An 82,370-nucleotide genomic window follows, 5' to 3' on the forward strand; every position below is an offset into this window, starting at 1 on the left:
CAACACCAAACGCTAGGCCAACGCTTCCTGCACCTTCGGGTCCAGCCCCTCCCCTGCATTGGCCTCAAGTCATGTGCAGTACCTGTGGGAGCTGGCTTGCCGGCGATGGGCTGCATAGCAGCCCCATTCAACACCAAACGCTAGGCCAACGCTTCCTGCACCTTCGGGTCCAGCCCCTCCCCTGCATTGGCCTCGATCCATTGCGCCAGCTGCCGGCGCATCGCCGGTGTCCAGAAGCTCTGCAGATGCTGCCGTACCCCTTGCACCGCCAGCGCCCGGTCTGGCTCGCTGTCGAAGTAATGGGCAATCTGGTTGGCCATCTTGACCAGGTTCTCACTGCTCATCGGCGCACCTCGGTTTTCTCCGCAATACGGCGCTCCTTCAGCAAGCGCCGCTGCTCGTCACTGAAGTCCTGGTAGCGCTTCTGCCACTGCGAAGGCTGGAACACTTTCACCACCTCCACCGCCGTCACCTTGTACTCAGGGCAGTTGGTGGCCCAGTCGGAGTTGTCGGTGGTAATCACGTTGGCCCCCGACTCGGGGAAGTGGAACGTGGTGTACACCACCCCCGGCGCCACCCGTGCACTGACCTTGGCGCGCAGCACCGTCTGCCCGGCGCGGCTGCCGATGCCGACCCAGTCACCGTCCTGGATGCCACGGCTTTCGGCGTCGGTTGGGTGGATTTCCAGGCGGTCGGCGTCATGCCAGGCGACGTTGCCGGTGCGCCGGGTCTGGGCGCCGACGTTGTACTGGCTGAGAATGCGCCCGGTGGTCAGCAGCAGCGGGTAGCGGTTGTTGACCTTCTCCTCGGTGGGCACGTAGCCGGTAAGCATGAAGCGCCCCTTGCCACGTACGAACTGGTCGATGTGCATGGTCGGCGTGCCATCCGGCGCTGCGTCGTTGCACGGCCACTGCAGGCTGCCGTGGCGGTCGATCTCGGCGTAGCTGACGCGGTGGAAGGTGGGCGTCAGGCGGGCAATCTCGTCCATGATCTCGGACGGGTGGCGGTAGTTCATCGGGTAGCCCAGGGCATTGGCCAGGGCCACGGTCGCCTCCCAGTCGGCCTTGCCGGCCAGCGGCTCCATGACCTTGCGCACCCGCGAAATGCGCCGCTCGGCGTTGGTGAAGGTGCCGTCCTTCTCCAGGAACGAGCTGCCCGGCAGGAACACATGGGCGAACTTGGCTGTTTCGTTGAGGAAGATGTCCTGCACCACCACGCACTCCATGGCCAGCAGGGCCGCGGTGACGTGCTGGGTGTTGGGGTCGCTCTGGGCAATGTCCTCGCCCTGGCAGTACAAGGCCTTGAAGCTGCCGTCCAGCGCCGCTTCGAACATGTTGGGAATGCGCAGGCCCGGGTCGGGCTGCAGGGTCACGCCCCAGGCACGCTCGAACTCGGCGCGCACGCCCTCGTTGGAAATGTGCCGGTAGCCGGGCAATTCGTGAGGGAACGAACCCATGTCGCACGAGCCCTGCACGTTGTTCTGCCCGCGCAGCGGGTTCACCCCTACCCCTTCGCGGCCGATGTTGCCGGTGGCCATGGCCAGGTTGGCGATGCCCATCACCGCGGTGCTGCCTTGGCTGTGCTCGGTCACGCCCAGGCCGTAGTAGATCGCCGCATTGCCGCCGGTGGCGTACAGCCGGGCGGCGGTGCGGATCTGCTCGGCAGGCACGCCGCAGACCGGGCCAAGCACTTCGGGGGCGTTTTCCGCCAGGCTGACGAAATCGCGCCAGCGGGCGAAATCTTCGGTTTCGCAGCGGGCATCGATGAAGCGCTGGGCCAGCAGGCCTTCGGTGACGATCACGTGGGCCAGGGCGTTGAGCATGGCCACATTGGTACCGGGGCGCAGTTGCAGGTGCAGCTCGGCGCGGGCGTGCGGCGAATCGACCAGGTCGATGCGCCGCGGGTCGATCACGATCAGCCGCGCGCCCTGGCGCAGGCGGCGCTTGAGCTGAGAGCCGAATACCGGGTGGGCGTCGGTGGGGTTGGCGCCGATCACCAGCACCACGTCGGCCTGCATCACCGAGTCGAAGCTTTGTGTACCAGCCGACTCACCCAGGGTCTGCTTCAGGCCATAGCCTGTGGGTGAATGGCATACCCGCGCGCAGGTGTCGACGTTGTTGTTGCCGAACGCCGTGCGCACCAGTTTCTGCACCAGGTAGGCTTCTTCGTTGGTGCAGCGGCTGGAGGTGATGCCGCCGATGGAATCGCGACCGTACTTCAGCTGGATGCGGCGGAACTCGCTGGCGGCGTAGGTCACCGCCTCGTCCCAGCTGACTTCCTGCCATGGGTCTTCCAGGCGCTTGCGGATCATCGGCTTGGTGATGCGGTCCGGGTGGGTGGCGTAGCCCCAGGCGAAGCGGCCCTTGACGCAGGCGTGGCCGTGGTTGGCGCCGCCGTTCTTGTCCGGGACCATGCGCACCAGCTGGTCGCCCTTCATTTCGGCGCGGAACGAGCAGCCGACGCCGCAATAGGCGCAGGTGGTGATGACCGCACGCTCGGGCTGGCCCAGCTGTACCAGGCTCTTTTCCGTCAGGGTCGCGGTCGGGCAGGCCTGCACGCAGGCGCCGCACGACACGCACTCGGAGGCGAGGAAGTTTTCACCACCCGCCGCCGCCACCCGCGATTCGAAGCCGCGCCCGGTGATGGTCAGGGCGAAGGTGCCCTGGATATCCTCGCAGGCGCGCACACAGCGGCTGCAGACAATGCACTTGCTCGGCTCGTAGTCGAAATACGGGTTGGATACGTCCTTTTTCTCGGCCAGGTGGTTGGCGCCGTCGTAGCCGTAGCGCACCTCGCGCAGGCCCACCTGGCCGGCCACGGTCTGCAGCTCGCAGTTGCCGTTGGCCGAACAGGTCAGGCAGTCCAGCGGGTGGTCGGAGATGTAAAGCTCCATCACGTTGCGGCGCAGGCCGGCCAGGCGTGGAGTTTCGGTGTGCACCACCATGCCTTCGCTGACCGGGGTGGTACAGGAGGCCGGGTAGCCGCGCATGCCTTCGATTTCCACCATGCACATGCGGCATGAGCCGAAGGCTTCGAGGCTGTCGGTGGCGCACAGTTTGGGAATGCTGGTACCGAGCATGGCCGCGGCACGCATTACCGAGGTACCGGCGGGCACAGTGATGGCACGGCCATCGATGCTCAGGCTGACCTGTACCTCGCTGTCACGGGCCGGGGTGCCGAGGTCGCTGCTTTTATCAGAAGCGGGGTCGAAGAAATTGATCACTGCGCGGCCTCCGTGTGGGTCAGCCCGAAATCGGCGGGGAAGTACTTCAGCGCGCTGGCCACCGGATAGGCGGTCATGCCGCCCATGGCGCACAGCGAGCCGTATTGCATGGTGTCGCACAGGTCACGCAGCAACAGGGCCTGGTCATGCCGTTCGGTCATGTCGCTGGTGGCGATCAGCCGGTCGACCACTTCCATGCCCCGGGTCGAGCCGATGCGGCACGGGGTGCACTTGCCACAGGACTCCTCGGCACAGAACTGCAAGGCGAAGCGCGCCATGCTGGCCATGTTCAGGGTGTCGTCGGCCACTACCACACCACCATGGCCGAGCATCGCGCCCATGGCGGCGAAGGCTTCATAGTCCAGCGGTGTGTCGAAGTGGCTGGGCGGTACCCAGGCACCGAGCGGCCCCCCCACCTGCGCGGCCTTCAGCGGCCGGCCGCTGGCCGTGCCGCCGCCATAGCCTTCCACCAGCTCGCGCAGGGTCAGGCCGAAGGCGCGTTCCACCAGGCCGCCCTGGCGGATGTTGCCGGCCAGCTGGAACGGCATGGTGCCCAGCGAGCGACCCATGCCGAAGTCACGGTAGAACGCCGCGCCCTTGGCCATGATGATGGGTACCGAGGCCAGGGTGAGTACGTTGTGCACCAGCGTCGGCAGGCCGAACAGGCCCTGCAGCGCGGGTAGCGGAGGCTTGGCGCGGACGATGCCGCGCTTGCCTTCGATGGATTCGAGCAGCGCGGTTTCTTCGCCGCAGATATAGGCGCCGGCGCCGACCCGCACTTCCAGGTCGAAGGCCTGGCCGCTGCCGGCCACGTCGCTGCCGAGATAGCCGGCGTCACGGGCGATGGCGAAGGCCTGGTCGAGCACGCGGATGGCGTCGGGGTATTCCGAGCGCACATAGATGTAGCCCTTGTCGGCACCCACGGCGAGGCCGGCAATGATCATGCCTTCGATCAGCAGGAAGGGGTCGCCTTCCATCAGCATGCGGTCGGCGAAGGTACCGGAGTCACCCTCGTCGGCGTTGCACACCACGTACTTCTGCCCGGCCCCGGCGTCACGCACGGTGCGCCACTTGATGCCGGCCGGGAACGCCGCACCGCCGCGGCCGCGCAGGCCGGAATCGAGCACGGCGGCGACCACCTCGGCACCATCCAGGGCCACGGCCGCTTCAAGGCCGGCGAAACCGCCATGGGCACGGTAGTCGTCCAGCGACAATGGGCGGGTGATGCCGGCGCGGGCGAACAGCAGGCGCTGCTGGGTCTTGAGGTAAGGGATGTCCTCGACCGGCCCCAGGGCCAGCAAGTGGCCACCAGGTTCACCGGTAAAGGCGTCGAGCAAGGACGACACGTCTTCCGGGGTGACCGGGCCGAAACCCAGGCGCCCTTGCGCGCTGTCGCACTCCAGCAGCGGCTCCAGCCAGTAGAGCCCACGGGAACTGGTGCGCTGGATGTCCAGCGGCAGCTGGCGGCGCTCGGCCTCACGTTGCAAGGCATCGGCGACCTGGTCGGCGCCCACGGCACGGGCTACCGAATCGCAGGGGATGTACAGCTTCAGCATGCTGCGTCCTCCCGGCAGGCGTTGACCAGCGCGCGCAGGCGCTCAGGGGTAAGGCGCGCATGCACCTGGCCGTCCAGTTCCAGCGCTGGCGAGCAGGCACAGGCGCCCAGGCAGTACACCGGGCGCAGGCTGATGGCGCCGTCGGCGCTGGTGCCGTGGTCGTCCAGCGCCAGCTGTTCGCGCAGTTGCGCGGCCAGCGCCTCGGCGCCCCGGCTCTGGCACGACTCGGCGCGGCACAGGCGCAGGGTGTGGCGCGCTGGTGGCGTGGTGCGGAAATCGTGGTAGAAGCTGATCACCCCACGCACCTCGGCCAGGCTGAGGTTCAGGGCATGGGCAATTTCGGCGACAGCGGCATCGGGGATGTAGCCGATGTCGTGCTGGATGGCATGCAGGATCGGCAACAGCGCGCCGGGGGTATCCTTGTCACGGGCCAGAATGCGGTGGATCACAGGCAGGTGGAGCAATTCATCAGGCATACAGCGGACCTCGGCATCACGGACCCTGCCTGAATTGTTGTAAGGGCAGGTATCCGGCGTGTTCTGCTGCGGCGCGCCGGCCACGTCACGGTTGCGTGGTGCCAGCGGCCTCCTTGCCTGCGGCCGCACGTCTGCGCGCACTGGTCCGAGGCATCCTGCAAGCATGGCACTTGTGGCGCCGCGGGGTTGCGTGCGAACGACCAGGCGCATCCTGAAACCGACGCGGGTTGTTTCTGGCCTTATGCAGTCTGCTGCGCTGTCGCTTAGAGAACTGAATTCACAAGCGGTCCGCGTACCCTGTGGGAGCGGCTTTAGCCGCGAAGAATCCAACGCGGTGCATGGCACCGGCTACGCCGGTGTTCGCGGGCATGCCCGCTCCCACAGGGTGCTCCGGCAGCCCAAGGAATGCGCCATACCTGTGGGAGCGGGCGCGCCCGCGAACACCGGCGCAGCCGGTGCCAACCAGCGCGTCGCCTGCCTCGCGGGCTTGCCCGCACACAGTTTCAATGAGTTTTGTGCAGTTCCATGAATGCATGGCCTGCGCAAGGCTTCAAAGCTGCACGGCTTTGTCGATCAGTGCTTGGCCGTCTCGATCAGCTTGTCGAACTTGCGGTTCAGCTGGGCAAAGCGCTCATCGCTCTTGGCCCGCGCCTTGACGTTCTGGTCCGAGCTGGCCTTGTCGGCGATGGTCACCACCGTCCAGTCCCGGTCCTTGGCCACCCAGTACACCAGCTCACCGTCCGCGGAAAACGCCTCGAGTCGGCCACCGCTGTTCGGCACAGGCTTGGCCTGCCTGGTCATCGGCAGCAGTTGCTGGACCCGCGCCTCGTCGGTGCTGGCCAGCCGCACCTCCACCTGGCGAAGCTGGTCGGCCTCGTTGAACGACGCCTTCACTTGCGTGATGGCAATACCGCCCAGGTTGAAATCGCCCTTCGGGTTGCTCCCCTGAAAGAACTCGGTGGGCACCTGGAAGTGATAGCCGGTGAAATGCTCAACTTCGCCGAACTGCTGCTGCAGAATGGCCAAGGCCTGGGGCTTGGGCATGCCCAGGCTGAACTGGCCGACTTCCAGCGCCGACCAGGCTTGCAGGGGGAAAAGCGCGCAGGCGAATACCAGCGGCAGGGTCCGTTTCATCGGTCATCTTCCTTGAAAAGAGCCCAGCAACCTAACCCCTGCATGACAATCAGACAATACTGGCAGGGTGCCAAGCCCACCCTGCCCCGGCTTCTCGACGCCTGGCTGGGTCAGCGGTTCTTGCGCATGCCCATATGGGCGTCATCCATCAGCGCCTTGGCCATGTCGCAAAGAAAGTGCGAAGCCCAGACCAGCACCGGTTCGTTGTCCATCACCCCGATGAACGACGCTCGCCGTGAGCAGTCCATCAAGACCGACGCTTGTTCGATGGCATGGTCGCAGCAGTTTCCCGCTTCTACGCGGAACAGTTTCTTGCCGTCCAGCACACCGTCCAGGAACGTGGCCGCGCCTACGGTCAGGCCCAGTGTGCCGGTGTCGTCATCCAATTCCTTGTCCATCTGAAACCCTCTTTTGAATCTGCCGGCCAGTGCGATTTCCCGGTTGCAGTCCCTGGCAGGAAAACCACACCGCCCAGGCTGGCAAAATTTGAAAATCAGCTCATCAGTGCAATGTATGCACCGGCTGCCCGGCCCGAAGCTGCACCTGCGCAATCGCCGACTCCAGCAGCGTGCGCACAGCCTCCATTTCATGCATGACCGCCAGGGTCATGATCGTGGCGGGAGATCTGGGGAGCGAGGCTATCGCGTGATGGCCTACGGACAAGGCGCAGAGCACGTATTCCGTGGCCTGGATCAGGGTGTCTTCCAAGTGATGGGGTGAATCGGAAATGGGGGGATCCGGGACTATTTTGAGCATGGTCACATCTCGATTTCGTGAGAGAAAACCACACCCCATCCCTTGCAGAGAATGGGTGGCGGCTGCGTACGGGCCTGCAAGACCGGGGAAGATCGAGAAAAACCCGGCTGACCCGAAGGTCACCCGTACACAGCCACCATTAAGCACAACCATTGGCACAGACCAACGGCTCGATGATGAGCACGCTTTCGATACTTCCCCAGGCTTGCAGACCCGGTCGTTGAATTTGCAACGACAGGGCGAGACTAGGGGGCTCAGGTTTCCATCGCAATGGTGAAACGGCTTGAAAAGGATGATTCAGAAATGGACTACGAGGAAGGGGAAAAATCTGATTAGTTCTTGTAGGAACTGATATGAGTTTCTCTAAAAAGACTCGAAGATCCGAGTGTGAAGCACAGCGCTTGGCGGTACGCCGTGCTTCTTTCAAATGCTCACTACAACGCCAACCGCGCCAGTCGCTGCAAAGCTCGAATCACCTCCTGATCCCGGTTCTCCAGCACATCCGCCTGAATACGCGCGATCACAGCCTTCAGCAATTCGGTCTGGTTCATCTCTGTATGCTGCTGAAGCGCAAGCATGTCCTCCGCCATGTACGGATTGACCTTCATCGACAACCGCCGAGTAACATTGGAACGCGCAAGCCCGCGCTGCTCTCGCTGTTCATCCAGCGCCTGAAGGAACGTTTGATGCACCGCATGCAACTGCCCACATTGCTGCGCCTGCACCAACTGTTGGAAATAGTGGGCAAGAAACAACTTGCGCAAATTTGCCCCCGCCTCATTACTGACCGCATGCATGGCCGCATCGAGCACATCCAGATAGACCGCCGGCAAACGCGCCTCGATCGACTTGAGCTGCTGCTTGCGCGCCTCGCGGATGGCCGGCGTGGATTGCGATGGAATGGCGACCACACCATCACAACGGGCGCACACGCCCACCAGAATGTCCTTGGCCACACCTTGGCCATCGCTAAACGGCACATCCCGGCGAGCATAGTGCGTGGGCACCACTGCCTGGCAATGCTCGCAAAGCGCATTTCCTCTATCGCCTTCGAAAAAGATCTTCATGATCTGGTACTCACTGGTGAACGCTGATGAACCAGGTGTCTGGCTCGATGAAAAAGAACTTTATGTACCAACCATCCCGTTTGAGCACATGCACCTCGATGGCTGCGACGGCATGGTGAGGGGTGCTGGCGTGATGAATACCCCTGCATGAGCGAACGACTTCGGCAACCTCGCCGGCTGACACTTCCCCTGTAGCCAGCAGGTTCTTTACGTCGATATCCCTACGTGAAACGTGTTGATACTCCCCTGACTCAAGCGCCGCTATCACCGCTCGCTGGGCCTCCCTGAAGCCGAATTTCATAGCTCATCCCTGCCAATACGAAAATCATCGTACAAAACCCGAATCAAATCTACCGTTTGCCGAGCCCGGGCGACCAATGGCACCCCGGCCAGCTCAAGACGGCGACCCGGAACACGCATGAACTATGGTCCCATCGACCGCAGGACGGCGTAGAGCAATGTAACCAACGCTTTCATGGCCTTTTTCGACTGCCCGTTCGAGGGCAGAACCTGCTCCCACGAACACATCACCGAGGCGTCATTCAGGTAAGCTCAGCCCAGCGCAAGCAACCACCAAGGACGGTACCCATGCATTCACTGACTGACGAACAACTGCTGGCAATCATCCACGAGAACCCGATAAACCGGGCATTGCTGGCTGCCCTGCCAGCGCTGGATATCCCGCACTGCATGTTGACGGCAGGCGCCCTGCTGCCATGCAGCCCATCGCAGGCAAGCCAGCTCCCACAGGGACCGCGTAAAACTCAGAAGTTGTGCGATCACTGTGGGAGCTGGCTTGCCTGCGATGGGCCGCAAAGCGGCCCCAAACTGGTTAACTGACAGGCATTACCCCCGCTGCCTTACCATTGGCACGTCGACAGAACAGAGGTTGGTATGACAACTGGTCAGGGCAAACGGGTCGTTGTCATTGGTGCAGGCATCGTGGGCGCATCACTGGCATATCACCTGGCTCGCAAAGGTGCGAATGTCACCGTGATCGACGCTGAGAACATAGCGTCGGGTGTGACTGGCCGTTCATTCGCATGGATCAATACCTCATCCTCCGAATCGGACCCCATCGCGCAACTGCGCAGTGCTGCAATCGAGGCGTACCGCCAACTCGAAAACGAGCTGCCGGGCTTGACGGTGCAATGGACTGGCGCCTTGTCTTACAACGAGATGTCGAGCGAAGCACCGTCGGTTGCAGGTAATCCGTCTGCACCTGACAGGGTCTCCCGATCACGGATTCTCGAGCTTGAGCCCAATCTCAAACACCCACCTGGGTCTGCTTCATATGCGCCAGCAGAGGGTGCGCTGGACCCGGTGGCCGCTGTGCATGCGTTGATAACGGGTGCCGAGGCCTATGGGGCGAAAGTGCTCACTCAAACGCCAGTGCTCGGTTTTGCAATCCAGCGTGCAAAGGTGGGCGGAGTTGAAACAACGAGGGGCATCATCGATGCCGATGTTGTCGTAGTGGCAGCTGGGACAGGCATCACGAAACTGACGGACAGGCTGGAAGTATCACTTCCAATAGACGCCTCACCTGCCCTCCTCATCCGCTACAAGGCACAACCCAACCTTGTGCGCACGATCATCTCCAGCCCTGAGATGGAAGTGAGGCAAACCATGGATGGTGCGTTGCTGGCAGCAGAAGATTATCTGGGCGACGCAGTGGAGAATCAGCCGGTAGCGATAGCGCTGCGAACGGCCAAGGCGATTCAGAACGAGCTCCACGGGGCTGCTTCAATAGAGCTGGAATGGGCTTGTGTCGGGTTCAGGCCCATGCCTGCCGATGGTATTCCCATCATCGGTTATCTGCCAAAAGTGGGTGGCGTCTATGTGTGTGCAGTGCACCCTGGCATTACGTTGGCAGCGATAGTGGGGCGTCTTGCCAGCGAGGAGATTATCGATGGCGAGGTTTCCAGTGTTCTTGGTCCATGCAGGCCAGATCGTTTTTTCCGGCAGGCGTGAAGGCTGTTGGGAGGCCGAAGCGATCAGTTTTAAATGACTGCTTTCGACCCTTAGCTGTCATTTTGCCCAACAGCAATCATTGTGGGAGCGGGTTTACCCGCGAACACCGGCACAGCAGGTGCCATCCACCGCGGCGCCTGCTTCGCGGGTAAACCCGCTCCCACAGAGTACGTGTCGCGCTTACGAAACCAGTTATCTTTTAGCGTCCGTTTTGGGTCGAAAGCAGTTGTTCGCAGGGGCCTAATTCGAGTCGCCCAGCAGGTGCTGGCCCAAGCGCAGATTCTGCTCAACGGTTTCAAGACCGTGGTATAAGTGCCCAATCCATGCGGCATCAGGGGCAAATTCGATTCCAAAACAAAGACGAAACGGCACGGCTACAAGCCGCATACTGCAAGGGTCGCCGTTTCGGTTTTGGAATCGATTTTCAGCCCAATTGCCATCCATCCGGTAGCCATTTGAGATAATGGCATCGTGACATCAAACGCTCTATGCTTGCGCGCCATCACTGACTTGGAGCTAGCACCATGAAAAGGCTTGCTGCGGTAATCGGATTGATCGCCCTCTCTCCTGCTGCATTCGCAGACTGCTACGGTAGCGGCTCGTTCCAGACATGTACCGATAACAGCGGGAACAGTTATAACGTTCAGCGATTCGGCAACACCACCAATGTACAAGGGTTCAATGCTGGCACTGGCTCGTCATGGAACCAGCACAGCACCACCATCGGCAATACCACCTTCCATAACGGTACCTCTGCTAATGGTAATTCCTGGAACGGAACCAGTCAGCGGATAGGCAACACCGTTATCAACAGTGGTGTGGACTCCCGCGGAAACGCCTATCGCTCAACCTGCAATAGCTACGGCTGCTACTGAGCATCCAGTAATGCAGCAGTAGCGTGAGAATCGAGCATCAGGCCGCGCCGTAAGCGGCCTGTGCATCGGTGGCCGTTTCAGTGATTCTGGCCCAGTAAACCCAGAAGCCTTCGAGCAGTTTTAGACAGCTTCGCCCCCCCCAGGCTCTCCGCCAACCACGATCCATCCTGGGTCGTCACTTACCCCCTCCTCCCGCAGTCCGCAATCTACCCATAGCAGTCCTTCACCGAGGACAGCTATCGGCCAGAAGCCGCCGTTCAGTGGTGTCTACGAAACTAGAGGCTATTCAGGTGTCGTAACGGCCTGGATCAATACTTGCGTTAAAGCTATACCCAAAGGGTTCAGAGTGGCGATGAACCATCCGCCCTGTCAGCGACTGGGGGAACTTAACGGTGTCGAATCAGCTGGTCATACGCAACATGACCCGTCCCGAACTGGACGAGCTCGTCGATTGGGCTGCCCGTGAGGGTTGGAATCCCGGCGTTCACGATGCCGAGTTGTTCTGGGCCACGGACCCTGCCGCCTTCATTGCAGCGTCCCAGGACGGCGAATTGATCGGTGGCGGTGCAATCACTTCCTACAACGGCGAATTCGGTTTCATGGGCTTTTTCATCGTCCGGCCTGAGTATCGCGGTCAAGGCCTGGGCAATACCCTCTGGCACGCACGCCGCGAGCGACTCCTCGCCCGCCTGCGCCCAGGCGCGAGCATTGGCATGGATGGCGTCTTCGCAATGCAGGACTACTACGCCAAGGGTGGGTTCGTCTTCTCCCATCGCAACATGCGTTTTCGTGCCAAGGCCACCGAACGCCCTGCGCCTTCGCAGGTAGACAACCAGGACATCGTCCCGTTGGCCACCTTCCCGTTCGATGAGGTGGTCGATTACGACCGCACCTGCTTCCCTGCCGCGCGCGCAGCCTTCCTGAGCGGGTGGATAGCCCAGGCCGATGCACTCGCCGTGGGTTGCCGCCGCGAGGGCAGGCTTAGCGGCTATGGCGTGGCAAGGCGCTGCCGGGAAGGCTACAAGATCGGCCCCTTGTTCGCCGATGACGCCCTGGCAGCCAATGCCCTCTACGCGCGGCTGGCAGAATTTGCGCAAGGTTGCCCGCTGTTTCTGGATGCCCCCGAGAATAACCCCGCCGCCATGGCGCTTGTGCGCCAACAGGGCATGATCGAGGTTTTCGGCTGCGCACGCATGTACCTGGGCCCTCCTCCGGCGATCGCACACGAACGTGTGTTCGCCGTCACGACCTTCGAGCTGGGCTGATGTCCGCTCGCAACCTGATCGGTTATGGCGGCAACCCACCCCACCCGCGATGGCCCGGTGGGGCGCGCGTCGCGGTCCAGTTCGTACTCAACATCGAAGAGGGTGCGGAGTCATGCATGCTCAATGGTGACGCACAGTCGGAGGCCTGGCTTCATGAGCTACCGGGCCGCCCGCCGCGTGTGGGGGAACCGGACTTGAGCGTCGAGGGCATGTACGAATACGGATCGCGCGCAGGTGTATGGCGCATTCTGGAGCTGTTCGGCGCCAGGGGTCTGCCGCTGACCGCCTTTGCCGTTGGCCGAGCACTGGAACTGACCCCGGCGATTGGCCATGCGCTATGCGCCGCCGGGCATGAGATTGCCGGGCATGGCTACCGTTGGCTGGATTATCGCGACATGCCTGAAGACCAGGAGCGGCGCCATATCCGCCTCACCATCGACGTGATCGAGCAGATCTGCGGTAAACGCCCCGTAGGTTGGTATACAGGAAGGGTCAGCCAGAACACCCGCCGCCTGTTGCGTGAGGAAGGTGGGTTTCTCTATAGCTCGGATGCCTACAACGATGATCTGCCCTATTGGCTCCCTGGCTCGCCCGCCCACTTGGTGATCCCGTACACACTGGTCAACAACGACGCCCGCTATCTGCTGCCCAATGGCTTCGCCTGCGGTGAAGACTTCTTCCGGCTGCTAAAGGATGCTTTCGACCTGTTGTGGCAGGAGGGCGCGCACCACCCGAAGATGATGAGCGTGGGCCTGCATGGGCGGATCAGTGGCCATCCTGGTCGTGCGATGGCGCTGGCGCGCTTTCTCGATTACGTGCAAGGCCACGACGGGGTGTGGGTCTGCCGGCGCGAAGAGATTGCCAGGCACTGGATAGCCCAGTTTCCCGCCTGAGCGGTCAGTCGTTCGCAACAAACACGGGATCAGCTAACGGCCTGCCCTGCCGGACGCGCCGAGCACAGCCTTGCGCTGGCATTTCACCAAGACCTTGCGGCCTGTTTCGACAAAGGGCGTGACGATCAGGCTATAGACCGTCAGGTACCGCTGGTGGTCCTGCTCGCCGGTGCCGAAGCGGATGTTTTCGGGCGTTGATGTGGTGACATAGAGCGTGCCGAACATCCAGTCCCAGAGGGACAGGTTGGTGCCGAAGTTCCGGTTGAAATGGCGCGGGGCGTCACTGTGATGGATCTGGTGCTGGGCCGGGCTGTTCAACACATGTTCCAGCTGCGGGCCGAACGACAGCCAGACATGGCTATGCCGCAGATTGGCCGCCAGGCTGTTGAAGATGAACACCAGGTAGGTGACGCCGAACAGGGTGTAGCGGCTGACTTCACCGCCGCAAAGGTACCAGAAGCATCCGGCGTAGAAGCCGATGCAAATGCCGGTGCTCAGTTTCTCGACGATCTTTTCCACGAAATGCACCCGGCTCGCCGTCGCCGGCACCAGCACGGGCGCCGAATGATGGACCTTGTGAAAGGCCCAGAGCCAGCGGGAGTGAAAGGCCCGGTGCGCCCAGTAATGGATGAAGTCCTTGAGCAGGAACACCCCCAACCCGTAGAGCAGGGACAGTGCAAGGTTCTCGCCCAGGCGCGGGCGCGCGCCCCAGAGGTTGCTGAAAAAGGCCAGGTAATCGCCGGAGCGCAGAATGTAGGGGTCGACCAGATGGACGACGGGCAGCACCAGCGCAACCTTGAGGATGGCCCGCACGAAGTAGTAGCGGTAGTCCAGCAGCGCCGAGGGATGCAGATGTACCCGGGCGCCGCCGATGAATTGCCAGAACGACTGGGCGTCGCTCAGGCCGCGCTGCTTCCTGAAGCGGAACAGGCCATAGGCTGCGCCATAGGAGATGCAAAGGAACAAGGCCCCGAAACGGCCGTTCAAATTGAAAATGCCGAGAAACTGGTCGGTAACGGGCGTGATCACCCAATCGGTCAGGTGCTCATAGACAAGCGACAGGGCATCCACGAAACGTCAGCCTCGGCAAAAGGGACGCAATTGTAAATCAGATTGATTTACTCGAGTGGCTTTCTGCATGAAGTGGTGCTTCAAGCACCGGGTAATCGCTTGCCCCCGCCCGCAAAAACACAACACACCGATTGACAACTGCAGGAGGAAGGACAACTATCCGGCCGCTTTTATGCGAAGCTTTATCATTATCAATACGCTTCTCATCATTGCGCCCGCATAGTCCATCGAAAGGAGCCAATGGATGTCCGCCTGTTTTTCTCCCCCCGCCTTCAGCATTCGCCAAGCCGCACTGGTAGCAAGCCTTTCTGGCTCGCTGCTGGCCAGTGCCAATGCCTGGGCCGTGCCTGTCAGCTACAGCATCCCGGCGGGGCCGCTGGGGGCCGCAATCAACCAGTTCGCCACGGCAAGCGGGGTGACTGTCAGCGTCAGCAACGAAGAAATTGCTGGCCAGCGCAGTGAGGGACTGCAGGGCAGTTACGAGCTGGAGCAAGGCCTCGCGCAACTGCTGCATGGCAGTGGCCTGCAGGTGCAGCAAGCGGGGGACAAGCACTACATGCTGGCCCGCCCGAGCCAGGATGGCACGATGGAACTCGCTGCAACGACGGTCTCCAGCGTGGGACTGGGTGCCACCACCGAGGGCACCGGCAGCTACACCACAGGTTCGGCCAATACGGCAACCGGGCTGCGCCTCTCGGCACGCGAAACACCACAGTCGATCAGCGTGGTGACCCGCCAGCAGATCGAAGACCAGAACCTGAACGATGTTGCCCAGGTACTGGAACAGACCCCAGGCGTGGTCGTCGACAGCATGGGGCCGGCCGGCAGCGACGCCAATCATATCTACGTACGTGGTTTCGAGGTCGGCACCATCCAGGTCGACGGCCTCAACCGGCCTGACAGCTTTGGCTTTCGCGACGACCTTGCCGACATGGTGTCGTATGACCGGGTCGAGGTGGTACGCGGGGCCACGGGGCTGATGTCCGGCACTGGTGACCCCGGTGCGACCGTCAACCTGATCCGCAAGAAGCCGACCTTTGAAACGCAACGCAAGCTGACCCTGAAAGCAGGCTCGTGGGACACCTACCGCACCGAGCTGGACGTGTCCGGCAAGCTGTCGGAAAGCGGCAATGTACGCGGGCGCCTCGTGGCCTCGAACACCGACAGCCAGAGCTACGTCGACCGCCAGTCCCTCGAACGGCATGTGGGCTATGGGGTGCTGGAATGGGACATCACCGACAGCACGATGCTGACCGTGGGGGCGGAATATCAGGAAATGGACAACGACGGCGCCGGTAACCACGGCTTCCCGATGTTCAACTCCGATGGCAGTCACTTCAGCCCTTCCCGCTCGTTCAACTCGGCCTCGGAATGGAGCTACCACAAGCGTCGCACCAAGACCCTGTTCACCACCCTGGATCACGACCTGGCCAACGGCTGGCACCTGAAATTCAATGCTGAGCACAGTCGCCGAAGCTATGACGACGTATTTGCCACCGCCGCCAGCGGCACCGTCAAACCTGATGGCAGCGGCATCCAGACCTGGACTGGCCGTTGGGCAGGCGAACCTCGGCAGACCTCGTTCGACCTGTCGGCTACGGGCTCGTTCGAAGTGCTGTCGCGCGAGCACCAGGCGTACGTCGGGCTCAGCCACTACCGGGCCTACTACCGCAACGACGGCTACGATCTGTGGACGTATCAGGATATCGACAACATCCATGACTGGGATGGCTCGTTGCCAATACCCGACGCCATCTACAACAAGACGACGGAGGATGCGCTGGATGAAACCCAGGACGGCCTGGTGGCTTCGGTGCGCTGGAGCCTGGCCGATGACCTGTCGCTGATTACCGGCGCTCGGGTGATCGACTGGCGACGTGACGAAACCCACGAGACACTGGCGAGCGGTGAAACCGATCGCACCTCGCGCAGCGAAACCGGGGTCGTCACCCCTTACATCGGGCTGGTTTACGACATCGACAACAACTGGTCGGCCTATGCCAGCTACACCACCATCTTCAACCCGCAAGACAAACAGACTGCATCGGGCAGCTACATCGACCCGTTGGAGGGCGTGAACTACGAGCTAGGCCTGAAGAGCGAGTTCTGGGACAAGCGCCTGACTGCTGCACTCAGCGTGTTCGAAGTGCACCAGGACAACCTGGCCGTGAAGGACGGTGCCAACAAGGCGCCAGACGGCAACCAGGCCTACCGGGCCGAGTCCGGCACCAAGACCCGCGGTTTCGAAATGGAAATGGCGGGCGAGATCCTGCCTGACTGGCAAGTATCGGCCAGCTACACCTATGCCGTGAGCAAGAACTCGGATGGCGACCGCCTGCTTACCGAAGTGCCCCGCGACACCCTCAAACTGTTCACCAGCTACCGCCTGCAGTCACTGCCGCAACTGAAAGTGGGCGGCGGTGTGCGCTGGCAAGGATCGGAGTACGAGAAAAACGCAGGCCCCAACAAGGAGACCTTCACCCAGGGTGCCTACAGCGTGGTCAACCTGATGGCGCAATATGCCTTCACGCCGCAAACCAGCGTCTCGCTGAACCTCGACAACGTGTTTGACAAGACCTACTACACGGCCATCGGCTCACGTGGCTGGTACGGCAGCCCACGTAGCGCCACGGCCACGTTGGTATACGCATTCTGACCCAGCCGGCGCTTGCTGCCGATGCCCGGCAGCGGCGCCGAACAAGTATCCATATTTGGCGCAGCCAGTAACACATGCGCACAATATGTGTGTACAAATTTCCCATCTGCAGGCTCGCACCAGAGGTGACGGCGACCAATAAAGAGGATACAAAAGCCCGAGAACCGCCAACTCCAACTGCTCGCTGGGTTGGTACGAATCTTGTTTGTATACAAAACAAAAAATAAAAGTACACAAGAGTTACGGAGTCCCGATGGCGTCAATTTCACGTTCCGGTGTCAGCCAGCTTGATGTTCTCCCTGCCGAAACGGCTGGGCCCACTCAGTTGGAGTTGAGCCCGCGCCTTTACAGTGCCGACCTTGCACCGACCCGCGCAGCAAATCGCACTTGGGGCCGCTACAGCCTGTTTGCACTGTGGACCAACGATGTGCACAACATCGCCAACTACTCCTTCGCCATCGGCCTCTTCGCCCTGGGCATGAGCGGCGCACAGATCCTCGCAGCCTTCGCGCTCGGCGCATTGGTGATCTATGGCCTCATGAACCTGTCCGGCTACATGGGGCAGAAGACCGGCCTGCCCTACCCCGTCATGTGCCGGATCAGCTTCGGCATCCATGGTGCGCAGATCCCGGCACTGATCCGCGCGGTAATCGCCATCGCCTGGTTCGGCATCCAGACATACCTCGCCTCGGTAGTGCTGCGCGTGCTGCTCACCGCCATCGCTCCCGACCTCAAGCCCTACGACCAGAACTCGATCCTCGGCCTGTCGACCCTGGGCTGGATCACCTTCCTCGGCATCTGGTGCGTGCAGGTGGCGATCTTCGCCTATGGCATGGAGATGGTGCGCCGTTACGAATCCTTAGCCGGGCCGATCATCCTGGTCGCCTTCGCAGGCTTGGCGGGCTGGATGTACTGGCGCAGCGGCCTGTCAATTTCCTGGTCCAGCGGCAACGCGCCGACCGGCTCCACGATGTGGCTGAAGGTGCTGGGTGCCGCCGCGCTGTGGGTCTCGCTGTACGGCACCATGATCCTCAACTTCTGCGACTTTACCCGCAACTGCCCGGACCGGCGTACCATCAGCGTGGGCAACTTCTGGGGCCTGCCGGTGAACATGCTCGGTTTCGCACTGATCGCCGTGGTGCTCGCCGGTGCGCAGTTCAGCATCGACGGCAAACTGGTGCAGGGACCGACCGAGATCGTTGCAGCCATCCCGAACACCGCCGGCCTGGTGCTGGCCTGCCTGGCCTTCCTGATCGTCACCGTGGCGGTGAACATCATGGCCAACTTCGTCGCCCCGGCCTACGTACTCACCAACCTGGCCCCGAACCTGCTGAACTTCCGCCGCGCCGGCTTGCTCAGCGCCGCCATCGCCGTGCTGATCCTGCCCTGGCACCTGTACAACAGCCCGTCCGTGATCGTGTATTTCCTTGGCGGCCTGGGCGCCCTGCTCGGCCCACTGTACGGGATCATCGTCACCGACTATTACCTGGTTCGCCGCAGCCGGGTGAACCTGCCGGAGCTGTATAGCGAAAGCAGCGAGGCCGCCTATCACTATCGCGGCGGGGTCAACCTGCGCGCCGTAGCGGCCTTCATCCCGGCGTCGCTGATCGCCATCGTGCTGGCGCTGGTGCCGGCGTTCGATACGCTGTCGCAGTTCTCTTGGTTCTTCGGCGCGGGCCTGGGCGGGCTGATCCACTATGCCCTCGCCAACCACAGTGCAAGGTACCTTGATGTTTCCGGCGAAAGCATCGCAGTGGATAGCACGCACCACTGACCGGGGCTGCCAGCGCGGCCCCCTGTAGGAGCGGCCTTGTGTCGCGAAAGGGCTGCGCAGCAGCCCCAGCAATTTGAGCCTCTGCGCTGAATCCCTGGGGCTGCTACGCAGCCCTTTCGCGACACAAGGCCGCTCCTACAAGGCTCCCAGCAGCCAGCTGAGATGCCCGCTCGTTCGGCAGGACCATCCGATCTGTTTCCAGACGCATGCCCTGCTCTCTTGGTAAACTAGCCGCCTGCCCTGGCAATCACCGATCTCCTGCCGCCGACTTTTGCTACGTCGCGCCCTCGGTTTGCTACAAACACCCTCGAAATTGCTGAATTTGGTACAAGACACGTTGAACGATATGACCACAAACCCAGGCTCTAACCCAGCAACCACGCGCCCTGAGCCTTCCCGTCGCTTCAGCGTTGCACCCATGATGGACTGGACAGACCGCCACTGCCGCTTCTTCCTGCGCCTGCTTTCCAAAAACACCCTGCTGTACACCGAAATGGTCACCACCGGTGCCCTGCTGCACAACGACGCCCACCGTTTCCTGCGCCACGACGTCTCCGAGCACCCGCTGGCCCTGCAACTGGGCGGCAGCGTGCCGGCCGACCTGGCCGCCTGTGCCCGCCTGGCCGAGGAGGCTGGCTACGACGAGGTCAACCTCAACGTTGGCTGCCCGAGTGACCGGGTGCAGAACAACATGATCGGCGCCTGCCTGATGGCCCACCCGGCGCTGGTGGCCGACTGCGTGAAAGCCATGCGTGACGCGGTGTCGACCCCGGTGACGGTCAAGCACCGCATCGGCATCAATGGCCGCGACAGCTACGCCGAGCTGTGCGACTTCGTCGGCCAGGTGCGCGAGGCAGGTTGCCGGAGCTTTACCGTGCATGCGCGCATCGCGATCCTGGAAGGTTTGTCGCCGAAGGAGAACCGTGAGATTCCGCCGCTGCGCTATGACGTGGCGGCGCAGTTGAAGGCGGACTTCCCCGACCTGGAGATCGTGCTCAACGGCGGGATCAAGACCCTGGACGAGTGCCAGACACACCTTGAAACCTTCGATGGGGTGATGCTGGGGCGCGAGGCGTACCACAACCCTTACCTGTTGGCCGAGGTGGACCAGCAGCTATTCGGCAGCGAGGCGGCGGTGGTCAGCCGCAGCGAGGCACTGGCGCAGTTGCGGCTATATATCGTCGCGCACATGGAAAGTGGTGGCGCGATGCACCACGTTACCCGGCATATCCTGGGGCTGGCCCAAGGGTTCAAGGGGGCGCGGCGCTTCCGCCAGCTGCTGTCGGCGGATATTCACAAGGCGGCGGAGCCGCTGGCGGTGTTCGACCAGGCGGTGGAGTTGTTGCAGGGGCGGTAACCTGACAAGCGCCGCAGTATCTGTGGGAGCGGGCGTGCCCGCGAACACCGGCGCAGCCGGTGCCAGCCACCGCGTTGGATTCTTCGCGGGCTCGCCCGCTCCCACAGAAGCCGCGTCGCGCTTACGAACCTAGTCCTCTTCATGACAGCGCAACCCAAGGGCTGAGTGATCGCCGTTTTTGTGCATACGGAACCTCGGGGCCGCTTGCGACTCGAATCCTCACCTTTCGCACCGCGCTTCGCGAGCCCTTGAGTGGCCGTCGGGGCTCGGGTAATGTCGAGTCATTGCACAGGACAGAGCACGCCCATGACCTCCAAGCTGGAACAACTCAAGCAGTTCACCACCGTGGTCGCCGACACCGGGGACCTGGACGCCATCACCCGCCTGAAACCGGTCGATGCCACCACCAACCCGTCGCTGCTGCTCAAGGCTGCGGCCATCCCGGGTTACGCCGATCTGCTCAAGCAGGTAAAGGCCGATGCAAAGGGTAATGTCGACCTGGCCTGCGACAAGTTCGCGGTGGCCGTGGGCTCGGGCATCCTCAAGGTCATCCCGGGGCGTATCTCCACCGAGGTCGATGCCCGCCTGTCGTTCGATGAACCCGCGCTGCTGGCCAAGGCGCGCAAGCTGATCGAGCTGTACGAAGCCGCTGGCATTGGCCGCGACCGCGTGCTGATCAAGCTGGCCTCCACCTGGGAAGGCGTCCGCGCCGCCGAAAAGCTGGAGAAGGAAGGCATCCAGACCAACCTCACCCTGCTGTTCTCCTTCGCCCAGGCCCAGGCCTGCGCCGATGCCGGGGTGTTCCTGATTTCGCCGTTCGTGGGCCGTATCTACGACTGGTACAAGAAGAGCACCGGCAAGGAATACGTGGGTGCCGAAGACCCGGGCGTGCAGTCGGTCACTCGCATCTACAACTACTACAAGGCCAACGGCTACAACACGGTGGTCATGGGCGCCAGCTTCCGCAATATCGGCCAGATCGAGCAGCTGGCCGGCTGCGACCGCCTGACCATCAGCCCAGAGCTGCTGCAGCAGCTCAGCGATGACCAGGGCAGCCTGCCGCAAGTGCTGAAGCCGGGCAATGCCGGCGAGCCCAAGCAACAGCTGAACGAAAGCCAGTTCCGCTGGGCCATGAACGAAGATGCCATGGGTACCGAGAAACTGGCCGAGGGCATTCGCCAGTTCGCGCGGGACCAGGAGAAGCTGGAGAAGTTGATGGCTGAAAAGGCCTGATACATTTCGGGATTGCCTGACGGGCGGGAAGTGTTCAGCATTTTCCGCCCGTTTTTCGTCTGGCCCCCATCAAGTGCCGGGCTTTAGCAGTTTGTTGAATTCAATGGCCCTATCGCCGGCAAGCCAGCTCCCACAGTTACTGCACAGCCTTCGAGATCAGCGCTGTACCTGTGGGAGCTGGCTTGCTGGCGATAGGGCCGGTTAGCCCTCAGAGCTGTCGATGACCTCCTCTACCCCATTGCCCCTCGTACTCGCCGGCCCGGTACTGCGCCGCCTGGAACCTCAGCGCCTGGCCATCTGGCTGGTCGCCACGCAACCGCTGCAACCCGAATTCATCTTCCCGGCAAGCGAGGCCCAGGTCGATTGCCTGGTGGTGGCGGTGGGCCAACACGCCTTCATCCATCTGCTGGACATCCACTTCGCCCAGCCGCTGCCCTGCAACCAGCTGCTCGACTATGACCTGCTCATCAACGGCCAGGGCATCGCAGGCTGGGCGCCGCACCTGCTTTACCCCGGCGCCCGGCGCCCAAGCCTGGTGCTGCGCGATCGGCTCGACCACCTGCTGCACGGCTCCTGCCGCAAGCCACATTTTCCGGCCGCCGATGGCCTGCTCTGCGCCGACCGCCTGCTGCAGGCCTGCGAAAGCCCCGCGGACCGCCCCGCCGTGCTGCTGATGACCGGCGACCAGGTCTATGCCGACGACGTCGCCGGCCCGATGCTGCGCGCCATCCACAGCCTGATTGCGCGCCTGGGCCTGTTCGACGAGCAACTGGAGGGCGCGGTGGTGCCCGACAGCCAGGCGCTGTACCAGCACCCGGCCTGCTATTACCACCGCGCCGACCTGCTGCCGGCCCAGGAACGCAACGAAACCCTGCGCGAACGCTTTTTCGGCGGCAAGCGCAAGCCGATCTTCTCCTCCAGCAACGCCGACAATCATCTGGTGACCTTCGCCGAGGTTATGGCCATGTACCTGCTGGTGTGGTCACCGGTGCCCTGGCAGCTGGTGAACCTGGACATGCCCAACGGGCTCACCGCCCCGCGCCAGGCCCGTTACCGGCAGGAGCTGCCGCTGATCCAGGCGTTTGCCGACAACCTCGGCCAGGTAGCGCGAGTGATGGCCCACCTGCCGTGCCTGATGATCTTCGACGACCACGACATCACCGACGACTGGAACCTCTCGGCGCTGTGGGAAGAAACCGCCTACGGCCACCCCTTCTCGCGGCGCATCATCGGCAATGCCCTGCTCGGCTACCTGCTGTGCCAGGCCTGGGGTAACGACCCGCAGGGTTGCAAGCCCCTGGTCGGGCAATGCCAGGCGTTGAACAGCCAGACCCAGGATGAGCTGATCGGCGCACTGCTGCGCTTCCAGGGCTGGCAGTTCAGCCTGCCCACCAACCCACCCTTGCTGGTGCTGGACACCCGCACCCGCCGCTGGCGCAGCGAAAGCAGCCTGGCCAAGCCGTCCGGCCTGCTCGACTGGGAGGCGCTGAGCGAGTTGCAGCAAGCACTGCTGGACCACCCGTCAGCGATCATCGTGTCGCCTGCGCCGATTTTTGGCGTGAAGCTGATCGAGACGGTGCAAAAGCTATTCAGCTGGCTGGGCTATCCCCTGCTGGTGGATGCCGAGAACTGGATGGCCCATCGCGGTGCAGCGCAGGTCATCCTCAATATCTTCCGCCACTCGCGCACGCCGGGGCACTACGTGGTGCTGTCCGGCGACGTGCATTACTCGTTCGTCTATGAAGTGCTGATCCGCCACCGCCAGCGCAGCCCGCACTTGTGGCAGGTGACCAGCAGCGGGATCAAGAACGAATTCCCGCGGCGCCTGCTGGATGTGCTCGACCGGCTCAACCGCTGGCTGTATGCGCCACGCTCGCCGCTCAACTGGTTTACCAAACGGCGGGAAATGGAGGTGGTGCCGCGTACGCCCAGCCATAGCAAGGCTGGCGAGCGGTTGTGGAATGGCGCGGGGTTGGGGCAGGTGTTCTTCGATGAACAGGGGCGGCCGGCGCGGGTGTATCAGCTGGATGCGGGTGGGGGTGAGGCTACCGAGTTTGCGCGGCAGGGGTGATCAGGCAGGTAATGCTTGTGCTGGCCTTCCCGGCCTTTTCGCGGGCATGCCCGCTCCCACAGGATCACCACAGGTTTCGAATGCAGCGCAGTACCTGTAGGAGCGGGCGCGCCCGCGAAGAGGCCGGTACAGGCTGAAGATCAGGTCCGCTCCAGCGCATTTACCAGGTCATGGAAGGCTTCGCGGTTGGAGTCGTTCAGGCCCATGAGGATCTTGTGCGCCTCCAGCACCTTGGAGCGCACCACGTCTTCGTTCTGGTCCTGGGACGGCAGGTCGGTCAGGCATTCCGGGCACGGGATCGGCCGATCGACGATGTTGAACACCTGATCGAAGCCCATCGACTGCAACAACCGGGAAATGTCCGGATTGGTGGTGACCACGGTCGGCAACAGGCCCACCTTCTGGCGCGACAGGATCGACAGCTTGGCCAGCAGGCCCAGGGTGGTGCTGTCGATGCTCTCGGTTTCGGTCAGGTCGATGACAATCGCCGAGAAGTTCAACGCGGTGAAAATCTTCTCGATCGTCGCATCCAGCGCCGAACACAGGGTCAGGCGCACTTCACCGACGAATTTCAGGACGAAGGTACCGCTCTGCTCGGCGAACTGGATTCTACCGGTACTCATTGAAGGTTCCTGCTCAACACCAATAGGGCGATATCATCCGGCATCTCCCCAAGCGTAGCCAATCCAAATCGTTGACGCAGCCCATCCAGGCTGCCACCTGCTGCCCTGACGATTTCCGGCAGGGCGGTTTCTTTATCTTTGAGCGTGTCACCCGGCAAAAGGTCCAGAATGCCATCGGACATCAGGCTGAGGCTGAACTGCGGCGGCAGCTCCACCACCAGGTCCTGGTAGGTGGCCTCGTCGAACAGCCCCACCGGCAGGCCGCGGCCTTCCAGGTAGCGGGTATGCTCGGGAGTGTGCAGCACCGGCAGCGGCAGATGGCCGCCAACGGCGTAAGTCAGCAGGCCGGTGTCTTCATCGATCACCCCGCCAACCATGGTCACGTGCTTGCCCAGCTTGCAGTTGATCAGCCCGCGGTTGATGTGGCTGAGCACCTGCGAGGGTTTGAACTCGCGCATCTTGCTGCCGCGCTTGAATTCGAACAACAGCCGCGTGGTCATGAACTTCAGCAGCACGGTGACGAACGCTGACGACGCGCCATGCCCGGAGACGTCGGCGAGATAGAAAGCGATGCGCCGTTCGTCCACCCGGAAGTAATCGGCAAAATCACCCGACAGGTATAGCGACGGGATGATCTGGTGCTCGAAGGCGAACTCGCCGGCCACCCAAGGGCTTTCCGGCAGCATGTTCATCTGCACCTGGCGACCGGCGGTCTGGTCCTCCTGCAGCAGGTGCAGGCTGGCCTCCAGTTCGCGGTTGGCGGCTTCGAGCTTGTCGCGGTAGCGCTGGTTTTCCAGCACCAGGCGCGAGCGGTCGAGGGCGCGGCGCACCGAATGCTCGAGCACGGCCAGGTCTTCCAGCGGCTTGATCAGGTAGTCGGCAGCGCCCAGGCGCAACGCTTCCACCGCATCGCTCATGACGCCGGCACCGGACACCACGATCACCGGCAACTGCGGGGCGCGCTCGCTGACCTGGCGGATCAGTTCGAGGCCGCCCATCTGCGGCATGCGCAGATCGCAGATCACGAGGTCGGGCTGGTGTTCTTCGAAGACCTGAAGCCCCTGCTGGCCATTGCCGGCCTGGAGGACGCTGAAGCCACTGTCTTCAAGATAGGCGGCGAGGCTTGCACGGACCACGTCGTCGTCATCGATGATCAGCAGCGTTGCACTGGTTTTCTGCATGTGGGCGAACGGCGCCGATTTAGGTTGGTGCAGCGGTGTCGGCAAGGCAGACGGCCAGCTACGGGAATTCTTTGTGGTCACACTCTACTTTGAGTTGTAGGACAAGATCACCTGCCCGGCAACTGTCCGGCAACTGTGAGAGCTACCTTGTAAGGCGCAGACGGTACTCCCATCCGGCAGGCGTTTCAAGCATGCAAGGGTCGACCCCGCCGCACTTTACAGGGCAAATCACCGGGAGTTATAAGAAAGTCGACCAGCGCAACCCGATGGGAAGGATGCAGCATGCCCCACACGCCCTCCAGCCATGGCGAGAAACGCGATTTCATCCGCATGCGCATCGACACCGAGGTCAGCCTGCTGCACGAAGGCCAGGTGATCGCGGCAGTGTGCCTGGACCTGTCCAGCGGCGGCATGCAGGTGCAGGCACCGCAGCGCTTCCACGTGGGAGACCATATCGAGGTACGGATCGAGTCCGACCACCCGGCGCTGAAGGGGCTGCACGCCAGCACCGAAGTGGTGTGGATTGCCGACCAGCCGGGCGGGCAGCAGAAGTTCGGGTTGCGGATTCTGGCGATGCATTGATGGGCCTGCTGGCCCCCCCTGCAGGAGCGGCCTTGTGTCGCCATGGGCTGCGCAGCACCCCCGGATTCAGCTTCGCCGCATGAATTGCCGGGGCCGCTTTGCGGCCCTATCGCGACACAAGGCCGCTCCTACACGGGGACTGCGCAGGACCAAGCACGCGCAGGATCAGAAGTCGTCTTCGACCTCGCCATCCTTGACCTTGAACTCGCGGTTCTGCAGGTAGGCATTGCGAATGAAGATGTACTTGTCACCCTGGATCAGCTTCTCTGCCGACAGCAGGTCGGCGCGGGTGTCGATGATGTCCAGGGCGAAGATCGAATTGCGCGTCGGCACATGGTCGATGTAGCGGTAGGGCTTGGTGTAGGTATCCGGGTACTTGGCCACGCCGTCACGCACGGTGCTCGGGCCCAGCAGCGGGATGACCACGTACGGGCCGCTCGGCACGCCCCAGTAGCCTAGGGTCTGGCCGAAGTCCTCGTCGTTGCGCTGCAGGCCCATCTTGGTACCCACGTCGAAGAAGCCGCCCAGGCCGAAGGTGGTGTTGACGATCAGCCGCGCCGTGTCCACGCCCGCAGCATGGGGCTTGAACTGCAGCAGGTCGTTGGCCAGGTTGGTCACGTCACCCAGGTTGCGGAAGATGTTGTGGATGCCATCTTCGAGGAACTGCGGGGTGACCGCCTGGTAGCCCTTGGCCAATGGCTTGAGGGCATAGGTGTCGAGGGTATCGTTGAAACGGAAGATCGGGCGGTTGACCGCTTCCCAGGGATCTTCCTCGGTGGCGGCCTGGGTGGCTGCCACGGGCGCCAGCAGCAAGCTGGCGCAAACACAGGCCTGGGTGACTCGTTCGATCACACTGGCACCGATCCTACGCATAGGTGTTTCTCCATCGAATTTCTCGGCCGCAAGCGCAAACGGGTGCGCTGCTGTACGGCGGCAGTATAGAGGCTTGCGGGCTGATAAACAGCTTTACACATCTCTGCTCAATATTTTGTGAACAACTGTTGCGCGGTGCCCGCTGTCACAGGGCGGTAACAATCGCCGAATAGCCTGCGGACTATTTGAGGGAAGTTGCCATGGACGCTGCACCCGCCTTCACCGCTGTGCTGTTCGGCTTGCGCGGCTGCCTGGTGCAAGCCGCCAATGGCGCCCCCTCGCCCGCCCCCGGCGCCCTGGCCACCCTCGCCAGCCTGCGTCAGCGCCAGGTGCCGTGCATCTGGCTGGACGACCTCGACGCCACCCAGAGCAAGCGCCTGGCGCACGTACTGCCCGCCTGGCTGCCGGGGCATTCGGTGAACGGCGCGCGCTGGCCGGCGCCGAATGCCTGCTGGCAGGCCCTGATGACGCTGGACAGCCAACGCCTGGACGGCTGCGTGCTGGTCAGCGGCGACCCACGCCTGCTGCAATCTGGCCTGAACGCGGGGTTGTGGACCGTAGGGCTGGCAGCCTGCAGCCCGTTCTGCGACCGCAGCTCGCGGCAATGGCAAGCCATGACTGCGCAGGAACAGGACCTGGCCCGTGGCAAGGCGACGCTGGAACTGTTCAGCCTGGGCGTGCACTCGGTGATCGACCACCTGGAAGCGCTGGACACCTGCCTGCAGGACATCGCCCAGCGCCGGCGCAAGGGCGAAAAACCCTGATACAGCACCTTTGACGCGGATCATGCAAAGCAACGGCAGGTGGATTACGCTGAAGACAGGCCAGAACCTTTGCCGCTTCGCTGAGGTCCATGGCTTGCCAAGCCATTGATGGAGAACTGCCAATGCCTGCCCGCGAATTGCAAGAGCGCCTGAACAGCTTGCGCGAGCAACTGGACCGCAACGTGCCGCTTTCGGACGAGGAACTGGCCGCGCTGCACGAAGAAGCGCGCCAGATCGAGGCGCAACTGAAGCTTGAGGAAGCCACGCCAGACAACAACCTGGTGGACGGCGTGAACCTGGCGATCGAACGCTTCGAGGCCGACCACCCCGACCTCACCGCCACCCTGCGCAGCATTGCCAACTCGCTGCACAGCATGGGGATCTAGAAATACTGGGGCCGCTTTGCGGCCCTATCGCGACACAAGGCCGCTCCTACAGGTACAGCGCAAGATTTGAGGCTTGCGCTGTACCTGTAGGAGCGGCCTTGTGTCGCGATAGGGGCGCGAAGCGCCCCCGGTGTACTTGCGAACCTTACTGCCGAACCAGGCGCTTGTTGTCCGGGCTGATCGCCCCAGTGCTGCGGTAAGGGTTGATATCCAGCCCACCCCGGCGCACATAGCGCGCATACACCGTCAAATGCTCCGGCTGCAGCAGGTTCTTCAAGTCCAGGTAGATCCGCTCCACACACTGCTCGTGGAAGTCGGCATGCTGGCGGAAGCTGATCAGGTAGGTCAGCAGGCTGGCATGGTCCAGCGCCCTGCCCTTGTACTCGACCACCACGCTGCCCCAGTCCGGCTGGCCAGTGACCGGGCAGTTGGACTTCAGCAGGTGGCTGTGCAGGGTTTCTTCCACCTGCCGCTCCGGGTTGCAGTGCAGCAGCTCTGGCTGTGGCTGTTCGTAGTTGCTGATGGCAACGTCCAGCGCATCGATGCACTGCCCCGGCAACGCCACCACGCCTTGGGCCTCGACCTCGCCCAGGGTGCGCACCTTCACGCCGACCGGCTTGCCGGCGGCCGCGGACAGGTCTTTCTCCAGGCACGCCTGCAGTTCGCCAAGCGAGGCGAACACCGTCTGGTTCAATGAGTTCAGGTACAGCTTGAACGACTTGGACTCGATGATGTTCGGCGAATCGGCGGGGATGGCGAACTCGCCGATCGCCACCACCGGCTTGCCCGACGGCAGCAGCCAGCTCAGCTCGAAGCAGTTCCAGTAGTCCACACCCTGCCACGGCAAGGTCTGGGCGGTAACGCCCAGTTCGGCCCACTTGGCGGTACGCGGAATCGGGAACAGCAGCTCCGGAGAATAGGTGGCAATGTATTCGCTGGACTTGCCCAGCGGGGAATGTTCGGCAGCGGGATGCATGGAAACTGACCTGAAGGTTCGAAATTGCTTCTAGTCTACCGGTTTTGCACCCCGCCTTGGAGCGCAAGTCAGCGGGATTACATCTTCGTCAGTTTGGGGCGAGCGGGTGAATCGTCACGTATCATCTCAGCATCACCCGGTCCCTGTAGGAGCGGGCTTGCCCGCGAACACCGGCGAAGCCGGTGCCATATAGCGCGTTGCATGCTTCGCGGGCACGCCCGCTCCCACAGGTTCCCACGCTGCCATCTGGAGTCCTGCCGCTTAATGAAACTGCTGATCGTCGAAGACCAGGCCCGTACCGGCCAGTACCTGAGCCAGGGCCTGAACGAGGCTGGCTTCGCCACCGAACTGGCCACCGACGGCGAGACCGGCCAGTTCCTCGCCCTGACCGGCGACCACGACCTGCTGATTCTCGACGTGATGCTGCCCGGCCGTGACGGCTGGCAGATCCTCCAGGCCGTGCGCCAGGCCGGCCTGGACACCCCGGTGCTGTTTCTCACAGCCCGCGATGCCGTGGAGGACCGGGTGCACGGCCTGGAGCTGGGCGCCGATGATTACCTGGTCAAGCCGTTCGCCTTCTCCGAACTGCTGGCGCGGGTGCGCAGCCTGCTGCGCCGGGGCACCAGCCCCAGCCAGGACACCACCCTGGGCCTGGCCGACCTGCGCCTGGACCTGATCCGCCGCCGCGCCGAGCGCGCCGGCCAGCGCATCGACCTGACCGCCAAGGAGTTCGCCCTGCTTGAACTGCTGCTGCGCCGCCAGGGCGAGGTGCTGCCCAAATCGCTGATCGCCTCGCAGGTGTGGGACATGAATTTCGACAGCGACACCAATGTGATCGAAGTGGCGATCCGCCGCCTGCGCCTGAAGATCGACGACCCACACCCCAACAAGCTGATCCATACCGTGCGCGGCATGGGCTATGTACTCGAAGAGCGCGCGGAGTGATGCGTCGGGTCTCCCTCGGCAGCCGCCTGGCCCTGCTGTTCGCCGCCTGCACCGCCGCTGTCTCGCTCGGTGCCGGCCTGATATTCAGCCGGGCCAGCGAGCAGCACTTCGTCGAACTGGACCAGCAACTGCTGGACTCGCGCCTGTCGCTGTTCCGCACCCAGCTGGCCGGCATCACCACGCCGGCCGAGCTGCAGGCGCGCCTGCCCGCCTTGCGCGATGAACTGGGCCACCAGGCCGACCTGGCCCTGCGCATCAACGGCAGCGACGGCGCCACCTGGTTCGAAAGCCGCACAGGCCTGCCGCGGACGCCACTGCCCGACGGGCTGGCAACCCTGCATGCGCAAGGCACCGACTACCGCAGCCTGGCCGTGCACCTGGCGCAAGGCGCCCCGCAGTCGCCACAACTGACCCTGTACCTCGACATCACCCATCACCAGCACTTCCTGCTGGGCATGCAACGGCTGATCTGGCTGACGGTGGGCCTGTCGGCGCTGGCCACGGCACTGCTCGGTGCCTGGGCTGCACGCCGCGGGCTGCGACCGTTGCGGCAGATGGGCCAGGTGGCTGCCAGCGTATCGGCGCGCTCGCTCACCACACGCCTGCCGGTCGCACAGATGCCCGAAGAGCTGGCCGAGCTGGCGACGGCCATGAACGCCATGCTGCAGCGCCTGGACGACGCCTTCCAGCGCCTGTCGGCATTCTCCGCCGACATCGCCCACGAGCTGCGCACGCCGCTGTCCAACCTCCTGACCCACACCCAGGTCACCCTCACCCGCCCGCGCAGCCTCGAAGAGTACCGCGAAGCCCTGCACGGCAACCTCGAGGAGCTGCAATGGATGGCGCAGATGATCAACGACATGCTGTTCCTGGCCAAGGCCGACCATGGCCTGCTGGTGCCGGGGCAAGCACCGCTGGTGCTGCATGAGGAGGTGGATGCGCTGCTGGAGTACTACGCGCCGCTGGCAGAGGACAGCGGCGTGCAGATGCTGCGCGAGGGTGAGGCGCTGCTGCAAGGCGACCGGCATATGCTGCGCCGGGCACTGTCCAACTTGCTGGACAATGCCTTACGCTTCACCCCGTCGGGTGGGCAGATAAAGGTGACATTGGGGCCAGGGCCGAGGATTGGCGTGGCCAATACCGGGGCGGCTATCGAGCCGGCAGTGTTACCACGGTTGTTCGACCGCTTCTACCGGGTGGACCCGGCGCGGCGGGAAGGCAGTAGCGAGCATGCCGGGTTGGGGTTGGCGATTACCCGGTCGATCGTGCAGGCCCATGGTGGGCGCATTCAGGCGGAGTGTGCGGACGGTTGGACACGATTCGTGATCGATTTCACTGAAGGCCGGTGACATCAGGGCTGCTTTTGCAGCCCATCGCCGGCAAGCCAGCTCCCACAGGTACAGCGCATGCCTTGGGCTTGATGCAATCCTGTGGGACCGACCGTCTTGTACTGCCTGCACTGGCCTCATCGCTGGCAAGCCAGGCTCCTACAGGGACTGCGCAGGGCTTGAGGCCGATGCGGTCGGGGTGGGAGCTGGCTTGCCGGCGATGAGGCCCTCAACAGTTACTCAAACTGCCAGGCCAATCGCCGGCTGCACCTGCGATGCCCGATAAGCCGGATAAATGGTCGCCAGGAAGCTCATCACCAACCCGGCAGTGCAGATGATCGCCACATCGCCCCACTGCAACTGCGACGGCAAGCTGCTGACGAAGTACACATCCGAAGTAAAGATGTGCTGCCCGCTCACCCGCTCCAGCCAACCGACGATCTGGCTGACGTTGAACGCCGCAATCACCCCAAGCACGCCACCGATCAGCGTCCCGACAATGCCGATCAGGCTGCCCTGGACCATGAACGTGCCCATGATCTGCGCCGGCGTGGCGCCCAGGGTGCGCAGGATGGCGATGTCCGGGCCCTTGTCGTTCACCACCATCACCAGGGTGGCGATGATGTTGAACGCTGCCACCGCGATGATCATCAGCAACAGCAGGCCGATCATGGTCTTTTCCATCTTCATGGCACTGAACAGGCTGCCCTGGGTATGCGACCAGTCATCGGCCCGGTAGGCATCGCCCAGCCCGGCAGCGATGGCCTTGGACACCTGCGGTGCGGCATACAGGTCGTGCAGTTTCAGGCGCACGCCCTGCACCTGGCCCGGCGCCCAGCGCTGCATGGCGCCGGCATCGTCCACGTGGATGTAAGCCTGCGAGCCGTCCAGCTCGGCGCCGACCTTGAAGATGCCGACCACGGTCAGGCGCTGCATGCGCGGGGTGATGCCGCCCGGTTCCTTGCTGATTTCCGGCACGATAAGGGTCAGTTTGTCGCCGGTATTCAGGCGGAAGCGCCGCGCAGTCAGCTCACCGATGACCACGCCGAACTCACCCGGCTGCAGGTCCTGCAGGCGGCCCTGGACGATATGCTGGCCGACGATCGAGACCTTGCCCTCTTCGGCCGGGTCGATACCGCCTACCTGGATCGGCTGCATCGCGCCCTTGTACGACAGCATGCCTTCCATTTCGGTAATCGGCGCCGCCGCCATCACCGCCGGGTCGCGCATGGCCGCGTCGGCCACCTTGTGCCAGTCGTCCAGCGGCTGCACGCCGAGGATGGCGGCATGCGGCACCAGGCCGAGGATGCGCGAACTCATTTCGCGCTGGAAGCCGTTCATCACCGACAGCACCACGATCATCGCCAGCACGCCCAGCGACAGGCCGATCATCGAGGTCATCGAGATGAACGAGATGAAGTGGTTGCGGCGCTTGGCTCGGGTGTAGCGCGCGCCGATGAAGATGGGCAAGGGTCTGAACATGTACGAAATCACCCAATGAAAACAGGAAAACGGGGCAGCACCGGCCACCCCGTACAGTCGATCAGATCGCCACCAGGTGGCCGTCGTCGAGCTTCAATACACGGTCCATCTGGCGCGCCAGGTTGAGGTCGTGGGTGACCACCAGGAACGCCGTGCGCGACGCGCTGGACAGTTCCTGCATCAACTCCTGGATGCCCTGGGCGGTGTGGTGGTCGAGGTTGCCGGTCGGCTCGTCGAGCATTACCAGGCCGGGGCGGTTGACCAGTGCCCGGGCGATCGCCACCCGCTGGCGCTCACCACCGGACAGCTCGGCCGGCTTGTGGTTGAAGCGGTGGGCCAGGCCCACGCGCTTGAGCAGCGCCTCGGCACGCTCACGGGCCTCGGGGATGGGCGTGCGGCCGATCAGCAATGGCATGCACACGTTCTCGATGGCAGTGAATTCCGGCAGCAGGTGGTGGAACTGGTAGACAAAGCCCAGCTCGCGGTTGCGCAGCAGGCCACGGGCACGCTCGCCCAGCGCAGACAACTCCTCGCCGGCCAGCCAGACGCTGCCCTGGGTCGGCCGGTCGAGGCCGCCCAGCAGGTTGAGCAAGGTACTCTTGCCCGAGCCGGAGCTACCCACGATGGCTACCCGCTCACCGGCGTGCAGCTCGAGGTTGAGCCCGGACAGCACCTGCACCGATTCCGGGCCCTCGTCGTAGGACTTGCCCAGGTTGCGGCAACTCAGAACGGCTTTATCACTCATGCGCGACTCACTCATAACGTAGCGCCTCTGCAGGCTGGGTGCGGGCCGCACGCCAGGCCGGGTACAGGGTGGCGAAGAAACTCAGGACCAGCGCCGCACCACAGACCATGTACACGTCCTGGGCCTGGATCTGCGACGGCAGGTAATCGATGAAATACACGTCGGCGTTGAGGAACTTGTGCCCGATCAGTTTCTCGATGCCGGCGATCACCGCGCTCACGTTCAGCGCGGCGACGATCCCGACCACGGCGCCGATCAGGGTACCGATCACCCCGATCACCGTGCCCTGGACCATGAAGATGAGCATGATCTGCCCGGGCGTGGCGCCCAGGGTACGCAGGATGGCGATGTCGCCACGCTTGTCGTTGACCACCATCACCAGGGTGGAAATGATGTTGAACGCCGCCACCGCCACGATCAGCAGCAACAGCAGGCCGATCATGGCCTTTTCCATGCGGATCGCCTGGTACAGGTTGCCGTGGGTACGGGTCCAGTCACGGCTGTAGAACTCCTGGTCACCCAGGCGCTGGGCGATGTCCCAGGCCACCCGTGGCGCCTGGAACAGGTCATCGAACTTCAGGCGCAGGCCCTGGACCTGGTCGGGCTTCCAGCGGTGCAGGCGGGACAGGTCGCTGATGTTGGTCAGGCCCAGGTAGCCGTCGATCTCGCCCGCGCCCACGTGGAAGGTGCCGACCACGGTGAAGCGCTTCATGCGCGGGAACATGCCGGCCGGGGTCACGCTGACCTCAGGGGCGACGAAGGTGAGCTTGTCGCCGATGCCTACGCCCAGCTTGGCCGCGGCCTTGTCGCCGATCATGATGCCCCACTCGCCCGGCGCCAGCTGGTCGAGGCGGCCTTGCAGGACGAACTTGTCGATGATCGACACTTCGCGCTCGCGGGCCGGGTCGATGCCGTTGAGCAGCACCTTCTGCACCTTGCCTTCATGGGTCAGCAGGCCCTGCATCTGGGTGAAGGGCGCAACCGCCACCACCTGCGGATTCTGCTTTACTTGTTGGGCAAGGGCCGGCCAGTCGGCAATGGGCTGGCCGCTCTCCAGCGTGGCATGCGGGATCATGCCCAACACGCGGGTGCGCATCTCGTGGTCGAAACCGTTCATCACCGAGAGCACCACGATCATCACCACCACGCCCAGGGCGAGGCCGATCATCGAGGTCAGGGAAATGAACGAGACGAAGTGATTGCGACGTTTGGCACGGGTATAACGCGTGCCGATGAATGCGAAAAGAGGTCTGAACATGTCGGGGCTTGTTCGGATGAAAGGGAACGTCCTTGTGGCGAGGCGCCTACGGCGGCTTTACACTCGGACCACCGCCGCTACCTTGGGTTCGCCATGACGACATTAGACGAAGAAGATCGCCGCGAATACTACCGCATCGAAGATCGGATCGCACTTCAAATAAGCCCCCTCAGCGCGGCCGAAGCCCTTGACCCAGATGTGTTGCAAGATGATTCGCCACTATTCAACCTGCTCAGCGAACTGCACCTGTCCGACTTCGAGTCGCAGCACCTGCTGCGCCAGCTGAGCGAAAAGGACCGCACCCTCGCCGCCTTCCTGCGCGCGCAGAACAAACGCCTCGACCTGCTTAGCGCGGTGGTTGCCCAGACCCTGATCGGCGAAGTTGGCCAGCCCCAGCCGGTGGTCATTTCCGAGGGCGGCATCGAATTCGCGCAAGCCACAGCGGTGGCCCCCGGCACCCGAGTGAAGGTGAAGATGGTGCTGATGCCGCGCGCCCATGGCCTGCTGCTGCGCGGCAAGATCACCCATTGCGACCCGCGCCCGGAGGGCGGCTTCGAGGTCGGCACCGAATTCACCGACATGACCGACGCCCAACGGCAACTGCTGGCTCGCTACATCCTGCAGCGCCAGCAACAACAACGGCGCCAGCAGCTGGAACAGAACGACCCCGCCTCCTGAGCCCATTTTTCTCTGATTTGAAGGAACGAACGTGACCCTGATCTACGGCCACCGCGGCGCCAAGGGCGAAGCGCCCGAGAACACCCTGAAGAGCTTCCAGCAATGCCTCGCCCATGGCGTGACCCGCTGCGAGCTGGACCTGCACCTGTCGGCCGACAACGAGCTGATGGTGATCCATGACCCCACCCTCAAGCGCACCACCGGCAAACGCGGCAAGGTGGTCGAGCACCCGGCCGCCGAGCTGGTCAAGATCGATGCCCGCAAAGGCGGCCCGGGCCACGTCCAGCCCTGCCCGATCCCGAAACTGGAAGAACTGTTCGAGAAATGCCCGTTCGAGCACTGGCAGCTGGAGGTGAAAAGCGCCTCGCGCACCCGTGCCGCCACCACCGTGCTGGCAATCCGCGAACTGGCCCAGCAGTACGGCCTGCTGGACAAGGTGACCATCACCTCCAGCTCACGCGAAGTGCTGGGTGCCGCCCTGGAGCTGGTGCCGGACGTCAAGCGCGGGCTGGTGGCCGAATACGCCTGGCTCGACCCGCTGAAGGTGGCACAGAACTATGGCTGCGAGCTGCTGGCATTGAACTGGACACTGTGCACCCCCGAGCGCCTGATCAAAGCCCAGGGCCAGGGTTTGCACGTGTCGGTGTGGACGGTCAACGAACCGGCACTGATGCGCCGGCTCGCTGATTTTGGCGTGGACAGCCTGATTACAGACTTTCCCGGTTTGGCCAAGACCACCCTCGGGCAGGGTTGAAATCGGTCTCTCCGACCGGCTCAGGCCACCGGTCGGAGCCGCTCAAAAAAGCCGGTTCAGGCCGTCGTAGGCAGCTACCCGATAGGCTTCGGCCATGGTCGGGTAGTTGAACGTGGTGTTGACGAAGTACTTCAGGTTGTTCTGCTCACCCGGCTGGTTCATGATCGCCTGGCCGATGTGGACGATCTCCGAAGCCTGGTAGCCGAAGCAGTGCACGCCAAGGATTTCCAGGGTTTCGCGGTGGAACAGGATCTTCAGCATGCCCTGCGGCTCACCGGCGATCTGCGCGCGCGCCATGCCCTTGAAGAAGGCCTTGCCCACCTCGTACGGCACCTTGGCCTGGGTCAGTTCCTGTTCGTTGCGGCCGATCGAGCTGATCTCCGGAATGGTGTAGATGCCGGTCGGCACGTCGTTGACGAAGCGCCAGCTGCCATTATCCACGATGCTGCCAGCGGCAGAGCGGCCCTGGTCATGAGCGGCACTTGCCAGGCTTGGCCAGCCAATCACGTCGCCGGCACCGTAGATGTTCGGCACGCTGGTGCGGTAGGCCTCGTCGACCTCGATCTGGCCGCGGCTGTTGACCTTGATACCGATGTTTTCCAGGCCCAGCTTGTCGGTGTTGCCGGTACGGCCGTTGCACCACAGCAAGGCGTCGGCCTTGATCTTCTTGCCCGACTTCAGGTGCAGGATCACCCCGTTGTCCAGGCCTTCGACGCGCTCATACTCTTCGTTGTGGCGCACGGTGATGTTGTTGTTGCTGAAGTGGTAGCTCAGCGCCTGGGAAATTTCCGAGTCGAGGAAGCTCAGCAACTGGCCACGGTTGTCCACCAGCTCTACCAATACACCCAGGCCGCTGAAGATCGAGGCGTATTCGCAACCGATCACACCGGCACCGTACACGATCAGCTTGCGTGGGGTGTGGCTGAGGCTGAGGATGGTGTCGCTGTCGTAGACGCGCGGGTGGTGGAAGTCGATGTCGGCCGGGCGGTACGGGCGCGAGCCGGTGGCGATGATGATGTGCTTGGCGTTGAGCTTTTCCACCACGCCGTTCGGGCAGACCACTTCGACGGTCTGCTCGTCGGCGAAGCTGCCGGTGCCGAAGAACACGTCCACGCGGTTACGCGCGTAGTAGCCGGTGCGCGACGCTACCTGCTTGGCGATGACCTTCTCGGCGCTTTTCAGCACGTCCGGGAACGAGAACCAGCGCGGCTCACCGATGGCACGGAACATCGGGTTGGTGTTGAACTGCATGATCTGCCGCACCGAGTGACGCAGTGCCTTGGACGGGATGGTGCCCAGGTGGGTGCAGTTGCCCCCGACCTGGCGACGGCTATCGACCATCGCCACCTTGCGCCCTGCTTTGGCGGCGTTCATTGCCGCACCTTCTCCGGCCGGGCCGGAACCCAGCACCACTACGTCGTAGTTGTAGACAGCCATGCGTACTCCTTCAGAACTGGCCCGCAAGCCACGGTCGCTCGCGGGGCGCGATCATGCCGCCGGGGCGTCATGAGAAAATTCGGGTGCAGTCTAATCAAGCGTGAACGCCGCGCACATTAACCCTTGGTCGCGTCGTAGGCCAATTTTGCCCGCACTACATGTGTGAACCATTCCCTGGCGGCGATCATCCCTGCTTGTGCTTTCATTCGCCTTTCACTGCCCGTTCGAATGCGGGCGTAGCTCGGGAGACGAAGCCACCCTCGGCCCGAGTCACCAATACCGCGGCCAGGTCATGCGCCACGGCAAAATCCCAGCCACGTTCCGGGCCCAGGATCAACAGCAGCGTCGAATAGCCGTCGGCCCGCAGCGCCGAGGCATCGAGCACGGTGACCGCGGCCAGGTCGTGCTGCACCGGGCGCCCGAGGCGGGCATCGAAGGTGTGCGAATAGCGCCGGCCATTCTCCTCGAAATAGTGCCGATAGTCACCCGAGGTTGATACTGAAAGGCCATTGACCGGGATGATCTGGCGGGCTATCTGGCGATCTTCGCGGGGCAGCTCCAGGGCGATGCGCCAGGGGCTGCCATCGGGCTTGCGGCCGGCGGCCTTGAGCTCGCCGGTGGCTTCGGCGACAAAGCTGGCAACGCCCATGGCCTGCAGGCGCGCGGCGATCAGGTCGACGGCATGGCCGGCGGCGATGCTGTTGAAGTCGAGTTGCACCGGGGCGTCCTTGCACAGGGCCTGGCCGTCGATGTGCAAGTGCCGGTAGCCCACACGCTGGCGCACCTGGGCCAGGGCCAGCGGGTCGGGCACCTGCTCGTGACGGGCCTGGGGGCCGAAGCCCCACAGGTCGAGCAATGGTTCGACGGTAAGGTCGAAGGCGCCGCCGCTCTGCTCGGCCAGGTGCTGACCAAGGCTGACCAGTTCGAGCATGTCGGGGGGCAGGACCAGGCACTGGTTGGCGGGCAACTGGTTGAAACGGCTGACGGTGGAGTCGCCGCGGTAGGTCGAGTAATGCTGGTCGATGTCGTGCAGGATGGTTTCGACTGCCGCCTGCACCTGGACCGGCGCCGGGCCGCCGGGTTCGCGCACGTACTGGATGCTGTAGCTGCTGCCCATGGTCGGGCCACCCAGGCGTTCCAGGGTACGGCCCTGGTTGCAGGCGGTGAGCAGCATCAGCAAGAAACAAAGAAATGCGCGCAATATCGAGATCTCGAATGCCTGTACTGGCCCTTTCGCGGGCACGCCCGCTCCCACAGGAACCCCACTGCCCTCCAGCCCTGTGATATCCCTGTGGGAGCTGGCGTGCCCGCGAAAGGGCCAGTACAGGCACAGTAAATGCCCGATCAGTTAATCAGGCGAAAAAAAACGGGAACCCGAAGGTTCCCGTTTTTTCATTGCCTTACAAGCGTATCAGTGCGGAAACGCTGGCGGGTTCACACCGGCCATCTCTTCCATCACACGAACCACCTGGCAGCTGTAACCGAATTCGTTGTCGTACCAGACGTACAGAACAACGCGGTTGTCATTGCAGATGGTCGCTTCGGCGTCAACCACACCGGCGTGGCGCGAACCGACGAAGTCGGTCGAAACCACTTCCTGCGAGCTGACGTAATCGATCTGCTTGTGCAGCTCCGAGTGCATGGCGGTCTGGCGCAGGTACTCGTTGATCTCGTCGCGGCTGGTGGCCTTCTCGAGGTTCAGGTTGAGGATGGCCATCGAAACGTTCGGCGTCGGTACGCGAATGGCGTTGCCGGTCAGCTTGCCCTTCAGCACTGGCAGTGCCTTGGCGGCAGCAGTGGCGGCGCCGGTTTCGGTGATGACCATGTTCAGCGGCGCGGCACGGCCACGGCGGCTGCCCTTGTGGAAGTTGTCGATCAGGTTCTGGTCGTTGGTGAACGAGTGAACGGTTTCGACGTGGCCGTTGACGATGCCGTACTGGTCGTTGATGGCCTTGAGCACCGGCACGATGGCGTTGGTGGTGCAGGAAGCGGCCGAGATGATCTTGTCATCGGCAGCGATGTCACCGTGGTTGATGCCGTGCACGATGTTCTTCAGCGCGCCCTTGCCAGGTGCGGTGAGGATCACGCGGGCAGCGCCCGGGCAGGCCAGGTGCTGGCCCAGGCCGTCGGCATCACGCCATACGCCGGTGTTGTCGACGATCAGCGCGTTTTCGATGCCGTACTGGGTGTAGTCGACTTCGCTCGGGCTCTTGGCGTAGATAACCTGGATCAGGTTGCCGTTGGCGGTGATGGTGTTGTTGGCTTCGTCGATGGTGATGGTGCCATCGAACGGGCCGTGCACCGAGTCACGGCGCAGCAGGCTGGCACGCTTGACCAGGTCGTTCTCGGCGCCCTTGCGCACGACGATGGCGCGCAGGCGCAGGCCGTCGCCGCCACCGGTCTTCTCGATCAGGATGCGCGCCAGCAGGCGGCCGATGCGGCCGAAGCCGTACAGGACAACGTCGGTGCCCTTGCGCGCCGAAGCGTTCTGCTGGCCAACCACCTCGGCCAGTTCTTCACGGACGAACTGCTCGGCAGTGCGGCCATTGCCTTCCTGCTTGAACTTGTTGGCCAGCTTGCCCAGGTCGACCGAAGCGGCGCCCAGTTTCAGCTCGCTCATGGCCTTGAGCAGGGGGAATGTCTCGTGGACGGACAGTTCGGTTTCGTCGGCTTGACGATGACGCGCAAAGCGGTGCGCCTTGAGGATCGAGATAACCGAACGGTTGATCAGGCTACGGCCATAAATCGAGCTCACCACGTTGTTGTTGCGGTAGAGCTGACCGATAAGCGGGATCATCGCTTCAGCCAGGGCTTCACGATCGATCCACTCACCAAGACACTGGTCGGGCTTCTGAGTCACGGGAACCTTCCACATGTAGGGACAGAAAAAAGGGGCTACATTATGACGCCCCAACGCGTTACGGGCAATGAGCGCCTGTCGCGGCCACGCAAGCCAGCGTTCACGCCCTTTCGAACCTGACAGCCGGCACCGTCACCGGTACAATCGATCTCTTTGCCGCAACGCTTGGAGTGCAATCTCCCGTGTCAGTTCTGCGCCTACCGCAAATGTCGGCCACGGCCGGCAAACAAACCTGGGGCAATCTACCCGGTGCCACCCTCAGCCTGGCCATCGCCGAGGCCGCCAGCAGCGCGGGCCGCTTCACTTTGCTGCTGACTGCCGACAGCCAGGCTGCCGATCGTCTGGAACAGGAACTTCGCTTCTTTGCCCCGGACCTGCCGGTGCTGCCGTTCCCCGATTGGGAAACCCTGCCCTACGACCTGTTCTCGCCGCACCAGGACATCATTTCCCAGCGCATCGCCAGCCTCTACCGCCTGCCGGAGCTGAGCCACGGCATCCTCGTGGTGCCGATCACCACCGCCCTGCACCGCCTGGCGCCGACCCGCTTCCTGCTGGGCAGCAGCCTGGTGCTGGACGTGGGCCAGACCATCGACGTGGAGCAGATGCGCCTGCGCCTGGAGGCCAGTGGCTATCGCTGCGTCGACACCGTCTACGAGCATGGCGAGTTCGCCGTGCGCGGCGCGTTGATCGACCTGTTCCCGATGGGCAGCAAGCTGCCCTACCGCATCGACCTGTTCGATGACGAGATCGAGACGCTGCGCACCTTCGACCCCGAGACCCAGCGCTCGATCGACAAGGTGGATTCGGTGCGCCTGCTGCCGGCGCGCGAGTTCCCGATGCAGAAAGAGGAAGTGACCCGCTTCAAGGCGCGCTTCCGCGAACGCTTCGATGTCGATTTCCGCCGCAGCGCGATCTTCCAGGACCTGGCCAGCGGCATCATCCCCGCCGGCATCGAGTACTACCTGCCGCTGTTCTTCGAAGAAACCTCGACCCTGTTCGACTACCTGCCGGCCGACACCCAGGTGTTCTCGCTGCCCGGCGTGGAACAGGCCGCCGAACATTTCTGGAACGACGTGCGCGGGCGTTATGAAGACCGCCGTGGCGACCTGAGCCGGCCGCTGCTGCCACCGGCCGAACTGTTCCTGCCGGTGGAAGACTGCTTCGCCCGGCTCAAGCAATGGCCACGGGTAGTGGTCAGCACCGAAGACCTCGACCCGGGCGTGGGCCGCGAGCGCTTCCCGGCACGCCCCCTGCCCAACCTGGCAATCGAGGCCAAGGCCAACCAGCCCCTGGCCGAACTGGCCAATTTCCTCGACCAGTTCCCTGGCCGGGTGTTGTTCACCGCCGAATCGGCAGGCCGGCGCGAAGTGCTGCTGGAGCTGCTCGAACGGCTGAAACTGCGCCCGCATACCGTCGACGGCTGGGCCGACTTCATCACCGGCAGCGAACGCCTGGCAATCACCATCGCCCCGCTGGACGAAGGCCTGCTGCTGGACGACCCAGCCATCGCCCTGGTCGCCGAAAGCCCGCTGTTCGGCCAACGGGTCATGCAGCGCCGGCGCCGCGACAAGCGTGGCGAAACCGCCAACGACGCGGTGATCAAGAACCTGACCGAGCTGCGCGAAGGCGCGCCGGTGGTGCACATCGACCATGGCGTGGGCCGCTACCTGGGCCTGGCCACCCTGGAAATCGACGGCCAGGCCGCCGAATTCCTCACTCTGGAATACGCCGAGGGCGCCAAGCTGTACGTGCCGGTGGCCAACCTGCACCTGATCGCCCGCTACACCGGCAGCGACGATGCCCTGGCACCGCTGCACCGGCTCGGCTCGGAGGCCTGGCAGAAGGCCAAGCGCAAGGCCGCCGAACAGGTGCGCGACGTGGCCGCCGAACTGCTCGACATCTATGCCCGCCGCGCCGCGCGCAAGGGCTATGCATTTGCCGACCCGTCCGCCGACTACGCCACCTTCAGCGCCGGCTTCCCGTTCGAGGAAACCCCGGACCAGCAGGCTGCCATCGAAGCGGTGCGCGCCGACATGCTGGCGCCCAAGCCGATGGACCGCCTGGTATGCGGCGACGTCGGCTTCGGCAAGACCGAAGTGGCCATGCGCGCGGCATTCATTGCCGTGCACAGCGGCCGCCAGGTGGCCGTGCTGGTGCCCACCACCCTGCTCGCCCAGCAGCACTACAACAGCTTCCGCGACCGCTTTGCCGACTGGCCGGTGAGCGTGGAGGTGATGAGCCGCTTCAAGTCGGCCAAGGAAGTGGCCAACGCCGCCGCCGATCTGGCTGAAGGCAAGATCGACATCCTCATCGGCACCCACAAGCTGCTGCAGGACGATGTACGCTTCAAGGACCTGGGCCTGGCCATCATCGACGAAGAGCACCGCTTTGGCGTGCGCCAGAAGGAACAGCTCAAGGCCCTGCGCAGCGAGGTGGACATCCTCACCCTCACCGCCACGCCGATCCCGCGTACGCTGAACATGGCGGTGGCGGGCATGCGCGACCTGTCGATCATCGCCACGCCGCCGGCGCGCCGCCTGTCGGTACGCACCTTCGTCATGGAGCAGAACAAGAGCACGGTCAAGGAGGCGCTGCTGCGCGAGCTGCTGCGCGGTGGCCAGGTGTACTACCTGCACAACGATGTGAAAACCATCGAGAAATGCGCCGCCGACCTTGCCGAACTGGTGCCAGAGGCGCGCATCGGCATCGGCCACGGGCAGATGCGCGAGCGCGAGCTGGAACAGGTGATGAGCGACTTCTACCACAAGCGCTTCAACGTGCTGGTGGCCTCGACCATCATCGAAACCGGTATCGACGTTCCCAGCGCCAACACCATCGTCATCGAGCGTGCCGACAAGTTCGGCCTGGCCCAGCTGCACCAGCTGCGCGGCCGGGTTGGCCGGAGCCACCACCAGGCCTACGCCTACCTGCTGACGCCAACCCGGCAGAAGGTCAGCGCCGACGCCGAAAAACGCCTGGAAGCGATCGCCAACACCCAGGACCTCGGCGCCGGCTTCGTGCTGGCCACCAACGACCTGGAGATTCGCGGCGCTGGCGAGCTGCTGGGCGAAGGCCAGAGCGGGCAGATCCAGGCGGTGGGCTTTACCCTGTACATGGAAATGCTTGAGCGCGCGGTCAAGGCGATCCGCAAGGGCACCCAGCCCAACCTTGAGCAGCCGCTGGGCGGCGGCCCGGAAATCAACCTGCGCCTGCCGGCACTGATCCCCGAGGACTACCTGCCCGACGTGCATGCGCGGCTGATCCTGTACAAGCGCATTGCCTCGGCTGCCGACGAAGAAGGCCTCAAGGACCTGCAGGTGGAAATGATCGACCGCTTCGGCCTGCTGCCCGAGCCGACCAAGAACCTGATGCGCCTGACCTCGCTCAAGCTGCACGCGGAAAAGCTCGGCATCAAGAAAGTCGACGCCGGCCCCAACGGCGGCAAGATCGAGTTCGAGGCCGAGACCCCGGTCGACCCGCTGACCCTGATCAAGCTGATCCAGGGCCAGCCCAAACGCTACAAGTTCGAAGGCGCCACCCAGTTCCGCTTCCTGGTACCCATGGAACGCCCCGACGAACGCTTCAATAACCTGGAGGCGCTGTTCGAGCGCCTGACCCCACAGCCTGCCTAAGGAAGACCCATGCGTGCCATCCGTTGCCTGACCCTGCTGCTGGCGCTGTTCGCCCCAGCCGCCTTCGCCGAAGGCCTGTATCAGGTAGAAATGATCCTGGTGCGGCAGAACAGCGTGCCCGCCTTCACCAGCCCGTTCGCCCCCGAAGACTGGAGCGCCGGCGCTCCACGCCTGGAAAAGGACGCCGAGCGCCGCCTGGCGCTGGAAGATGAAGCCACCCGCCTGGAAGCTACCGCCGACTACACCGTGCTGCTGCACAAGGCCTGGCAGCAGCAAGTGGGCAGCGAACCCAGCCGCATCGCCCTGGGCGAAGGCACCGAGCAGTTCGGCCACTTCCCCATCGAAGGCAACCTGAGCATCGCCGAGGGCCGTTTCATTGCGGTCGAGGCCAACTTCTGGGTCAACCAGCTGGACGGCAACGGCAGCGTGCTGCAAAGCGAGCAGTTCAAGCAGAGCAACAGCAACGTCAAGGGCAGCCAGCTGACCTTCCTCGACGGTGGGCACCTGGCGGTGCTGCTGAAGGTGACACCACCAGGTACGCCTAAAATGCCGGTGATGGACCCGGAGATGATGGAGCAGTGATGTGAGCGACGGTGATGCGCAGCAACTGCTGAGAGCCTATCCGGACTGGGTCGACTTCTTCGAGGCCGGTGCACTGGCACGAGGCCGCAATTATGCGGCGCAAGAGCGGACGCGCATCCTGTCGAAGCATGGCCCGAAGGTCGAGGCAACCTGCAAGGGCTCGGCAGGCCAGACTTACCAGCAGAACATCCAGCTGGTGGTCAACCACGGTGACTTGCGCGTGTTCGGACGCTGCACCTGCCCGGTCGCGCTCAACTGCAAGCACTGCGTCGCGGCGCTGCTGCAACTGCAGGACGGTAACGATGGCCTTGACGCCGCGGCCCCGCCGGAGCAAGCCGCGCTGTCGCTGCCACCGGACCTCAACTTGTGGGTCCAGGCACTCGAGTCACCGTCGCAACCCGCAGCCCCCCACGAGCCCGCGCGCAAAGGCCCGGCAATCTATTACCGTATCCACATGGATCATGAGCACTGTCGGCTCGAACCGATCAAAGGCACCCGGCAAACAGACGGCAGCCTGAAGATCGGTCGCATCACCTCGATGCCCGAGATGATCTACTACACACCCCGTTACGTCACCGAGGACGATGCGCGGCTGTTGCGCCTGATCGATGCCCGCAGCAAGACGATGACACCCATGGTGCAACTGGAAGGCAAACAGGGCGCGGAGCTTTACGGCTACGCCCTGGCCACTGGTCGCCTTCTGTTCGAAGACGATGCTGCGCCACTGTCCCCCGGGCCGGAGCTGCATGCCGAGTTCCGCTGGGTCAGGCTGGACAATGGCAGCTACCGAGGCGCCTGGTACCACGATGGTCACCAGCAGCTACAGGTGCTGCCCATCGAGCCCATGCACTATGTCGACAGGCATTCGCACCAGACCGGCAAGCTGCGCCATGACCTCGACCCTTTCATTGCCAGCCAGCTCGCGCGCGCGCCTATTGTTCCCGAGCACCTGGTCGTCCCCTTGAGTCATCGATTGAACGCCTTGAACCGCCAGGTTCCCACCCCCACAGCCGTGAGCACCAAGCAAATCGACGACCTCGCACCAAGAGGCAGACTGACCCTGGGCAGTCTCGAATTCAGCGCCTACATGCCCAAGACCGGTCGCATGCAACGGCAGATGCAACACCGTGCAGCGCTGGCATTCGACTACGACGGCCTGCGCGCCACCGGCAGCGACGACAAGCCGCTGACCCGCCTGGTCGACGACACCAGCCAGCGCATCCGTCGCCAGCCCCAGGCCGAGCAGGCGCTGCGCAAGGCCCTGCGCGACCTCGGCTTCAAGGCGGCCACCCGACAGAGCAAGGCGCTACCCGACAGCGCCGGCGAAATGTACCAATTGCCCGACGACGAAGCCTGGCTGCGCTTTGCCCGCGAAGGCCTGCCGCGCCTGCGCGAGGCCGGCTGGGAAATCGACATCCATCGCGACTTCGCCTTCAACCTGCAGGAGGTGGACGACTGGTACGCCACCATCGACGAAGCGCCCGGCCATGAATGGTTCGACCTGGAGCTGGGCATCGTGGTCGATGGCCAGCGCCACAGCCTGCTGCCGATCGTGCTGCAACTGCTGCGCAGCAACCCGGAACTGCTGCGCCCCAGCGAACTGGCCCGGCGCAGTGACGACGAGCACCTGCTGATCGACCTCAACCGTGGCCGCCTCGATGCCCCGGCCCTGCGCGTTGCCTTGCCATATGGCCGCATCAAGGCAGTGATGGGCACCCTCGGCGATCTGTACCTGCACGAAGACGCCGCAGGCCCGTCCCTGCGCCTGGACCGTGCCGATGCCTCACGCCTGAACGACATCGACGGCCTGCCCCTGCATTGGGAGGGTGGCGAGCATGTGCGCGACCTGGGCCGTCGCCTGCGCGATGCCCGTGATTTGCAGGTAGAACCGCCGTCCGGGCTGCAGGCCAGCCTGCGCCCTTACCAGCAACAAGGCCTGAACTGGCTGCAGGCGCTGCGCGAGATGGGCACCGGCGGCATCCTCGGCGACGACATGGGGCTGGGCAAGACCCTGCAGGCCCTGGCACACCTGCTGCTGGAGAAACAGTCCGGGCGCCTGAGCGCACCGGCCCTGGCGGTGATGCCGACCAGCCTGGTGCCCAACTGGCTGGACGAAGCCCAGCGCTTCGCCCCCGGGCTGCGCGTGCTGGCCCTGCAAGGCCCGGGGCGCAGCAAGCATTTCGCCAAACTGCACGAATACGACCTGGTTCTGACCACCTATGCCCTGGTGCCGCGCGACCTCGAGCACTTGCGCGCCCAGGCCTGGCACGTGCTGGTGCTGGACGAGGCGCAGAACATCAAGAGCAGCACCAGCAAGGCCGCCCTCGCGGTTTGCGAGCTGCGGGCCAATCAGCGCGTCTGCCTGACCGGCACGCCAATGGAAAACAACCTGGGCGAGCTGTGGTCGATTTTCCACTTCCTCATGCCTGGCTGGCTGGGTGACCTGAAGCGCTTCAACCAGGACTACCGCACACCGATCGAGCGCCACGGCGACAGCGAGCGCATGGCCCACCTGGCCAGCCGCATCCGCCCGTTCCTGCTGCGCCGCACCAAGGAGCAGGTGGCCACCGAGCTGCCGGCCAAGACCGAGATGGTGCACTGGGTCGAGCTCAGCGATGCCCAGCGCGACACCTACGAGGCCGTGCGGGTGGCCATGGACAAGAAAGTCCGCGATGAAATCGCCCGCAATGGCGCTGCGCGCAGCCAGATCATCATCCTCGACGCCCTGCTCAAGTTGCGCCAGGTATGCTGCGACCTGCGTCTGGTCAAAGGGGTGGAAAGCAAAGGCAACCAGGCCGACAAGGGCAAACTGGGCGCGCTGCTGGAAATGCTCGAAGAGCTGCTGAGCGAAGGGCGCCGGGTACTGTTGTTCTCGCAGTTCACCTCGATGCTGGCGTTGATCGAGCAGGAGCTGGAGAGGCGCAAGATCCGCTACAGCCTGCTGACCGGCGACACCCGCGACCGGCGCACGCCGGTGCAGCAGTTCCAGCAGGGTGATAGCGAAGTGTTCCTGATCAGCCTCAAGGCGGGTGGCGTGGGCTTGAACCTGACGGCTGCGGACACGGTGATCCACTTCGACCCCTGGTGGAACCCGGCCAGCGAAAACCAGGCCACCGACCGCGCCTACCGCATCGGCCAGGACAAGCCGGTGTTCGTGTTCAAGCTGATCACCCGGGGGACAGTGGAAGAAAAGATCCAGCTGTTGCAGCAGGAGAAGGCGGCGCTGGCGGCGAGCCTGCTGGATGGCGGGCAGGCCGGGCAATGGCGGCTGGGGGATGAAGAGATCGAAGCGCTGTTTGCGCCGCTGCCGGGAAAGCGCGGGCGGTAGCCCAGAATCCCCCACTGCCTGTACCGGCCTCTTCGCGGGCACGCCCGCTCCCACAGGTACAGCGCTGCTTTTCAGGCTGTTGTGCTGCCTGTGCCGGCCCCTTCGCGGGTAAACCCGCTCCCACAGGGATATCAGTGCCCTCAAGGGCGGTGCTGTACCTGTGGGAGCGGGTTCACCCGCGAAGAGGCCGGCACAGCTACAACACCAATTTCGAAACCGGCGCCGCACCTGTGGGAGCGGGTTCACCCGCGAAGAGGCCGGCACAGGTACAACACTAATTTCGAAACCAGCACAGCACCTGTGGGAGCGGGCATGCCCGCGAAGGGGCCGGCGCGGTCAATCGACCAGCTGCGCCTCCCGCAACGCCCCCAACGCCTCCAGCCACCGCGGCTGCTGGCGATAATCCGTCCGCGCAAACCCTTGCCCACGCATCCGCGCAATCCGTGGCGAGGGCTTGACCTTCATCCGCTGCGCCGCACTCAACGCCAGCTCCGCCGCCGCCCGGTCATTGCACACCAGGCCCATGTCGCAGCCAGCACTCAACGCCGCCTCGATCCGACTGGCCGCGTCCCCGACCACATGCGCACCCGCCATCGACAGGTCATCACTGAAGATCACCCCGTCAAAGCCCAGCTCGCCACGCAGGATGTCCTGCAACCAGCGCCGCGAGAAGCCAGCCGGCTGGTTGTCGACCTGCGGATAGATGACATGCGCCGGCATCACTGCCGCCAATTGCCCGCTCAGGCGGGTGAACGGCACCAGGTCGGCCTGGCGCAGCTGTTCGAGGCTGCGCTCATCGGTGGGAATGGCCACATGCGAGTCCGCTTCGGCCCAGCCATGCCCCGGGAAGTGCTTGCCACAGGCCGCCATGCCCGCCGCATTCATGCCACGGATGAACGCCCCGGCCAGTTGCGTGGCACGCAGCGGGTCACCCTCGAAGGCGCGGCTGCCCACCACGGCGCTGCGCTGGTGGTCCAGGTCGAGTACCGGGGCAAAGCTGAGGTCCAGGCCAACCGCCAGCACCTCGGTCGCCATCAACCAACCGCACTGCTCGGCCAGGTACTCGGCGTTGTCATTGTCCGCTATCGCCCGCATGGCCGGCAGGCGCACAAAGCCCTGGCGCAGGCGCTGCACCCGGCCGCCCTCCTGGTCCACCGCCAGGATCAGGTCGGGGCGGATGGCGCGGATCGACGCGCACAGTTCACGCACCTGGCGCGGGCTGTCGATGTTGCGGGCAAAGATGATCAGGCCGGCCACTTCAGGCTGGCGCAGCAGGTGACGGTCTTCGGCGGTCAGCCATTTACCGGCGATATCCACCATCAGGGAGCCTTGCAGGCTGACAGTCATGGGTAATCCTTCATTGAAGACTGAGAGAAGCCCACTGGGGGCAGGCGGCCTGCTCGATGCGTACCGGGCAATGGGCCGGCACCTGCTCGAACAGGCTTAGCAAATCGGTGTTGCGCAGGCGTATGCAACCATGGGACAGCGCTACGCCCATGGGTTCCGTATCCGGGGTGCCGTGCAAGTAGATATAACGGCGGAAGGTGTCGACCGCACCCAGGCGGTTGGCACCCGGCTCGCAGCCACTGAGCCAGAGAATGCGGGTAAGGATCCAGTCCCGGCCGGGGCATTGCGCATGCAAGGCCGGCGACCACACCTCGCCGGTCCAGCGCCGCCCGGCCAATACCGCATTCAGCGGCAAGCCCGCACCAATCTTCGCTCTCACCTGGTGCAGGCCACACGGCGTGCAACCCGAGCCGTTGCGCTCGCCGGCGCCGTTGCGCGCCGTGGAAACCGGCACGCGCAGGCGCAGCTGGCCATCGGCAAAGCCATAAAGGCACTGGTCAGCGAGGGAAATGTGCAGGAAGTCGAGGTCGGGCATGGGCGCTAGCTTAGCCGAAGCGCCCTGCCCCGCCCAGCCTTCAGGCCTTGGCGGTGGAGGCGCCTGCGCTGGTCTTGGTGCGCGGGCGCAGCTGCGCGGTGGCCATGGCGTCGTCGGTAACACCGCTATCGGCACGCATGCCCGCAGCCAGGAACGGCACCATCAGGCGCATTACCTGCTCGATCGAGGTGTTGATGCCGAAATCGGTCTCGGCAATCGCCCGCAGGGCCTTGATGCCGGACATGCTGAAGGCGGCGGCGCCAAGCATGAAGTGCACGCGCCAGAACAGCTCCAGCGGCGGGATGCGCGGTGCAGCCTCGTTGACCAGCAGCATGTAGCGGCGGAACACCTTGCCATACATGTCTTCCAGGTAACGCCGCAGGTGGCCCTGGCTCTGGCTGAAGGCCAGGCCCAGCAGGCGCATGAAGATCGACAGGTCGTTGTTGCTGCGCGGCTGCACGGCCAAAGCCTGCTCGACCAGCATTTCCAGCAGCTCTTCGAGGCTCGGCTTGTGCTCTGGCTTGGCCTGGCGCCGCTCCAGCTCACGTTCGAGGCTGGCGCAGAACGGCCCGAGGAAACGCGAGAACACTGCCTGGATCAGGGCCTTCTTGGAGCCGAAGTGATAGTTGACCGCCGCCAGGTTGACCCCGGCCTTGCTGGTAATCAGCCGCAACGAGGTTTCTGCGAACCCCCTTTCCGCGAACAGCTGCTCGGCAGCATCGAGAATGCGTTCAACGGTTTCCGATTGGGCCATGACTACTCCGACTACTCCGCCAGACAAACAGGTGTTTGAAACATACGTTTCAGCCCTGCTTCTGTCAAGGCTCGGTGACCGGCCGGTCGCCATTTAAAAGCGCCAGACGGGCGGCTGCAAGCGCCATTGCTGCTGTTTATTGCAGGTTTTGGCTTGCAGCGCATCCAGCACTGTATATAATCCCAGTCACTGTACAAAAAGACAGAGCGCTCACCATGTTGAAACTGACGCCACGCCAAGCCGAAATTCTCGCGTTCATCAAGCGTTGCCTGGAAGACAACGGCTTCCCGCCGACGCGCGCCGAGATCGCTCAGGAGCTGGGCTTCAAGTCGCCCAACGCCGCCGAGGAGCACCTCAAGGCCCTTGCCCGCAAAGGCGCGATCGAGATGACCCCGGGCGCCTCCCGTGGTATTCGCATCCCTGGTCTGGAAGCCAAGGCCGAAGAAAGCGGCCTGCCAATCATCGGCCGGGTTGCCGCCGGTGCGCCGATCCTTGCCGAACAGCACATCGAGCAATCCTGCAACATCAACCCCGACTTCTTCCACCCCCAGGCCGACTATTTGCTGCGCGTACACGGCATGAGCATGAAGGATGTCGGCATCTTCGATGGCGACCTGCTGGCGGTACACACCTGCCGCGAAGCCCGCAACGGCCAGATCGTCGTGGCCCGCATCGGCGACGAAGTCACCGTCAAGCGCTTCAAGCGCGAGGGCAGCAAGGTCTGGCTGCTTGCCGAAAACCCCGAATTCGCCCCCATCGAAGTCGACCTGAAAGAACAGGAGCTGGTGATCGAGGGCTTGAGCGTCGGCGTCATTCGCCGCTGATCCAGGAGGCGTCATGCAGCAGTTCATTCACGCACCCGAGCAAGTCCAGTTGCCATTGTTCGAAGCATTCCTCGCCCAGCCCGTACTGCCTGGCCTGAAAACCAGCGAAGTGGCGCGCAAGAGCAGCCAGCCCGAGCTGTTCAGCGAACTGTCGCTGCGCGGAGCCCCCGGGCACTGCCAAAGCCTGCTGGCACCCGTACTGCGCGAACTGAGCGAAGAGGACGAGACCCGCTGGCTGACCCTGATCGCCCCGCCGTCAAGCCTGACCCAGGCCTGGCTGCGCGATGCCGGGCTCAACCGTGAACGCATCCTGCTGCTGCAACCTCGCGGCAATCAGAGCCCGCTTCAACTGGCCTGCGAAGCCTTGCGCCTGGGCCGCAGCCACACCGTGGTCAGCTGGCTGGGCAACGTCAACGCCACTGCACGCCAGCAATTGCTGCGCGCTGCCGGTGCCGGAAACGCACAAAGCCTGAACATCCGCCTCGGCTGATGTTCAGGCTTTGCCTGTCATTGCATGAAACCTGATGCCCTGCTGCACCTCAGTGCAGCACACGCGGCCCTTCATCACGTTCAAGCTCGCCATCCATCAGGCGACCGGCCATCTGCACGCCCACGCTGAGCATGGCCTTGGCCACTTCCACATGCTGACCCTGCAGGAACGCCTTGGCGTCTTCCGAGAAATCCAGGGTTACCAGAGAGCCCTCATCCTCGGCGCGACGCAGTTCGATGCGGCCATCAGGCAACTCGACAATTTCCAGAAACGACGTAGACATAAATGGCAGTTCTCCGCGAAAGGCCCGTATTGTACCAGCCGTAGCAGCTATCAGCACTCACTCAACGCGTCGCGGAAACGTCTCACCAGGCCCTTGAGGTTGCTGCGCCAGCTTTCCAGTTCGGCACGCGACAGCGCCGGATGCTCGGGCTCATCGAGATTGACCGCCTGGATCAATGGCTGGGTGACGTCGGTTTTTGGCGCTTTTTTCGCGACCGGTGGTCGGAACAAATCGGCATAAGCACTGAGCATTTGCGCCAGCCAGGTTTCGCGCTGGCGGGCCAGTTCCAGCAGTTCGGCCACTTCCGGGATGGCGATGCCGTTCAGCGCATCGTCGGCCAGTGCCTGCTCGACCGTTGCAACAACTGGCAGGCGGTAGAAGCCACCAATTTCATGACACAGGCCCAGCAGTGCGCCGTAGAGATGGAACAGCGCCGACTCGCGCTCGGCCTGGACCAGGCCCTGGGAATTCATGGCCTGGCTTTGTTCGGCCTTGGCCATGGACTCCAGGGCGAGGCCGGCAAAGAACAGTTTCTGATTGGTGCGGGTGTAGAGTTCCTGGGCCATTTCAGTGCCCTCCCTAAGGCTGCAAGGCGGATAGCTGCATCATAAATGATTGGGGCCGCTTTGCGCCCCTTCGCGGGCTTGCCCGCTCCCACAGGAACTCCATCAAGCCCAAGGCCTGCGCTGTACCTGTAGGAGCGGGCAAGCCCGCTAAGGGGCGCGAAGCGGCCCCAATTACAGCACTGACGGATCAGCGCTTGTCTTCAACCTTCCACGCATTGCCGTCGTAGAACGCCTTCCAGCCGGTCGGCTTGCCATCAACCTCGGACTGCACGTACTGCTCCTTGGTCTTGCGGCTGTAGCGAATCACCGCCGGGCGGCCTTCCGGGTCTTTCTGCGGCGCATCGCACAGGAAGTGGTACTTCGGATCGATCTCATGCTTGTGCGGCACGATCTCCAGCACCAGCGGCGCGCGGGTTTCGCGGTTCTTGGGGAACTGGCTGGCAGCGAGGAACAGCCCCGAAGCGCCATCACGCAGCACGTAGGTATCGTCGACCTTCTCGCACTTGAGTTCTGGCATGTCCACCTTGTCCATCTTCGGTGGCGCCGCCTCGCCGCTCTTGAGCAGCTTGCGGGTGTTCTTGCACGCCGGGTTGGTGCAACCGAAGAACTTGCCGAAGCGGCCAGTCTTCAACTGCATCTCGCTGCCGCACTTGTCGCACTCCAGGCTCGGCCCTTCGTAACCCTTGATGCGGTAGTTGCCTTCCTCGATCTCGTAGCCGGCGCAATCCGGGTTGTTACCGCAGATGTGCAGCTTGTGCTTCTCGTCCAGCAGGTAGGCATCCATCGCCGTGGCGCAGATCGGGCAACGGTGCTTGCCCAGCAACACGCGGGATTCCGATTCGCCCTCGTCGTCGGCGGCAATCTCGTCGCCCGGCACCAGGTTGACGGTGGCCTTGCAACGCTCTTTCGGCGGCAGGCTGTAGCCCGAGCAACCGAGGAACACGCCGGTGGAGGCAGTGCGGATCATCATCGGCCGGCCACATTCCTTGCACGGAATGTTGGTCATGGTCGGTTGGTTGGCGCGCATGCCGTCTTCGCTGGACTCGGCGGTCTGCAGTTTCTTGCTGAAGTCGCCGTAGAACTCGTCGAGCACGTTCTTCCAGTCACGCTCGCCCTGGGCCACGTCGTCGAGGTTCTCTTCCATGTCGGCGGTAAAACCGTAATCCATCAGGTTGGAGAAGCTCTCGGACAGGCGCTCGGTGACGATGTCGCCCATCTTCTCGGAATAGAAGCGGCGGTTGTGCAGGGTCACATAGCCACGGTCCTGAATGGTCGAGATGATCGCCGCATAGGTCGACGGGCGGCCGATGCCGCGCTTTTCCATTTCCTTGACCAGGCTGGCTTCGGTGAAGCGCGCCGGTGGCTTGGTGAAGTGCTGGCTCGGATCGATCTGGATCAGCTTCAGCGCTTCGCCCTGGACCATTTCCGGCAACACGTCGTCTTCGCCAGGCTTGCTCTGCTGCGGCAGCACACGGGTGTAACCGTCAAACTTGAGGATACGGCCCTTGGCACGCAGCTCGAAGTCGCCCGCGGCCACGGTGACGCTGGTGGACAGGTACTGCGCTGGCGGCATCTGGCAGGCCAGGAACTGGCGCCAGATCAGCTCGTACAGGCGCTCGGCGTCGCGCTCCATGCCACTGAGCTTGCTCGGGTGGGTATTCACGTCGGAAGGACGAATCGCTTCGTGCGCCTCCTGGGCGCCTTCCTTACTGCCGTACACCAGCGGTGCCTCGGGCAGGTACTGCTTGCCGAACTCACGCTCGATGTAGCTGCGCGCCATGTCCAGGGCGTCGGCCGACAGGTTGGTGGAGTCGGTACGCATGTAGGTGATGTAGCCGGCTTCGTACAAGCGCTGGGCCATCATCATGGTTTTCTTCACACCGAAGCCCAGGCGGTTGCTGGCGGCCTGCTGCAAGGTGGAGGTAATGAACGGTGCCGACGGCTTGCTGCTGGTCGGGCGGTCTTCGCGCTTGACCACGCTGTAGCTGGAAGCCTTGAGCTTCTCCAGCGCCGCCATGGCCTGGGCTTCGTTCAGCGGCTTGAAGGCCTCACCCTTCTCGCGTGCCACTTCGAAACGCACCTTGGCGTTCTTGGCGGTGCCAAGGTCGGCGTGGATTTCCCAGTACTCTTCCGGGATGAACGCGCGGATTTCGCGCTCGCGCTCCACCACCAGCTTCACCGCCACCGACTGTACACGGCCGGCGGACAGGCCACGGGCGATCTTGGCCCACAGCAGCGGCGAAACCATGTAGCCAACCACGCGGTCGAGGAAACGCCGCGCCTGCTGCGCGTTGACCCGGTCGATATCCAGCTCGCCCGGCTGCGAGAAGGCTTCCTGGATGGCCTTCTTGGTGATTTCGTTGAACACCACGCGCTTGTAGCGGGTGTCGTCGCCGCCGATGGCCTCGCGCAGGTGCCAGGCAATGGCTTCCCCTTCGCGGTCCAAGTCGGTTGCGAGATAGATGGTGTCGGCGTCCTTCGCCAGGCGGCGCAGCTCTTCGATCACCTTTTCCTTGCCAGGCAGGATCTCGTACTTGGCCTTCCAGCCCTGATCGGGGTCGACGCCCATGCGTGCCACCAGCTGGCGGCGGGCCTTTTCCTTCGGCGACAGGGCCGGAGCCTCACCCGCGGCCTTGCCACGCTTGGCGGCTGGCTCTTTGCTGGCGCTGGCCGAACCGCTGGTGGGGAGGTCTCGGATATGGCCGATACTCGACTTCACCACGTACTGGTTGCCCAGGTACTTGTTGATGGTCTTGGCCTTGGCCGGGGATTCCACAATGACCAGCGATTTGCCCATGGATCGGAGTATTCCTGAATCTGAAGATGAAAAACGCGTCAGGTGCCAGACGCGGCACCGCTATATATAGTGGCAAAAGTGTGAGGTCAAGTTCGGACTATCACTCGTGCGACTTGCCCAGCAACCCGGGCAGCCCATCTTCGGCCTTGACCAAAGCAAAGCGTGGCACCTGCTCGCCGTCAACCTCGACGGACTCCTGGAACATCGAAAGTGGCCGTACCCAGAAGCTGTAATCACCATACAGGCATTGGTAGAACACCATCCACTCTTCGCTCTCGGAGTGCCGCGCAACACTGAAGACACGGTACTCAGGCCCTTTGTAATGCCGGTATACGCCTGGTTGTATCTGCATGTTGCCCACCCTCTTGAATAAAACCTGTAAAAAACAAAACCGGGGCACAAGGCCCCGGTCGCTGTCCCGCTACGCGATCAGACGCGTTCGAAGACAGTGGTGATACCTTGGCCGAGGCCGACGCACATGGTCGCCACCCCCAGGGTACCGCCATTCTGCTTCATGACATTGAGCAGGGTGCCGGAAATCCGTGCCCCGGAGCAACCGAACGGGTGGCCCAAGGCAATGGCGCCGCCGTGCAGGTTAACCTTCTCATCCATCTTGTCGAGTACTTTCAAGTCTTTCAGCACTGGCAGGGCCTGTGCAGCGAAGGCTTCGTTGAGCTCGATGAAGTCGATGTCGGCCATGGTCAGGCCAGCACGCTTGAGGGCTTTCTGGGTCGACGGCACCGGGCCATAGCCCATGATCGCCGGGTCGACGCCAGCCACCGCCATGGAGCGGATGACCGCCAATGGCTGGATACCCAGGTCCATGGCGCGCTGGCCGGACATGACGATCATGCACGACGCACCGTCGGTGATCTGCGACGAGGTACCGGCAGTGACGGTACCGCCTTTCGGGTTGAACGCCGGCTTCAGCGACGCCAGGCCTTCGAGGGTGGTTTCCGGGCGAATGGTTTCGTCGAAATCGAACACCTTCAGGAAGCCGTTCTCGTCATAGCCCTGCATCGGGATGATTTCGTCCTTGAACTTGCCTTCGACCGTGGCCTTGTGCGCCAGCTGGTGCGAACGCAGGCCGAACAGGTCCTGCTGCTCACGGGTGATGCCGTGCATCTTGCCGAGCATTTCCGCGGTCAGGCCCATCATCCCGGAAGCCTTGGCGGCATGCAAGGACAGGTGCGGGTTGGGGTCGACGCCATGCATCATGCTGACGTGGCCCATGTGCTCCACGCCACCGACCACGAATACATCACCGTTGCCGGTCATGATCGCCTGGGCGGCGGTGTGCAGCGCGCTCATCGACGAGCCGCACAGGCGGCTGACGGTCTGCGCCGCGGAGGTGTGCGGGATCGGGGTCATCAGCGAGGCCATGCGGGCGATGTTCCAGCCCTGCTCGAGGGTCTGGTTGACGCAGCCCCAGATCACGTCCTCGACTTCTTTCGGGTCGACCTTGTCGTTGCGTTCCAGCAGCTTGCTGATCAGGTGCGCCGACATGTCTTCGGCGCGGGTATTGCGGTGCATGCCACCCTTGGAGCGGCCCATCGGCGTGCGACCGAAGTCGACAATCACCACGTCTCTTGGATTCAGGCTCATATCAAATCTCTCGCTCTAGCTCGTTGACCGCTCAGTTGAAGAAGCGCTGGCCGTTCTTGGCCATTTCACGCAGCTTGGCGGTCGGGTGGTACAGCGGCCCCAGGTCGGCGTACTGATCGGCCAGGGCAACGAATTCGGCCACACCGATCGAGTCGATGTAGCGCAGCGCACCACCGCGGAAGGGAGGGAAGCCAATGCCGTAGACCAGGCCCATGTCGGCTTCGGCGGCGGTTTCGACGATGCCGTCTTCCAGGCAGCGCACGGTCTCCAGGCACAGCGGGATCATCATCCAGTTGATGATGTCTTCGTCGGTGACTTCACGCTGCTCGAAGACGATCGGCTTGAGCACGTCGAGCACGCTGGCGTCGGCGACCTTCTTCGGCTTGCCACGCTTGTCGGTTTCGTAGGCGTAGAAGCCCTTGCCGTTCTTCTGGCCCAGGCGGTTGGCCTCGTACAGTGCGTCAACGGCCGAGCGGCGCTCGTCCTTCATGCGGTCCGGGAAGCCTTCGGCCATCACGTCGCGGCCGTGGTGGCCGGTGTCGATGCCGACCACGTCCATCAGGTACGCCGGGCCCATCGGCCAGCCGAACTTTTCCATGACCTTGTCGATACGCACGAAGTCGACACCGGCGCTTACCAGCTTGGCGAAGCCGCCGAAGTACGGGAACAGCACGCGGTTGACCAGGAAGCCCGGGCAGTCGTTGACCACGATCGGGTTCTTGCCCATTTTCTTGGCGTAGGCCACGGTGGTGGCGACCGCCACTTCACTGGATTTCTCGCCACGGATGACTTCCACCAGCGGCATCATGTGCACCGGGTTGAAGAAGTGCATGCCGACGAAGTTTTCCGGGCGCTTGAGCGCCTTGGCCAGCAGGTTGATGGAAATGGTCGAGGTGTTGGAAGCGAGGATCGCATCGTCCTTCACCTGGGTTTCCACTTCAGCCAGCACGGCCTGCTTGACTTTCGGGTTCTCGACCACGGCCTCGACGACGATGTCGACATTGGCGAAATCGCCATAGGACAGGGTCGGGCGAATGGCGTTGAGTGCCTCGGCCATCTTGGCCGGGGTCAGGCGGCCCTTCTCGACGCGGTTGCCGAGCAGCTTGGAGGCCTCGTTCAGGCCCAGCTGGATGGCTTCCTCGCGGATATCCTTCATCAGGATCGGGGTGCCCTTGACCGCCGACTGGTAGGCGATGCCGCCACCCATGATGCCAGCGCCGAGCACGGCGGCCTGCTTCACGTCGTGGGCGATTTCGTCATGCGCCTTGGCCTTGCGCTTGAGTTCCTGGTCGTTGAGGAACAGGCCGATCAGGCTCTCGGCAACCGAGGTCTTGGCCAGCTTGGCGAAGCCTGCGGCTTCGACTTCCAGGGCCTTGTCACGGCCGAAGTTGGCAGCCTTCTGGATGGTCTTGATGGCTTCGACCGGGGCTGGGTAGTTCGGGCCGGCCTGGCCGGCGACGAAGCCCTTGGCAGTCTCGAAGGCCATCATCTGTTCGATGGCGTTGAGCTTGAGCTTTTCCAGCTTGGGCTGGCGCTTGGCCTTGTAGTCCAGCTCGCCACTGATGGCGCGCTTGACCAGATCAAGGGCACCGGCCATCAGCAGTTCAGGCGCGACCACGGCGTCGACGGCACCCACTTTCAGGGCGTCTTCGGCACGGTTTTCCTTGCCGGCGGCGATCCACTCGATGGCGTTGTCCGAACCGATCAGGCGCGGCAGGCGCACGGTGCCGCCGAAGCCCGGGTAGATACCCAGCTTGACTTCCGGCAGGCCGATCTTGGCGCTGGTGGACATGACCCGGTAGTCGGCGGCCAGGCACATTTCCAGGCCGCCGCCCAGGGCGATACCGTTGATGGCGGCGACGGTCGGCACTTCGAGGTCTTCGAAGGCGTTGAAGATGCGGTTGGCTTCCAGGTTGCCGGCGACCAGTTCGGCCTCGGGCAGCTTGAAGTTGTCGACGAACTCGGTGATGTCGGCGCCGACGATGAACACGTCCTTGCCACTGCTGACGATCACGCCCTTGACCGAGGCGTCGGCCTGGATGGCATCGACGGCCTGGCGCAGTTCGTTCAGGGTCAGGCGGTTGAACTTGTTGACGGACTCACCCTTGAGGTCGAACTTGAGCTCGACGATGCCACTTTCAAGAGCCTTAACCGTGATGGCTTTACCTTCGTAAATCATCAACTGATCTCCACGATATGGAAGCTGAACAGTACACGCCGATCGCTGCAGCAAAAGCAGGCCTAGCTGCCCTGCCCCAGGCACACCCGTCAGCGCGCTAGTCGGAAGTATGGCTTGGCGTCATGACATACAAACGCTCAATTCATACGCCCGTTTGATTTGGGTGTGCACACATTCTCCGAAAAGATCGGCGTTGTCAAATGCTCGCGAGCAAGGTGAAAACACGACTTTCCAGTCATTTTGTAGCGTCTTGGTACAAAACATGATGACAGTGATTGCTGACCATTCATGTCGGCGATTGACCATGAGCCGCAGGAGAATGCTGCAGCTTTTGCCTTGCGCGGCGACCTCGAACGGCTACACTGGCACTTGCTTGAATGCATACCCGGCCTGCCTGGCCTTTTCTGCGCAGCAGAACGCAAAGCGGCGACTTGGCACCCCACCCCTTCAGGGGATCGGCCAAGCCGCCGCTTTGTCGTTTTGTGCTTGCCTTCGGATGAGAAGACCAATGGGCGGGCTTAGCGGGGCCCTGTGGGAGCGGGTTTACCCGCGAACACCGGCAAAGCCGGTGCCACCCACCGAGTCGCCTTCTTCGCGGGTAAACCCGCTCCCACAGAGACCGCGCAAAGGCAAATTTCAGGCCAAGGTTTCGAGGACGTGGGCAATATCCTGCAACACAGCCGTATCGCCCCGCTCGGTCCAGTACAGCGCGATCATCCGGGCATCGGCCTCGACCTTGTAGACACTCGCCGGCAAGCGCGCCAGGGCCTCCATGAAGCGTGGGTCCTCGCAGGGTTCGCGCCACTGGTTCCACCACACCCCCGGGGCGATCTGCCAGAAGCTGAAGCTGTCCTCATGCCCGCGGCGACGTGCCCGGTGGTATTGCGGGCACGGGCTTGGCGGCTCCTTTTCCAGCCAGTGCGGCCACTGCTGCGGCGCCAGCTGCATGGCCAGACCCATGCGCCGAGCCTCCAGGCGCAGCTTCATCTGCTCGCTCTGCTTGCGCGAGGTGCGCAACCAGGAAAGCGGGCTGAGAATCAGCGCGAGGATTGACACCACCAGCAATACCGTCATATCTGTAGTTCCCATAAAACGTTGCAAATGAGCTGGTTAGCCATTTTTCACGGAAGACCCGCCCGAAAGCGACCATACTTCTTCTATCGCGATTGTCAGGAGTTCCGCTCATGTCCTACGAACATCTTCTGGTCGCCGTCGACCTGACCGAAGAATGCGACCCGGTGATCAAACGTGCCATGGCGCTGGCTGCACCTTCGAATGCCAAGGTTTCGCTGGTACACATCGTCGAGCCGATGGCCATGGCGTTCGGCGGTGACGTGCCGATGGACCTGTCGCAGTTGCAACAGCAGCAGTTCGACCAGGCCAAGGAACGCATGGACCGCCTGTTCAACAAATACCCGGACATCCACCGCGGCGACTCGCACCTGACCTATGGCCAGCCGCGCCAGGAAATCCACCAGTTGGCCAAGGACCAGAAGTGCGACCTGATCGTGGTCGGCAGCCATGGCCGTCACGGCCTGGCGTTGCTGCTGGGGTCCACGGCCAATGACGTGCTGCATGGTGCGCCGTGCGATGTACTGGCGGTGCGGTTGCAGAAGAAGGAATGATTCAACCTGTGCCGGCCATTTCGCGGGCTTGCCCGCTCCCACAGGTACTGCACCGCGTTCAACAGCGGTGCGGTCCTTGTGGGAGCGGGTTCACCCGCGAAGGGGCCGGGCCAGGCTAACGCCGATCAGCCTTCCAGTTCGGCCCAGCGCTCCACCAGCACATCCAGCTCACCCTGCAGCTTCTCGATCTTGGCCAGCACTGCCGAGGTTTCCGCAATCGGCCGCTGATAGAAGCCCGCCGCATTCACTTCTTCCTGGGCCTCGGCCATGCGCTGCTCCAGTTCGTCGATCTGCCCTGGCAGCATTTCCAGCTCACGTTGCAGCTTGTAGCTGAGCTTCTTCTTCGAACCATCGGCCACCTCTGCAACAGGCGCAGGCGCCGGTTTGGCCTCGACCTTCTCCACCACCGCGCTGTTGAGCTCGGACTTGCCGCCCTTGCTCTCGGTCACGCCCAGCAGCTTCGGCGAGCCACCCTGGCGAATCCAGTCCTCGTAACCACCGACGTATTCGCGCACCTTGCCCTCGCCTTCGAACACCAGGGTGCTGGTGACGACGTTGTCGAGGAAGGCCCGGTCGTGGCTGACCATCAGCACGGTGCCCTTGTAGTTGGACAGCACCTCCTCGAGCAACTCGAGGGTTTCCACGTCCAGGTCGTTGGTCGGTTCGTCAAGCACCAGCAGGTTGGCCGGCTTGCTGAACAGCTTGGCCAGCAACAGCCGTGCACGCTCGCCACCCGAAAGCGCCTTGACCGGCGTACGGGCACGCTGAGGGCTGAACAGGAAATCGCCCAGGTAGCTCAGCACATGGCGGTTCTGGCCGTCGATCTCGATGAAGTCGCGGCCTTCGGCCAGGTTGTCGATAACGGTCTTTTCCAGGTCGAGCTGGTGGCGCATCTGATCGAAATAGGCCACTTCCAGCTTGGTGCCGCGCTCGACCTTGCCGGTGGTCGGCTCCAGGTCGCCGAGCATCAGCTTGAGCAGGGTGGTCTTGCCGGTACCGTTGGCGCCCAGCAGGCCGATGCGGTCCTCACGCTGCAGGACCATGGAGAAGTCCTTGACCAGCACAGGCCCGTCGGGGTGATGGAAGCTGACGTTTTCCAGCACCATCACCTGCTTGCCGGACTTTTCCGCCGCCTCGATCTGGATATTGGCCTTGCCCTGGCGCTCGCGGCGTTCGCTGCGCTCCACACGCAGGGCCTTCAGCGCACGTACGCGGCCTTCGTTGCGGGTGCGGCGGGCCTTGATGCCCTGGCGGATCCACACTTCTTCCTGGGCCAGGCGCTTGTCGAACAATGCGTTGGCGGTTTCCTCGGCGGCCAGCGCGGCCTCCTTGTGCACCAGGAAGCTGGCATAGTCGCCGTTCCAGTCGATCAGGCCGCCGCGGTCCAGTTCGAGGATGCGGGTGGCCAGGTTCTGCAGGAAGGAACGGTCGTGGGTGATGAACAGCACCGCGCCGTTGAAGCCGCGCAGGGCCTCTTCGAGCCAGGCGATGGCACCGATGTCCAGGTGGTTGGTCGGTTCGTCGAGCAGCAGCAGGTCGGGCTCCGACACCAGCGCCTGGGCCAGCAGCACGCGGCGGCGCCAGCCACCGGACAGTTCGGCCAGGGTCTTGTCGGCCGGCAGCTGCAGGCGGCTGAGGGTGCTTTCCACCACCTGCTGCAGGCGCCAGCCGTCACGGGCTTCCAGCTCGTGCTGGACGTGCATGAGTTTTTCCAGGTCTTCATCGCCCTGGATGTTCAGGCTCAGGTGGTGGAACTGCGCCAGCAACTCGCCCACGCCATCCAGGCCTGCGGCCACCACATCGAACACCGTGCGCTCGTCGGCCACCGGCAGTTCCTGCGGCAGCTCGCCGATCTTCAGGGCCGGGGCACGCCAGATTTCGCCGTCGTCGCCCTTCTGCTCGCCCTTGACCAGGCGCAGCATGCTCGACTTGCCGGTGCCGTTGCGGCCGATGATGCACACCCGCTCGCCACGAGCGATCTGCCAGGACACTTTGTCCAGCAGCGGCATGGCGCCGAATGCGAGGGACACATCGCTGAATTTGAGCAGGGTCATGTTGGTCTCCATAAATCGGGCGCGCATTCTACCTGACTTGGCCCTCGACGGCATCCGCCTGGCCAACCGGCGAGGCCTTTGCGACATCTGGTCGAACTTAATATCCCGATACAAGCACAGTGCTTTCACCCGCCGCCGGCAAACAGCTAAGCTAAGGCAATAGCTTCCAACAGTGCTGGCTCCGCCGTCACTTCCCCATGGTTCAACTGCCCGGACGTATCATGCGCAGCCGCCTGTTACATATTGCATCCTGCCTGCTGCTCACCGCCGCCACCTGCGCGGCGCAGGCCGCCGACCTTACCCTGCAACGCCAATACTATGACGAGGCCAAGCGCGCGCTGGCCAAAGGCGACAAAGGCCCGTACCTGCGCTATGCCCAGGCCCTCAGCGACTACCCGCTGACGCCCTACCTGGCCTACGACGAACTCACCGCCCGCCTGAAAACCGCCAGCAACCAGGAAATCGAAGGCTTCCTCGCCAAGCATGGCGACCTGCCCCAGGCCAACTGGATGAAACTGCGCTGGTTGCGCTGGCTGGCCGAACGCGGCGAATGGAACACCTTCGCCAAGTACTACGACCCCAAGCTCAACTTCACCGAACTGGACTGCCTCAACGGCCAGTACCAGCTCAGCCACGGCCTGCGCGCCGAAGGTTTTGCCACGGCCGACAAACTGTGGAACGTCGGCAAGTCGCAGCCGGCCACCTGCGACACGCTGTTCGGCATGTGGGCGGCCGAGGGCCAGCTGACCGAGGCCAAGCGCTGGCAACGCACCAAGCTGGCGGCCCAGGCGCGCAACTACGGCCTGGCCAACAACCTGGTCAAGACCCTGACCACCCTCGCCCCGCAGGGGCGCCTGCTGGTCGATGTGGCGCAGAAACCCGAGCTGCTCAACCAGCCGTCGCGCTTCACCCCGGTCAACGAGGCCATGTCCGACGTGGTCAGCCTCGGCCTGCGCCGCCTGGCCCGGCAGGACCCGGAGCGGGCCATGGCACTGCTCGACGACTACGCCCAGCGCATGCACTTTTCCCGTGACGAGAAGGTGGCCATCGCCCGTGAAATCGGCCTGACCCTGGCGCGCCGCTACGACCCGCGCGCACTCGACCTGATGACCCGCTACGACCCCGAACTGCGTGACAACACCGTCAGCGAATGGCGCCTGCGCCTGCTGCTGCGCCTGGGCCGTTGGGAAGACGCCTACGAACTGACCCGCCGCCTGCCCCAGGACCTGGCCAGCAGCAGCCGCTGGAAGTACTGGCAGGCGCGCAGCCTGGAGCTGGCACAGCCGAACAACCCTCAGATCCCGCTGCTGTACAAGACCGTGGCGCGTGAGCGTGACTTCTACGGTTTCCTCGCCGCCGACCGGGCACAGACCCCTTACCAGCTGAACAACAAGCCGCTGGTGCTGAGCCCGCAGCTGGTCAACAAGGTACGCAACACCCCGGGCATCCGCCGTGCCCTGGAGTTCCACGCCCGCGGCCAGATCGTCGAAGGCCGCCGCGAGTGGTACCACGTCAGCCGCCACTTCACCCGCGACGAAATGGTCGCCCAGGCGCGCCTGGGCTACGACCTGCGCTGGTACTTCCCGGCCATTCGCACCATCAGTCAGGCGCAGTACTGGGACGACCTGGACATTCGCTTCCCGATGGCCCACCGCGACACCCTGGTGCGCGAGGCCAAGGTCCGCGGCCTGCATTCAAGCTGGGTATTCGCCATTACCCGCCAGGAAAGCGCGTTCATGGAGGATGCCCGTTCCCCGGTGGGTGCCAGCGGCCTGATGCAGTTGATGCCGGCCACGGCCAAGGAAACCGCGCGCAAGTTCAGCATCCCGCTGGCATCACCGGCGCAGGTGCTCAACCCGGACAAGAACATCCAGCTGGGTGCCGCCTACCTGAGCCAGGTGCACAGCCAGTTCAACGGCAACCGGGTACTCGCTTCGGCAGCCTACAACGCCGGGCCCGGGCGCGTGCGGCAGTGGCTCAAAGGCGCCAAGCACCTGAGCTTCGATGTGTGGGTGGAGTCGATCCCGTTCGACGAAACGCGCCAGTATGTGCAGAACGTGCTGTCGTATTCGGTGATCTATGGGCAGAAGCTGAACTCGCCGCAGCCGCTGGTGGATTGGCATGAGCGGTACTTCGATGACATGTGATTGCTACTGAGCCTGTGCCGGCCCTTTCGCGGGCTTGCCCGCTCCCACAGGTTCTTCACAAGCCTTGAAAGCTGTGGTGATCCTGTGGGAGCGGGCAAGCCCGCGAAGAGGCCGGAACAGGCAACACAGCTACTCCAGGACTTCGACCTTCATCCCTGCCTCCAACCACCCACTGCCGTCCACCGCCAGGTTCTGCCCGAACAGCACATCCCCCTCCTTCTCACGGAAGGTCCTGAGCGTGGCCATCGGCTCGCGGTCCTCGCTGCGCTCGCCGGTAGCCGGGTCGATGGTGGTAAAGATGCAGCGCACACTGGGCTTGAGCACGCGAAACTCCAGGCTGCCGATACGAATCCGCTTCCAGCCATCTTCGGCAAACGGTTCAGCCCCCTGCACCACCAGGTTGGGCCGAAAGCGCAGCATCTCCATGGGCCGTCCGATACGCCGGTCGAGTTCGTCCAGCGAACCCTGGCCGATCAGCAATAACGGGAAACCGTCCGGGAACGCCGCCCGGTCACTGTTGAAGCCATAACCATTGGGCAGGTAACGCGCGCGCTGCTCCGGGCAATGCACCAGGCGCACGGCCTTGCCCAGCAGCTGGCTCAGCCAGGCCGCCGCCGCATCGCCCGCATCCGGCACGCGCAGGGTATCGCGCCAGATGGTCACGCCGCGCAGGGCGTCATCGGCAGGCGGCACAGGCACCCGCAACGGTGCCTGCCCAGGTGCTTCCAGCAGCAATTGGCCGCTGTCATCATCACTAGCCTTGATCTGGCCTAGCTGAGGCCAGGCGCGCTGGGTAAGGAAGCGTCCGTTTTCTTCCTCCACCACCATCCAGCGCCGGTCACCCTGCAACCCCAGCAATCCCACCGGTGAAGCCTGCAGGCGTTGCGCCTGCCCCGACTTCACCGGGTACCGATACAGCTCACTGAGAAACATCCCTGCCGCCTCGCGTCATGCCAAAACGCCAAGCTTATACCCGGCAGGGGCCGGGATCACGCGGTAGCGGCATCCAGCAACAGGCGTTGCTTGACCACGTCGACCAGGCGATCGGGCTGGAACTTGGACAGGAAGTTGTCGCAGCCCACCTTCTTCACCATGGATTCGTTGAAACTACCCGACAGCGAGGTGTGCAACACCACGTACAGCTGGCGCAAACGGGCATCACCACGGATCTCGGTGGTCAACCGGTAGCCGTCCATTTCCGGCATCTCGGCGTCGGTGAACACCATCAGCAGCTTCTCGCACACGTCCTCACCAGCGTCAGCCCAGCCCTTGAGCATGCGCAGCGCCTTCAGGCCATCACTGGCCACGTGCAGCTTCACGCCCAGCTGGGACAAGGTGTCGCGCAATTGCGCCAGGGCCACGCTGGAGTCGTCCACCAGCAGCACTTCGCGGCCACGGGCCCGGGCCAGCACCGGGTCGGCGAGCTTGTCGCCGGAAACCCGGGCGTTGTACGGCACGATCTCGGCCAGCACCTTCTCCACGTCGATCACTTCCACCAGCTTGTCATCGACCTTGGTGATGGCGGTCAGGTAATGCTGGCGGCCGGCACTGGATGGCGGCGGCATGATCGCTTCCCAGTTCATGTTGACGATGCGGTCGACACCGCCTACCAGGAAGGCCTGTACCGAGCGGTTGTATTCGGTGACGATGATGGTGCTGTCCGGCCCCGGTTGCAGCGGGCGCATGCCGATCGCCTGGGACAGGTCGATCACCGGCAGGGTCTGGCCGCGCAGGTTGACCACACCGCAGACGAAAGCGTGGCGCTGGGGCATCAGGGTCAGCTTGGGCAGTTGCAGCACTTCCTGCACCTTGAACACGTTGATCGCGAACAGCTGGCGGCCGGCCAGGCGAAACATCAGGATTTCCAGGCGGTTCTCACCCACCAGTTGCGTGCGTTGGTCTACCGTGTCGAGAATGCCAGCCATTGGAAAGCCCCCAGGCTTGAGTCGGAAAAAGTGAAATCATCCACCCTGTATCGGCGGCTTCACGCACACCTTGACCCTTGCGGGAAAATGCCGTGAAGGCAATTGATATCACTTTACCATCATGCTTTACTGCGGGAAGCGCGGGTGATTCAGCGGGACGGTAAAAGTTCCCCACCTGAGGCCCTTATCAGGGAAACCCTTAGCCACAATCGGGTGCAACCTGATGTTCGCGATATCCTTTAGCCATTAATGTGACGCCATTCTCATTGCATGAATGGAGTCAGGCTTTTGCTAGCTATCGTTTTGGCGTGCCCGTCCCCTGCGCCTGCCCCACGCGCGGGGGCATCATGATGGACAGCGCCTTGTCGTTCGATAACGCCCTGCAGGGGTTCCTGCTGGATGCCCAGGTACTGCTGACCCAGGCCCAGGAATGCCTGCAGCATCTGGAGCTGATCGACAACGACCCGGATGCCTGCCATTGCCTGGACAACGCCCTCGACAACCTTGCTCGACAGGCCACACACCTGGGCCTGCGCGAAGTCGCCCATTACACCACCGCCCTGCAGCAGTTGCTGGCACCGGCCTGCCAGGTCGGTCGCCTGCAGCGCGAAGCCCTGCCCGCGGTAGGGGCCTGCCTGACCCTGCTGGCCTGGCAGCTGGAGCTGGTCGACCCTTGCACCGGGCGGCTCAACCTGGACATCGGCGAGCAGTTGGTACTGCTGGGTGAACTGGCCAAGGCCGTGCAGCAAACGTTTGCACAACCCTGCACCTCCTGCGACGAGCAAGGCAGCGTGTGCATCCACCCGCATACCGAGACGGCAGGCAGCACGCACTCCGGCCGCTCATCTGCCACATATTGAACTGGCTTGAAATGCAGCCGGGCACGTTTATTCAGGCCCACCCAGGCCGAACTTGGAAAGTTCTCGAAGTTTTCCAGGTTGCCGGGGGCCAAGTTGAATCAACAGCGCGCAAGTTCAATGGCAAGTGCCTGTTGTGCGATCAAGCCAAGTGGCACTTTGCTACCCTCCAGCGCCCGCCCCGCAGGCGTTTCATAGCGTTACCCGATCGCGACCAATGCACTGCGAAGTGGTAATATGCGGCCCCACAAACGCTTGCGACCTGCAGCAAGGTCGCAAGATCACGCGTTCGAAAGAAAATATAAAGTACTGCTCCAAAGCCTCTGACATGGATTGTGCAAGGCCTCCATCAGCAATACTTCAGTGGCTTCCCTACCTATGTTTCCACGCTTGAAGACTTCTTTGCGGTGCTGCTCCCGCACTACCCTGCTGCGCTGGGCGACGGTCGGGCTGTGCGTGGCCTCGCTGGTCGCCACCCTGTCGCTGTACCTGACCGACCAGGCGATCCCGGCCAGCCTGCTGCTGCTGCAGCTGGCCGCCACGCTGGGCGCTGCCGTGCACCTGGCCCTGGGCGCCAGGTCGATCAACCTGCGCCCGGCGGAACTGGCCGAGCGCATGCTCAAGGTCCAGGAAGACGAGCGCCAGCACCTGAGCCGGGAATTGCACGATGACATCGGCCAGCTGCTCACCGCCGCCAAGCTGCAGCTGCAGTGGCTGCAGAAGCGCATGCCCGATGACCTGCAAGGCCACTGCGACGCCCTGCGCAGCACGCTGGATGACACCCTGGGCAACGTGCGCGATGTCTCCGCCCTTCTCAACCCGCGGCAGCTGGCCAGCCTGGGCCTGGAGGCCAGCCTGCGCGCACACTTGGTGCGCACCCTGGGCAACAGCGGCGTGCACTGGAGCCTGGCGTGCAACCAGCGCCTGGGCGGCATCGACGAGGCCGTGGCCATGGCGGTGTTCCGCATTACCCAGGAAGCCGTGACCAACATGCTGCGCCACGCCCAGGCACGCAACCTGGTCGTCCGCCTGCAGCGCACCCCCGAGGGGTTGGCGTTATCGATCCACGACGATGGCCGCGGCTTCGTGCCAGCCAGGCAACCGGCCGAAGCAGGCCAGCGGGGCTTGGCCGGCATGCAGGAGCGGGTAACCGCGTTGCAGGGCAGCCTGGACATCACCAGCCAGCTCGGCCTGGGCACGCGCATCGAGGCAATGTTCCCATGGCCACCGCGCACCCAGGAACGCGCCAGGAGTACTGCAACCCATGACCTGTAGACTGCTGCTGGTAGACGACCACTCGCTGATCCGCGCCGGGGTGCGCGCACTGGTCTGCGACATCCCCGGCTATGACGTGATCGGTGAAGCCGACGACGGCAGCCAGTTGCTCGAACAGGTGCGCACGCTGGCGCCGGACATCGTCTTGCTGGACATCTCCATGCGCTCGACCAGCGGCCTGGACGCCCTCACCCAACTGCGCGCCAGCGGCAACACCTGCAAGGTGCTGATCCTGTCGATGCACACCGACCCGGACCTGATCATGCGGGCCCTGGAAAGCGGCGCCCACGGCTACCTGCTCAAGGACACAAGCGCCACCGAACTGGAACAGGCCCTGGCCGCGGTGCGCAACGGCGAGCGCTACCTCAGCCCAGCCATCGCCCATACGGTCATCAACCAGGCGCTGCAGCACGCCAGGCAGGGCAAGCAACCCGCGGGCGAGCGGCATAACCTCACGGCGCGACAGCTGGAAATCCTGCGCCTGATCGTGCGTGGCAAGTCCACACGGGAAATCGCCACCGGCCTGGGCCTGTCGATCAAGACCGTGGAAACCCACCGCTCGCAAATCATGAAACGCCTGCAGATTCATGACGTGGCCGGCCTGGTGCTGTTCGCCGTGCGCGAGAAAATCATCAGCCTGGACGACTGAGCAACGGCGACCCCTCCGGCAGATGCAGGCGCAGTGCAGCGGGCCTGGCCTGGAAGCGCAACTTGTCGGCCTGCACCGGCTCGCCATCGAGGTTGATGTCCAGGCCCTGCGAGCACTTGATCTCGACCCAGGGCAACCTGGCCCTGACTAACAACCCGTTGCCAGCCAACAGCTCACGCAGCGCCCCGACCATCTCCTGTGGTGCCGGCAGGATGGCGATATCGAGCAAGCCGTCGTCCACCAGGGCCTCGGGGCACAGCACTTGCCCCCCCCCGGCCTGGCGGCCATTGCCGATCCCCAGCGCCAGCAGGTCACCCTGCCAGTCGAAGCCCGGCCCTTGCAGCTCCACCGAGGCTGCCTGCAGTTCGCTGAAGCGCGACAAGCCGGTGAACAGGTAGGCGGCCGCGCCCAGCACTTTCTTCAGGTCTTCGGAGGTGTTGGCCGTGACCTGGCTGCCAAAACCGCCCGTGGCCATGTTGAGGAACAACTGATCGCCGGCCTGGCCCAGGTCTATTGGCCGTGCGGGTATGTTCAGCAGTGCCAGGGCGGTGGCAGGCTCCAGGGGTATGCCGGCGGCCTTGGCAAAATCGTTGGCCGTGCCCAGCGGCAACAACGCCAGGGTGGCCTCGGTACCTGCCTGCCCCATGGCCTCGGCGACATCACGCAGCGTGCCATCGCCGCCTCCGGCGACGATATGGCCGTAGCCGGCGGCCAGCGCCTCGGTGACCAGGCGCTGCGCGTCGCCGGCCTCCCAGGTGACCCGCACATCCAGTACCCAGCCGCTGTCGCGCAGGCCATGCACGGCGCTGCGCACGTCTTCGTTCATGGCCTGCTTGCCGTGCAGGATCAGCATTGCCTTGCGCCCTTGCATGTGCGCGCCTCCGTGAAGTGATCAACCCAGATCTCGACCCTTTGCAATTGCGGATCGTTGCATGCGCCCGAAAAAATAGCAGGCCAACGCGATCGTTTGTGGGGCATCAACCGACAAGCGTCGGCCGGTCTTTTCCCACACGCCTGGCAATGCACGGCTATGCTCAGCAGATACACTTTATTGCCACGGACGCGCCCCCGGCAGTGGTTCTACCACTGCTGCCCACGGGCGCGTCTTGCTATCCGCGGCCTTTAGCGAGGATACCGGGTCATGCGCATTCTCTGGACACTGCCGTACCTGCCCTGGCCAACCACCAGCGGCAGCAAGACCCGGCAATACCACCTGATACGCGCACTGGCACAGCGGGGCCACCGGATTACCCTGCTGGTGCAATCGAAGATCCCGCTCGGCGATGCCGCCCGCGAAGCCCTGGAACCGCTGCTCGAGCGCCTGATCGTGCTGCCCCGTCGGCCCCTGCACAGCCCACTCAACCTGCTGGCCTCACCGATCATCGCCTACCCCATGCGGGCAATCATCAATGGCCTGGCCCCTTGCCTGCGGCACCGCTTCGAGCAATTGCTGGACGAGCCCTGGGACGTGATCCAGATCGAACACAGCTACAGTTTCCAGCCCTTCGAAAAGGCCCTGCAGGCACGCGGGCTGCCGTACATGCTCAGCGAGCACACCCTGGAGTCGGTGATGGGTGGCGCCAGCCACGATCGCCTGCCGCTATGGCTGCGCCCGCTCAACGCCTTCGATCGCTGGCGCTATCGACGCTGGGAACAGCGGGTATTGCGCCAACCCACCGAACTGGTGGCAGTCAGCGCCCACGATGCCGAATTGATCGCGCAGATCAGCGGGCGCCCGGTGAACGTGGTGGTCAATGGCGTGGACTGTGATTTCTACCAGCACGTGCAACCCGCGCTGCACAGCCAGCGCCTGCTGTTCGTTGGCAACTTCGAGTATGGCGCCAACCTGGAGGCCATCGAATGGGCGCTGGAAGACATCATGCCGCAGGTCTGGATGAGCAACCCGGCGGTGCGCCTGGCGATTGCCGGGCATGCCATGCCGGCCAGCTGGAAACTGCACTGGAACGACCCGCGCATCGAATGGTTCGGCTACTGCCCCGACCTGCGTGAACTGCAACGGCGTTCGGCATTGTTCTTCGCACCGCTGCGCTATGCCGGTGGCTCCAAGGTGAAAATCCTCGAAGCGATGGCCGCTGGCTTGCCGGTGATCACCACCGGCAAAGGTGTTTCAGGCCTGGCCGCGAACAATGGTGAGCACTACCTGGGCAGTGAGGATGGCGACCAGCTGGCCCTGCTGATCACCCAGTTGCTCAACCAGCCCTGGCGCATGAGCCAGTTGAGCGACGCCGGGCGCCAGTTCGCCCGCCAGCGCCACGACTGGAGCGTGGCCGCCCTGCAACTGGAGAACGTGCACATGCGCCTGGCACTGGCGGCACCGGCCGAGGCCACGCCGCTGGCCAGTGCCTGACGGGGCCGCTCAGCCAAGTAGTTCGCTGAAGGGGATGAACGGCACGCTGTCACCCTGCTTCGGCGTACTGCCTTCGCGCACCTCCACCAACCCTTCGGCCCAGGCCGCACTGCGCAACACGCCAGAGCTCTGGTTCTTGTAGATGCGCACCTGGCCCTGTTCGATGCGGGCGCGCAGGTACTCGCGGCGCGTGCCAGGCTTGGGCCAGTCAAAGCCGGCCGGCATGTCGAAGCGCAACGGCGTGACATCGGCCACGCCCTGACGCCGCAACAGGTAGGGCCGGGTCAGCAGGCCGAAGGTGACCAAGGTCGAGGCCGGGTTACCCGGCAGGCCGATTACCGGCACACCCTGGAAGTGGCCGAAGGTCAGCGGCTTGCCCGGTTTGATCGCCAGCTTCCACAAGGCCAGCTCGCCGGCTTCGCGCAGGGCGGCGCCGAGGTAGTCGGCCTCCCCCACCGAGACACCGCCGGTGGACAGGATCAGGTCGACATCGCCCAGCTCGGCCAGGCAGCTACGGGTGCGCGCCAGGTCATCCGGCAGGATGCCCGCATCGACCACGTCGCAGCCCAGCCTCTGCAGCCAGCTGACTAGCAGCCGGCGATTACTGTTGTAGATCTGCCCCGGCCCCAGCGGCAGGCCGGGTTCGACCAGTTCGTCACCGGTGGACAACACCGCCACCCGCACCTTGCGCACCACGTCCAGCCGGCCATGGCCCAGGGTCGCGGCCAGGCCCAGCTCGATCGGCCCCAGCCGGGTGCCGGCGCTCATCACCTGTTCGCCCTTGCGGGTTTCCTGGCCCTGGGGACGAATGTTCTGCCCGGTCTTCAACGCTTCGAGAAAGCGTACCCGGCCATCCTCCGCCACTTCGGTGTTTTCCTGCATCTCGACGCAGTCGGCACCTTCGGGCAGCGGTGCCCCGGTGAAGATGCGCGCGCAGGTGCCCGGTTGCAGCGGCTGCGGCGCATGGCCGGCGAAAATCCGCTGGCTGACCGGCAGTGGTTCGCCCTGCCAGTCGGCCATGCGCAGGGCGTAACCGTCCATGGCACTGTTCGGCCAAGGCGGCAGGTCGAGCGAGGCCACCAGGTCGGTGGCCAGCACACGGCCCTCGGCCTCGGCCAGCGGCAGGTTCTCGGTGTCGCGGATCGGTGCCGCTTCGGCCAAAGCCAGCAGCTGCTCCAGGGCCTGTTCTACCGGCATCAGCGGCCGGGCCTGGCGGACCTCAGCCACGGCTGTCGCAGGCCGCTGCCTGCTTCAGGTGCGGCACGAAGTTGCACGGGCGATGGCGGGCATCCAGCTGCTCGGCGAGGATACCGTCCCAACCGGTGCGCACCGCGTTGGTCGAACCCGGCAGGCAGCACACCAGGGTACCGTTGGCCAGCCCGGCCAGGGCGCGCGACTGGACGGTGGAGGTGCCGATGTCGGCCACGGAAATCTGCCGGAACAGCTCACCAAAGCCTTCTACCTGCTTGTCCAGCAGGCAGGCCACGGCCTCGGGCGTGCTGTCGCGGCCGGTGAAGCCGGTGCCGCCGGTGATCAGCACCACCTGCACGCTGTCATCGGCAATCCAGGTGGCGACCTGGGCGCGAATCTTGTACAAGTCGTCTTTCAGCAGCACGCGCTCGGCCAGGCGATGGCCAGCCGCGCTCAGCCGGTCGACGAACAGCTGGCCGGAGGTATCGGTGTCGAAAGTACGGGTGTCGCTGACCGTGAGCACGGCGATGTTCAGCGGCACGAAGGGGGTATCTGCCTTGGCTTTCATGGGGGTCCGTCACAAGAAGATGGGATGGCCGCAGTTATAACACAGCGCGCGCCCATCACAGCGTGACGCCCGTGGCCCTTGCCCTCGATCAATGCCCCGGGTTTGCCGCTATGCTGCACTGTAGACGGAACTTGCGTGGACGCCCTGCGTCTTAATGTCATCTAGCACCATCGCACTGGAGAAACACGATGATTCAACGGACCCTACCCGCCTTCCTGCTCGCCTTGGGCCTGGGCGCCCTCGCTGGCTGCGCATCGCCAACCGTCATTACCCTGAACGACGGTCGCGAAATCCAGGCCACCGACACACCGAAGTTCGATGAAGACTCCGGTTTCTACGAATTCGAGCAGCTGGACGGCAAGCGCACACGCCTGAACAAGGACCAGATCCGCACCGTCAAAGAGCTCTGATCGCAGCCTGTTTTTTGCAAAGGCCCTTTTAACAACAAGGGCTTGCGTGCAAAAAAAGTATGCAGTAGGATTTCCTTCATCGGAGTGTAGCGCAGCCAGGTAGCGCGTCTCGTTCGGGACGAGAAGGCCGCAGGTTCGAATCCTGTCTCTCCGACCAAATCCTCGTCAAAAAGCCCGCCTAGTGCGGGCTTTTTGTTGTGCCTTGAAAAGTGCCCTGCCCCAGCGCGCGCCCCCCTTGTGGGAGCGGCCTTGTGTCGCGAAAGGGCTGCAAGGCAGCCCCCAGCAACTTGTGCAGCCTGGCTGAAATCCTGGGGCCGCGTTGCGACCCTTTCGCGACACAAGGCCGCTCCCACATGTGTCAGTGCGACACCTCAGCCTCCACCGGCACATACAGCAACTGCAGGCGCTCACTGCTCCAGGCCCGGGTCTGGTTGGTCAGCGCCAGGTTGTTGTTCAGCTTCTGTCCATAGCTTGGCACGATTTCCTTGAGCCTGGCCTGCCAGGCTGGCGACTGGATACGGTCCTTGAAGGTCTTTTCCAGCACGGTCAGCATGATCGGCGCCGCGGTCGAGGCACCCGGCGATGCCCCCAGCAATGCAGCGATGCTGCCGTCCTGGGCCGCCACCACTTCAGTACCGAACTGCAGCACACCGCCCAGTACCGGGTCCTTCTTGATCACCTGCACCCGCTGGCCGGCCTGCAGCAGCTTCCAGTCTTCGTTCTTGGCGTTGGGGAAGTACTCGCGCAGCGCGTTCATGCGGTCATCGAAACTGAGCATCAACTGCCCCATCAGGTAGGTGCTGAGGTCGATGTTGTCGATACCGGCTTTGACCATCGGCAGCACGTTGTGGCTGTTCAGCGAGGCGAACATGTCCAGCAGCGAGCCGTGCTTGAGGTACTTGGTGGAGAAGGTGGCGAACGGGCCGAACAGCAGCACCTGCTTGCCATCGATCATCCGCGTGTCCAGGTGCGGTACCGACATCGGCGGCGCGCCGACCGAGGCCTTGCCGTACAGCTTGGCCTGGTGGCGGGCGACCAGGTCGGGGTTGTCGGTCATCAGGAACTGGCCACCGACCGGGAAGCCGGCATAGCCTTCGGCTTCAGGGATGCCCGACTTCTGCAGCAGCTTCAGCGCGCCACCACCAGCACCGATGAACACGAAGCGGGCGTTGACGGCCTTTTCCTCGCCGCCGTTGGCAAGGTCAGCCACCCGCACATGCCAGGTGCCGTCGTCGTTGCGCACGATGTCGCGCACTTCATGACGCAGGTTCAACGACACATTGGGGTTGCGGGTCATCGCCGCGAACAACTGGCGGGTGATTTCGCCAAAGTTCACGTCGGTGCCGATGGCCATGCGCGTGGCGGCGATTTTCTGCTCCGGGTCACGGCCTTCCATCACCAGCGGTGCCCACTTGCGGATCTGCTCGTGGTCTTCGGAGATTTCCATGCCGCGGAACAGCGAGCTGTGCTGCAGGGCGTCGACGCGCTTGTGCAGGAAGGCGACGTTGTCGTCACCCCAGACAAAGCTCATGTGCGGCACGTTGTTGATGAACGACTTCGGGTTGCTGAGCACGCCCTGCTCGACCTGGTAGGCCCAGAACTGCTTGGACACCTCGAACTGCTCGTTGACCCCAACGGCCTTGCTGATGTCGATGCTGCCGTCTTTGCCGACGCTGGTGTAGTTCAGCTCGCAGAACGCGGAGTGACCGGTACCGGCGTTGTTCCAGGCGTTGGAGCTTTCTTCGGCCACCTGGTCCAGGCGTTCGTAGACGTCGACCTTCCAGGAAGGCTCCAGCTCGGTGAGGTAGGTGCCCAGGCTGGCACTCATGATGCCACCGCCAATCAGCAGCACATCGACGGTCTTTTCCGGCTCCGCGGGTTTGGAGCAGCCGATGACGCCCAGGCAGAGGAACGTCAGCAGGAATTTCTTCATTGATGTTATCCAGTTGTTGTGTACACGCGCGCCGCCTTGAGCAGGGAACGTGCCAACTGGGTCTGGAGCAGTGAATACAGGGGGCGGGCGATGGGGTAGATGGCGACAATCCGCCAATGGGGAACAGCTTGCCCTTGTCAGATGGCGGGTTTCCCCCTAGGGGTCGCTACGCGCCCCATCGCCGGCAAGCCAGCTCCCACAAAGAGCAGGCCTGCACCGCCCCCTGTGGGAGCTGGCTTGCCGGCGATGGGCCGCGCAGCGGCCCCCTTGAAAGATCAGGCGCTCAGGCGGGAGGTGACTTCACCCAGCTGCCCCGACAACCCATGCAGGCGCTGCCCCGCCTGTTCGGTATGCTGCACCGCCTGCTGGTTGGCCGTGGCGATGCGGGTGATTTCGATCAGGTTGCACGAGATGTCCTCGGCCACGCTGGTCTGCTCTTCGGCCGCCGTGGCGATCTGCCGGTTCATGTCGCGGATCGCTTCCACTGCCAGGGTGATGCGCTGCAGCATCTGCCCGGCCTGCTGCACCTGCTCGGCACCCTCCCCGCTGCGCTGCTGGCCGCTTTCGATGGCCTTGACCGCCTCCACCGCCCCAGACTGCACCGCTTCGATGATCTGGTGGATCTCGGCAATCGACGCCGCCGTGCGCTGGGCCAGGCTGCGCACTTCATCGGCGACGACCGCAAAACCTCGCCCGGCCTCGCCGGCACGGGCCGCTTCGATGGCCGCGTTGAGCGCCAGCAGGTTGGTCTGCTCGGCAATGCCACGGATCACTTCGAGCACTTTGCCAATGCGCGTGCTGTCATGCTCCAGATCGCGAATCACCGCCGCCGTGTCGGCAATTTCGCGGTTGACCGCGCCGATGATGTCGATGGTCTGCTGCATCACCTGCTCGCCCGCCTGGGCACTGTGGTCGGCGTCGTCCGCCGCGCGGGCGGCCTCGGCGGCATGGCGCGCGACTTCCTGGGCGGTGGCGGACATCTCGTGCATGGCCGTGGCCACCTGGTCGGTGCGCTGGAACTGGTCGTTGGTACCACGGGCCATGTCGCCGGCGATGCTGCGCAGCTGGCCGCTGGCGCCTTCCAGCTCCTGGGCGTTGTCCTGCAGCCGGCCGACCGTGTCGGCGAGGAAATCGCGCAGGGTGTTGGCGGCCCGCGCCAGGCGACCCAGTTCGTCCTCGCGGCGGCTGTCTACCCGGGCGGCAAAGCGGCCCTGGCTAAGCTGCGCGACATAGTCGATCAACTGGCGGATCGGCTCGATCAGGCTGCGGTTGACCAGCCACAGACTGAGCAGCCCCACCAGCACGGCCGAGGCCAGCATCACCAGCAGGCCCAGCCATACCGTGCGCTCGGCGCCGGCACTCAGGCTGGCGGCGTGCTGACGGGCTTCGGCACGCAGTTGCTCGACCAGTTCGCTCATCTGCTCGCTGACAGCGCGGTCCACGCCCTTGACCGCCTGGTCGCCGGCCACCGGGTCGCCGCCCGCCGCCAGGAATGCCTGGCGCCCCTGCGCATAGGCCTGGCCCAGCTGCCGGTGGCTGTCACGCAGTTGCTGCAGCGGCGCCTTGAGCCTCGCGTCGCTGCTGTCGATCAATTGCCCGAGCAGTTGCTGCACCTGCTGCTCGCGAGCCTGGAACTGCTGCCAGTACTTGTCCATGTCAGCCGGCTGGCGCCCGCGCAACAGCACATTCTTCCATTCCTGCACCTGGATCTTGAACTGCAGGTTGGCTTCGTCGATCAACTGCGAGGCCCGCAGCGGCCCGTCGACCAGCTCGGCGTAGCCGCGCACGCTGGACGAGAGGAACTGGAAGCACACCAGGGCGATCAGCAACATCGCCACCAGACTGCCGCCGAGCAGGGAGAGAATTTGCACTCTGAGGGATTTACGCAACATCTTGGATCTCGGAAAGCAGGAGGAAGACCGGGGGCCGCGCAAGTTGGCAATGGGGTGCAACGCAGCCCGGTTACTGGCAGGCCAAAAAAAGGCTGCCATCAAGCAATGGCAGCCAGGTCGAGCACTTACGCAACAGTTGAGCTAGATACTCTCAGGCAAATACTACAGAAATGTTACAACGCCACTACAAGCTACCCCGTGGTGAACTGCAAGGCCGCCAGCCGGGCATACAGCGGGCTCTCTTCGATCAGCTGGCGATGCGTCCCCACCGCCACCAGCCTGCCCTTGTCGATGACCGCGATACGGTCGGCATGCTGGACAGTAGCCAGGCGATGGGCGATCACCAGGGTGGTGCGCCCGGCCATCAGGCTGGGCAGCGCCTGCTGGATCAGGTGTTCGCTTTGCGCGTCGAGTGCGCTGGTGGCTTCGTCCAGCAACAGGATCGGCGCATCGACCAGCAGCGCACGGGCGATGGCCAGGCGCTGCCGCTGCCCGCCGGACAGGCCGATGCCGCCCTCGCCCAGCGGTGTCTGGTAGCCCTGCGGCAATTGCCGGATGAATGCGTCGGCATGGGCACCCCGGGCGGCTGCCTCGACCTCGGCCAGGGTCGCCTCGGGCCGGCCATAGCGGATGTTGGCCTCGACCGTGCCGCGAAACAGCGAGGGGTTCTGTGCCACCAGGGCGAACTGCTGGCGCAGGTGATCGGGGTCGAGTTCGGTGATCGCCCGGCCATCGAGCAGGATGCGCCCCTGCTGGGGGTCGTAGAAGCGCAGCAACAAATCGAACAAGGTCGACTTGCCCGCCCCCGACGGGCCCACCAGCGCCACGGTCTGCCCCGGCTCGATGGTCAGGCTCAGGCCATCGACAGCCGCCACCGAGGGCCGTGATGGGTAGGCGAACACCAACTGCTGCAGTTCGATATGCCCACTGGCCCGCTGCTGTGGCAGCACCTGCGCCATGGCGGGCGGCAGGATCGCACTGCGCGCCGCCAACAGTTCGGCAATGCGCTCGGCGGCGCCCGCCGCCCGCTGCAACTCGCCGATCACCTCGCTGAGGGTGCCGAAGGCGCTGCCTACGATCAGGCTGTAGAACACGAAGGCGGCCAGTTCGCCCGCGGAAATACGCCCGGCGATCACGTCCATGCCGCCAACCCACAACATCACCCCCACTGCTCCCAGAACCAGCACGATCACCAGGGTGATAAGCCAGGCGCGCTGGGCAATCCGCTGCCGGGCCACGGCAAACGCCGCTTCGACTGTGCCGGCGAACAGCTCGCGGTCATGTGCCTGGTGGTTGTAGGCCTGCACGGTCTTGATCTGCCCGAGGGTCTCGGCCACATAGCTGCCCACATCGGCCACCCGGTCCTGGCTCTGCCGCGACAGGCTGCGTACCCGGCGGCCGAACAGCAGGATCGGCGCCAGCACCAGCGGCAGGGCCACCACCACGATACTGGTGAGCTTGGGGTTGGTGATGAACAGCAACACCACGCCACCGATGACCATCAGCGCGTTGCGCAGGAACATCGACAGCGAAGAGCCGATTACCGATTGCAGCAAGGTGGTGTCGGCGGTCAGCCGCGACTGGATCTCGGAGCTGCGGTTGTCTTCGAAAAACCCGGGATGCAGGCCGATCAGGTGGTCGAACACGGCCCGACGGATATCGGCCACGCAGCGCTCGCCGATCCACGACACCAGGTAGAAGCGGCTGAAGGTACCCACCGCCAGGGCCACCACCAGCAGCAGGAACAGGCCGATGGTCTGGTTGAGCTGATGCGCGGAGCGGGTCATGAAGCCCTGGTCCACCAGCAGGCGGATGCCCTGGCCCATGGACAGGGTGATGGCGGCGGTGACTACCAGGGCCAGCAAGGCCAGCAGCACCTGGCGACGGTACGGACGGACAAACTGCCAACCCAGGCGCAAGGCGCGGCGTTGACGCGGGGAAACCGATTCGGGCATGGCGCTGACCACATTGGCGGGGAAACCGCAGCCTACCACTCATCCACGCCTGTGGAACCCTTGCAGGGTTGCTATAGCCTATCGGTCTAACCAGGCTATGGAGCTTTACCGCCGTTTCTGTTCGACTGTGCCTGCCGTGACCCTGCAGGTACTGTCACAGGCCAGTCACGGCACAGGGTTAACCTGCGCTTGAACCTGATGAGGAGACAATACATGAGCTTGCAGCATGGCAGCGACAACCAGAAGCCCCGGACTACCCCTCAGCCGCAGGTGTGCGGTTCGATCATCGATGCCCAGGGGCGCGAAGTACCGATCACCGAGCAGATGATCCAGCAGGCCTGCAAGGCCCTGGAAGAAAGCCGGGTAGAGCGCGTACGCAAAGGTTGATCGGCGAATTCTTGCAACCCGGCGCTTGCGCCGGGTTTTTATTTGCCTTGGATAATCCTGACAGATCAGCTCAACCTTCTTCGCGGGCTTGCCCGCTCCCACAGGTCCCCCATTGACCTCAGGGCCTGTGTGGTCCCTGTAGGAGCGGGCAAGCCCGCGAAGAGGCCGGCACAGCTTTCAAAAGGCTGTCAGACCAACACCCCACCCAAGGCACTGACCAGCTGCGCCAACTGCGGCGACTCCCCGCGCAAGCGCACCGCCAGCCCCTCGATCTCGCGCCGTGGCGGGTACTGCTTGCGCAACTGGTCGAACGCTGCACGCTGCTGCTGCGGGTCGTCGCTGAGGCTGCGGCGGAAATCGGCATCGTCGCGGCGTGGGTCGTACACCGCGCGGCACAGGGTGGCCAAGGCCCAGGCCGGGTCGGTGCTGGCATCCAGCTCGATCTGCGCCAGCGGCGGCCGGGGCAGCAGGTCGGCCAGTTGCACCTGTTCATCCACACCGAGGAAGCGGCACAGCGCCTGGTAGATCTGCGCCGTACCACGCTGGCGGCCGTCGAGGCTGTAGCCGGCAATGTGCGGCGAAGCCAATGTGCACAGGTCGGCCAGTTGCAGGTCGACCTGCGGCTCACCCTCCCACACATCCAGCACCGCATGCAGGTCTTCGCGGTCCAGCAGCAGTTCGCGCAGGGCGGCGTTGTCCACTACAGGGCCACGGCTGGCGTTGACCAGCCAGGCACCGGGGCGCAACTGCGCCAGCTGCGCCTGGCCCAGCAGGTGCCAGGTCGGGTGCTCGCCGCCACGCTGCAAGGGGGTGTGCAGGCTGATCACATCGCACTGTTGCAGGATGGTCTCGAGGCTGACGTAGTCACCGCCCTCGGCGGCCTGGCGCAGCGGGTCGCATACCAGTACCTTCCAGCCCAGGCCGTGCAGCACCCGCACCAGGCGGCCACCCACCTCACCCGCGCCTACCACGCCATACACGCGCTCGGGCAGTGCCACGCCATCCAGTTCTGCCAGGGTCAGCAGGCTGCCCAGCACGTAATCGACCACGCCGCGGGCATTGCAGCCCGGTGCGCTGCTCCAGTGAATGCCGGCCTCGGCAAAGTAGTTCAGGTCGAGGTGGTCGGTGCCGATGGTGCAGGTGCCGACAAAGCGCACGCGGCTGCCTTCGAGCAACTGGCGGTCGACCTTGGTCACCGAGCGCACCAGCAGGATGTCGGCGTCCTTTACGCTGGCGGCATCGAGGCTTCGGCCCGGGTAACGACGGATTTCGCCGAAACCCTGGAAGAAGGCATCGAGCAGCGGGATGTTCTCGTCGGCAACTATCAGCATGGCGCTCTCCTGTCTGGGGAACGCAGTGTAGGCGCAACGCCGGGCGTGTTCCAGAGCGGCTCAGTCGGCTTTCTTGCGGATCCAGTACAGGAAGGTACCGGCGTCTTCCTGCTGCTGCAGCAGTTCGTGGCCGAGGAAGTTGCAGAACTTGGGGATGTCGCGGCGGGTCGAGGGGTCGGTGGCGATGACCTTGAGCAGGCCGCCAGCGGCCAGGTTGCGCACGTGCTGGTGCAGCATCATCACCGGTTCCGGGCAGTTCAGGCCGGTGGCGTCGAGGATGGCGTCGGGGGTGAAATCGGTCATGGGGGACTCCGCAAATGATCGCTATTGTCGCGCATCGCGCGACGTGGTCCAAGCACCGCCTGTGAAGACGCGCCCTGCTCCTGCTCCTGCTCCTGCTCCTGCTCCTGCTCCTGCTCCTGCTCCTGATCTTGCTCTTGCTCTTGCTCTTGCTCTTGCTCTTGCTCTTGATCTTGATCTTGATCTTGATCTTGATCTTGATCTTCGCGACTTCAGGAGGCCGAGCAGAGGTCTTGCGGAGGGAGGTGACGGGCATGGATGCCCGTCAAGCGCTGAGGCCCCATGGATGGGGCCTGCAGCGCGTACTCCCGGGAGCAAGACCGGCGCGAGG

General features: G+C 63.8%; 70 protein-coding genes, 1 tRNA gene and 1 pseudogene. 30 read left to right on the plus strand and 42 right to left on the minus strand.

Features of this window, described 5'->3' with window-relative positions:
- Window positions 1-140: 140 nt before the first annotated feature.
- The 9 genes from CAG44_RS22370 to CAG44_RS22415 all read right to left on the minus strand — a co-directional run bounded on the left by CAG44_RS22370 (window position 141) and on the right by CAG44_RS22415 (window position 8,513).
- Window positions 141-344 carry a formate dehydrogenase subunit delta gene (locus tag CAG44_RS22370; RefSeq protein WP_015269628.1) on the minus strand — a complete coding sequence of 68 codons (204 nt, stop codon included), beginning with the start codon at window positions 342-344 and terminating at the stop codon, window positions 141-143.
- On the minus strand, window positions 341-3,223 hold the full coding sequence (gene fdhF / locus CAG44_RS22375; protein WP_085693014.1) for a formate dehydrogenase subunit alpha: 2,883 nt from the start codon (window positions 3,221-3,223) through the stop codon (window positions 341-343). Before fdhF ends, CAG44_RS22370 begins: the two co-directional genes overlap by 4 nt.
- Window positions 3,220-4,779, minus strand: a complete 1,560-nt coding sequence (locus CAG44_RS22380) for an NADH-quinone oxidoreductase subunit NuoF (RefSeq protein ID WP_085693015.1) — start codon at window positions 4,777-4,779, stop codon at window positions 3,220-3,222. Before CAG44_RS22380 ends, fdhF begins: the two co-directional genes overlap by 4 nt.
- The gene (locus CAG44_RS22385) at window positions 4,773-5,255 is read right to left on the minus strand and encodes a formate dehydrogenase subunit gamma (RefSeq protein WP_015269625.1); all 483 of its coding nucleotides are present in this window, start codon (window positions 5,253-5,255) and stop codon (window positions 4,773-4,775) included. The genes CAG44_RS22380 and CAG44_RS22385 overlap by 7 nt, the downstream gene beginning before the upstream one ends.
- A gap of 573 nt (window positions 5,256-5,828) precedes the next feature.
- Complete coding sequence (locus CAG44_RS22395) at window positions 5,829-6,389, minus strand: hypothetical protein (RefSeq protein ID WP_085693017.1); 561 nt, start codon at window positions 6,387-6,389, stop codon at window positions 5,829-5,831.
- A 110-nt stretch (window positions 6,390-6,499) separates the two neighbouring features.
- Window positions 6,500-6,787: a DUF3077 domain-containing protein gene (locus CAG44_RS22400; protein WP_039614149.1), complete on the minus strand. Its 288-nt coding sequence runs from the start codon at window positions 6,785-6,787 to the stop codon at window positions 6,500-6,502.
- A gap of 103 nt (window positions 6,788-6,890) precedes the next feature.
- Complete coding sequence (locus CAG44_RS22405; RefSeq protein ID WP_085589492.1) at window positions 6,891-7,145, minus strand: hypothetical protein; 255 nt, start codon at window positions 7,143-7,145, stop codon at window positions 6,891-6,893.
- 434 nt (window positions 7,146-7,579) lie between these two features.
- Complete coding sequence (locus CAG44_RS22410) at window positions 7,580-8,212, minus strand: hypothetical protein (protein ID WP_085589527.1); 633 nt, start codon at window positions 8,210-8,212, stop codon at window positions 7,580-7,582.
- A gap of 10 nt (window positions 8,213-8,222) precedes the next feature.
- Window positions 8,223-8,513, minus strand: coding sequence for a hypothetical protein (locus tag CAG44_RS22415; protein WP_015269619.1), 291 nt, complete (start codon window positions 8,511-8,513; stop codon window positions 8,223-8,225).
- A gap of 593 nt (window positions 8,514-9,106) precedes the next feature.
- Here CAG44_RS22415 and CAG44_RS22425 point away from each other — a divergent pair.
- From CAG44_RS22425 to puuE, 4 genes are all read left to right on the plus strand, one after another.
- Complete coding sequence (locus tag CAG44_RS22425) at window positions 9,107-10,183, plus strand: FAD-binding oxidoreductase (RefSeq protein WP_085693019.1); 1,077 nt, start codon at window positions 9,107-9,109, stop codon at window positions 10,181-10,183.
- Between the two features lie 524 nt (window positions 10,184-10,707).
- The gene (locus CAG44_RS22430; protein ID WP_085693020.1) at window positions 10,708-11,058 is read left to right on the plus strand and encodes a hypothetical protein; all 351 of its coding nucleotides are present in this window, start codon (window positions 10,708-10,710) and stop codon (window positions 11,056-11,058) included.
- A gap of 392 nt (window positions 11,059-11,450) precedes the next feature.
- Entirely contained in the window at window positions 11,451-12,323 is an 873-nt protein-coding gene (locus CAG44_RS22435; RefSeq protein WP_085693021.1) for a GNAT family N-acetyltransferase, read from the plus strand.
- The gene (puuE, locus tag CAG44_RS22440; RefSeq protein ID WP_061302810.1) at window positions 12,323-13,216 is read left to right on the plus strand and encodes an allantoinase PuuE; all 894 of its coding nucleotides are present in this window, start codon (window positions 12,323-12,325) and stop codon (window positions 13,214-13,216) included. Before CAG44_RS22435 ends, puuE begins: the two co-directional genes overlap by 1 nt.
- Before the next feature lie 33 nt (window positions 13,217-13,249).
- Here the strand turns inward: puuE and CAG44_RS22445 are convergent, their stop codons facing one another.
- Window positions 13,250-14,287, minus strand: coding sequence for a sterol desaturase family protein (locus CAG44_RS22445; RefSeq protein WP_085693022.1), 1,038 nt, complete (start codon window positions 14,285-14,287; stop codon window positions 13,250-13,252).
- A 244-nt stretch (window positions 14,288-14,531) separates the two neighbouring features.
- Here CAG44_RS22445 and CAG44_RS22450 point away from each other — a divergent pair, with 244 nt between their 5' ends.
- From CAG44_RS22450 to CAG44_RS22470, 5 genes are all read left to right on the plus strand, one after another.
- Window positions 14,532-16,943 (plus strand): TonB-dependent receptor, encoded by a 2,412-nt coding sequence (locus tag CAG44_RS22450; protein WP_085693023.1) that lies wholly within the window; start codon window positions 14,532-14,534, stop codon window positions 16,941-16,943.
- A gap of 253 nt (window positions 16,944-17,196) precedes the next feature.
- Window positions 17,197-18,717 carry an NCS1 family nucleobase:cation symporter-1 gene (locus CAG44_RS22455; RefSeq protein WP_085693024.1) on the plus strand — a complete coding sequence of 507 codons (1,521 nt, stop codon included), beginning with the start codon at window positions 17,197-17,199 and terminating at the stop codon, window positions 18,715-18,717.
- Between the two features lie 346 nt (window positions 18,718-19,063).
- Complete coding sequence (gene dusA, locus CAG44_RS22460; protein WP_085693025.1) at window positions 19,064-20,074, plus strand: tRNA dihydrouridine(20/20a) synthase DusA; 1,011 nt, start codon at window positions 19,064-19,066, stop codon at window positions 20,072-20,074.
- Between the two features lie 306 nt (window positions 20,075-20,380).
- On the plus strand, window positions 20,381-21,307 hold the full coding sequence (gene tal, locus CAG44_RS22465; RefSeq protein ID WP_085693026.1) for a transaldolase: 927 nt from the start codon (window positions 20,381-20,383) through the stop codon (window positions 21,305-21,307).
- A gap of 220 nt (window positions 21,308-21,527) precedes the next feature.
- A complete protein-coding gene (locus tag CAG44_RS22470) occupies window positions 21,528-23,378 on the plus strand; it encodes an alkaline phosphatase D family protein (RefSeq protein WP_085693027.1) in 1,851 nt (616 codons plus the stop codon).
- Window positions 23,379-23,518: 140 nt separating this feature from the next.
- Here CAG44_RS22470 and rssC read toward each other — a convergent pair whose 3' ends face one another.
- Together rssC and rssB are read right to left on the minus strand one after the other, a co-directional pair.
- Entirely contained in the window at window positions 23,519-24,001 is a 483-nt protein-coding gene (gene rssC, locus CAG44_RS22475; RefSeq protein ID WP_013971741.1) for an anti-sigma factor antagonist RssC, read from the minus strand.
- Window positions 23,998-25,182, minus strand: coding sequence for a two-component system response regulator RssB (rssB, locus tag CAG44_RS22480; RefSeq protein ID WP_015269551.1), 1,185 nt, complete (start codon window positions 25,180-25,182; stop codon window positions 23,998-24,000). Before rssB ends, rssC begins: the two co-directional genes overlap by 4 nt.
- A 282-nt stretch (window positions 25,183-25,464) precedes the next feature.
- On the opposite strand from rssB, the gene CAG44_RS22485 reads away from it, so the two are divergent.
- Window positions 25,465-25,764 carry a PilZ domain-containing protein gene (locus CAG44_RS22485; RefSeq protein ID WP_025338339.1) on the plus strand — a complete coding sequence of 100 codons (300 nt, stop codon included), beginning with the start codon at window positions 25,465-25,467 and terminating at the stop codon, window positions 25,762-25,764.
- A 165-nt stretch (window positions 25,765-25,929) separates the two neighbouring features.
- On the opposite strand, the gene CAG44_RS22490 is transcribed toward CAG44_RS22485, so the two are convergent.
- On the minus strand, window positions 25,930-26,637 hold the full coding sequence (locus CAG44_RS22490) for a VacJ family lipoprotein (protein ID WP_085589461.1): 708 nt from the start codon (window positions 26,635-26,637) through the stop codon (window positions 25,930-25,932).
- A gap of 200 nt (window positions 26,638-26,837) precedes the next feature.
- Between CAG44_RS22490 and CAG44_RS22495 the strand changes: the two genes are divergently transcribed.
- Window positions 26,838-27,401, plus strand: coding sequence for a phosphonoacetaldehyde phosphonohydrolase-related protein (locus CAG44_RS22495; protein WP_085589458.1), 564 nt, complete (start codon window positions 26,838-26,840; stop codon window positions 27,399-27,401).
- A 122-nt stretch (window positions 27,402-27,523) separates the two neighbouring features.
- Window positions 27,524-27,787 (plus strand): DUF4404 family protein, encoded by a 264-nt coding sequence (locus CAG44_RS22500; RefSeq protein ID WP_004376395.1) that lies wholly within the window; start codon window positions 27,524-27,526, stop codon window positions 27,785-27,787.
- Window positions 27,788-27,932: 145 nt separating this feature from the next.
- Here CAG44_RS22500 and queF read toward each other — a convergent pair whose 3' ends face one another.
- Window positions 27,933-28,763, minus strand: a complete 831-nt coding sequence (gene queF, locus CAG44_RS22505) for an NADPH-dependent 7-cyano-7-deazaguanine reductase QueF (RefSeq protein ID WP_085693028.1) — start codon at window positions 28,761-28,763, stop codon at window positions 27,933-27,935.
- Between the two features lie 264 nt (window positions 28,764-29,027).
- Here queF and cinR point away from each other — a divergent pair, with 264 nt between their 5' ends.
- A complete protein-coding gene (cinR, locus tag CAG44_RS22510; protein WP_015269546.1) occupies window positions 29,028-29,708 on the plus strand; it encodes a two-component system response regulator CinR in 681 nt (226 codons plus the stop codon).
- Window positions 29,705-31,057, plus strand: a complete 1,353-nt coding sequence (locus tag CAG44_RS22515) for a heavy metal sensor histidine kinase (protein ID WP_085589455.1) — start codon at window positions 29,705-29,707, stop codon at window positions 31,055-31,057. Before cinR ends, CAG44_RS22515 begins: the two co-directional genes overlap by 4 nt.
- 219 nt (window positions 31,058-31,276) lie before the next feature.
- On the opposite strand, the gene CAG44_RS22520 is transcribed toward CAG44_RS22515, so the two are convergent.
- The 3 genes from CAG44_RS22520 to CAG44_RS22530 all read right to left on the minus strand — a co-directional run bounded on the left by CAG44_RS22520 (window position 31,277) and on the right by CAG44_RS22530 (window position 34,521).
- Window positions 31,277-32,518, minus strand: coding sequence for a lipoprotein-releasing ABC transporter permease subunit (locus tag CAG44_RS22520; RefSeq protein ID WP_085589453.1), 1,242 nt, complete (start codon window positions 32,516-32,518; stop codon window positions 31,277-31,279).
- Window positions 32,519-32,579: 61 nt separating this feature from the next.
- Window positions 32,580-33,263, minus strand: a complete 684-nt coding sequence (gene lolD, locus CAG44_RS22525; protein WP_169774647.1) for a lipoprotein-releasing ABC transporter ATP-binding protein LolD — start codon at window positions 33,261-33,263, stop codon at window positions 32,580-32,582.
- A 7-nt stretch (window positions 33,264-33,270) separates the two neighbouring features.
- Window positions 33,271-34,521 (minus strand): lipoprotein-releasing ABC transporter permease subunit, encoded by a 1,251-nt coding sequence (locus tag CAG44_RS22530; protein ID WP_015269543.1) that lies wholly within the window; start codon window positions 34,519-34,521, stop codon window positions 33,271-33,273.
- Between the two features lie 93 nt (window positions 34,522-34,614).
- Between CAG44_RS22530 and CAG44_RS22535 the strand changes: the two genes are divergently transcribed.
- Together CAG44_RS22535 and CAG44_RS22540 are read left to right on the plus strand one after the other, a co-directional pair.
- Window positions 34,615-35,199 (plus strand): PilZ domain-containing protein, encoded by a 585-nt coding sequence (locus tag CAG44_RS22535; protein WP_025338333.1) that lies wholly within the window; start codon window positions 34,615-34,617, stop codon window positions 35,197-35,199.
- Between the two features lie 31 nt (window positions 35,200-35,230).
- The gene (locus CAG44_RS22540) at window positions 35,231-35,953 is read left to right on the plus strand and encodes a glycerophosphodiester phosphodiesterase family protein (RefSeq protein WP_085589451.1); all 723 of its coding nucleotides are present in this window, start codon (window positions 35,231-35,233) and stop codon (window positions 35,951-35,953) included.
- Between the two features lie 42 nt (window positions 35,954-35,995).
- Here CAG44_RS22540 and sthA read toward each other — a convergent pair whose 3' ends face one another.
- The 3 genes from sthA to CAG44_RS22555 all read right to left on the minus strand — a co-directional run bounded on the left by sthA (window position 35,996) and on the right by CAG44_RS22555 (window position 40,265).
- Window positions 35,996-37,390 carry a Si-specific NAD(P)(+) transhydrogenase gene (gene sthA, locus CAG44_RS22545; RefSeq protein ID WP_015269541.1) on the minus strand — a complete coding sequence of 465 codons (1,395 nt, stop codon included), beginning with the start codon at window positions 37,388-37,390 and terminating at the stop codon, window positions 35,996-35,998.
- Between the two features lie 202 nt (window positions 37,391-37,592).
- Window positions 37,593-38,591 carry an FAD:protein FMN transferase gene (locus CAG44_RS22550; protein WP_085693039.1) on the minus strand — a complete coding sequence of 333 codons (999 nt, stop codon included), beginning with the start codon at window positions 38,589-38,591 and terminating at the stop codon, window positions 37,593-37,595.
- 210 nt (window positions 38,592-38,801) lie between these two features.
- Window positions 38,802-40,265, minus strand: coding sequence for a glyceraldehyde-3-phosphate dehydrogenase (locus CAG44_RS22555; RefSeq protein WP_031324543.1), 1,464 nt, complete (start codon window positions 40,263-40,265; stop codon window positions 38,802-38,804).
- A 167-nt stretch (window positions 40,266-40,432) separates the two neighbouring features.
- Here CAG44_RS22555 and mfd point away from each other — a divergent pair, with 167 nt between their 5' ends.
- Genes mfd through CAG44_RS22570 form a run of 3 tightly spaced genes read left to right on the plus strand, consistent with a single transcriptional unit; the run spans window position 40,433 to window position 47,792 of the window.
- Window positions 40,433-43,882 (plus strand): transcription-repair coupling factor, encoded by a 3,450-nt coding sequence (gene mfd / locus CAG44_RS22560; protein ID WP_085693029.1) that lies wholly within the window; start codon window positions 40,433-40,435, stop codon window positions 43,880-43,882.
- Between the two features lie 9 nt (window positions 43,883-43,891).
- A complete protein-coding gene (locus CAG44_RS22565) occupies window positions 43,892-44,464 on the plus strand; it encodes a CsiV family protein (RefSeq protein WP_085589446.1) in 573 nt (190 codons plus the stop codon).
- Between the two features lies 1 nt (window position 44,465).
- On the plus strand, window positions 44,466-47,792 hold the full coding sequence (locus CAG44_RS22570) for a DEAD/DEAH box helicase (protein WP_085693030.1): 3,327 nt from the start codon (window positions 44,466-44,468) through the stop codon (window positions 47,790-47,792).
- A 336-nt stretch (window positions 47,793-48,128) separates the two neighbouring features.
- Here the strand turns inward: CAG44_RS22570 and nagZ are convergent, their stop codons facing one another.
- The 3 genes from nagZ to CAG44_RS22585 are packed head-to-tail and all read right to left on the minus strand — an operon-like array spanning window position 48,129 to window position 50,428.
- On the minus strand, window positions 48,129-49,127 hold the full coding sequence (nagZ, locus tag CAG44_RS22575; RefSeq protein WP_176240913.1) for a beta-N-acetylhexosaminidase: 999 nt from the start codon (window positions 49,125-49,127) through the stop codon (window positions 48,129-48,131).
- A gap of 22 nt (window positions 49,128-49,149) precedes the next feature.
- Window positions 49,150-49,674 carry a L,D-transpeptidase gene (locus CAG44_RS22580; protein ID WP_085693031.1) on the minus strand — a complete coding sequence of 175 codons (525 nt, stop codon included), beginning with the start codon at window positions 49,672-49,674 and terminating at the stop codon, window positions 49,150-49,152.
- Between the two features lie 40 nt (window positions 49,675-49,714).
- Window positions 49,715-50,428, minus strand: a complete 714-nt coding sequence (locus tag CAG44_RS22585) for a TetR/AcrR family transcriptional regulator (protein ID WP_025338327.1) — start codon at window positions 50,426-50,428, stop codon at window positions 49,715-49,717.
- Between the two features lie 215 nt (window positions 50,429-50,643).
- On the opposite strand from CAG44_RS22585, the gene lexA reads away from it, so the two are divergent.
- Together lexA and sulA are read left to right on the plus strand one after the other, a co-directional pair.
- Window positions 50,644-51,252 carry a transcriptional repressor LexA gene (lexA, locus tag CAG44_RS22590; protein ID WP_004376420.1) on the plus strand — a complete coding sequence of 203 codons (609 nt, stop codon included), beginning with the start codon at window positions 50,644-50,646 and terminating at the stop codon, window positions 51,250-51,252.
- 13 nt (window positions 51,253-51,265) lie between these two features.
- On the plus strand, window positions 51,266-51,742 hold the full coding sequence (gene sulA / locus CAG44_RS22595; protein WP_085589440.1) for an SOS-induced cell division inhibitor SulA: 477 nt from the start codon (window positions 51,266-51,268) through the stop codon (window positions 51,740-51,742).
- Between the two features lie 49 nt (window positions 51,743-51,791).
- Here the strand turns inward: sulA and CAG44_RS22600 are convergent, their stop codons facing one another.
- The 7 genes from CAG44_RS22600 to CAG44_RS22630 form a co-directional block, all read right to left on the minus strand.
- Entirely contained in the window at window positions 51,792-52,025 is a 234-nt protein-coding gene (locus CAG44_RS22600) for a hypothetical protein (RefSeq protein ID WP_004376430.1), read from the minus strand.
- A gap of 50 nt (window positions 52,026-52,075) precedes the next feature.
- Window positions 52,076-52,591: a DUF6586 family protein gene (locus tag CAG44_RS22605; RefSeq protein WP_085693032.1), complete on the minus strand. Its 516-nt coding sequence runs from the start codon at window positions 52,589-52,591 to the stop codon at window positions 52,076-52,078.
- A 187-nt stretch (window positions 52,592-52,778) separates the two neighbouring features.
- Window positions 52,779-55,388, minus strand: a complete 2,610-nt coding sequence (topA, locus tag CAG44_RS22610) for a type I DNA topoisomerase (RefSeq protein ID WP_085693033.1) — start codon at window positions 55,386-55,388, stop codon at window positions 52,779-52,781.
- Between the two features lie 100 nt (window positions 55,389-55,488).
- Window positions 55,489-55,740 carry a DUF1653 domain-containing protein gene (locus tag CAG44_RS22615; RefSeq protein WP_085693034.1) on the minus strand — a complete coding sequence of 84 codons (252 nt, stop codon included), beginning with the start codon at window positions 55,738-55,740 and terminating at the stop codon, window positions 55,489-55,491.
- 77 nt (window positions 55,741-55,817) lie between these two features.
- On the minus strand, window positions 55,818-56,993 hold the full coding sequence (gene fadA, locus CAG44_RS22620; protein ID WP_085589433.1) for an acetyl-CoA C-acyltransferase FadA: 1,176 nt from the start codon (window positions 56,991-56,993) through the stop codon (window positions 55,818-55,820).
- A 31-nt stretch (window positions 56,994-57,024) separates the two neighbouring features.
- A complete protein-coding gene (gene fadB / locus CAG44_RS22625; RefSeq protein ID WP_025338323.1) occupies window positions 57,025-59,172 on the minus strand; it encodes a fatty acid oxidation complex subunit alpha FadB in 2,148 nt (715 codons plus the stop codon).
- A gap of 636 nt (window positions 59,173-59,808) precedes the next feature.
- Window positions 59,809-60,246, minus strand: coding sequence for a hypothetical protein (locus CAG44_RS22630; RefSeq protein WP_085693035.1), 438 nt, complete (start codon window positions 60,244-60,246; stop codon window positions 59,809-59,811).
- Window positions 60,247-60,356: 110 nt separating this feature from the next.
- Here CAG44_RS22630 and CAG44_RS22635 point away from each other — a divergent pair, with 110 nt between their 5' ends.
- On the plus strand, window positions 60,357-60,797 hold the full coding sequence (locus tag CAG44_RS22635) for a universal stress protein (protein ID WP_013971709.1): 441 nt from the start codon (window positions 60,357-60,359) through the stop codon (window positions 60,795-60,797).
- A gap of 125 nt (window positions 60,798-60,922) precedes the next feature.
- On the opposite strand, the gene CAG44_RS22640 is transcribed toward CAG44_RS22635, so the two are convergent.
- A complete protein-coding gene (locus CAG44_RS22640) occupies window positions 60,923-62,851 on the minus strand; it encodes an ATP-binding cassette domain-containing protein (protein WP_025338322.1) in 1,929 nt (642 codons plus the stop codon).
- A gap of 221 nt (window positions 62,852-63,072) precedes the next feature.
- Between CAG44_RS22640 and CAG44_RS22645 the strand changes: the two genes are divergently transcribed.
- Window positions 63,073-64,998, plus strand: a complete 1,926-nt coding sequence (locus CAG44_RS22645) for a transglycosylase SLT domain-containing protein (RefSeq protein WP_075044214.1) — start codon at window positions 63,073-63,075, stop codon at window positions 64,996-64,998.
- Between the two features lie 129 nt (window positions 64,999-65,127).
- Here the strand turns inward: CAG44_RS22645 and CAG44_RS22655 are convergent, their stop codons facing one another.
- The gene (locus tag CAG44_RS22655; protein ID WP_085589425.1) at window positions 65,128-65,931 is read right to left on the minus strand and encodes an MOSC domain-containing protein; all 804 of its coding nucleotides are present in this window, start codon (window positions 65,929-65,931) and stop codon (window positions 65,128-65,130) included.
- 56 nt (window positions 65,932-65,987) lie between these two features.
- Entirely contained in the window at window positions 65,988-66,923 is a 936-nt protein-coding gene (locus CAG44_RS22660) for a chemotaxis protein CheV (protein ID WP_015269524.1), read from the minus strand.
- 350 nt (window positions 66,924-67,273) lie between these two features.
- Here CAG44_RS22660 and CAG44_RS22665 point away from each other — a divergent pair, with 350 nt between their 5' ends.
- The 3 genes from CAG44_RS22665 to CAG44_RS22675 all read left to right on the plus strand — a co-directional run bounded on the left by CAG44_RS22665 (window position 67,274) and on the right by CAG44_RS22675 (window position 69,704).
- Window positions 67,274-67,783 carry a hypothetical protein gene (locus CAG44_RS22665; protein WP_025338319.1) on the plus strand — a complete coding sequence of 170 codons (510 nt, stop codon included), beginning with the start codon at window positions 67,274-67,276 and terminating at the stop codon, window positions 67,781-67,783.
- Between the two features lie 375 nt (window positions 67,784-68,158).
- Window positions 68,159-69,055 (plus strand): sensor histidine kinase, encoded by an 897-nt coding sequence (locus CAG44_RS22670; protein WP_085589423.1) that lies wholly within the window; start codon window positions 68,159-68,161, stop codon window positions 69,053-69,055.
- A complete protein-coding gene (locus tag CAG44_RS22675) occupies window positions 69,045-69,704 on the plus strand; it encodes a response regulator transcription factor (RefSeq protein ID WP_025338317.1) in 660 nt (219 codons plus the stop codon). Before CAG44_RS22670 ends, CAG44_RS22675 begins: the two co-directional genes overlap by 11 nt.
- Here the strand turns inward: CAG44_RS22675 and yegS are convergent.
- Window positions 69,688-70,575: a lipid kinase YegS gene (gene yegS, locus CAG44_RS22680; RefSeq protein ID WP_085589419.1), complete on the minus strand. Its 888-nt coding sequence runs from the start codon at window positions 70,573-70,575 to the stop codon at window positions 69,688-69,690. The genes CAG44_RS22675 and yegS overlap by 17 nt on opposite strands.
- A 270-nt stretch (window positions 70,576-70,845) precedes the next feature.
- Between yegS and CAG44_RS22685 the strand changes: the two genes are divergently transcribed.
- Window positions 70,846-72,072, plus strand: coding sequence for a glycosyltransferase family 4 protein (locus tag CAG44_RS22685; RefSeq protein ID WP_085693036.1), 1,227 nt, complete (start codon window positions 70,846-70,848; stop codon window positions 72,070-72,072).
- Window positions 72,073-72,081: 9 nt separating this feature from the next.
- On the opposite strand, the gene glp is transcribed toward CAG44_RS22685, so the two are convergent.
- Both glp and moaB read right to left on the minus strand, forming a co-directional pair.
- Window positions 72,082-73,269, minus strand: a complete 1,188-nt coding sequence (gene glp / locus CAG44_RS22690) for a gephyrin-like molybdotransferase Glp (RefSeq protein ID WP_085693040.1) — start codon at window positions 73,267-73,269, stop codon at window positions 72,082-72,084.
- A gap of 22 nt (window positions 73,270-73,291) precedes the next feature.
- Entirely contained in the window at window positions 73,292-73,831 is a 540-nt protein-coding gene (gene moaB / locus CAG44_RS22695) for a molybdenum cofactor biosynthesis protein B (protein ID WP_025338313.1), read from the minus strand.
- 188 nt (window positions 73,832-74,019) lie between these two features.
- Between moaB and CAG44_RS22700 the strand changes: the two genes are divergently transcribed.
- Entirely contained in the window at window positions 74,020-74,241 is a 222-nt protein-coding gene (locus CAG44_RS22700; protein ID WP_025338312.1) for a YgdI/YgdR family lipoprotein, read from the plus strand.
- A gap of 80 nt (window positions 74,242-74,321) precedes the next feature.
- A tRNA-Pro gene (locus CAG44_RS22705) sits at window positions 74,322-74,398 on the plus strand.
- 201 nt (window positions 74,399-74,599) lie between these two features.
- Here CAG44_RS22705 and mqo read toward each other — a convergent pair.
- The 4 genes and pseudogenes from mqo to CAG44_RS22720 all read right to left on the minus strand — a co-directional run bounded on the left by mqo (window position 74,600) and on the right by CAG44_RS22720 (window position 80,021).
- On the minus strand, window positions 74,600-76,174 hold the full coding sequence (gene mqo / locus CAG44_RS22710) for a malate dehydrogenase (quinone) (protein WP_085693037.1): 1,575 nt from the start codon (window positions 76,172-76,174) through the stop codon (window positions 74,600-74,602).
- Window positions 76,175-76,449: 275 nt separating this feature from the next.
- Window positions 76,450-77,217, minus strand: a complete 768-nt coding sequence (locus tag CAG44_RS29360) for a methyl-accepting chemotaxis protein (RefSeq protein ID WP_371858550.1) — start codon at window positions 77,215-77,217, stop codon at window positions 76,450-76,452.
- A gap of 165 nt (window positions 77,218-77,382) precedes the next feature.
- Window positions 77,383-78,165: pseudogene (locus CAG44_RS29365) on the minus strand (hypothetical protein); the annotation flags it as partial.
- Between the two features lie 92 nt (window positions 78,166-78,257).
- Entirely contained in the window at window positions 78,258-80,021 is a 1,764-nt protein-coding gene (locus CAG44_RS22720; RefSeq protein ID WP_085693041.1) for an ABC transporter transmembrane domain-containing protein, read from the minus strand.
- 213 nt (window positions 80,022-80,234) lie between these two features.
- On the opposite strand from CAG44_RS22720, the gene CAG44_RS28995 reads away from it, so the two are divergent.
- On the plus strand, window positions 80,235-80,408 hold the full coding sequence (locus CAG44_RS28995) for a PA1571 family protein (protein WP_170929323.1): 174 nt from the start codon (window positions 80,235-80,237) through the stop codon (window positions 80,406-80,408).
- A 188-nt stretch (window positions 80,409-80,596) separates the two neighbouring features.
- Here the strand turns inward: CAG44_RS28995 and pdxB are convergent, their stop codons facing one another.
- Both pdxB and tusA read right to left on the minus strand, forming a co-directional pair.
- A complete protein-coding gene (pdxB, locus tag CAG44_RS22725) occupies window positions 80,597-81,739 on the minus strand; it encodes a 4-phosphoerythronate dehydrogenase PdxB (RefSeq protein ID WP_025338308.1) in 1,143 nt (380 codons plus the stop codon).
- 60 nt (window positions 81,740-81,799) lie between these two features.
- Complete coding sequence (gene tusA / locus CAG44_RS22730; protein ID WP_003248727.1) at window positions 81,800-82,042, minus strand: sulfurtransferase TusA; 243 nt, start codon at window positions 82,040-82,042, stop codon at window positions 81,800-81,802.
- Window positions 82,043-82,370 lie beyond the last annotated feature (328 nt).

The sequence above is a fragment of the Pseudomonas sp. B13(2017) genome (genome assembly GCF_002113245.1).
In the GTDB taxonomy this organism is placed as follows: domain Bacteria; phylum Pseudomonadota; class Gammaproteobacteria; order Pseudomonadales; family Pseudomonadaceae; genus Aquipseudomonas; species Aquipseudomonas putida_Z.

Coding starts and splice junctions, on each gene's coding strand:
- CAG44_RS22370 (WP_015269628.1), bottom strand. CDS start 344: ATGAGCAGTGAGAACCTGGTCAAGATGGCCAACCAGATTGCCCATTAC.
- CAG44_RS22380 (WP_085693015.1), bottom strand. CDS start 4,779: ATGCTGAAGCTGTACATCCCCTGCGATTCGGTAGCCCGTGCCGTGGGC.
- CAG44_RS22385 (WP_015269625.1), bottom strand. CDS start 5,255: ATGCCTGATGAATTGCTCCACCTGCCTGTGATCCACCGCATTCTGGCC.
- CAG44_RS22395 (WP_085693017.1), bottom strand. CDS start 6,389: ATGAAACGGACCCTGCCGCTGGTATTCGCCTGCGCGCTTTTCCCCCTG.
- CAG44_RS22400 (WP_039614149.1), bottom strand. CDS start 6,787: ATGGACAAGGAATTGGATGACGACACCGGCACACTGGGCCTGACCGTA.
- CAG44_RS22405 (WP_085589492.1), bottom strand. CDS start 7,145: ATGCTCAAAATAGTCCCGGATCCCCCCATTTCCGATTCACCCCATCAC.
- CAG44_RS22410 (WP_085589527.1), bottom strand. CDS start 8,212: ATGAAGATCTTTTTCGAAGGCGATAGAGGAAATGCGCTTTGCGAGCAT.
- CAG44_RS22415 (WP_015269619.1), bottom strand. CDS start 8,513: ATGAAATTCGGCTTCAGGGAGGCCCAGCGAGCGGTGATAGCGGCGCTT.
- CAG44_RS22425 (WP_085693019.1), top strand. CDS start 9,107: ATGACAACTGGTCAGGGCAAACGGGTCGTTGTCATTGGTGCAGGCATC.
- CAG44_RS22430 (WP_085693020.1), top strand. CDS start 10,708: ATGAAAAGGCTTGCTGCGGTAATCGGATTGATCGCCCTCTCTCCTGCT.
- puuE (WP_061302810.1), top strand. CDS start 12,323: ATGTCCGCTCGCAACCTGATCGGTTATGGCGGCAACCCACCCCACCCG.
- CAG44_RS22450 (WP_085693023.1), top strand. CDS start 14,532: ATGTCCGCCTGTTTTTCTCCCCCCGCCTTCAGCATTCGCCAAGCCGCA.
- CAG44_RS22455 (WP_085693024.1), top strand. CDS start 17,197: ATGGCGTCAATTTCACGTTCCGGTGTCAGCCAGCTTGATGTTCTCCCT.
- dusA (WP_085693025.1), top strand. CDS start 19,064: ATGACCACAAACCCAGGCTCTAACCCAGCAACCACGCGCCCTGAGCCT.
- tal (WP_085693026.1), top strand. CDS start 20,381: ATGACCTCCAAGCTGGAACAACTCAAGCAGTTCACCACCGTGGTCGCC.
- CAG44_RS22470 (WP_085693027.1), top strand. CDS start 21,528: ATGACCTCCTCTACCCCATTGCCCCTCGTACTCGCCGGCCCGGTACTG.
- rssC (WP_013971741.1), bottom strand. CDS start 24,001: ATGAGTACCGGTAGAATCCAGTTCGCCGAGCAGAGCGGTACCTTCGTC.
- rssB (WP_015269551.1), bottom strand. CDS start 25,182: ATGCAGAAAACCAGTGCAACGCTGCTGATCATCGATGACGACGACGTG.
- CAG44_RS22485 (WP_025338339.1), top strand. CDS start 25,465: ATGCCCCACACGCCCTCCAGCCATGGCGAGAAACGCGATTTCATCCGC.
- CAG44_RS22490 (WP_085589461.1), bottom strand. CDS start 26,637: ATGCGTAGGATCGGTGCCAGTGTGATCGAACGAGTCACCCAGGCCTGT.
- CAG44_RS22495 (WP_085589458.1), top strand. CDS start 26,838: ATGGACGCTGCACCCGCCTTCACCGCTGTGCTGTTCGGCTTGCGCGGC.
- CAG44_RS22500 (WP_004376395.1), top strand. CDS start 27,524: ATGCCTGCCCGCGAATTGCAAGAGCGCCTGAACAGCTTGCGCGAGCAA.
- queF (WP_085693028.1), bottom strand. CDS start 28,763: ATGCATCCCGCTGCCGAACATTCCCCGCTGGGCAAGTCCAGCGAATAC.
- cinR (WP_015269546.1), top strand. CDS start 29,028: ATGAAACTGCTGATCGTCGAAGACCAGGCCCGTACCGGCCAGTACCTG.
- CAG44_RS22520 (WP_085589453.1), bottom strand. CDS start 32,518: ATGTTCAGACCCTTGCCCATCTTCATCGGCGCGCGCTACACCCGAGCC.
- lolD (WP_169774647.1), bottom strand. CDS start 33,263: ATGAGTGATAAAGCCGTTCTGAGTTGCCGCAACCTGGGCAAGTCCTAC.
- CAG44_RS22530 (WP_015269543.1), bottom strand. CDS start 34,521: ATGTTCAGACCTCTTTTCGCATTCATCGGCACGCGTTATACCCGTGCC.
- CAG44_RS22535 (WP_025338333.1), top strand. CDS start 34,615: ATGACGACATTAGACGAAGAAGATCGCCGCGAATACTACCGCATCGAA.
- sthA (WP_015269541.1), bottom strand. CDS start 37,390: ATGGCTGTCTACAACTACGACGTAGTGGTGCTGGGTTCCGGCCCGGCC.
- CAG44_RS22555 (WP_031324543.1), bottom strand. CDS start 40,265: ATGTGGAAGGTTCCCGTGACTCAGAAGCCCGACCAGTGTCTTGGTGAG.
- CAG44_RS22565 (WP_085589446.1), top strand. CDS start 43,892: ATGCGTGCCATCCGTTGCCTGACCCTGCTGCTGGCGCTGTTCGCCCCA.
- CAG44_RS22580 (WP_085693031.1), bottom strand. CDS start 49,674: ATGCCCGACCTCGACTTCCTGCACATTTCCCTCGCTGACCAGTGCCTT.
- CAG44_RS22585 (WP_025338327.1), bottom strand. CDS start 50,428: ATGGCCCAATCGGAAACCGTTGAACGCATTCTCGATGCTGCCGAGCAG.
- lexA (WP_004376420.1), top strand. CDS start 50,644: ATGTTGAAACTGACGCCACGCCAAGCCGAAATTCTCGCGTTCATCAAG.
- sulA (WP_085589440.1), top strand. CDS start 51,266: ATGCAGCAGTTCATTCACGCACCCGAGCAAGTCCAGTTGCCATTGTTC.
- CAG44_RS22600 (WP_004376430.1), bottom strand. CDS start 52,025: ATGTCTACGTCGTTTCTGGAAATTGTCGAGTTGCCTGATGGCCGCATC.
- CAG44_RS22605 (WP_085693032.1), bottom strand. CDS start 52,591: ATGGCCCAGGAACTCTACACCCGCACCAATCAGAAACTGTTCTTTGCC.
- topA (WP_085693033.1), bottom strand. CDS start 55,388: ATGGGCAAATCGCTGGTCATTGTGGAATCCCCGGCCAAGGCCAAGACC.
- CAG44_RS22615 (WP_085693034.1), bottom strand. CDS start 55,740: ATGCAGATACAACCAGGCGTATACCGGCATTACAAAGGGCCTGAGTAC.
- fadA (WP_085589433.1), bottom strand. CDS start 56,993: ATGAGCCTGAATCCAAGAGACGTGGTGATTGTCGACTTCGGTCGCACG.
- fadB (WP_025338323.1), bottom strand. CDS start 59,172: ATGATTTACGAAGGTAAAGCCATCACGGTTAAGGCTCTTGAAAGTGGC.
- CAG44_RS22630 (WP_085693035.1), bottom strand. CDS start 60,246: ATGACGGTATTGCTGGTGGTGTCAATCCTCGCGCTGATTCTCAGCCCG.
- CAG44_RS22635 (WP_013971709.1), top strand. CDS start 60,357: ATGTCCTACGAACATCTTCTGGTCGCCGTCGACCTGACCGAAGAATGC.
- CAG44_RS22640 (WP_025338322.1), bottom strand. CDS start 62,851: ATGACCCTGCTCAAATTCAGCGATGTGTCCCTCGCATTCGGCGCCATG.
- CAG44_RS22645 (WP_075044214.1), top strand. CDS start 63,073: ATGCGCAGCCGCCTGTTACATATTGCATCCTGCCTGCTGCTCACCGCC.
- CAG44_RS22655 (WP_085589425.1), bottom strand. CDS start 65,931: ATGTTTCTCAGTGAGCTGTATCGGTACCCGGTGAAGTCGGGGCAGGCG.
- CAG44_RS22660 (WP_015269524.1), bottom strand. CDS start 66,923: ATGGCTGGCATTCTCGACACGGTAGACCAACGCACGCAACTGGTGGGT.
- CAG44_RS22665 (WP_025338319.1), top strand. CDS start 67,274: ATGGACAGCGCCTTGTCGTTCGATAACGCCCTGCAGGGGTTCCTGCTG.
- CAG44_RS22670 (WP_085589423.1), top strand. CDS start 68,159: ATGTTTCCACGCTTGAAGACTTCTTTGCGGTGCTGCTCCCGCACTACC.
- CAG44_RS22675 (WP_025338317.1), top strand. CDS start 69,045: ATGACCTGTAGACTGCTGCTGGTAGACGACCACTCGCTGATCCGCGCC.
- yegS (WP_085589419.1), bottom strand. CDS start 70,575: ATGCAAGGGCGCAAGGCAATGCTGATCCTGCACGGCAAGCAGGCCATG.
- CAG44_RS22685 (WP_085693036.1), top strand. CDS start 70,846: ATGCGCATTCTCTGGACACTGCCGTACCTGCCCTGGCCAACCACCAGC.
- glp (WP_085693040.1), bottom strand. CDS start 73,269: ATGCCGGTAGAACAGGCCCTGGAGCAGCTGCTGGCTTTGGCCGAAGCG.
- moaB (WP_025338313.1), bottom strand. CDS start 73,831: ATGAAAGCCAAGGCAGATACCCCCTTCGTGCCGCTGAACATCGCCGTG.
- CAG44_RS22700 (WP_025338312.1), top strand. CDS start 74,020: ATGATTCAACGGACCCTACCCGCCTTCCTGCTCGCCTTGGGCCTGGGC.
- mqo (WP_085693037.1), bottom strand. CDS start 76,174: ATGAAGAAATTCCTGCTGACGTTCCTCTGCCTGGGCGTCATCGGCTGC.
- CAG44_RS29360 (WP_371858550.1), bottom strand. CDS start 77,217: ATGGCCCGTGGTACCAACGACCAGTTCCAGCGCACCGACCAGGTGGCC.
- CAG44_RS22720 (WP_085693041.1), bottom strand. CDS start 80,021: ATGCCCGAATCGGTTTCCCCGCGTCAACGCCGCGCCTTGCGCCTGGGT.
- CAG44_RS28995 (WP_170929323.1), top strand. CDS start 80,235: ATGAGCTTGCAGCATGGCAGCGACAACCAGAAGCCCCGGACTACCCCT.
- pdxB (WP_025338308.1), bottom strand. CDS start 81,739: ATGCTGATAGTTGCCGACGAGAACATCCCGCTGCTCGATGCCTTCTTC.
- tusA (WP_003248727.1), bottom strand. CDS start 82,042: ATGACCGATTTCACCCCCGACGCCATCCTCGACGCCACCGGCCTGAAC.